The sequence below is a fragment of the Treponema sp. genome (genome assembly GCF_045641405.1).
In the GTDB taxonomy this organism is placed as follows: domain Bacteria; phylum Spirochaetota; class Spirochaetia; order Treponematales; family Treponemataceae; genus Treponema_D.
In genome coordinates, this window is the sequence record NZ_JAZUGX010000006.1 from 115,343 (window position 1) to 201,562 (window position 86,220).

General features: G+C 42.1%; 70 protein-coding genes and 1 tRNA gene (1 of these 71 running past the window's edge). 49 read left to right on the plus strand and 22 right to left on the minus strand.

The genetic code is table 11. The features are described 5' to 3' along the window. The 3 genes in view from uvrA to ACKI39_RS01310 are tightly spaced (at most 54 nt apart) and all read left to right on the plus strand, a layout consistent with a single transcriptional unit that may run on beyond the window. Positions 1-763 carry the 3' portion of an excinuclease ABC subunit UvrA gene (uvrA, locus tag ACKI39_RS01300; RefSeq protein WP_407396875.1) on the plus strand. Its footprint begins 2,189 nt before the window's first position, so 763 of the gene's 2,952 nt are visible here — the last part of the coding sequence; the start codon falls outside the window, past its left edge; it ends in the stop codon at positions 761-763. Between the two features lie 10 nt (positions 764-773). Then, on the plus strand, positions 774-4,079 hold the full coding sequence (locus ACKI39_RS01305) for an LPS-assembly protein LptD (RefSeq protein ID WP_407396877.1): 3,306 nt from the start codon (positions 774-776) through the stop codon (positions 4,077-4,079). Positions 4,080-4,133: 54 nt separating this feature from the next. Further along, positions 4,134-4,640, plus strand: a complete 507-nt coding sequence (locus ACKI39_RS01310; protein WP_407396879.1) for a hypothetical protein — start codon at positions 4,134-4,136, stop codon at positions 4,638-4,640. 7 nt (positions 4,641-4,647) lie between these two features. On the opposite strand, the gene ACKI39_RS01315 is transcribed toward ACKI39_RS01310, so the two are convergent. Continuing rightward, the gene (locus ACKI39_RS01315) at positions 4,648-4,980 is read right to left on the minus strand and encodes an Hpt domain-containing protein (protein WP_407396881.1); all 333 of its coding nucleotides are present in this window, start codon (positions 4,978-4,980) and stop codon (positions 4,648-4,650) included. A gap of 42 nt (positions 4,981-5,022) precedes the next feature. Here ACKI39_RS01315 and lepB (ACKI39_RS01320) point away from each other — a divergent pair, with 42 nt between their 5' ends. Further along, positions 5,023-6,771 carry a signal peptidase I gene (gene lepB / locus ACKI39_RS01320; protein ID WP_407396883.1) on the plus strand — a complete coding sequence of 583 codons (1,749 nt, stop codon included), beginning with the start codon at positions 5,023-5,025 and terminating at the stop codon, positions 6,769-6,771. Positions 6,772-6,951: 180 nt separating this feature from the next. Here lepB (ACKI39_RS01320) and secA read toward each other — a convergent pair whose 3' ends face one another. Further along, positions 6,952-9,738, minus strand: a complete 2,787-nt coding sequence (secA, locus tag ACKI39_RS01325) for a preprotein translocase subunit SecA (protein ID WP_407396885.1) — start codon at positions 9,736-9,738, stop codon at positions 6,952-6,954. Between the two features lie 75 nt (positions 9,739-9,813). Here secA and ACKI39_RS01330 point away from each other — a divergent pair, with 75 nt between their 5' ends. The 5 genes from ACKI39_RS01330 to ACKI39_RS01350 are packed head-to-tail and all read left to right on the plus strand — an operon-like array spanning position 9,814 to position 13,011. After that, positions 9,814-11,028 carry an LIC_12708 family protein gene (locus tag ACKI39_RS01330; RefSeq protein WP_407396887.1) on the plus strand — a complete coding sequence of 405 codons (1,215 nt, stop codon included), beginning with the start codon at positions 9,814-9,816 and terminating at the stop codon, positions 11,026-11,028. 24 nt (positions 11,029-11,052) lie between these two features. Then, positions 11,053-11,619, plus strand: a complete 567-nt coding sequence (locus ACKI39_RS01335) for a hypothetical protein (RefSeq protein WP_407396889.1) — start codon at positions 11,053-11,055, stop codon at positions 11,617-11,619. A gap of 46 nt (positions 11,620-11,665) precedes the next feature. Continuing rightward, a complete protein-coding gene (locus tag ACKI39_RS01340) occupies positions 11,666-12,172 on the plus strand; it encodes a hypothetical protein (RefSeq protein ID WP_407396891.1) in 507 nt (168 codons plus the stop codon). A gap of 15 nt (positions 12,173-12,187) precedes the next feature. Next, positions 12,188-12,598 (plus strand): (deoxy)nucleoside triphosphate pyrophosphohydrolase, encoded by a 411-nt coding sequence (locus tag ACKI39_RS01345; protein WP_407396893.1) that lies wholly within the window; start codon positions 12,188-12,190, stop codon positions 12,596-12,598. Positions 12,599-12,609: 11 nt separating this feature from the next. Continuing rightward, a complete protein-coding gene (locus ACKI39_RS01350; protein ID WP_407396895.1) occupies positions 12,610-13,011 on the plus strand; it encodes a hypothetical protein in 402 nt (133 codons plus the stop codon). A gap of 177 nt (positions 13,012-13,188) precedes the next feature. Here the strand turns inward: ACKI39_RS01350 and hisS are convergent, their stop codons facing one another. Next, positions 13,189-14,487 carry a histidine--tRNA ligase gene (gene hisS / locus ACKI39_RS01355; RefSeq protein ID WP_407396897.1) on the minus strand — a complete coding sequence of 433 codons (1,299 nt, stop codon included), beginning with the start codon at positions 14,485-14,487 and terminating at the stop codon, positions 13,189-13,191. A gap of 83 nt (positions 14,488-14,570) precedes the next feature. Between hisS and ACKI39_RS01360 the strand changes: the two genes are divergently transcribed. After that, entirely contained in the window at positions 14,571-15,368 is a 798-nt protein-coding gene (locus ACKI39_RS01360) for a type III pantothenate kinase (RefSeq protein ID WP_407396899.1), read from the plus strand. An 18-nt stretch (positions 15,369-15,386) separates the two neighbouring features. After that, a complete protein-coding gene (locus tag ACKI39_RS01365) occupies positions 15,387-16,781 on the plus strand; it encodes a clostripain-related cysteine peptidase (protein WP_407396900.1) in 1,395 nt (464 codons plus the stop codon). A 261-nt stretch (positions 16,782-17,042) separates the two neighbouring features. Here the strand turns inward: ACKI39_RS01365 and ACKI39_RS01370 are convergent, their stop codons facing one another. Next, positions 17,043-18,158, minus strand: coding sequence for an N-acetylneuraminate synthase family protein (locus ACKI39_RS01370; protein WP_407396902.1), 1,116 nt, complete (start codon positions 18,156-18,158; stop codon positions 17,043-17,045). A 318-nt stretch (positions 18,159-18,476) separates the two neighbouring features. Here ACKI39_RS01370 and ACKI39_RS01375 point away from each other — a divergent pair, with 318 nt between their 5' ends. The 4 genes from ACKI39_RS01375 (at position 18,477) to ACKI39_RS01390 (ending at position 24,229) form a co-directional block, all read left to right on the plus strand. Then, positions 18,477-19,277, plus strand: coding sequence for a hypothetical protein (locus ACKI39_RS01375; protein ID WP_407396904.1), 801 nt, complete (start codon positions 18,477-18,479; stop codon positions 19,275-19,277). 71 nt (positions 19,278-19,348) lie between these two features. After that, entirely contained in the window at positions 19,349-22,558 is a 3,210-nt protein-coding gene (gene ileS, locus ACKI39_RS01380) for an isoleucine--tRNA ligase (protein ID WP_407396906.1), read from the plus strand. 34 nt (positions 22,559-22,592) lie between these two features. Then, positions 22,593-23,543, plus strand: a complete 951-nt coding sequence (locus ACKI39_RS01385) for a hypothetical protein (protein ID WP_407396908.1) — start codon at positions 22,593-22,595, stop codon at positions 23,541-23,543. Then, complete coding sequence (locus tag ACKI39_RS01390; RefSeq protein ID WP_407396910.1) at positions 23,543-24,229, plus strand: tetratricopeptide repeat protein; 687 nt, start codon at positions 23,543-23,545, stop codon at positions 24,227-24,229. The genes ACKI39_RS01385 and ACKI39_RS01390 overlap by 1 nt, the downstream gene beginning before the upstream one ends. Positions 24,230-24,380: 151 nt before the next feature. Here the strand turns inward: ACKI39_RS01390 and ACKI39_RS01395 are convergent, their stop codons facing one another. The 4 genes from ACKI39_RS01395 to ACKI39_RS01410 all read right to left on the minus strand — a co-directional run bounded on the left by ACKI39_RS01395 (position 24,381) and on the right by ACKI39_RS01410 (position 32,632). Next, positions 24,381-25,901 carry a nucleotidyl cyclase domain-containing protein gene (locus ACKI39_RS01395; protein ID WP_407396912.1) on the minus strand — a complete coding sequence of 507 codons (1,521 nt, stop codon included), beginning with the start codon at positions 25,899-25,901 and terminating at the stop codon, positions 24,381-24,383. Position 25,902: 1 nt separating this feature from the next. After that, positions 25,903-27,423, minus strand: a complete 1,521-nt coding sequence (locus ACKI39_RS01400; protein ID WP_407396914.1) for a motility associated factor glycosyltransferase family protein — start codon at positions 27,421-27,423, stop codon at positions 25,903-25,905. Further along, the gene (locus ACKI39_RS01405; protein ID WP_407396916.1) at positions 27,420-28,922 is read right to left on the minus strand and encodes a 6-hydroxymethylpterin diphosphokinase MptE-like protein; all 1,503 of its coding nucleotides are present in this window, start codon (positions 28,920-28,922) and stop codon (positions 27,420-27,422) included. Before ACKI39_RS01405 ends, ACKI39_RS01400 begins: the two co-directional genes overlap by 4 nt. Before the next feature lie 80 nt (positions 28,923-29,002). Continuing rightward, positions 29,003-32,632, minus strand: a complete 3,630-nt coding sequence (locus ACKI39_RS01410; RefSeq protein WP_407396918.1) for a midas domain-containing protein — start codon at positions 32,630-32,632, stop codon at positions 29,003-29,005. Positions 32,633-32,795: 163 nt separating this feature from the next. Between ACKI39_RS01410 and ACKI39_RS01415 the strand changes: the two genes are divergently transcribed. Together ACKI39_RS01415 and ACKI39_RS01420 are read left to right on the plus strand one after the other, a co-directional pair. Beyond that, positions 32,796-33,299 (plus strand): septum formation initiator family protein, encoded by a 504-nt coding sequence (locus tag ACKI39_RS01415; protein WP_407396920.1) that lies wholly within the window; start codon positions 32,796-32,798, stop codon positions 33,297-33,299. Beyond that, positions 33,280-33,867, plus strand: a complete 588-nt coding sequence (locus ACKI39_RS01420; protein WP_407396922.1) for an L-threonylcarbamoyladenylate synthase — start codon at positions 33,280-33,282, stop codon at positions 33,865-33,867. Before ACKI39_RS01415 ends, ACKI39_RS01420 begins: the two co-directional genes overlap by 20 nt. 1 nt (position 33,868) lies before the next feature. Here ACKI39_RS01420 and ACKI39_RS01425 read toward each other — a convergent pair whose 3' ends face one another. From ACKI39_RS01425 to lepB (ACKI39_RS01440), 4 genes are all read right to left on the minus strand, one after another. Continuing rightward, positions 33,869-34,711 (minus strand): TP0183 family DNA metabolism protein, encoded by an 843-nt coding sequence (locus ACKI39_RS01425; protein ID WP_407396924.1) that lies wholly within the window; start codon positions 34,709-34,711, stop codon positions 33,869-33,871. Between the two features lie 18 nt (positions 34,712-34,729). Next, on the minus strand, positions 34,730-35,194 hold the full coding sequence (gene smpB / locus ACKI39_RS01430; protein WP_407396926.1) for an SsrA-binding protein SmpB: 465 nt from the start codon (positions 35,192-35,194) through the stop codon (positions 34,730-34,732). A gap of 105 nt (positions 35,195-35,299) precedes the next feature. Further along, the gene (hemW, locus tag ACKI39_RS01435; RefSeq protein ID WP_407396928.1) at positions 35,300-36,490 is read right to left on the minus strand and encodes a radical SAM family heme chaperone HemW; all 1,191 of its coding nucleotides are present in this window, start codon (positions 36,488-36,490) and stop codon (positions 35,300-35,302) included. Between the two features lie 3 nt (positions 36,491-36,493). Continuing rightward, positions 36,494-37,189: a signal peptidase I gene (gene lepB, locus ACKI39_RS01440; protein WP_407396930.1), complete on the minus strand. Its 696-nt coding sequence runs from the start codon at positions 37,187-37,189 to the stop codon at positions 36,494-36,496. Between the two features lie 445 nt (positions 37,190-37,634). Here lepB (ACKI39_RS01440) and dxs point away from each other — a divergent pair, with 445 nt between their 5' ends. The 7 genes from dxs to truA are packed head-to-tail and all read left to right on the plus strand — an operon-like array spanning position 37,635 to position 44,287. Then, positions 37,635-39,551, plus strand: a complete 1,917-nt coding sequence (gene dxs / locus ACKI39_RS01445) for a 1-deoxy-D-xylulose-5-phosphate synthase (RefSeq protein ID WP_407396933.1) — start codon at positions 37,635-37,637, stop codon at positions 39,549-39,551. Next, on the plus strand, positions 39,552-40,367 hold the full coding sequence (folP, locus tag ACKI39_RS01450) for a dihydropteroate synthase (RefSeq protein WP_407396935.1): 816 nt from the start codon (positions 39,552-39,554) through the stop codon (positions 40,365-40,367). A gap of 3 nt (positions 40,368-40,370) precedes the next feature. After that, the gene (cdaA, locus tag ACKI39_RS01455; RefSeq protein ID WP_407396937.1) at positions 40,371-41,201 is read left to right on the plus strand and encodes a diadenylate cyclase CdaA; all 831 of its coding nucleotides are present in this window, start codon (positions 40,371-40,373) and stop codon (positions 41,199-41,201) included. Further along, a complete protein-coding gene (locus ACKI39_RS01460) occupies positions 41,164-42,171 on the plus strand; it encodes a CdaR family protein (protein ID WP_407396939.1) in 1,008 nt (335 codons plus the stop codon). Before cdaA ends, ACKI39_RS01460 begins: the two co-directional genes overlap by 38 nt. Next, positions 42,168-42,554 carry a holo-ACP synthase gene (gene acpS, locus ACKI39_RS01465; RefSeq protein WP_407396941.1) on the plus strand — a complete coding sequence of 129 codons (387 nt, stop codon included), beginning with the start codon at positions 42,168-42,170 and terminating at the stop codon, positions 42,552-42,554. The genes ACKI39_RS01460 and acpS overlap by 4 nt, the downstream gene beginning before the upstream one ends. 16 nt (positions 42,555-42,570) lie before the next feature. After that, the gene (locus ACKI39_RS01470; protein ID WP_407396943.1) at positions 42,571-43,482 is read left to right on the plus strand and encodes a DUF2225 domain-containing protein; all 912 of its coding nucleotides are present in this window, start codon (positions 42,571-42,573) and stop codon (positions 43,480-43,482) included. Then, on the plus strand, positions 43,475-44,287 hold the full coding sequence (gene truA / locus ACKI39_RS01475) for a tRNA pseudouridine(38-40) synthase TruA (RefSeq protein ID WP_407396945.1): 813 nt from the start codon (positions 43,475-43,477) through the stop codon (positions 44,285-44,287). The genes ACKI39_RS01470 and truA overlap by 8 nt, the downstream gene beginning before the upstream one ends. Here truA and priA read toward each other — a convergent pair. From priA to ACKI39_RS01490, 3 genes are read right to left on the minus strand one after another with little or no spacing between them, the layout of a single operon-like run. After that, the gene (gene priA / locus ACKI39_RS01480; RefSeq protein ID WP_407396947.1) at positions 44,274-46,286 is read right to left on the minus strand and encodes a replication restart helicase PriA; all 2,013 of its coding nucleotides are present in this window, start codon (positions 46,284-46,286) and stop codon (positions 44,274-44,276) included. The two genes, truA and priA, sit on opposite strands and share 14 nt — an antisense overlap. Beyond that, entirely contained in the window at positions 46,283-47,131 is an 849-nt protein-coding gene (locus tag ACKI39_RS01485; RefSeq protein ID WP_407396949.1) for a uracil-DNA glycosylase, read from the minus strand. Before ACKI39_RS01485 ends, priA begins: the two co-directional genes overlap by 4 nt. Beyond that, positions 47,131-48,363 carry a glycosyltransferase gene (locus ACKI39_RS01490; RefSeq protein WP_407396951.1) on the minus strand — a complete coding sequence of 411 codons (1,233 nt, stop codon included), beginning with the start codon at positions 48,361-48,363 and terminating at the stop codon, positions 47,131-47,133. Before ACKI39_RS01490 ends, ACKI39_RS01485 begins: the two co-directional genes overlap by 1 nt. Before the next feature lie 61 nt (positions 48,364-48,424). Here ACKI39_RS01490 and ACKI39_RS01495 point away from each other — a divergent pair, with 61 nt between their 5' ends. The 6 genes from ACKI39_RS01495 to ACKI39_RS01520 all read left to right on the plus strand — a co-directional run bounded on the left by ACKI39_RS01495 (position 48,425) and on the right by ACKI39_RS01520 (position 57,451). Then, entirely contained in the window at positions 48,425-50,146 is a 1,722-nt protein-coding gene (locus ACKI39_RS01495; protein ID WP_407396953.1) for a hypothetical protein, read from the plus strand. Between the two features lie 17 nt (positions 50,147-50,163). Then, positions 50,164-51,978 carry a hypothetical protein gene (locus ACKI39_RS01500; protein ID WP_407396955.1) on the plus strand — a complete coding sequence of 605 codons (1,815 nt, stop codon included), beginning with the start codon at positions 50,164-50,166 and terminating at the stop codon, positions 51,976-51,978. A 1-nt stretch (position 51,979) separates the two neighbouring features. Then, a complete protein-coding gene (gene thiI, locus ACKI39_RS01505; protein ID WP_407396957.1) occupies positions 51,980-53,218 on the plus strand; it encodes a tRNA uracil 4-sulfurtransferase ThiI in 1,239 nt (412 codons plus the stop codon). Positions 53,219-53,221: 3 nt separating this feature from the next. Continuing rightward, the gene (locus tag ACKI39_RS01510; protein WP_407396959.1) at positions 53,222-54,343 is read left to right on the plus strand and encodes a hypothetical protein; all 1,122 of its coding nucleotides are present in this window, start codon (positions 53,222-53,224) and stop codon (positions 54,341-54,343) included. Positions 54,344-54,428: 85 nt separating this feature from the next. Next, complete coding sequence (locus ACKI39_RS01515; RefSeq protein ID WP_407396961.1) at positions 54,429-55,016, plus strand: hypothetical protein; 588 nt, start codon at positions 54,429-54,431, stop codon at positions 55,014-55,016. A 113-nt stretch (positions 55,017-55,129) separates the two neighbouring features. Next, positions 55,130-57,451 (plus strand): ATP-dependent helicase C-terminal domain-containing protein, encoded by a 2,322-nt coding sequence (locus tag ACKI39_RS01520; RefSeq protein WP_407396963.1) that lies wholly within the window; start codon positions 55,130-55,132, stop codon positions 57,449-57,451. Between the two features lie 186 nt (positions 57,452-57,637). Here ACKI39_RS01520 and thrC read toward each other — a convergent pair whose 3' ends face one another. Both thrC and ACKI39_RS01530 read right to left on the minus strand, forming a co-directional pair. Further along, positions 57,638-59,050, minus strand: a complete 1,413-nt coding sequence (gene thrC, locus ACKI39_RS01525) for a threonine synthase (RefSeq protein WP_407396965.1) — start codon at positions 59,048-59,050, stop codon at positions 57,638-57,640. A 71-nt stretch (positions 59,051-59,121) separates the two neighbouring features. Then, complete coding sequence (locus ACKI39_RS01530) at positions 59,122-59,784, minus strand: CPBP family intramembrane glutamic endopeptidase (RefSeq protein WP_407396967.1); 663 nt, start codon at positions 59,782-59,784, stop codon at positions 59,122-59,124. Positions 59,785-59,877: 93 nt separating this feature from the next. Here ACKI39_RS01530 and ACKI39_RS01535 point away from each other — a divergent pair, with 93 nt between their 5' ends. From ACKI39_RS01535 to ACKI39_RS01580, 10 genes are all read left to right on the plus strand, one after another. Then, on the plus strand, positions 59,878-61,182 hold the full coding sequence (locus tag ACKI39_RS01535; protein WP_407396969.1) for a flagellar brake protein: 1,305 nt from the start codon (positions 59,878-59,880) through the stop codon (positions 61,180-61,182). 19 nt (positions 61,183-61,201) lie between these two features. Then, positions 61,202-62,362 carry a hypothetical protein gene (locus tag ACKI39_RS01540; protein WP_407396971.1) on the plus strand — a complete coding sequence of 387 codons (1,161 nt, stop codon included), beginning with the start codon at positions 61,202-61,204 and terminating at the stop codon, positions 62,360-62,362. After that, the gene (locus ACKI39_RS01545) at positions 62,356-63,621 is read left to right on the plus strand and encodes a ComEC/Rec2 family competence protein (RefSeq protein WP_407396973.1); all 1,266 of its coding nucleotides are present in this window, start codon (positions 62,356-62,358) and stop codon (positions 63,619-63,621) included. The genes ACKI39_RS01540 and ACKI39_RS01545 overlap by 7 nt, the downstream gene beginning before the upstream one ends. Positions 63,622-63,631: 10 nt before the next feature. Next, complete coding sequence (gene rsmA / locus ACKI39_RS01550; RefSeq protein WP_407396975.1) at positions 63,632-64,510, plus strand: 16S rRNA (adenine(1518)-N(6)/adenine(1519)-N(6))-dimethyltransferase RsmA; 879 nt, start codon at positions 63,632-63,634, stop codon at positions 64,508-64,510. A gap of 2 nt (positions 64,511-64,512) precedes the next feature. Continuing rightward, on the plus strand, positions 64,513-65,232 hold the full coding sequence (locus ACKI39_RS01555; RefSeq protein WP_407396977.1) for a YggS family pyridoxal phosphate-dependent enzyme: 720 nt from the start codon (positions 64,513-64,515) through the stop codon (positions 65,230-65,232). Between the two features lie 47 nt (positions 65,233-65,279). After that, the gene (locus tag ACKI39_RS01560; RefSeq protein ID WP_407396979.1) at positions 65,280-65,732 is read left to right on the plus strand and encodes a hypothetical protein; all 453 of its coding nucleotides are present in this window, start codon (positions 65,280-65,282) and stop codon (positions 65,730-65,732) included. Further along, on the plus strand, positions 65,732-66,718 hold the full coding sequence (locus tag ACKI39_RS01565) for an RluA family pseudouridine synthase (protein WP_407396981.1): 987 nt from the start codon (positions 65,732-65,734) through the stop codon (positions 66,716-66,718). Before ACKI39_RS01560 ends, ACKI39_RS01565 begins: the two co-directional genes overlap by 1 nt. 14 nt (positions 66,719-66,732) lie before the next feature. Then, positions 66,733-67,473, plus strand: a complete 741-nt coding sequence (locus tag ACKI39_RS01570) for a pseudouridine synthase (RefSeq protein ID WP_407396983.1) — start codon at positions 66,733-66,735, stop codon at positions 67,471-67,473. An 82-nt stretch (positions 67,474-67,555) separates the two neighbouring features. Beyond that, the gene (gene trpS / locus ACKI39_RS01575) at positions 67,556-68,647 is read left to right on the plus strand and encodes a tryptophan--tRNA ligase (protein ID WP_407396985.1); all 1,092 of its coding nucleotides are present in this window, start codon (positions 67,556-67,558) and stop codon (positions 68,645-68,647) included. A gap of 27 nt (positions 68,648-68,674) precedes the next feature. Then, positions 68,675-70,012: an MATE family efflux transporter gene (locus ACKI39_RS01580; RefSeq protein WP_407396987.1), complete on the plus strand. Its 1,338-nt coding sequence runs from the start codon at positions 68,675-68,677 to the stop codon at positions 70,010-70,012. Positions 70,013-70,104: 92 nt separating this feature from the next. On the opposite strand, the gene ACKI39_RS01585 is transcribed toward ACKI39_RS01580, so the two are convergent. Together ACKI39_RS01585 and ACKI39_RS01590 are read right to left on the minus strand one after the other, a co-directional pair. Then, positions 70,105-70,839: a HEAT repeat domain-containing protein gene (locus ACKI39_RS01585; RefSeq protein ID WP_407396989.1), complete on the minus strand. Its 735-nt coding sequence runs from the start codon at positions 70,837-70,839 to the stop codon at positions 70,105-70,107. Positions 70,840-70,906: 67 nt separating this feature from the next. Then, a complete protein-coding gene (locus ACKI39_RS01590; protein WP_407396991.1) occupies positions 70,907-71,560 on the minus strand; it encodes a hypothetical protein in 654 nt (217 codons plus the stop codon). Positions 71,561-71,673: 113 nt separating this feature from the next. Here ACKI39_RS01590 and coaD point away from each other — a divergent pair, with 113 nt between their 5' ends. The 4 genes from coaD (at position 71,674) to rnc (ending at position 73,599) form a co-directional block, all read left to right on the plus strand. Then, a complete protein-coding gene (gene coaD, locus ACKI39_RS01595; protein WP_407396993.1) occupies positions 71,674-72,150 on the plus strand; it encodes a pantetheine-phosphate adenylyltransferase in 477 nt (158 codons plus the stop codon). A 178-nt stretch (positions 72,151-72,328) separates the two neighbouring features. Continuing rightward, a complete protein-coding gene (gene rpmF / locus ACKI39_RS01600) occupies positions 72,329-72,517 on the plus strand; it encodes a 50S ribosomal protein L32 (protein ID WP_318688477.1) in 189 nt (62 codons plus the stop codon). Between the two features lie 13 nt (positions 72,518-72,530). Next, positions 72,531-72,767 carry an acyl carrier protein gene (gene acpP, locus ACKI39_RS01605; protein ID WP_407396996.1) on the plus strand — a complete coding sequence of 79 codons (237 nt, stop codon included), beginning with the start codon at positions 72,531-72,533 and terminating at the stop codon, positions 72,765-72,767. Positions 72,768-72,840: 73 nt separating this feature from the next. Then, positions 72,841-73,599 carry a ribonuclease III gene (gene rnc, locus ACKI39_RS01610; protein WP_407396998.1) on the plus strand — a complete coding sequence of 253 codons (759 nt, stop codon included), beginning with the start codon at positions 72,841-72,843 and terminating at the stop codon, positions 73,597-73,599. A gap of 19 nt (positions 73,600-73,618) precedes the next feature. On the opposite strand, the gene ACKI39_RS01615 is transcribed toward rnc, so the two are convergent. Further along, positions 73,619-75,523: a GTP-binding protein gene (locus ACKI39_RS01615; protein WP_407397000.1), complete on the minus strand. Its 1,905-nt coding sequence runs from the start codon at positions 75,521-75,523 to the stop codon at positions 73,619-73,621. 67 nt (positions 75,524-75,590) lie between these two features. Between ACKI39_RS01615 and ACKI39_RS01620 the strand changes: the two genes are divergently transcribed. The 4 genes from ACKI39_RS01620 to ACKI39_RS01635 all read left to right on the plus strand — a co-directional run bounded on the left by ACKI39_RS01620 (position 75,591) and on the right by ACKI39_RS01635 (position 80,408). After that, on the plus strand, positions 75,591-76,943 hold the full coding sequence (locus ACKI39_RS01620; RefSeq protein WP_407397002.1) for an MATE family efflux transporter: 1,353 nt from the start codon (positions 75,591-75,593) through the stop codon (positions 76,941-76,943). A gap of 66 nt (positions 76,944-77,009) precedes the next feature. Further along, entirely contained in the window at positions 77,010-78,845 is a 1,836-nt protein-coding gene (locus tag ACKI39_RS01625) for a diguanylate cyclase domain-containing protein (RefSeq protein WP_407397004.1), read from the plus strand. A gap of 111 nt (positions 78,846-78,956) precedes the next feature. Then, a tRNA-Gly gene (locus ACKI39_RS01630) sits at positions 78,957-79,029 on the plus strand. Between the two features lie 353 nt (positions 79,030-79,382). Continuing rightward, positions 79,383-80,408 carry a glycoside hydrolase family 5 protein gene (locus ACKI39_RS01635; protein ID WP_407397006.1) on the plus strand — a complete coding sequence of 342 codons (1,026 nt, stop codon included), beginning with the start codon at positions 79,383-79,385 and terminating at the stop codon, positions 80,406-80,408. Between the two features lie 88 nt (positions 80,409-80,496). Here ACKI39_RS01635 and ACKI39_RS01640 read toward each other — a convergent pair whose 3' ends face one another. Further along, positions 80,497-82,197: an EAL domain-containing protein gene (locus ACKI39_RS01640; RefSeq protein ID WP_407397008.1), complete on the minus strand. Its 1,701-nt coding sequence runs from the start codon at positions 82,195-82,197 to the stop codon at positions 80,497-80,499. Positions 82,198-82,219: 22 nt separating this feature from the next. Continuing rightward, on the minus strand, positions 82,220-84,340 hold the full coding sequence (locus ACKI39_RS01645) for a cache domain-containing protein (protein WP_407397010.1): 2,121 nt from the start codon (positions 84,338-84,340) through the stop codon (positions 82,220-82,222). A gap of 129 nt (positions 84,341-84,469) precedes the next feature. Here ACKI39_RS01645 and ACKI39_RS01650 point away from each other — a divergent pair, with 129 nt between their 5' ends. Continuing rightward, a complete protein-coding gene (locus tag ACKI39_RS01650; protein ID WP_407397012.1) occupies positions 84,470-85,888 on the plus strand; it encodes an amidophosphoribosyltransferase in 1,419 nt (472 codons plus the stop codon). Positions 85,889-86,220 lie beyond the last annotated feature (332 nt).

The window sequence follows — 86,220 nt, forward strand, 5'->3', positions numbered from 1 at the left end:
TGTTACTTACATCGGTGTCTTTGACAAGATCCGCGAACTTTATTCTTCCATGCCTGAAGCAAAGGCAAAGGGATACAAGCCTGGGCGTTTCAGTTTCAATGTAAAGGGAGGACGATGTGAAAACTGTCAGGGGGCAGGTACCATCACCATCGAGATGAACTTCCTTCCTGATGTTTTCATCCAATGTGATGTTTGCCATGGAAAAAGATTTAACCGCGAAACTCTTGAGGTTTTGTATAAGGGCAAGTCCATAAGTGATGTTCTTGAAATGACAGTTGAAGATGCCGCTGATTTCTTTGCAGGGATTCCCCATATCCAAAAAAAGCTGGAAACCCTAAAGAACGTAGGTCTTGGATACATAACCCTTGGGCAGAATGCTTTGACCCTATCTGGAGGTGAGGCACAGCGTGTTAAACTTGCAGCTGAGCTTGCCCGCCCATCAACAGGAAAAACACTTTACATCCTGGATGAACCTACTACGGGTCTTCATTTTGTCGATGTAATGAATCTCATGCAGATCATCCATGCTCTCGTCGAAAAGGGCAATTCAGTCGTCATGATTGAACACAATCTTGATGTAATCTGCCAGGCCGACCATATCATTGATCTTGGACCAGAAGGTGGAGTTGGTGGAGGTCAGATCATCGCTACAGGAACTCCTGAGCAGGTTGCAAATATAAAGGGCAGTTACACTGGAAAATATATCGGTGAAATGCTTGAGCGGGAAAAGCAAAGGGATTTAAAGTCAAAAACTGATAATTGAGAGTTGAAAGTTGGAATTTGACAAAGGCATCAGAAAATTTAAATTCCTCATATTGTTCATGGTTTTCTTTCTATGCGGAGCATTTGCATTTGCAGTGGATGAAAATACAACTGTCATCACCATCGATGGAGCCGACAGTTCCACATACAGAAAAAATGAAAAGGACAACACTGATGAAATTTTTCTTTCTGGAAATGTCGTGGTTTCCGTTGAAAAAGGTGGTACCAAGCTTTCGATCAAAGCCGATGAGATAACTTATAATAGAACCACTGAAACACTTTTTGCAAAAGGAAACATTGAGCTTGTACAGTCAGGTTCTTCTGAAGGGGAACAGACCATTACTGCAACCTCACTGCTTGTAAATACTTCGACACTTGAAGGTGTTTTCGATAATGGACGAGCCGTACAGACTCAAAGCGATGCCTTGAACCTACCGTCGGGTTCTACGCTCATCGTTGCCTCAAAGATTTTTGGCCGCGATTCATCAAGTACTATAGCATTCAAGAAAGCTGAACTTACTTTCTGTGATGATGAGAATCCTCATTGGAAAATCCGTGCCTCAAGAATATGGCTTTTACCAGGTGGTGAATTTGCTTTCTTAAATGCCGTCATTTCAATCGGTCATGTGCCAGTACTGTACCTGCCTGCTTTTTACTATCCAAAGGATGAAGTCATCTTCAATCCCTCATTTGGTTACAAGGAGAGGCATGGCTATTATTTTCAGACCACTACATATATCTTGGGAAGAAAACCGCTGGAAGAAAAGGACATAAGCGCAAGCTCTTCGACCTCTGGAACATCGGGAGAAGACCTTACTAAGGGTATCTTCAATTTCATGAAACCTTCTGTCCTCAAGGAACAGAAAAGGGAAGGTCTTGTTCTACATAACCTTGATGAAGATTATAAGGGTGATACTTCACATTACTTAAAATTGATCGGTGATTATTACACCAATCTTGGTACGGTCGTCGGAGTAGACGGTGTTTTTGCTCCTTCAAATGAATATATCTCGGCAGTTACAGCTTCTGTTCGTCTTGGATTTACAAACACGGTCTTCTTTGCTGGTGGAAAATATATTCCATATTCATCTACTGGTGATAAATACAAGGACAGTGCCAATTTCATGGGAGTACATACTCCTTTTCGTTATGGAGCAAATTTCAAGGCTGATGTTTCAAAGCCTTTGGTGTTTCATCTTTCCATGCCTATCCTCAGTGATCCATTCTTTACGGAAGATTTTGATTCACGCTCTGAATCCCTGGACTGGATAAGTTTTTTCATGAACAACAATTCAAAGGAAAAGACAGATAAGGAAGATACAAGTACGCAGACTACATCCTTCACCTGGGATGCTAGTACTTCATTCAAGATTCCTATGCCTGATTTTGTATATCCATACATAACCAATGTTAATGTTTCCAATGTTTCTTCATCTCTTATTTTCAACACCAAGATTAGAAATTCATCTGATCCAAGCTGGATGGCAAATCCTCAAGATTGGAGGGATAAAACTCCAGAGCGTGCATTCTTTTACCCATCCCAGGTTACTCCTGTTAAAATTTCAGGAAAAATCGAAGGTACCCTTTATCAGTATCCACCGGTGGAACCAAAGTCTCCACCGACACCTTCATTTGTCACCAACCTCAACATACCAGAAGAATTGCTGACAGAGGAAGAAAAGGAAAATATAAGGAAGAAAAAGGAAGAAGAACAGGCGAAGAAAGAAGCTGAAGAAAAAGGAATAACCTATGTTCCACCTGAAAAAAAAGAAGAAAGCAATGGTGATGAAAAGTCATCCGAGTTTACTTTTTCAGAGCTTGATATCCAGAACAGTGTAGGTGTAACAAAAATCAGGGATGTTGGATATTCCCTTACTTATGACATTGCGCCCCAGTATACATCACAGCTTAACTATGATGCAGCAAAGCTTGAGAATCCTGAGGATTTCTCATGGTCCAATCTTTATTCATCATATTATCAGGTCCAGGTGCCGACCACAGTTTCCAGTAAGCTTAACCTTAAGGAAGGATTCATTTCTTCAACAAATAATTTCCTCTTCAATCCTGTGATTCAGCAGCATCCTAATCTTGACGGCTATGAGTCGGAGTCCTCAAAGAATTCTGTAATTCTTTCAGACTACAAGTCACGAAAAATGGATGTCACAAACACAAACGCAGTATCCTTCAAGCCTTTTGGTTATACTGACTATTTCAAGGAAACTGGGCTTGAATGGAATACAAGCATAAAGCTTATTAAGACCAATTTCATCGGTGATGCTGAGAATCCAGAATGGGAATACATTACAGCTGACCTTACTGATGAAGAATGCATGACTGTCCACACGATGAGTGCCATTCTTGCAGCAAGGGAAGATGATTTTTCTCAATCCTTTACGATGAGCTCAAATCTTCCTCCTCAGAAGGATGAATACAACTGGACGCTTTCTTTAGGCTTCCCGTATTTGACTACAACCGCATCGACAGGTCTGTATAAAAAAACAAAGGAAGATGACGACTTTGTATGGAATCCTTTTAGACAGTCCGCTACCTTGAAGTTCCTTAAGGGTGATCTTTCTTTTACTGAATCCTTTAACTATGAAATGGAGGAACGGTATAAGGATTCATTCAAGCTTTCTGCACAATACAAGAATTTTCAAGTTGCATATACCATGCAGTACACGACCACCTATGACTTTGACAAGGAGCATGGATGGACTGCAAATGAAGGAAAGGAATTCGTTCCATATAATGTTAGCCTGGCTTATGCAACCCAGAACAAGACATATCGCTATTGGAAAAGAAGAGTTACCTGGGCACCTGCTTTAAGTTCAAGTCTTGTCTACGACTGCGTCCGTCCTACAAACAGCTATTTCCGTTTTGTTCCTTCCATTTCCTTTAAGATTCATGATCAGTTTGAGCTTAGCTTCAGTTCTGAATCACAGAACAATGTCATCTTCAGGTACATCCAGGATTATGTTGGCTATGAGGATGCTGTTGCGGGTGAAAAGAATATGTTCAAGGATCTGTATAATTCCTTTGCCTTCTGGGGAAATGGTCAGCTTTGGGATGGTGGCCAGGAAAACCGAAAGAATTCTGGCTTTAAGATCAAGAACTTTAAGATCAGTGTCAAAAGACTTCTCCATGACTGGAGCATGGAAGGAAACATTACCTTTAAGCCTCGTTATGTTACTGAAAGTGATGGAAGAAAGAACTTTGACTATCATCCATATATAACCTTTGCTGTCTCGTGGCATCCTATGCCAAGCATGAAGACCAATCTTGTTGATGATTATGGTACTTGGTCTCTTAATCCATAAAAAAAACTTGAAATAGTAAAATTAATGATTTAGACTTTTCTAAGGAGGATTTTTATGGCTACAAAGAAATCTGATTCAGACAAGACCGCTGTTTTCAAGAAGGAACTTAAGGAACTTCTTAACAGTGGGTTGAAGGCTTCTAAGAAGGGACTCAAGAAGGCTGGTGAAGCTATCAGTGAATTCGGTGATGTTTCTGTCATCAAGATTGACATTACCAAGTACAAGGTTAAGCTTGAAAAGAAATATATGGAGCTTGGTAAGCTCTGTGCTTCAACTCTCCTTGACAAGAAAACTTCTTCCATCACAAAAAAGACAGACGGCGTTGAAGAGATACTTTCTTCAATTGAAAAGCTAAAGAAAAGCATTGCCGCTGAAGAAAAAAAGCTTAGGGGAAAGGGCAAGGAAGATCAAAAAAAGAATTCCGCCGACAAGACTGTGGTGGCTGCACCCGCAAAGAAATCTGCTGCAAAAAAGTCTGCAACGGAATCTAAGAGCGTAAAGAAACCTGCCGCAAAAAAAGCTGCAGCTAAAAAATCTGAAGGAAAGACTACAAAGAAATAAAAATGGTTTAATCCAAATGTTTCTTTATTTCAGCAATGGCTTCGGACAGGTCCTTGCTGAATGTCTCGTTCAGTTCCTTGAGGCTGCCCTGGGATTTTCCTCTCAGTACATCCTCAAGCCTCTGTCCAGAAAATGCGGCTTTTTCTGCTGCTATCTGTCTTGCGGCTCCTTTGAATGAATGGACATATGCTGCCGCCTCTAAAGGATTTTCCTTCTCAAGTTGTTCAAGCTGGTCCATGCTGAAAATCTTATCATAGACAAAGGAGTGCTCAAGCTCCTGAAGAAGCTCTTCTTCATCTCCAACCATTTCCAGGGCAAGTGATCTGTTAAATACTTCCATATATTTATAGTAACACAAGGAATTTTCTGTTACAATGAATATATGAAAAATTTGACTTTGACTTGCAGGATCAATCTTGCTGTATCTGCTTTATTTACATTGTTTTGTTTATCCTTCAGAGGGGATGTTTCCCTCGCTGCTTTTCCAATTGCCGCTTGCTTTACGGCCATCATGTATTTCTATACTTATAAGACCCTGATCGTTAAGTCCGACATTTCACATCTCAATGCAATTAGAAGATTCTTTCAATATGAACCTTTTGTATATATCACGGCTTTTGTCTTACAGCGTTCTGGTAATGAAGGTTTTCCTTTTTTCTATGATGCGATCTGTTCCCTGGTATGGGTTGCCATCCTTGTCATTTCCTTTAGAATTCAGTACATCATTTCGGAAAAAAGGATTGATGCTGTTTGCGTCGAATGGAAAGAATATAGAAAAGCCAATCCTGTCGTAAAGGCTAAAGGACCAAGAAGAGTTGTTTTTGAAATCCTTGAATGGGTAGATGCTCTTTTTCAGGCCGTTTTTACAATCATCCTGTTGAATATTTTTCTTTTTCAGCTTTACGAAATTCCATCGGAAAGCATGGTGCCTACATTCCTGATAAAGGACCGAGTGATTGTTTTCAAGACCTTTGCTGGACCAAAATTTCCGCTTACGGATTTTGGCCTTCCATACCTTACAAAATACAAAAGGGGAGACATTGTCGTTTTCCGTAATCCTCATTATGGAACCGAAAGAAAAAGCGAGGTAAAGACTTTTTTCAGCCAGTTCATCTATATGTGTTCCCTCACTTTGCTTAAGACAAATACCGATGAAAACGGTGAGCTTAAGGCTGATCCTCTTGTTAAGCGTGTCTGTGCCTTGCCTGGTGAACAGATCTACATGCTTGATGGAACAATGTATAGAAGGACCAGGGAAGACAATGAATTCAAGGCGGTTGAAGCTGATGCTGAATGGGCAGCCTGGGATTTGAATTCTCTTTCTGAAAAAACAAAGTCAAAGATTCAGCAGATTCCGTTGAATAAAAGGCAGGCTGCTGAATGTCTTGAGGTTGAAAGAATGAGACGTGAACTGGATCTTGTTTCTGCTAAGCTTGAATGCCAGAGCCTTGCAAAGGAATTCTATCGCCTTTCAAGCAATACAAATAAAAAGAACGGTGGCAGTTCACTTTTTACACCAAGAGAACTGATGGTCTATAATCTTTTCAGCAATGTGAATAATGAAACCATTACGCTGATGACCGCAGAAGGTGGTGCAGAATGGTTCGACAGTTTTATCAACGGCTGGTCTGACAATTTGAAATTTGATGACAAGTATGAAGAATGTTGTTTCAGGCTTAACGTAATGTGCAAGCTTGTTTTTGCACGTCTTGTCGTTCGTACCGCTGATCTAATTTACAGAGGTGTTTCCGCTTCTGAATGGGGCGATGATCCTGTGCGTATGGAATGTTTTGAAAAGGCACAGATGCTTTCTGACTATGTTTTTGAGATGGATTTGAGGAATCTTCCTGTGTTTCCTGCAAGCAACGAAGATGGCACGGCAAATTACATTCCAGAAAACTGTTATTTCATGATGGGGGACAACCGCTACAATTCACTTGATATGCGCCACAGCTACGAACAGGTTCTTAAGCCTCTTTCAAAGATGGATTCTTCGTCCGTTACTTACTATACAAATATTGCTCCACAATGGGTCAACAGGAACCGCATGCTGGGAAAAGCCTGCTTTAGGTTCTGGCCATTAAGCCGTGCAGGAGCCCCTGGTATTGGAATGAGGGAAATACGAAAGTAGGTTCCTGATTAAAAAAAAGGGGTTGTCCAATTCATGCCAGGGTCATTGTATATGGCAGCGAAGCTTCCATAAAGCCGCCTGTCGAAATGCCCAATGACACTATCGTGGTGGTTTCGCCTACGCTCAACCACCACGAAATTACTTTTGCGATAGCCCCTTTTTTCATTGATTTTTTATAGATTACATTCCGCGTCCGTGGCAAGCCTTGTATTTCTTGCCGCTTCCGCATGGACAAGGATCGTTGCGTCCAACCTTTGGCTGGCTTCTTACGACTGTAACTCCCTGTCCCTGGCGACCGCTCTTCATTGCGCTGTCTCTTGCACCCTGCTGAGCCTGTCTTGCATTGAAGGAATTTCCTGGGTTGTTTGCCGCAGCCATTGGAGACTGAGATGCAGCATCCTCGTGCTTTGCGTTCATCTGTGTCGGCATTACGCGCTTTGGAGCTGGTTCTCCATTGATCTGGATCTTAACCCTGAATATAAGGCTTGAAACTGTATCACGGATGAATCCGAGCATTTCGTCAAAGGCATCGAAACCATCGTTCTTGTATTCCGTCAAAGGATTTTTCTGTCCGTAACCACGGAGGTGAACCGATTCCTTAAGACCGTCAAGGAATTCAAGCTGGTCAAGCCACTTCTTGTCGATCATCTGGATATACTGGTATCTGATGAACATGTTGAGCTGCTGCTTTCCAACTAGCATTTCCTTCTGAGTAATGTCATCCTGAAGGATTGCCTTTACCCCCTCTGGAGTAAGGCGGTCATATTCAACGTTCTGACCGAATGTCTCACGTATCTTGTCTGCAAGCTGGCTCTTTGATGCTCCCTTAATCTTTCCAAACTGATCAAAGATTCCGTCAACAGTCTCCAGGGCATTGTTGAGAACACGGGTGCTGAGATTTTCATCAACAAGAATGTCGTCTCTCTGTCCGTAGATGAACTTTCTCTGCTGGTTGAGAACATCATCGTAGTCAAGGAGGTGCTTACGGATTTCAAAGTTTCTTTCTTCAACCTTTTTCTGGGCCTTTTCAATTGAACGGTTGAGCATAGGGTGGTTGATAGGTTCTCCTGGCTGCATGCCGATTCTTGACATGATTGCCTTCATTTTTTCTCCACCGAAAAGTCTCATAAGGTCATCGTCCATGGAAATGTAGAACTTGGAACGTCCTGGATCTCCCTGACGACCTGAACGTCCACGGAGCTGGTTGTCGATACGGCGGCTTTCATGGCGTTCAGAACCGATTACATAAAGACCACCGAGAGCCTTTACTTCATTGCAGTCTGCAAGCCACTTGTCGTATTCCAGTTTGCGTGCTTCTTCAAGCTTTTCTTCTGAAGCATCTGTCCCTGCGCGTTTCTTTGCACGGCTTTCGAGTGAACCACCAAGCTTAATGTCTGTACCGCGACCTGCCATGTTTGTGGCAACTGTAACGGCACCCTTTGCACCAGCGTTTTCGATGATATGTGCTTCACGTTCATGGTTCTTTGCGTTCAAAACTTCGTGAGGAATTCCGCTGCGGGTAAGGATTGTACTTAAGTGTTCTGACTTTTCAACTGAAACTGTACCGATAAGAACTGGCTGTCCCTTTGCGTGTGCTTCCTTTACTTCCTTTGCGATGGCAACCCACTTGTCTGCTTCGTTAAGGTAAACTTCATCGTCTTCGTCCTTGCGTGCGACAGGTCTGTGTGTTGGAATTGCAACAACATCAAGCTCGTAGATCTTTGAGAATTCAACTGCTTCTGTTTCTGCAGTACCTGTCATGCCTGAAAGCTTGTCGTACATGCGGAAGAAATTCTGGTATGTGATTGTTGCGAGAGTACGGCTTTTCTGAGCTATCTTAAGGTGTTCCTTAGCTTCGATTGCCTGGTGGAGTCCGTCTCCGTAGCGGCGGCCTTCAAGGATACGACCAGTGAATTCATCGACAATCTGAACCTGTCCTTCCTGAACAACGTAATCAACATCGTTGTGGTAAAGTGTGTGGGCACGAACGGCCTGGGTGAAGTAGTGTACATATTCAAAGTTTTCAGAATCGAAAACAGTCGTTCCTTCTGCAATCAGGTGCTGTTTTAGGAGTATGTCGTTAATCTTGTTCATACCCTTGTCTGTAAAGGAAACGCGCTTTGACTTTTCATCAAGCTTGTAGTCGCCTTCAAGGGCTTCCCTCTGTTCTGGAGTCATGTCGACTTCATCAGGGTAATCGTTTGTCTTTGGATCCTTTTCAACTTCCTTGAACTGTCCTACATATTTGTCAACTTCGTGGAACTTGAAGGTGTCGTCTTCTGCCTGTCCTGAAATGATGAGAGGTGTTCTTGCTTCATCAATAAGGATGGAGTCAATTTCATCGACGATACAGAAGTTGAATCCGCGCTGTGTCTTTGCGGACATTTCAATCTGCATGTTGTCGCGAAGATAGTCAAAGCCGAATTCGCTGTTTGTACCGTATGTAAGGTCGCAGTTGTAGGCAGCTTTGCGTGCTTCGTTGTCCATGTTTGCAAGGACACAACCTACTGTCTGTCCAAGGAACTTGTATACGCGGCCCATCCACTTGCTGTCGCGTTCTGCAAGGTATTCGTTTACTGTAACGATGTGGACACCTTTGCCTGAAAGGGAATTGAGGTAAGCTGCGCAGACACACATCAATGTCTTACCTTCACCTGTCTTCATTTCAGTAATCTTTCCTGAATTGAGGACGAGGGAACCCATGAGCTGGCAAGGGTATGCGCGTTCACCGAGAACACGGTTTGCAGCTTCACGGGCAAGAGCGAATGCATCTACAAGAATATCATCAAGAGTTTCACCCTTTGCAAGGCGATCCTTCAAAATCTTTGTCTGTTCAGGGAATTCTTCATCCTTGAAGGACTGTGCCCAAGGTTCACGTTCTTCAATTGCTGCTACGATAGGCTCAAGTGCCTTAACTGCACGGTCATTTGCCGAGCCAAATACAAATGTCAATACTTTGTCAAACATAATAGATAATAATACACAATAATCGAATAAAATTCAAATATTGCAAAATATCTTCTCTTTATGTATCTTTTTATTATGAAAAATTTGGTCAAGATTGCGGTTTCAGTGGTAGCTTTGCTGCACCTAGCATCCTGCTCAAGAAGCCGTATTGTATCCAGTGTAGAAAGAGAAGATCTTTTTTCCCTTGAATATGGAAATTTTGAGGATGAACTGAATCTTTTTGATTTTGGTCATCCTGGTGAGATAAACACAAATCTTTGCATGCGCGATGGCTTCTTCTATATCATGAACGGAGAGGCAAAGAAGATAATGGAGATGAACAGCTATGGAAATCTGCTCACACTCTATTACAACGACGAGACGAATCCACATCCATCTTTTGCAGGTGAAAGCAATGGCGCAAATTCGACAAGGAATGCCGTTCCTTATCCTTTCAATGACATTTCCCTGATTTCCGTTGATTCAAGAAAGCATCTCTATGTCGTTGAACGCCTTCCACTTGAGCGGCAGGAAAATGATGCTAAATCCAAGGTTTCTCTTAGTCAGGTTGTGCTCCATTTTGATGAAAACAAGAAATTCGTCAGCTATATTGGACAGCAGGGACCTGGGGGAACTCCTTTTTCATACATAAAGAACATCTATACAACCGATAGAAATGAACTTGTAGTTGTCTGCACGACCCAGAAGGGAATGACGGTCTACTGGTATTCAGCTGATGGATTCCTTCTTTATACCATTCCAGTCGAAAAACAGAATATTCCAAATCCGTTTGTAGAGGAAAGCAGCGATTATTTCTATTCGTTGGATAATATTGTACCTGATTACAGGACAAGAACCATTTATCTAAAGGTTGATTATTTTTCAAGCTATGTCGATGCTTCTTCAAGGGTTCAGTCTGGAATTGAATATGTAACAAGCCTTATCCATCCTTTCAAGGTTGAAGAGAATGCCTATGAAATGGCTGTGACGATTCCCCCATATAGTGAGGAAATTTCCGAAGGATTCAGCAAGGAAAGCTACGACATTCCTTATGATTTCCTTGGAGTAACTGAATCAGGTTGGCTTTATTTCATCGTAAGTACACAGAGCGGTTTTACGGTACAGATGGTCCAGTCTGACGGACAGAGAATCCTCAAGAGGAATGTGGATCTCAACAGGGAAGCAAATCTTTACTATTCATTCAATCTGAGTCGCGAAGGAATTATTTCAGTTCTTCTTGTTGAAAGGGAAAAGGCAAGTGTTGCATGGTGGCGCGCAGATTCCCTCATCCAGGCTGTCATCAAGAACTAGATTCTTCAAAGATAAGGAAAATCAATGGCAGATATTATTGACGGTAAACCAGTTGAAGAAATCAATCCAGAAGAAGAGAATCTTGTCTTTCATTATGAAAGGGGAAGCTTTCGCAACAGGGAAGACCAAAGGACAAAGGATTTTGCTACAGGCAAGATAAAGATGAGTCCAGGCTTTTTCAAGGCACTTGTTTCCACAAAGGGCAACAAGATTGTTTTTTTTACCATGCTTATCTGCATCGGAGTTGTTGTTTTTCTTGGAATTTTCAGGAGACCTGAAACCGATGTCGTTTCTGGCATTCGCTGTGAAATTACGGCGTTTTCCTTTGCTGGAGAAGTTTATGCCAGTCTGGAAATGGAAAATGCTTCAAATAAAAATGACAACGTTCCTGTTGTTCTTGAAGTGCTCCTTGAATGCATAAATTATGAGGGCGCTGTTGCTGATAAATATTCTGAAAACTGTTCATATGGGGACTCTGGTAAGCAGTATGTCAGGGCAGTTTTCAAAGATTATGACCTTAAGCAGATAAGGGCTTCCATCAGGTGCGGAGAAAATGAAAAAATCCTTATGGCGCGAATTAAACAAAGGTAAATTGCGTTTTTCGATATTTTAGATTATTCTATAATAAGAGGTAATTATGGCACAGTTTTACTTTCTTTCAGTTCTGATGAATATCCTTGCAGGTCTTGTACTTGTTTTTGGGATCAATCTTGTTTCCCAAAAACTTGATGGTGATCTTGATGATGATTCCTTTGGCGATGAAACTTTCGACGATGACCTTGGAGCCATTTCTTCTGAAACTTCCTCTGCTTCCAAGGTAAAGAAGACCTTTGGTGAGCTTGGCTTGGACAGTCCAAGTTTCCGTATGGTCATTGGTATTCTATGTGTTTTTGTTGCCGTAATGAAAATCCTTTCTGTATTCAGAAATGATGTGCCAGTTGTAGGTGATCTGATTCCTGCCATCGCAGGTCTTGCGGGTGGAGCTTCTGTTCTTCTTGAATATTACATCTCTACTACAGATACAGAAGTTGGAATAAGTGAAAACGTGCAGAAGGTCTTCATTGATTCCCGTAAAGGAATCGGATATTTCTGCTTTGTGGCAGCATTGCTTCACTTTGTTTTTCCTCAGGTTCTTTTCCTTTAGACAGAGGAGTTTCTTATGTCCAATGTTTCCATTGCTTGCATCGCATTTAATCAGGAAGGAAAAGTTCTCATCGCCCATAGAAATCCTACAGGACAGATGGGAAACCGTTGGGAATTTCCTGGTGGAAAGGTAGAGGATGGAGAAGAGGAAACTGTAGGAATCGTCAGGGAATTCCAGGAAGAATTCGGTGTGGAAGTCAAGGTTGGGGAATACATCGCAGATGCTGAATTCGAACATAACGGAAAAAAAAGGCTCCTCCACGCCTATAGAATCTATGTTCCCCATGACGGTATGACTGAAAGGTATGTGCTTACGGAACATACTGAATACCGATGGGTAGATCTTGCAGAAATTGGTGGCCTTGACTTCGTGGATTCCGATCTGCTTATTTATCCTGCAGTAAAGAAATACGCAGAATCTCTTTAGGAGTTCTTCTGATGAAAAAGATTTTTACAGTATTTGCTTCATTTGTGTTTTTTTTCCTTTTAGGCTGCTCAAAGGAAAGGACAATAGATTTGAATTCCTCTGATTCTCTAAGCATTACTCCAGATCAGGAATGGGCTGTCATAAAGGTTCCCTATGCTGCATTTCTTCAGGACTGTGACTATTCATCCATTGTAAGGGCCCATGCCAGAAGTGGTGATGTTTTTCTTGTAAAAGGGAAAGAGTTCATCAAGAAAGAAATTGAAGAGTCAAATTCCAAGAGAAGAAAGAAAAATGTAGAGGAATTTGAACTCTGGTACAAGTTTGAGGAAGGATGTCTTTCCGCAAGTCTTGTCGATATCTACGATACAAAATTAAAGGCACAGACCGCTTCTGAAAAGCTTAAGAAGAATTAAAAAAAAGCTATGTACGAAAATACTGTTGCTGCACCGATTGGACATGGCAACGTAGTTTCCTTGATGCGCCTATCGAAATCAAGCAAAATCCACAAGATATGTGGTAGTTTCGAGAGCCTCGACCACCACATATCATATAGCAACACTTTCTACGGACACAGCCTTTTGTTTGAAAATTTACCCCTTGATCTTGCTTACGGCTTCTTCAACAGAAATGTCTGCAAACTGCTCGCGTGTCTTAAGGTTCTTGAGTGTAAGTTTGCCCGCTGCGGCCTGTTCCTTGCTGATGAGGATGCCCCATGGCATTCCTTTCTTTTCTGTAACAGTGTACTGCTTGTTCATCTTTACGCAGTCAGGGAATACTTCAACTGCAACTCCCTTTGCGCGAAGTGCGCTTGCAACACCCTGATAGTGGGCTGCAAGTTCCTCATCTCCGTTGAAGATTTCTGCATCAAGGTAGCTTCCTTTTGCTTCTGTAATTCCAAGTTCAGTAAGGCCTGCAATAAGGCGGTCAAGACCAATTGAAGCACCAACTCCCGGAAGCTTGTCTTTCATGTAAAGGCCTGCAAGGTTGTCGTATCTTCCGCCTGAACAAACGGATCCGATTGATGGAAGATCATTGAGGAATGTTTCGTAAACAACGCCTGTGTAGTAGTCGAGTCCGCGTGTAATGCTTGGATCGAGAGTATATGTTCCGTCGATTCCTGCAGCCTTCATCATGGCATAGATGTCCTTCATGCGCTTTGAATCAAGGTCTTCTCCGCCAGCAAGATTTTCGATGTTTGCAAGTGTCTCTTCAAAAGAACCGCATGGCTTGATGTAGCCTAAGATTTTGTCTGCGCTTGAAGCATCGCCTGTAACTTCTGTAAGTTCCTTCTTTACTTCTTCTTCGCCAACCTTTGCAAGCTTGTCAACGATTCGGAGGATGTCATCAGACTTTTCCTTTGCTCCGATTTTTTCAAGGAAGCGGTTGAAGATTCCGCGGTGGTTTACATGGATTGTGATTTTTTCAACGCCAATGGAAGCAAGGGCAGCCTTCATCAATGCAAGAACTTCAAAGTCTGCTGTTGCACTGTCTGTTCCTACAGTGTCAAAGTCACACTGGATGAATTCACGGTAACGGCCTGCCTGTGGCTTTTCTCCGCGCCAAACCTTTGAAATGTGGTAGCGTTTGAAAGGGAAGTAGAGTTCTTCCTTGTGCTGTGCTGTATACCGTGCAAATGGAACCGTAAGGTCAAAGCGCATTGCAACATCACGACCACCGTTGTCCTCAAAGCGGAACATCTGCTTTTCCGTTTCGCCATTGCTTTTGCGAAGAAGAATTTCTGTATATTCAAGAACTGGAGTATCGATAGGAACAAATCCGTATGAACGGTATGTATGTGTAAGCTTTTCAATCAAGTCAGAACGCAAGATTTCGTCCTGTGGCAAAAAGTCTCTGAATCCTTTCAAAATTTTTGGCTGAATCAAATCCATAAAAATATCCTTATTTTCTTTATGTTGAATTTATAGTAAACTTATTTTATCGAATAACTTTATTTATGGGAATATAAACGCATATGCTTTTTGCTGTAGACATTGGAAATACAAACGTAGTCATCGCGGTTTTTGATGGAAATAAAATCATCCAGCAGTGGAGGATCAGTTCTGATACAAAGCGAACTGGTGACGAATACACTTCTACAATCCTTACTCTTTGCCGTGATGCTGGCCTTGATACAAACTGCTTCAGCAAGGGAATCATAAGTTCCGTTGTTCCTGCGCTTATAGGTCCCTTTGTTATTGTCTGCCAGCGCATCGTAAAAAAACATCCTTTTGTCATCAAGTCCAACCTTGCTTGCGAAGGTTCAATCCTTCCAGTGCATCTTACGGGCCACAGCTCAAGGGAACTTGGTACAGACCTTCTTTGCAATGCTGTAGGAGCATGGAACCTTTTCCACGGGGCAAACATCGTGGTTGATTTTGGTACAGCTTTGACTTTGACCTGCACTGATTCAAAAGGAATCATTCATGGAGGAACGATTTCTCCTGGTCTTGGAACAGCCGTAAAGGCCCTTGCAATGAATACAGCCCAGCTTCCTTTTGTTCCTCTTGAAGCTCCTAGAAAAGTTATCGGTAATACAACTAAAGAAGCAATCCAGAGCGGAATCGTTCTTGGATATAAGGGCCTTGTTGAAAGCCTTGTTGCTCAGTGCAAGCAGAATCTTTCAGAAATAAGCGGTGACTGTGTGGACGACATTAAGGTTGTTGCAACCGGTGGCCTCAACAGCGTTCTTAAACCGTTGACTGACTGCTTTACCATTGTTGATAAGGATCTTACTGTCAAAGGTTTGAAGCTTATTGCAGATCTTGTCTAAGGTCTTCTGGAAATAATTATGAATAGAAATGCTTTTTTGATTTCAATGTTTCTCTTTGCCTCCTTTGTTTTCACAAGCTGTATGCAGGTGGTGGAATATATCACTAAACCTATTGTTTCTTTTGAAGATGGTGGAATTGTCGTTAATGAGTCTGACTATTTTGCTGGTGGAAAAAAAACTTCAGACTGGCTTTTCATCATGTATATGGATGCAGAAGAGGGGAAAATTTCATCATCTATCAGAACTGACTTTGATGAAGTTGAAAAAGGTCTTGCCCATATTATGAATTCTGACAGAAGTCCAAAGTATGGCTATTCGTCAATAAGGGTTGTTGCTCTGTGGGATAGTATACAACCATCGGATACGAGAATTTTTGATTTAGGCCCAGATACTACTTTGGGTGGTGTTGGTGCTTTAACTTACAATATTTCAAACTTTAATAATTTTAAAGTTAGTGAATCTGATTCTGAGATTGTTGACATGTCTATTTTTAATAGCAAGGAAGTGGATATGTCTAGTAACATTACTTTATCCACTTTTTTGAAATGGGTTAATAAACATTATACGGCTACGAATGTCCTTTTGCATATTGCAGATCATGGTACAGGACCTGGAAAAAATGCAAGGGCTATGTGTTATGATTTTAGTAATTCCAAACAATATATGTATTCTGATACATTCTCTAATGCTTTGTCTGATGCTGGTTATGGATTTGGTAAGAAAAAGTTATCCGTTTTGCTTTTAGATGTTTGTTTTGGTGCAAGTATGGAGGATGCCTATCAATTCAGGAATTGTTCTGAATATATGATTGCGTCTCCTAATTCTACACCAGGACCTGGATTTAATTATGAACTTATAATGCAGTGTTTTAAAAGTGGAAATAGCGCTAGAACGATTTCTAAAACCATAGGAGAAAGTTATGCAAAGTACTATAAGGATATGGCAGGTCTTTCTGTCGTTCCTACAACAACAGTGATTGACCTTTCCAAAATTGATGCATGTGCAAATGCTATTGATTCACTTGCTCAGAATATAAAAGATAAAAAAAGCTCTTATTCGAATTATCTTATGCCAAATCAATTTAATATGTATTATAAAGGAACTATAAATTATCTATTTGATATAGGATATTTTTCTTATCGGATTAGGAATACTGAGTCAGAATTGTCTTCTGCGTTACAGGATGCATTATCTGAAGCAATTGTTTATTCGTGGCGTAGATCCACGACAAATTCTTTGCCTACTAAAAACTATTATGAAGAAAATAATTTGGTAGGATGTGGGATTACAATCTGTGGGTATGCTGTTGGAGATGGACGTATTTCTGACTGGTATAAGACGGATTTGGATTTTGGAAAGAGGAATAATGGCTGGGCAGATATGATTACTGATTGGTTTGGTGTTTATTATTAAATATGTTGAATAGATTTTACACGCAGCTATGATTAATGTGGTAATGCTCAAATATCGAAAATTACTAGGATATCTTTGAATATACGGGAAGAAAAGGTAAACGACAACCGAGCCGCTTTGAAGGTTGGCAAGCACTTTTGCATGGCAAAAGTGCGCAGTCCGATTCCATTTACCTTCAACCGCGGCGAATTGTCGTGCGTTTTCTAGTAGTACATTCAAAAGAATTTTTAGGCTCGATATTTGAGCATATCTTTATATCTGTTATTTTTCAATAAAATCTTCCAATCTTACGCCTGCGCCATTTTCAACATCTTTTGTTAAAACCGCACCTGTCACAAGTTCTAGGAATTCAGGACCAATACCTGGCGTTAGGATTTTTTCTGTACGGAGGACAGATATGTCTGCTGTTCCTATCTTTTCTCCTTTTTTCATCGAGCGCATGTAGTGAAGGCTTCTGTTTGTTCTGCCGTAGTTTGATTTTTCTGCAGGTGCAAGTTTCTTTACACCGGTACCAAGAATGGATTCCAGTTTTTCCCGAGGGTATTCATATTCAAGCTGACGGTATATTTCATTTTCACCGCTATGTCGTAATACTGCTTCAGCCTGATGTACGCTGTGTACCATAAGCTTGAACATTTCAGGTTCAAGGGCAACCGGATCATCAAGTCCGCTGTCTTTCCGGCTGAGGGTAATATGCTTTTCTATCATGGTGCCACCCATGGCAACTGAAAGGACAGGAACAAGAACAGGATCCATGCTGTGGTCACTGATTCCGGTTGGTACTCCGAAAATCTTTCCCAAAGTGTTCACGCAGCGGACGTTGTATTCGTCTTCTGGAGCCGGATAAAATGTCAGGCAGTGGAGGAGTGTAAGGACTGGCATTTTCATAGGTGCGCATTCTTTTTTTTCTGTGCATTCAAGAATGTCAATTGCCTTTTCTATGTCACCAAGCTTTGAAACTCCGCTTGAAAGTATCAGTGGAATCTTGCCGTAAAATTCAGAGCAGGCATTCAGCATTGGGTAGTGGTTTACTTCAGGGCTTGCGATTTTAATTGCATCGGGTTTGAGCTCTGCAAGTTCCCTTAGTGATTTCAAACCGAAAGGCGAACATGCAAAAAGGATGTTCTTTTTTCGTGCATATTCCATGCACTTAGCATAAAATTCCTGGTTACATTCCAAAGTCTTAAAGTTGTCGTAGAGTCTTGTCCTCCCGTTTGGCAGATCCACAAATCCTGTGTCGGGATGGAGAATTTCATCTGCATATACCCACTGGAATTTAACGCAGTCGGCTCCTGCTTCTTTAGATGCATCTATGAGTTCAAATGCCTTGGTTAGGTCACCTGAATGTGCTGTTCCAATTTCTGCAATGATCGTCATGGGTTTATTGTACGGGGAAATCCAATAAAATGCAATTTTCCAATGGAAAACAAAAAAAAAGGTGAGGTGGTCTGGAAACCGCGGCTTGATCAAAAGAGATAGACTTCCTCCCGATGATTAAGTTCCTCACCATTAAAAATTATCAGCCTTCATTGCTTTGTGTTGCGAAAAAATACTGATTCCTAATTCATTAAAAACAATTTCCAGTTGAAATTATGAAGATTAGAGTTTTCTAATTATTATGAAACTGTGTTGTCCATATGTATTTTTAGCACTATAGTTTTGATATAGTATTTTTTTACACTAAAGGGGTATGATATGAAAAAATCTATTGCATGTATTGCCAGCGTAGCTGCTGCATTGTTTATTGTTTCTTGTGGCTCGACACCAGAACCAACAAAAATTTCATCAAAGGAAAACAAGGCTAAGTCTGCTGCCAACCACGCAGAATACATTGACTGGCAGGGACTTGCTGCTAACGGTGATCTTCCTGACTGGTATTCACTTGTTCTCAATGCAAGAAGCGAAGCCTCACTTCGTAAAGCACTTTCTGAAGAAGGTGATGACTACAGCAATTACCGTCTGTGGGCTGTAAATGCAACTGGAGAAAATCTTGAAGCAATCAAGACAATGACTGATTCGTTCAACATCCAGTCTGCTGTATCTGCTTCAATTGCACAGAATGTAGCACAGGTTGCTGACAGACAGAGGGACCTTGAAGGACCAGGATCTTCAATTACAATGGAATCCAAGGCACAGGTCGTTGATATGATCACAAAGAATGTTACCCTTAATGGACTTGAGCGTGTTACAAGCTATTGGGCTCAGTACGAAATCCAGAACAAGAAAGGTGAAGTCGTAAAGCCTGCCGTATATTCTTATGTTCTTGTAATGGGTATGTCGCAGGAAAGATTCAACGCTCAGCTTGATGCGGCCATGAAAAAGGTAGAATCAAATACAAATCAGGATGAAAACCTTAGAGCTCTTGCTTCCCTTGCCATTGCAAGACTGCGTGATCCAGAAGCGATAAATGCTACCGTCAATGCAAACCTTGATCTTACAGGACGTGGAAGCGTAAAGTTTGAAGCTGCAGAAGAGCCAGAAGCAGTACTTTACTAGTTCTATCTATATACTAAACCCTCTGATTATGATAAAATAGAGCAACTTTTTTATTATTTTCAGAGGATTTTATGTACAAGAGTGTTGATCCAAAAGCAGATTTTCCAAAACAGGAAGAAGAAGTTTTAAAGTTCTGGGAGCAGAACAACACATTCAAGAAATCATTGGACCAGAGAGAAGGCTGTGAAGAATATGTATTCTTTGACGGCCCACCATTTGCAACTGGTCTTCCACACTTCGGACACTTTATTCCATCAACAATCAAAGATATTATTCCTCGCTATCAGACAATGAAGGGCAAGAAAGTTGACCGCCGTTTCGGTTGGGACTGCCATGGTCTTCCAGTAGAAAACCTTATTGAAAAGGAACTTGGAATCAACTCAAAGCACGAAATCGAAGAATTTGGAATCGACAAGTTCAACGAAAAGTGCCGTGATTCCGTTTTGAAATATACAGCTGAATGGCGCAAGACAATCACACGCATGGGACGCTGGGTAGACTTTGACCGCGATTACAAAACAATGAATCCTGATTTCATGGAATCCATCTGGTGGGTTGCAAAGTCACTTTGGGACAAGGGACTTATTTACGAAGACCAGTACATCCTTCCATATTGTCCACGCTGTTCTACAGTTCTTTCTTCTCATGAAATTGCTCAGGGATATAAAGACAAGCAGGATCCTGCAGTTACAATCAAGTTTGCTGTAAAATCATTGCCTGCAGCAATCGGTGACAATGATCTTGAAAATACATACTTCATCGCATGGACAACAACTCCATGGACATTGCCATCAAACCTTGGTCTCTGTATGGGACCGGAAGTTGAGTATGTTAAGCTTAAGGACAAGTCAGACGGTACAAGATACATTTTTGCCAAGGCTCGCGTTTCTGCATACTTCAAGAATGAAGAAGACTATGAAATCCTTTGGACACACAAGGGTAGTGAATTTGTAGGTGCAACTTACGAACCATTGTTCCCTTATTTTGCAGAACTTGCAGATTCTAAGGTTTGTTCTGAAAAGTCTGGACAGCCTTGCTCGGCTGGTGCGTTCCGCATGTTCAATGCTGCATATGTTTCTACTGAAGACGGTACAGGTATCGTTCATATTGCTCCTGCCTTTGGTGAAGAAGATAACAAGGTATTCGCAGGCAGTGGTGTTCCAAATGTTCAGCCTTTGGATGCAGAATGTAAATTTACAAAGGAAGTTCCTGACTATCAGGGTATCTTCGTTAAGGATGCAGACAAGGACATCATGGACCGCCTTAAGAAGGAAGGCAAGCTTGTAAAGCGTGAGACTGTTAACCACCAGTACCCACACTGCTGGCGCTGTGGTTCACCTCTCATTTACCGCGGAATCGGTTCATGGTTCGTAAAGGTTGCAGACCATCACGATGCACTTCTCAAGGCTAACAGCCAGATCAAGTGGCAGCCAGGTCACATCAAGGAAGGCCGCTTTGGTAAGTGGCTTGCAGGTAGCCGTGACTGGGCAGTAAGCCGCAACCGTTACTGGGGTAACCCAATCCCAATCTGGAAGTGTGATGATCCTGAATGTAACCACCGCCTTTGCGTTGGAAGCCGTCAGGAACTTAAGGATCTTAGCGGAACATATCCAGAAGACCTTCACAAGCAGTTTGTCGATAAGATCACATTCAAGTGTCCAAAATGTAACAAGGGCACAATGAAGCGCATTCCAGAAGTTTTTGACTGCTGGTTTGAATCAGGATCTATGCCTTACGGACAGCAGCACTATCCATTTGAAAACAAGGAATTCTTTGAAAGTCATTTCCCTGCAAACTTCATTTCCGAAGGTCTTGACCAGACCCGCGGATGGTTCTATACACTTACAATTCTTGCAAGCCACCTTTTTGACAAGCCTGCATTCCAGAACTGTATCGTAAATGGTCTTGTTCTTGCATCAGACGGACGCAAGATGTCAAAGTCACTCAAGAACTACACTGACCCTGTAGAGGCAATCAACATGTTTGGTGCCGACGCACTCCGCCTGTTCCTGATGCACTCTGCAGTCGTTAAGGCTGATGACCTTAAATACAGTGATGATGGTGTCCGTGAAGTTATCAAGTCGATCATCCTTCCTTTGTGGAACTCATATTCATTCTTTGTTCAGTACGCAAATATTGACGGCGTTACTTGTACAGGTCACGAATTTGACAGCAAACTTCCTGACAATCCTCTTGACCGCTGGATTCTTTCAGTTGCTCAGAAGATGGTAAAGGACGTAACTGCAGCCCTCGATGACTATGATCTTAGCGCTGCAATCGATCCAATGCTTGATTTCATCGATTCTATCAACAACTGGTACATCCGCCGCAACCGCCGCCGTTTCTGGAAGTCTGGAAGTGACAATGACAAGATGGAAGCATACGGAGCACTTTACAGCGCACTCAAGACATTTGCACTTGTAGCAGCTCCATTCGTTCCATTCATTACGGAAGAAATCTGGCAGAACCTTAAGACTGCAGAAGACAAGGATTCCGTTCATCTTTCTGACTATCCTGTTTACAACGAAAAGTTCCGTGATGAAACATTGGAATTCCAGATGGCTTCAGTTCAGAAGGCAGTTTCAATGGGACGCTCACTCCGCAACACATTCAACCTCAAGAACCGTCAGCCTCTTGCAAGCGTAGCTCTTGTTACACGCAATGCAGAAGAAAAGAAGGTCCTTGACAGCATGCGCGATACAATTGCAGAAGAACTTAACGTTAAGGAAGTAATCTTCCACGAAAAGGAAGACGAACTTGTTGAATACAGTGCAAAGGCAAACTTCCGCGTCCTTGGAAAACTCCTTGGCGGAAACATGAAGCTTGCTGCCGCAGAAATCACAAAGCTTACAGGCGATCAGATTGCTTCAATGCTCAACGGTTCAAAACTTGTAATCAATGTTGCTGGTACTGATGTTGAGCTTACAGAGGAAAACCTGATTGTTGAACGCAAGGAAAAGGAAGACCTTAAGGTAATCAACGAAGGAACCCTTACAGTCGGTCTTGATACAAAGATTACTGATGAACTTAAGAAAGAAGGATATGCCCGAGACCTTGTACGCGGTATTCAGAACCTCAGAAAGGAAAGCGGTTTTGAAATCACAGACAGAATCAATCTTTCTGTTGGTGGAGACGCTTCCCTCAAGGCTGCTTTCGAAATGTTCAAGGACTTCATTGCAGGCGAAACACTTTCTGCAAACGCACAGTGGGTTGACGGCCTTAATGGCACTGAAGTCGACTGTGAAGATGCAAAGTGGGTTATGAGCGTAGTTAAGGCTTAGATTTAATTCATATCAGGGCATGGAGGGGATGGACATGAAAAAAATTCAGGTAGTTGCCGTTATGTCGGCTCTTTTGTTGGCTTTTATGGCAGGCTGTAAATCTGCAAAGGTTGTGGAGCAAGAACCACCTGAAGCATATGTGCATCCTCTTGCAATGCTTTCAGACGATCTCAGCATCTATATGAGTGTTCCTGTAAAAGAACATAGGGAGCTCATTACAAAGATTGTCTCTACAATGATGGATGGTATGACTGAAGAAAATGCAGGTAAGATCTGTGACCGCTCCGAGACTTTGTATTCTGGTCTAGGAAGGGTTAAGGACCGATCCCATCTTGAGACTGCCTCATGGACTTCTGTTCCAAAGATTGCTGTCAGTTCCCTTATGACCAAGAAAAACGGTTTTGAAAAGGAAATCGTGCATTTTGATGAAGGTGATATGGCAAAATATAAGTCTTCTGCCAGTGGTTTTGAGGTAGCTTTTCCTTCGACAAAAATACTTTGTTTTTCGCAGAATCTTGATCCTATGCTTGAGAAATTTTCTAGGCTTGAACCAGTCTCTGACGCTGAATACAACAATTGGATCAACAGGGAATCTAAGGACATCCTTTTTTATATTACCCGTCCTGGACAGTATCTTAGAAATTTGATTGGGCAGAGCATCAATATAGGAACAGATAAAATTTACGGTAGTCTTTCCTATAAGCCTGATCCTAAAAAGCCTGGACAATATTCTGGAAGATATAATCTTTCATTCTATATACATCTTACGAATAAAAAGGCTGCCTCTGCCTTAAAGGGATTGCTTTCGCTTTCATTTTCTATGATGGGAGGGAGTGTGGAGCAGACCGATGCGGAGACTCTCTATCTTTCTGGTATTGAAGTTTCTGACAATCAGATTAAAGATCTTTTTATGCGTGATCCAATTACAGGTAAACATTATAGGGTAGTTGGTGAAGATGTCATTGAAGAGTCCGTAAAGAAATAATGAAATTATCCGTTCCTTTTGCATTCTGTCTTTCTCTTTGTTTAGTTGGCTGCTTTTCTACGGTGGGAATGATTCCTGGTGAATCTAAAGTCATTCAGCGCAACATAAGCGAGGAATACTATGCAATAGCTGAAACCTATAAGGGACAGAAAAATTATACAAAGGCAATTGAGTATTATACCTTGGCATTAGGCAATAAGGAACTTCATGATTCTGCTTATTATCAGATAGCCCTTTGCAATGTTTACAGCAAGAACTGGCTTCCTGCAAGAAAATCCTTTATAAAGCTTCTTAAGAGGGATCCTGAAAATTTTTCTTTGAAGATGTCCCTTGCATATATAGAAGCCATGTGTGGAAATTTTAAGAAGGCCGAGATGATGTACGATGTAATCTGCTTGGACCGTCCCAATGATCCAGAGCCGCTTGTCAATTATGTCAATGTTCTTATTGCTTCTGAGAAATACGAGCTTGCAAAGGAAAAGCTTAATCTTCTTGAAGGAAAATTTCCTGATGATGAACATGTTGAGACTTTAAAAAAGAAAGTCTCAGAGTTTATGGAAGATAAGACTGATTCTAAAGCTGATTTAACAAAGACTTCTGAAGCAGACGGCAATCAAGATAAGAATGACGGTTCTGTTTCAAATGAAGAACTCTTTGGACTAAATGAAGAAGCAGACGATAATTGAAGATAAGAAATCCTGTCTCGAAATTGTTTTTCCTGCATTGCCTTCTTGGGAAAAATGTCACAAAAGCATGCTTTACGGTGCTTGATCCTAGCATAATGAATACTTTTGGGACATCCCCGACTTGGACAAGGCTGCGTTTTCTTAAGCTAGCCTAGAGATTAAGTTCTTCCTCGATGTCGAAATCTTCCAGTTCATCAAGATTGATGGAATCTTTTGGAGTTTCTGGACTATCTGTTTCCTCTGCAGGTGGTTCAGGAAGATTTTCAAGAAGCTTTTCATCTTCAGATTTTTCTACGGGTCTGTCTTTTTCCTGAAATGATTCTGAAGCAAGGAAATCCTTGTATCGTTCTGGGTTTACCCTGTACGCAATGATTGGAGAATCTGGATCCGCCATTGCACGCTTAAGTGCCTCATTGCTTTCATTTGCAAGACGAGAGCCAGAAATGAGTCTAAGTGAGCGGGTAGAGATACCGATGAAAACAGTGAGACCTGAGTCTGCATCATTGAGGACTTTTGTAAGTTCGCTATGAAGTGCTTCTGCTGTTACCAATGCCTGATCTGTATTCTGGTTCTGGACGATGGCGCTAAGACCGTCTGTGCCATAGTTGAAAACAAGATCATTGAACTTGATTTTTTCAAGAATGATCTTGCTGATGTTCTTGCCGCATTCAGAAGTCCAGTCGATACCTGGGATCCTGATAGAGAAGAGTGAAATATCCTGGTCGCTTGAAGCTGAACGCAACAACTCGCTGTCCAGTCTTGTGATCATGTATTCTTCCCAGCCAAATCCTGTGTCAGGACAGAAAAGCCCCTTTGGTTCCTTTGCGTTTTCTCCATCATCAGATTTTACTTCTGCTGTGTTTTGCTTCTCTTCTTCTGGAATCTCTTTCCTTTCTTCGTTGAGGAATGCAAGTACATCTTCTTCCTTGTCGTTTTCATCGGAGCTTGCAAGATCAGTAGCCGTAAGGACATTTCCTTCTTCTGTTGCTTTTATTTCAGAATCAACTGCTTCCTGTGGGGCAGGTTCTTTTTCTGCGACATCAGAATCACTTAAAGATGAAAGCTGGCTGTTGATTTCGCTTGTTTCTTCTGGAGTAAGGTCGTAGGTTGATACATCTGGATAGTCGATTTCATTCTCATCAAGATCATCGGTTTCTGCTTCTGTAGGGAAGGTTCCGTTCCTTACAAAAAGGATGAGATATATAGCCGTAATGATTGTTGCGGCAAGTATTACTATGAAGGCAACCCTACCATTGTAAAAGATTGTAGAAGGCTTGAGTCTGTAGATGGAAGCGTGGATGTTTACAGGAATTCCATTCGATGCAAAAACCTTTGTTGTACGAGAAACCACAAGATAGCTCTTGATGTTATTGAGATCTTTCATGTCTTTGGGATATGAAAAGATGAGTTCATTTCCATATGTAAGCTGGATGCCTGCGATGTCTGCAACATTCCCTAAGGAAGCAAGAAGTTCATCATAGAATTTCTGGCTTCTTGGAACATTTGCAAGACTGATCCTGCTTACATCCTTTGTAATATTGTTGAATCTGTTGGAAGCTTTTTCTTCTCCATTCTTGTATTCAATAAAGAGTGAAGCAACATAGAGCACTACTGTAATTATGTAAACCGAAACTATTGCGACAGTAAACGCACCATTCTTCTTTGTTTTCATATTACAAATTATAATATAGCAATAATTGTAATGCAATACTAATGTCTTCCATTAAAGTTTCTTTTCCAGTGGCTGCAAAAAGTGGAAGAAGGGTAATCAATTCCTTTGAACCGAGTATTTCTGAAGTCAATTCGGAAAGGCTCTGTGTGCTCATTTTATCAGCGAGGCATTTTACCTTGTCTAAATATTCTTTGATGAAATCCTTGTAATCAAAGCTGGACATGCTGCGTGTTGAATCCATTCTTGCGCTTATGTCTGCCTTAAGCAGGTTGCCATCCTGTGACATTCCATGTCTGTCTGCCCATTCAATTAAAGTAGAACCGTATGAAGAAAGAACCTTGCTGGTGACAGCTGATTTTCCAAGGTTTCCTAGAAGACCTTTATCTGTCTTTTGGAGTTCAGTCCTGAACATCAAGGCTGTATAAAGGCATTCGGATGATAGTGTTCTGCAGGATTGGCTGTTGAATCTATTTTCAAGATAAGTTCCCCGGCAATAAGGTTTTCCATCTGAGTAGGCAAAATCAGCGCCAAAAAATTGAATTTCCTTGAACCCTTGTTGTCTTGCCCAATCCGCTGCTGCAATGGTGACTGTTCCCGATCCGCTTTCCGTAAATGGCAAGTTGATTTTCTCTGATGCAAGGGCTGCCAATGGATGGTTGCTTCTGATGAAGAAAATTTTATTTCCAAGGTCGGCTGCCATTTTAACAGTATTTGGATTCGATGCTATGTCAAAGATGAATGTAGTTTTTGATTCTGTCATTCCAAGAAAATGTTCAGAAGAAACCTGCTGTGCATCAACGGAAACTACTGCATCTGGTTCAATGCCATGTCCTGTAAGTGTTCCGTATGCAGTGTCTGTTGAGACAATGTAGGTATGTTTTCTCTGTTCCTTCAATGCATCCAATGAACTGTCCAAGGTTGGTCCTGCGGCAATGATCGCAGCTCTTGTTTTTTCAGCTGGTATGGAAACAGGAATGTTCTGGAATTTTGTTTCCCCTATGAATCTGAGGTTTGTAAGTATGTTCCTGTGCCAATGCCTTCCAAAATGAGCCTGGACTGAGATGTCTTGGGAAATGCTTTCCATCGATGTGTCCAGCAACTTTTTTGCCTTGAGGTCAGCATCTGGAATTTCATCGTGCCATGAACGGAGAAAAACAGTTGTAAGTTTTTTGTGGAGTGACGGCAAATAGTTAGAACAAAGGCATGGAACTAAATCAGCCATGGTGCATAGTGTCGTTCTACTGTCAGCAGCAAGTTCCTTGACCGTTTCCAAACTGCTGCAGAAATCAAGACTTTCCTTGTCTGCTTCCACTGCAATGATTTTCTGTATGTTTTTGTTCTGGATCAGGTTTTTAATGTGAAATCCTGCGGCTATGCCAAATACAAGGACACAACCATACGCATTTTCATCAAGTGAAACCTTGTCTGCCGTCGGATTATATTTGGAGTGTGCTATCTTTCCGCTGATGTATGTTGGAATCTTATGACCCGTTTTTGCTTCAATGGTTCCTGAGTAAATCATTTTTCGATTGCCCTCGTAATGTCTCCAATGAATTCTTCCATTCCATGTTCGACAGTTTTCTTTGCTTCATCGTAAGAATCAGTACCTATGCTTCTGTCCATGACAACAGCTTCAGATGGGACTGCGTTGTGAATCCATTCACTTGTACTGCTGTTTTTTTTGCAGATTTCTTTTAACTTGCTTACTATCGCCTTGTCATTAGTTCTTATATCTGTATTTATAATTTCAGGCTTCTGCTTTCTGCTGAAATTCAAAGTGTTTCTGTCAAAATATTCCCAGTCAACATCTGGAATTCTACCAAGAGAGTTTTCATAGCGGTATGAATTGCTGAGCCTATGTACTCTTCCATAAAAGTCCATTGAGCTGAACCATGATCTGTAGATGTCTATGGACCCCTTGTTCAATACCGATGCTGAAATTCTTGTTTCCGTAGTTCTAAGCCTACCGTCATTGCGGGAATCATTTATTTCAAGTTCATTAGGTTGGGTGTGTACAAAGCCTTTGGAAAATGCAAGATCAAGCCCACAGTAGTATATGTTTCCATCTGTTATGGAAAGTGCAAGCTGAATTGCTGTACCAGATACGCTTCCGTTTCTTAATGCCTTTAGTCCTGAAAAACCTATTTCCTTGAGGATTGCCTCGGATGTCCCGTCGCCGTAGTAAAGGGGAATGATGGCAGTTTTGTTCATGATGGTTGCAAAACAGCTTCCTTCGGCGGGAAGGGCTAAAGGGATGTCGTGGCTGTTCAAGGCGAAGGAAATATGCAGTTTAGCCCAGAAGCCACCGTCCGTTGAGATGCATAGATCGGGAATTATTCCATTTGCGACCAGAGGGGATAGAGCGGAGGAAACGGCTATTAAAAAAAATCTTTCACGATACTTCTTGATGCACTCAATGGAGCTATGGAGACTTGGACCGCTTGCGCAGATGACGATGTCTCCGTTACCGTTTTTTATTGTTGCTGTTTTTTTTGTAAATAGAGAAAACCTTAGGGCGTTCTTTGTCCAACGCTTTGCAAAGAAATTTCTTGTGCCCAGTATGCTTCGGCTTTTAACAACAGCCTTCTTTATTTCATCCCAGGAGAATTTTGAAATGTCAGGAAATGCCTGGTCAGAAGCTTTCCAAGAAAGAAAAAGACAAGCAGCAATTCCTTCATCCCCCATGTAATTGAATATGTCTTCTGAAAGATTGTGGTTCAACTGGTTGTCTTGCACATTGGAATGGAATATCTTATCCCATTCCTTGTCGTAGTCTGAAAAGCCGTCGCAGAATCTAATGCAGCATAGCTTTGCTTTTGGAAATCTTTTCCTTAAAAAAGATGCACAGTAGGAAATGCATGGTTCAGTAACTAAAATATAGGATGGGTTGAATAGACACTCTGCAGTCTCTGCGAATCTTTGTGCTTCCTTTACTGGGTTGTAAAAGGAGTGTAGACGGACATTGTTGCTTGAACAGGCAAGCTCTCCATTTGATGTTTCTTTGAATGTTATGTCCATCATATCTCCCGTCTATAAAATAAAAGCCATATTTCCTTTAAGAAACATGGCTTTCCAAAATCATTCATCAAACTTTAAAAAACTCAAGACAAACCGAGTTCTGTAAAGAGCTTTTTATAGGTTTCAAACTGCTCAGACTGTGCAAATTCAGCAATCTTGTCTTCTGGAAGATTTTCAAGGAGCTGGTCCATATAAGAAAGGACAGACTTAATTTCTTCCTTCATGCTTGCAGGTATTTCATTTGAGTCACCTGTGGATTCAACTTCAGAATCGCTTACTGATGTTTCTTCGATAACTGGTTCTTCAATGACTGGTTCTTCGATTTCTGATTCGGATGCTGCATCCCAGTTGTTGAATACATCTTCGACAGGCTGTTCGCTGATACCAGTTTCAAGCTCCTCTTCTTCTTCAACATCATTGCCTTCCTTGAGGAATTCAATGTTGTCGTCTGTAAGTTCTTCTTCCTGTTCATAAGGAGGAATGTCGAGGGATTCAAGTGTTGGAGAAGGGATGTCGTCATCAGTTATTTCTGAAAGTTCTTCATCGCTGTCTTCTGCTGTTGTGATCGTGTTGTCCATGAGGTCTGTAGAAGAAGATTCTACAAGAACATCATCAACTGTTGGAACTGAAATTTCTCCTTCTTCTGATTCTTCTTCAGATATGGCAATTTCAGAATCGTCAAAGACAGGTTCTTCCAATGCTTCATCATTGTCGAAGTCCATCTTAAGTCCGTCGTCGAGGGACTCTCCAGTCTGTGATGTAAACTCTGCTGTGCTCAGGATGTTGCTGAGCTCGTCGCCGCTAAGTGCGATTGTATCATCTTCGTCGGTATCATTGAAGAAACCTGTATCTTCAGATGGTTCAGGGAGTTCAACAGATTCAACAGTATCTTCGGCTGCTTCTGATTCTTCTCCGTAGAGAGGACTGTCGATTGAGCTTTCAGACTGTATTCCGTTCTTTTTGATCTCCTCAAATTCAGATTTCAAACCCTTGATTTCTGATCTGAGTGATGCAAGCTCTTCTGAAATCTGTGAAAGTACTGAAGAACTGTCAAATGCGTCCATTGTTTCCTCCGTAGAAACTGCTGCTTCATCGGCAACTGTCTCGTCTGTTGAAGTTGAAATATCGTTTTCTCCCGATACAGCACCAGCATTTTCTGCCTGTCCTGATGAAGATTCTGTTTTTATAAATACACTGTATGTCTCAGGTTCATCCTGGATTACTTCTGATTCCGAAATGGATGTCTCTTCGATTACTGGTTCATCAATTACAGAACTTTCCGCAATCGTGTCCATGGAAGGTTCCTCAGGATATTCCTTGATGTTTGCAAAGTCATCGAGGGTGAGGGTAACTCCTGTCATGTCGTATTCAGGTTTCTTGTCTGCGAAGGCACTGATGTTAGAGTAGTCAGGTTCTCCTTCGTTGGTTGAAATGTCTTCTGTTACGTCACTCATAGGCTCGTTCTCTTTTTCCTGGTCAGAAAGTACGGGTTCTTCCATAATCGGTTCGCTCGTAAAATCTGGTGTTTCAATAGTATCCATTGTATCAGAATTTTCAGATTCTTCAAAGTCGCTGCCATTATTTTCTTCAGCAAGCTCTGGTTCCTCTGTCGTTTCCTGGGAAGTGGCCGCTGGAGCCACAGTGTCGTAGCCCTGGACACCAGGACCACCGTCCGTGAAGCCTTCTTCACCCATGAAATCATCAAGGGAAATGTTTTCGTCCAATGCTTCTGTTTCATTATAACTCATTTCTTCAGAATTTTCCATAATCGATTCTTCGATTACAGGTTCATCAAAAACGGGTTCCTGGATTGTAGAATCTTCAATGACAGGTTCCTCTGTGGCTGTCTCTTCAATGGAAGTTTCTTCAACTACAGGTTCTTCAAAGTCAGAATCTTCAGTTGCTTCTTCTGTTTCGGAAGCTGTGTCTTGGGCGACAGTATCATAGCCTTGAACGCCAGGACCACCGTCGGTAAATCCTTCTTCACCCATGAAGTCTTCAAGGTCTATGGAAGCTTCAGAATCTTCGAGGACAGGAGGTTCTTCGATGACAGGTTCTTCTGTTGCTGGCTCTTCTACAGGTACTGAAATTTCAGGTTCCTCGGCCGCTGGTTCGTCAGTTACAAAATCATCGATGGAAAAGTCTGATACAGAGGTCTCATCGTCGTTTGAAGCATCTGGTTCTTCTATTACAGTAGGTTCGTCGAAGTTAGAGATCATTTCTGATTCTTCAGCAATCTCTCCAAAATCAGATTCCTGTGGTTCCTGAAACATAGGCTCGCTATCTGTAACCTCTTCTGATGGAGCAGGGATGTTTTCTTCTTCTATGGCAGGAGTTTTCTCTTCTTCAAAAGAAACTGTTCCTCCGTTTTCATCTTCTACGCTGTTTAGGATTGAATCGATGTCAAAGCTGTCGTCAGGAGATGAAAGGTCTGTTTCCTGTTCCTTCTGGACTGAAGCTTCGTCATCCTGGGTAATATCGATGTCGAAGTCTGAATCGTCTTCTTCCTTTTCTTCTGCTTTTTCTTCTTCGACAGTTGTAGTGCTTGAAGGAGCATCGTCATCATCGACATTCATTTCGTAGTCTACAGGTCCCTGTTTTTTAGGTTCTTCCTTTCCATCTCCAAGGATAGGGTTCTGGTTGTCTGAATCATCGTCAAATCCAAAGTCGGAAAGATTTATTTCCTCTGTGTTTCCAGGCATTTCTGCTTTAGGGGCGGGAGTTGCTTCCACCTTCTTTTCCTGAGGAGTTTCATCAACGATATCGTCAAAAAGAGCATCGAAGTCTTCTATTTCTGTTGTGTCTGACATTCCTGTAAACGAAGAGGTTGAATCTTCAATTCCAGATACGTCACCGCTTGCCTCTGTGTCCTGAAGCTCGATGTTGTCGTTGTCTTCAAAGTCAAGGTCGATATCAAGAGGGTCGGCGTCTTCTATTTCTTCCTGTTCCTGTTTGTCTGCGGCGAATCCTTCGCTGCCCATGAATGCTTCAAGGTCAATGTCTCCGTTGCCAAAGTCTGGAGCATCGCCACCGTCTCCCATGAATGCGCTGAGGTCAACTTCTCCGTCCTGTCCTGGAGCTGAGTCGTCTGACATGAATGCGCTCAGGTCGACATCTCCGTCTGGGGTGCTGTCAGAAGAAGGGGCAGGAGAATCGTCTGACATGAAGGCATCAAGATCAATCTCGCCGTCTTCAAATGAAACTTCTTCCGATTGTCCTTCCGAAGCTGCTGTTTCTGTTGTTTCTTCTGGAACAGACTCTTCATTTTCCGTCGGAGGATCCTGTTCGAAGGTCATAGGACCAGTTTCATCATTGAGTGAATCAAGTGAAAAGTCATCCAGCGAAAGCTCGTCATCTGTGACCTGGGGTTCTTCTTCGGTTGCTGGCTCTTCCAGGATGGATTCTTCCACTACTGTTTCTGTGGTGAAGTCGTCTGATGGAATGCTCTCGCTGAGGAGATCTTCTGAAACTGCAGTTTCTTCGATGACTGGTTCCTCGATTACAGGGGTGTCGAGGGAATCGATGTCAAAGTCCGCAAGGTCCTGTTCGATTTCAAGGTCCGTGGCGGCTGCCTGTGTAATGAACGAGGCGTCTACTGTCGGTTCCTCGGCTGCAGGGGCAGGTGATTCCTTTTCTGTGTTTGTCGACGATGGCTTTTTTACCCAAACGCCGTATTCGTCAAGTTCGCTGTGTTTATCTGAAATGTCGCTCATTTATGACCCCTACTTATGAATAAAACTGTGTAATCATGGTGGAAATGTACTTCTCCGCTACTATTATCGGCAGAATTCTCGAAAATCGCCATATCTATTTTATTACAGATAATGAAATAAAACAATTAAATAACAGGTCATAAATGCCGAAAATAAGAACATCATGGAAAGGTTCAGGTTATTGGTTGCCGTTTTTGTCGGTACTTTGTTCTATACATTGATTTCTGTTGCTGGCGGTCGCGACGGCATTTGGGCGTCTTCACAGCTGCAGGAACAGAAGCAGTCGCTCAGTGCACATACAGCGAGAATTGAAAAGACCAATGGTGAGCTTTCCCTTGAAAAAATTGCCCTCGAGAAAGACCTCGATGTCATTGCTTCCTATGCCAAGAAGCTTGGTTATGTTTCCGAGGGTGAAAAGCTTGTTAAGCTGAGTGGACTTGCTGCCCGTGAAGTTCATATCTTTGACCCTGGTACGGTAGAGAGACATCACGAGGTTTCCTATATTCCAGAATGGATCTGCAAATTCAGTTCTTTTGTCGTTATGCTGCTTGTGTATCTTGTGCTTGTCCTTCTTGATGTTCAGAACGGTTACATTCATCTTCCTGGATTTAAAAAGAAGATCAAGAATATAGGTGGAATTCAGGTCTATGATATGCAGCAAATCTGACGACATCGAAAAAATAGTCGAAATACTTAAAAATGGCGGAACATCCATAGTTCCAACGGATACTGTCTACGGGTTCAGCGGTGTAGTTGATCTTAGGGACAGAAAATCCTTTAAGACCGATGACAGAATTAGAAAAATCAAGGGTAGGGAAGAAAGCAAGCCTTTGATCCAGCTTATAGCAAATCCTGAAGATATTTATTCATATACCGATTCTCCAATTCCTGAAAAAATCATGAGGCTTTGGCCTGGTGCTTTGACGGTAATCGTCCCAGTTAAAATAAACAGTCCGCTAAAAGATTATTGTCCTACAGTAGCTTTCAGATGTCCAGGCGATGAATGGCTTAGGCGTGTCATCGATGGATGCGGTGCACCTTTGTACAGCACCAGCGTAAACAGAAGCGGAAGTCCTGTCCTTGAGACCTTTTACGAAATCAGGAAAGAATTTGAAACTGAAGTGGATATCCTTGTGGATGATGGCGATAAAAAAGGCTCCTTGCCTTCCACCTTGGTGATGCTTGAGGACAAGGAGATAAAAGTTCTTAGGCAGGGCAGCGTAAGGATAGACTGAACTATTGCTTTGTCCAGGAAACGTCTACAGTTCCCTCAGAAATTCCAGTTGAAGATTTTTTGTCTTGGATAAGGGTTTTCTTTATGCCTGAAAGCCTGTTTCCTTCAAGTTTAAGAATCCATTCTATAGGGTTTGCAGAAGCGGCCAGCTTGAGGGCATCTTGTCTTGGAAGCTCTGGATAGAAAGATGCATTTGGTTTTCCACTTTGTTTTATGGTCACGTCTGAACCTTCCACTGAAACTGAAATGTTCATGCTGGCACCATTTTTGAAAACGATGAAACCTCTCCCGCCTCTTAGGATGAGAATTTTTTCGATAAGCTCTTCTCCAGTCCAGGTTCCTGCAAGAAGGTCCATGGCTGGATCTCTTTTTCTTGGGTGCGGTGAAACATCGGAGGCCTTGTCTGTTGATTCCGTCAGTTCTGAAGAGCCTAGGTCTGGTACGACTATGTTGCCTGAAAGATTGACCATGAAATTTTCAAGGGAGGTTTTTGCATCCATTAGGATTTTATAGTAAGAATCGTATTCCTTTGTGGAACTGAAGGCCAGTTCATTTTTGAAGGCGTTGAGGGTACATGTCCATTTGCCAGAATTTTCTTCCTGAATTTCTGCATAGAAGGAAATATTTGACGATCTGTTTTCTGTGTTGTAGTTTTCGTTTCTTTTGTCGACGATAGCATAACCGTCCATGGATTGAATCTGAGTATATAGAAGGTCAGTGCTCATTTTGATCATGTTTGCATCTGCCGAGGAGGATACGGTGGCATAAAATTCCACGGTTTCCGCAAAGGCACCTGCCATTGATATGAGAACATAAATTGCTAAGGCAATAAATCTTCTGATCAAATGATTCCTCTTTGGCTTCTAGCCGTCCTGCCTGTTCCTGAATTCACGGGCAATCTCGCGCTTTACATCCCTGTCCTTGATGTCTGCACGTTTGTCGAATTCCTTTTTACCCTTACAGAGACCTAACTTTACCTTTACAAGTCCGTGCTTAAGGTAGAAATCAAGGGGAACAAGAGTGAATCCCTTTTCATCAACCTTTCTCTGAAGCCTTTTGATCTCCTCGCGATGGAGCAGTAGCTTCTTTTTTCTGTCAGGGTCATGATTGAAGACTGAAGAATATGCGTACTCAGAAATGTGGAAATTCTGCACCCAAACCTCTCCGTTTTCAATGAGTGCAAAACTGTCCACGAAGGAAATGTTGCCAGCTTTGACTGACTTTACTTCTGTTCCTTCAAGTACAATCCCACATTCATAGGTGTCGGTCACGGTGTAGTTGAATCGCGCTTTTCTGTTTGTTGCAATAATCTTTACGGCTTCTTCCATAACTATAAAAATATAGCGTAATTCTTGCTTTTAGGCAAATGACAAGAGGGAATACATGGAATGCACACTCTCTCCATTATTGTAAATAAATCAAGGACTAAAAAATTACAGTAAGTCCACCAGAAATTTATTCAATAATAATATTCCGTTATGATTAAGGGCATAGGTGGTTGATCCGTCAGCTTCTGATTTTTCAAGGGTCAGCTTTTCTTTAGAGAAGTTTTTCCATGGTCCTGTTTCCTTGCCTAGACGTAAACCAAGGTTTCCATTCCAGGGAGATATCTTGGAAAACTTTCTTTCATATTGTGCTGAATTGATTCCTTCCAGGGTGCGTAGCCCCATCATGAGGAATTCAAATTCCTTTGTCTCAAGGTCTATTGCTTCTGTCTGCCTGGGAAGGTCAGCCTGATTCCATAGAGCTGTTGAATTCCAAAAGGAGATGTATTTTTCAATATCCTGCGTGTTTGTCCAGCGCATGCTCTCCTGTCCATAGATGGTTCCAGATGCACCAGCACCGATTCCAACGTAGTCCTGCTGTCTCCAATAGGTCAGGTTGTGACGGCTTTCTTTTCCAGGCTTTGAAAAATTCGAGACCTCGTATTGTCCATAGCCCTTTGAAAGAATAAGTTCCCTTCCTTTGATCCACTGCTCATCGGCGCTGTCAGGGTCGTGGTGAATGATTCCGTCTTCGATTTTTATATGGAGGGGGGTTCCTTCTTCTACCGTAAGTGTATACAAGGATATATGGTCAGGTTCATAGAAAAGAATCTGGTTAAGCGAGGCGATGAATTCTTCTTCCGTCTGTTCGGGTAGACCTGCTATGGAATCAAGATTCAGTTGACCGTTCCAATTGGCTTTGATGATCTCAATGCCATCCTTTGCTCTTTTCGAAGTACAGTGCCTGTTGATGGCCTTGAGGGCTTTGTCGTTAAAGCTCTGGATTCCTAGGGAAAGCCTGGAGACACCACTGTTTGCGGCTGCTGATAATTTATCCTTGGACACGGATTCTGGATTCATCTCCATTGTTATTTCCTGAGTCCCAGATCCAATACGTTTTGAAAGTTTTTTAAGGAGGGTCGTTATCTGCTTGGGGGAAAGAAGACTTGGGGTTCCGCCACCGATATAGATGGTTTTCCAGCAGGTGATGTCGTTGCAGTCTGCGTAGAAGTCAGCTTCGTTTATTAGGGCTTCGACATAGCTGTCAGGAATTTTTCCGTTCTGTGGCCTGGAGAAAAAATCGCAGTAGTCGCATTTTTGAAGGCAGAACGGAATGTGTATATAGAGGGAAGCTGTCATTTACTAGAATAGCTTCATCTTGTTGAAAGGAAATATCTGCCAGATGATACGGCCTTTGATCCTGTCGGATTTGATGCCGCCGTAAACCCTGGAATCGATTCCTTCAATACGGTTGTCGGCAAGGACAAAGTATTCATTGCTGCCCAGAGTTGTTTCTGGAAGTGAACCTGCGCATCCCATTCCGTCCCATTCAACTGGCACGGAATAAATCCTGATGTTGTAAGGCTTTGAGGCAAGCTCAAATTCCGTAAGGTAGAAATTCTGTCCTGCTGGCTTTACATAGAGAACATAGTCCTTCATGTAGTAGCTGTCACCTGGGAGGGCAACGACGCGGCGGATTGAATGTTTTCCTGTCATTCTTGTGCTGCTTCCAAAGGGCTTATACTTCTGAAGAGCAAAAAAGTTTATGACAAGATTTACAGCGGATTTATAAAATGGAAGCTTTTCTTCATCCATAGGAGATATGTAGACCACCTGACCACGGGAAGGATTTCTGAGGAACGGGCAGACCAGGGAAACTCCGTCCTTTGAAAGGTCGGTTTCCATTGAAGATGAATTTGTATATACGGCGAAAAGCACAAAGTTAAGGAAAAGGGTAAGACAGAGGAACACTGTGATTACAAGAATCATTGCATGCTGAAGGACCTTCTGCTTTCGTTTTTTATATTCAAATGAGTAGTCAGCTACATTTTGTTTCATAGTTAAAAAATATCAGATTAAATGGAAATTGTAAACTGAGGACTTTTTCTAGAAAGACTATGTATTTTAATGTTGGATAAGCATCTGCTCAAAATATCGTTTCACAAAATGTGGTCTGAACCTAGGCTTTTCCCCGTTGCCCTTGACATATTTTCTTAAAAATTGGATAATATGAGAACTTAAATTTAAGGAGTTCTACTCATGCCTTGTGGTAAGAAAAGAAAGCGCGCAAAGATTGCGACACATAAGCGTAAGAAGAAGCTTAGAAAAAATCGCCATAAGAGCAAGTAAGTGATCATATATTTCTGAAAGGAAATGTGTGGGTCGCTTAGGTGCGAAGGGCCTTTTTGGATGAAGACCGCGGTTACATTTCTGACTGCGGTCTTTTTTTTCTTCATTTGAAATTATTTATACTGCTACACCATTGGGAACGGGAGTCCAAGTTTTGATTTTACATAATGTACATTCGCCAGAAGATCTTAAAGCTTTGCCTGGAAAATCGCTTCCCGTTCTTGCCTCGGAAATCCGTTCAAAGATCATAGAAGTCGTAGGAAACAACGGCGGCCATCTTGCAAGCAACCTTGGAGTGGTGGAATTGACCATTGCTCTTCATAGGGTTTTCAACAGTCCTCAGGATTCCATTGTTTGGGATGTGAGCCATCAGTGCTATCCACATAAGCTTCTTACAGGAAGAACAGGTGAATTTTCTACAGTACGCCTTAAGGATGGCATATCTGGTTTTACAAAGATAAGGGAAAGCGAGCACGATTATTTTGATGCAGGTCATGCTTCTTCTTCCATATCATCGGCTCTTGGGCTTTTGACTGCCTGGAAAATCATTGGAAGAAAGGACAAGGTTGTTGCCGTCATCGGTGATGGAGCCTTGACTGGTGGAATGGCGTTTGAAGGACTTAGCCATGCAGGACAGCTTGCGGAAAATCTCATTGTCGTCGTCAACGATAACCAGATGTCCATAGACCAGAATGTCGGCAGTTTTTCACGTTACCTTTCGAGGCTTACCTTCACAAATACATATCAGGGCTTCAGGCATCGGGTTGATCATCTTGTTGACCGCATTCCATATTTCAGCAAGCATCTGAGCAAACTTATTTTCAGGTTCAAGAGGGGAATCAAAGGTCTCTTTCTTACGAACAATCTTTTTGTCGATCTGGGCTTTGAATATGTAGGTCCTCTCAATGGACATGATATGGACGCGATGATCCGTGTCTTTGAAAAGGCAAAGAAAATTCCTAGGCCTGTTGTGATTCATGTCGTCACAAAAAAAGGTAAAGGATATTCGCCTGCAGAAAACAATCCTTCTGCATTTCATGGAGTTGGACCGTTCAACACAAGCGATGGAAAGGTTGAGAAATTCGACAATCTCAGCTTTACTGAATGTTTCTCGAATAAAATCCTTGAGCTTGGGGAACGCAACACAAAGCTTGCCGCCATAACAGCTGCAATGTCTAAAGGGACTGGACTTGATGCTTTTTCAAGAAGATTTCCAGAAAGATTCTTTGATGTAGGTATTGCGGAAGAGCATGCCGTTACCTTTGCAGGTGGATTGAATGCGGGAGGGCTGATTCCTGTCGTGGCAATCTATTCGACCTTCATCCAGCGTTCGGTTGATCAGATAATTGAGGACATAGCATTGCAGGAAAGACATTGTGTCATTGTCCTTGACCGTGCTGGTGCTGTTCCAAATGACGGCGAGACCCATCAGGGAATTTTCGATGTTTCCCTTTTGAGACCTGTTCCAAACATCATATTCCTTTCTCCTGCGACAAAAGAGGATATGAATCTTTGTCTTGAATATGCCGTTGAAAAATGCAAAGGACCTGTCGTCATCAGATGGCCAAAGGTTTCCTGTCCTACAGAAACGGAAAGCTTTTCTCATTCCGTGGTGGATGGCAAAGGAGTTTTTGTTACTTCTGATGAATATGCGCCTGGTATTGCTTCCCAATATTCAGAGACGGACAGAAGCAGGATGAAGAAAATTCTATTTGTCTGCACTGGAAGCATTTTTTCTGAGACGCTTACAGCCGCACGTTCATTGCTCCTTGATGGTACGATAGCCGACATTTATTCCCTCAGGTTCCTTAAGCCTTTTGATGAAGAATATTTTATTGGCCTTGTTCCTGAATATGACGGAGTTGTTTTTGTTGAAGACGGTGTCAAGATAGGAGGCATTGCTGAATATCTTGAGGGCATTGTCAAGAAATATGCTTCCAAGGATGTTGCAACAAAGGTTCTTGCTTTTCCCGATCGTTTTGTGCCTAACGGAAACAGAAGCCAGATTCTTGAAGCTGCCGAACTTTCTTCTGATTCAATCTGCAAAGCTGCAAAGGATATTATTGGATAGATGAAAACTCTTTTACTTCGTGACCGTGCTGTGTCTACTGAAAATCCAGCCTTCATAATGGCGATTGTGAATGCAACTCCCGACAGTTTTTTTTCTGAGAGCAGAGGAAGCCTTGAGCGTGCCTTGAAGATGATCGATGAAGGTGCAGATATATTGGACATAGGGGGAGAATCGACTCGTCCTGGCTCAGAGTATGTTGATGCAGATGAAGAAATCAGAAGGGTTGTTCCATTGGTCAAGGAAATCAGGAAACATAGCGATATTCCTATTTCCATAGATACAAGAAAAAAATCCGTCATGCAGGCTGCCTTTGATGCGGGGGCTGACATTTTAAATGACGTTTCCGCTCTTGAAGATGATGATGGAATGGCAGACTTTTGTGCTGAGACCAAGATTCCAGTTGTCCTCATGCATAAGCGTGGCATTCCTGGAAACATGCAGAATGATACCCGCTACGGAAATGTATTTGATGAAGTAAGCCGTTATCTTGAAGAAAGAGCGACCTTTGCATTGTCAAAAGGAATAGAGGCAGGCAAGATCATCGTCGATCCTGGAGTCGGTTTTGGCAAGGACCTTGATGGAAACATTCAGCTTATAAAGAACTGCGGAAAGCTCTGTGATGGAAAGTATCCTGTCTTGATGGCTCTATCAAGAAAAACCTGCATAGGACAGATGACAGGTAGGGATGTGGAAGGGCGTCTTTATGGAACTCTAGCTGCCGACATGCTTTCAGTCCTCAACGGTGCCTTTATGGTTCGTGTCCATGATTGTGCTCCTTGCGTTGATACTTTTGCTGTGTTAAAATCTCTTCTATAAAGTATGAATCAGTTTGCAAATCTGTTGAAAGTCTATGACGGAATCAGACCGATACTGGATATCGGCATTCTTACATTCCTTCTCTATAAGGTCTATAAAATCATAAATCAGACCAATGCCGTTCAGATTCTAAAATCTGCGGTCCTTGTAATCATTGCCTACGCTGTCACTTACATTTTCCAGCTTAAGACCATGATGTGGATTTTCTCTGTTCTTGCTCCTGGCCTTGTCCTTGTCTTTGCGATTGTCTTTCAGCCTGAGCTTCGAAAGGTTTTCCTTAAGCTTGGACAGGGAAGATGGTTTACCATCGGTTCGAGGGCAAAACATACCTACGTTGATTCTGTTCTCATTGCTGCAGATCTGCTTTCAAAGCAAAAGAGAGGTATGCTTGTCTGCTTTATGCGCCATACAAAGGTCGATAATTTCCTTGAGACTGGAACGATGCTGAATGCAGACCTTTCTTCGAATCTTCTTGTTACCATATTCGGTCATAACACACCTCTTCACGACGGTGCATGTTTCATCAAGGGAAACAAGGTTCTTTCTGCAGGGTGCTTTCTTCCTGTCAGCGAGCAGTATGACATCAAGAAGACTTTCGGAACAAGACATAGAGCAGCCCTTGGATTAAGCGAGGTCACGGACTGTGTTATTCTTATTGTAAGTGAAGAAACTGGCGCTTTCTCTTTGGCATATGACTCAAAGCTTCACTATGACCTTACGGCTGATCAGGTGACTAAGATTCTTGAACGTCAGCTGGATATTACACCTGACCAGCAGATTATTGAGGACACGATCGATGAACACAAAACACTTACTGGAAAAACTGATAACTAACTGGCCTGTAAAAGCTGTCTGCTTTGTCCTTGCCTGCATGATTTATTTCTTCCATCAGGTATCTCTTCTTGAAACAAGGAATTTTTCTGTCCCTTTGGAAATTCGTGCGGATGGAAACATGATTCCTGTCAGTGGTCTTGAAAAGGAAAAGTACATAAAGGTTAAGGTACGAACAAGAAGCGAACAGATTTCCCTTATTTCTGAAAAGGATTTCTTTGCCTATGTCGATATTTCTTCAAAGACAAAGGAAGGGTATTGGTCATTCCCTGTAAGCGTTGGAATTTCTGAAAGGGTTCTTCAGCTTGATCTTGATCCACTTGAAATTACTGCTGCTCCAGATAACTTGAAGTTTGAAATACAGAAAAAAGCACTTAAACAGGTTCCTGTAGTATCTAGGGTTTATGGTACGCCAGCCCACGGATATAAGGCGCTTTCAGTTCAGCTTGAGCCGTCCCATGTTTTCCTTGTTGGCCCTCAGTTCATGCTTGACGAAATCAATGAAATTCCTGCTGGTTCCGTCAACATTGAGAATTCTGAAATTTCTGTCTCTAAGATTCTTAAGACCGTCAATTCCAACAACTATATTTCTGTTCTGGATGATCCTCTCATCAAGGCGACTGTTCCTGTCGTTTCGGAAGCGATGGTCAAGGAGCTTGATGATATTGAGATCAAATTCAATTCCCTTGCCGAGGAATTTGAAGTTGCGGGAGAGGCTAAAAAAGTCAACCTTATCATTGAAGGCAGTGTAAATGACATCGAAAAGTTCCGTATGAAAAGCCTGAGCGTATATGCAGATCTTTCATTCATTACGGAGCCAGGTCTGTACACTGTTCCTGTGATTGTTGAGCTTTCCCCTGCATATTCTCTGGCCCAGTCTTCTCATTCAGAAGTAGAAATAACAATTGTCAAAAAAGAAGTCAAAAATACCGATGATATAGGTGCGGATATGGATAACGGGGGAGCCTTATGATTTTTGGAATCGGCTGCGACATAGTCAAGATTTCAAGACTCGAAAAATGGGTTCAGTTCGAGGATTCCTATATCGCTCGGTTTTTCAACGAGAATGAGAGGCTGTCACCTGATGTATCTTTCCAAAGGAAGTGCGAATCCTACGCTGGAAAATTTGCTGCGAAGGAAGCCTTTTCTAAAGCCCTGGGGACTGGTATTTCAGGATTCAGTTTGAAGGATGTCTATGTGGTGTCCGACAGCAATGGCAAACCTGATTTCATCGTTACAGGTGATGCACTCAGGCTTGTTGAGGAGCGCTGTGGTCCTAAGTTTCGTATCCATGTTTCAATAAGTCATGAAAAAGAATATGCTGTCGCTTACTCGGTGATTGAGTGCGGCGACTGATAATAGAGAGGTAATGATGGCAAAGAATAATTTCAGCAAGGCATTTGTGATGGATGAAGGTCCAAAGAAACCTGCCATTTCATACTGGGCAAAGGAAGAGATGATGTGCCCTGTATGTCAGAAGCCATTCAGGCAGGAAGTCATGCATCAAGGTGGAGGTCGAACCATCGCAGGCAATCTTACTGATGAACTCCATAGAAACTATGAGCCTTCAAAGAAATTCGGCCGTGTCTATCCTCTCATCTATGAAATCGGTGTTTGTCCTAAGTGCCATACAGCATTGTTCTGGAAGGATTTTAAGGCCATCAAGGATGGTGCTACCTTTGACCGTCTTGCTGCAACATCTGAAAAAAGAATCAAAGCGACAGAAACTATTTTCCCTCACTATAACGTCTACGATGAGCGAACTCTCTATGACGGAGCGGCAATGTATTACCTTGCTCTCCATTGCTATGAGAACGTAGATATCGCCTATTCTCCTACATTCAAGAGGGGTGAAATCGCCCTAAGGCTTGCATGGCTTTGCCAGGATATTGATCATGTCAGTCCAGGACACAACTATGACTATATCGCTCAGGTTCTTTATAGAAAGGCATTGTTCTTCTATCAGCAGACACTTATAAATGAGACGGGAAGAATTGAATCCATTGAATCTGTTTCTCATTTTGGCCCTGACACGGACAAGAACTACGGTTATGATGGAATCATCTATCTTTCAGGTCTGCTGGAATATAAATACGGACAGCATGAAAACCTTCAGCTTCGCCTTAAGAAGCTTGAGGACAGCAAGAAGGCCATTGCCCGTATCTTTGGTCTTGGTAAATCAAGCAAGGCAAAGCCTGGTCCTCTTCTTGAAGTAGCACGTGACCTTTACGATAAGCTTGCTGCTGAGCTTGGTTCAAACAACATATTTGACGACGATGAATAATATTCTCCTGACAGTCTCCTATGATGGAACTGATTTCTGTGGATGGCAGAGACAGGACAAATCTGACGGCGGTGAACCAGTACGGACAGTTCAAGGAGAGATAGAGCTTGCCATTGAAAAGATGGTGAAGCTTCCCCTAAAACTATACGGCAGCGGAAGAACCGACAGCGGGGTCCATGCAATGGGACAGGCTGCCAACTTTGAATGTCCAGTCGACAATATTGAACCTGAAAATTACCTTCGTGCTTTAAATGGACTTCTTCCACCTGACATCAGGATAATGAAGGTAGAAAAAAAGGATATGTCCTTTAACTCAAGGTTCAGCGCAACAAGCCGAAAATACAGGTATTTTATCCAGTGCGGAAAGCCTTGTTTTGCCCATGAAAGCAGGTACCGCTGGTTTATTCCAAGAAAGCCTGACATCAATGTTCTCAATGACATGGCATCCTGTCTAAGAGGTGAAATCGACTGTGCTACCTTTGCCGCAAGCGGTGACAAAAGTCTTTCAACCTACCGCTATCTTGAGAATGCGTTCTTTTTTTGGGAGGACGAAGAAAGAGGACTTCTGGTGTTTGAAATCCAGGCAAATGCTTTTCTTTGGAAGATGGTTCGTTCCATAACGGGCACGCTGATCGAGGCGGAGAAAAAAGGTATGTCCGGAGAGGATTTCAAGGCCATTCTTGAAAGCAAGGATAGAAGCAGGGCAATGAGGACCGCCCCTGCGACAGGACTTTTCCTTTGGGAAATTATTTTTGATGGTCCTGTGCGTCATGACCGTAATGGTGGAGAGCCTACATCATATTGAGTGGATCCACGTCAATTTCTATGTAAACATCCTTTAGCGGTTTGTATCCCCAGACCAAAGTCTTTGCGGAATCCTGTAGAGGCTTTATGTTTTTACTGCGGAGAAGGATCTGCCATCGATAGTTGCCGCTGACCATGTTGATGGGACATTCTGCAGGACCAAGTATCTCAACTTCGGGAGGAGCTTTCTTTGAAAGAATTCCTGCTGCTGATTCTGCCGCTGCCTGTGCAGAGTTTGGTACTGCGGATCGGAATACAAGCCTGAGAAGTCTTGTAAAAGGCGGAAATCCAAGTATCTTTCTCATTTCGATTTCTTTTTTGTAGAATCCTTCCGTGTCGCCTCTGACTGCAAAGGAAATCGCATCACGGTCAGGACTGTAGCTTTGTACTATGACCTTGCCGTCTGGAAAAAATCTTCCGGCTCTTCCTGCAACCTGGGTTATGAGGGCGAAGGTTTTTTCCGATGCCCTGAAATCCGGTAAGTGCAGCGATGAGTCTGCAAGAACAACACCAACCAGCTTAAGCTTTGGAAAGTTGAGTCCTTTGGCGACCATCTGTGTGCCAAGGAGGATGTCCGCTTCTCCCTTCCTGAAGCTGTCAAAACGTTCCTGCAGCTCTCCCTTGTGGTGAAGGGAATCTGTGTCGGCTCGTAAAACTCTTGAGTTTGGAAATTTTGATTTTACTTCTCCTTCAATGTATTCAGTGCCGAAGCCTGAATATCCTATGTCCAGTGAACCGCATTCAGGACATTGCTGTGGAGGTGTTGTGTTGTAGCCGCAGTAATGGCAGCGAAGCCTGTTTTCGCTTTTATGGTATGTCAAGGCGACAGAACAGTTCCTGCACTTGAGCTCAAAGCCGCAGGAGGCGCATCTGAAAAAATGCGTGAAACCTCTCCTGTTCAGGAAAAGGATGGTCTGCTTGTTTTCCTTGAGGGTCGTTTCGATTTCAGATTTAAGCTTCTGGGATATGCAGTTTTCACCGTTTGCTTCCGCTGAAAGATTTACGCTTTCAATTTTTGGAACTGCACCTCCAGCAAGACGCTTTGTAAGCGTATGTTTCAGCAGTTTACCTTCCGCCATGGAATGCCATGCTTCAAGTGAAGGCGTTGCAGAACCCATGATGAGGGGAATGTTTTCGCGGGTGCATCTCAACATCCCGATCTGTCTTGCGTGGTATCTGGGTGAGGATCCGCTTTTATATGATGAATCATGCTCTTCGTCGATGATTACTAGTCCAAGGTCAGGGACTGGAGCGAATATGGCGCTTCTTGCTCCGATGACAACCCTTGCTTCCTTGTGGAGGATTCTTTTCCATTCCCCGAGTCTTTGGCTTGGAGTCAGTTCGGAATGAAGAACCGCTGCTGTGTTGCCGAATCTTTTTCGGACTGCATCTACGACCTGCGGTGTAAGTCCTATTTCAGGCACAAGATAGATTACGCCTTTTCCTTGTTGCATTACCCTGTCGGCGCAGGTAAGAAAAACCTCTGTCTTTCCGCTTCCTGTGGTTCCGTAAAGGTAATGGAATTTTGAAGCGGCGGCAGGGGCTAGGATACCTTCCACAGCGGATGTCTGTTCGTTGCTGAGCTCCTTTTTTTCAAAACCTTTCTCATCCTGAAAGAAAGAGAATCCAGGTATTTCAGTTTCTCTTTTCCCCGATGGAATCATGGCAAAAACGCATTCTCCGATGGGAGCAATGTAGTAGCTGCTCATGAATGATGCGATTGAAAGCAGCTCCTTTGTAAGAAGCGGCTCACTGTCGATGTACCTGAGGGCGTTTCTTATCTTGTCGTCACCTACGGTGCAGGTTTTTGGAATGGAATCATAGACTGCAGTGACAAATCCCGTTGTCTTCCTGTTGCCGAATTTTACTTCGACCCTGTAACCGAATGGATCTTTAGGAAGAATTTTCTTTCCATCGTCGGCAGGCTCCCTATAGGTGAACGCCTGGTTAAGGGGCACGTTGAGGACGACATCTATGTAGCGTGGGGGGCTTTCACTCATTGCTGTGTGTAGAAGACTTCTGCGTAGTCTGGCTTTTCTGCAAGAAGTTTTTCGCGGAATTTCTTAAGGTCCTGCCAGGCTGGAGCCTTTAGCCGTTCGTCTCGGAGAAGTGCGCTTGGATGGAATGTAGCCATCAAAGGAATCTTTTCGTTTCCAAACTGGAGCTCGAGCCAGTTTCCGCGGAGTGTATTTATGCCTGTGTTTGTCTTGAGTAGATTCTGTGCGGCAGTGCGTCCCATTGCCAGTATGAACTTTGGCTTAAGGATATGTATCTGTGCCTGAAGGTACCCTGCGCAGGCGTTTGCTTCATCGGGCATTGGTGTGCGGTTCATCGGAGGGCGGCATTTTACTATGTTTGCAATGTAGCAGTTTGTAGTTCTGCTAAGACCGATTGCTGCAAGCATCTTATCCAGCAGCTGTCCTGCTTTGCCGACGAAAGGTCTTCCAGTCTTGTCTTCGTCCTCTCCAGGTCCTTCTCCTATGACCATGACGTAAGGGTGCTGTACACCTTCGCCAGGTACGGTGTTTGTCCTTGTGTTGGAAAGCACGCAGTTCCTGCAGGTTGAAATCTTGCTGCAGATGGATTCTATGGTGATTCCACCGTTGTCTGATGGCTGCTGGCCTGTAACCTTCGGTGGGGCGCTTTCAATATCTATTGCTTCCGATTGTGGAACTTCTGTCGCCATGGCATCAGATGACGGTGCTGGCTTCGGCTCCACGAATTCTATTACATCGTCGTCGAAGGCAATGCTGTCTCCCTGAAATTTAGGAGACTTGTATCCGTATACCCAGGATGAGGAAAGCTTTAGTAGGTTGTATATGGTCTCTTTTTCGTCTGAAGTCATCAGTCTTCCTGCTTCCTATGCTTGCTTGAATGTATTTCTATCGCCTGCCTGTAGCATTCAATAAGGGATGGCGTAAGGCTTGAAATTTTCCATTTTGAAGCCCACTCGATTGCTTCCTTTGATTTTTCCACATGGAGCTTCTTGTCGTTGAGGAGGTCAAGTACTCGTCCTGCAAATTCCGCCTTGTCGTCCTTTACCATGAATCCACCGTTGTCTCCCTGCATGACATCAACGGTACCCATTTCACCGATGGCTACTACAGGAAGCCCCGAAAGCATTGCCTCGACCGTTACAAGACCTTGAGTTTCTGTCTTGCTTGGAAAGGTGAACACATCAGCTTTCTTATAGAAATAGATCAGGTTGGAGCCTTCGATGTAGCCTGTAAAGAATACGGACTTTTCAAGCCCCAGCTCCCTTGATTTTTCCTTAAGCTCTTCCAGTGATGGTCCTCCACCCACAAAGAGAAGGGCTGTCTTTGGAATTGATTTCTGAATTTCCTTGAGCACGTCAAAGAGGAATTCAAGGTTCTTTTCCTTTACGACTCTTCCTACATAGAGTAGGATCTTTTTCCCTTTGATGCTGGGAAATTTCTTGTTCATGGTATTTATTACAATATTGTTCTGTTTTTTACTGAACGCAAGCTTTGATGAAGGAATTCCTGTAGGAAGTATATGAGCCTCCCTGTCAATGCCGTATTCCTTTACGACCTCTGCGATTCTTTTTGTCGGTGCTATGATTACGTCCGTTCTCTTAAGGTAAAAGCGAACGACTTCCTTACCGAGCTTCCTTGAGCTGCGTTTGGGAACATAGGTCATGTAGTTTGAAAGGTAGTCTTCCCAAAGAGTATGGAAGGTGAATACTGAAGGAATCTTTCTATGGCGTGCGTAGATGGCTCCAAAATAGCCTGCGACGAATTCCGAATTGATATGTACTACGTCTGGCTTAAATGCATCCATGGCCTTTTTGACGAAATGCCACTTGTCAAGCCTTCCCATCCTGTCTTCTTTGGAGAAAACGACTCTGGAAGAAGGAATCCTTATGATCTTAAAGGGCAATGTATCGTCACTTGCTTCATCGAAGAATGAACTTTTCTGCTGTTCTTCCGTGTATTCAAGGCAGACGATGGCTATTTCATGTCCCAACTTTGAAAGCTCTTCAGCATAGGAATGTACGGAAACCGTGACTCCGTTGATTCTTGGGTAATAGGCATCGGTGAACATTGCTATTTTCATAGTCCTATAATTTTACTCTATGCTTGTTTTTTCTGCAACAATCATTTAAACTCAAAAAATCATGAAATCTTCAATAAAATGCTTAAAAAGTCTTTTTATTATAACAATAGGTTCTATAATTTTATCGGAATCCATCTATGCAAGAAGCCGTCAGGAGGTCATTCCTGCAGGGCATTGGATTTTTGATGGACTTTCGCGAATTGTCATGGACAGTGGTAGGACGGATTTTGTTTTTTACGGTCCTATGACTTTGAGCGAAATAGAACGGCATCTTTCTAAGGTTGACTATGAAAGGCTATCCGATGATGCTGCAGTAAGGTTTGACCAGATCAAGGAATACATCGAGTACGAGACTCCTGCGTCCTTTGGAAGCGATATGCTTAAGATTCAGGCTGAACTGGAGGCGAATCTTGAGGGCTACTATAAGAACGAAGAGGCAGTGGAACGGGTATATGACCGCTATCATCAGAAGCCTCTCATGTACATTCCTCTTAAAATCACACTGGAAGACTATTTTGCCATGTCCATGGATCTTAGGGTTGCGCAAACCCAAGGGTATAAGATTAAGCACAAGAACTATTCCAACGTTCCACTTGCTGCAGATGCCTTTGACCTGAACTTTCCACATGACTACTATTTTGCCACGGGTCATGATTTTACGGACAGCACAGGACTTTCCTTCATCTTTGGAACCATGGCGTCAAATTTCAACCGTTCTTTGTCAGGAAGCGTAGCTCAAAGCGAATATTTTACAGGCGCAACCTATGCGGACCTTTCTGTCTGGTCAGGAAATTTTCGCTACAAGATGAATGTAAGCCAGTTCAATCCCGACAGGTACATGTACACTCACGAAATCGGCATGCTTCTTGGCTCAAAGCTTCAGTTTACTGCAAGGGAATCCCTTTTTGTTTACGCACCTATGGAACTTCGCTATCTTGCCCCATGGAACATTTTCCACGGTTTTGCTGCCTGGAAGGACTACGAGACAAGGCGTGAGGGTGGTGAAAGCAATACCTGCGACTACATGTGCCTCAAGCTTGACTATGCGCCTGTAAGAAACACTAGGCTCTATGGAATCTTTGCTATGGATCAGTTTCAGATGCCTACGGAAGCGGATGACCCTGATGACTGTACTCCACGTGGATTCGGCTTTCAGGCCGGTACGGAAGTTTTCATTCCTTTCGGAGAGGGTGCTTTCCATATCTGGCTTGAGGGAACCTATACGGATCCATATATGTACATAAAGGCAAGTCCTAACTGGTCTTTGGTAAGATACTATCAGGACCTTATGGGACCTATGCAGGATGACTTCTATACTGAGTGGTACGGAACTCCTTGGGGACCTGACACTGTGGGCGGTGAAATCTCCATTGGATATGAAAATGCAGGGAAATGGTCCGTGACATTGGATTATCTTTTCAAGGCATGTGGAGAATACAGCGGAGACAAGGTATTCCGTGGTCTTGACTGGAACTGGAAGGACAGGGACAAGTCTAAGGCTGCCGAGGCAGATTCTAAATACAAGGATTGGGCATATCCATCCAAAGACTATGACGGAACTCCAGGTGCAGACGATGCAAAGGACAAGCAGAATTACAGGACACCTCATGGAACGACGGAATATGTGAACAGGATTGCCTTGAGAGGCACCATGACTCCTGCAAAGGGGCTTTCGTTCATGGTCCAGCCAGCCTTCACCTATGTGATAAACAGCGGTAATACCGAAGGAGAGACAAAAAAGGGTGTTGAAATAGCCGTTTCTGTCTCAAAGAAGTTCTTCTAGATAATAAGGAAAAATAGATGAAAAAGATCATATCAACCATTGTCTTTACTATGCTTTGTACCATAGGCCTTTTTGCTCAGGTCACCATTGATCCGCAGGATGAATTCTACGACCTTGCACTCAAGTGGCATAATCGTGGCATTGTAAGCCAGCTTCCTCCTACAAGACCTTATCCATATCAGAATGTCAAGGCAATCATCGATCAGGTCCTTGAAAACGGCAATGAAGGGGACAAGGAGGATGCTTCCCTTGCATACGAACGCATGACAGGAAAGAAGATCTATGTCTATCTTGATACAGATGGTTTCCTAAAGTATGAGAAAACTTCAAAAGACGGTGAATCTGAGTCAAAGCTGCGAAAGAACATCTACTTATGTCCAGGTGTCGAAGGGGACAGACCCCTTTTTGAAGGCACAGACAGGGCTTCCTTTGGCTATAGGATGGGAATTACGGTTTCAAAGCATCCTGATGTGGAATATAAACCCATGTGTTCAACACCTGCCCATGATGCAATCTATGATCCATCGGAATTCGGCCCCCTTACCATGTATCTTGATGTAAATACTGCCGTTGCATACGGAACCGAGAACCTCTTTGTTCAGGGTGGTATTTATAGGAATGGCTATGGAAAATGGCTTAATGAAGGACTTGCCTTAAACGATTCAGGGTTTCACAAGACAAATCTTTCAATGACTTGGATGGAAGGTAAAGTTTCATATACCCAGCAGGTGTCCATGCTTGGATCTACTTCTGCATATGATGGCAACATAGGATCCTTGGGATCGGGAAAGATACTTGGATTCCATGCAATTTCCTATGAAGTCTGCGACTGGTTTGATTTTTCATTCTATGAAACCACTGTCATAGGCAATCGTTTTGACATTTGTACTCTGCTGCCTGTTCCTTACATGATTTCGGAAGAACTTACGGGAGCCGGAGACGGAGTTTTCATGGGGCTTGCATTCAATGTAAAGCCTATACGGGGACTTACATGGGCAAATGATGTAATGGTGGATGATTTCCCAATCGATGAGTTCCTGAAGGCAAATCTTGATTCAAAATATAGGCTCGCTGCAAAGACAGGGCTCATATGGACACCAGAGGAAGGTAAGGTCGAAAAAGTCGGATTGAGCTATACTGCGATCACACCTTATACCTACAGCCATTGGGAATATTACAGGCACTCTGACAACGCAGAAATTCGACCAGGTATGAACAACTATCAGGACTATACAAACAATGGAATAAAAATAGGTTCTCAATATGAACCAGACAGCGATGCCGTTGAACTTTCCGTTGATCTAAGGCCTGTAGACCGTCTCAAGCTTAATGTTCACGGCTCTGTTTCCCGTCATGGAAATGTAAGCGAAACTCTTTCTGATGAAGAAGCTTTGGATTATCTTGGTGCGGAGCCTAAGACCTATGCCACCGATGGTTCTGTTTACCAGCATTCCATGTTTTCAAATAAAGAGAGCGGTGCTGGAAGACATGTGGAATCCGCTTGGAATCATTTGAATTTCATGAATCAGGAACACATCATGACGACGGTAAGATTTGGCTCTCAGGCAGAATATCTACTTAAGCAGAAGAATAACGGTTCAAGAGTAAGCCTTAAAGGTGGATTCGACATTGAATACATCCACAACTACGGTGTCGGAAATGAAATGTTCCCAGGGGAAAGATATGGCATAAAGGCTGACGGCACAATAGATGAATCTATTACGTCGGAGCAGAAAAAAGCAAAAGTTGATTCCTGCCGCAAGGCTTGGGAAGATCAGCTTTGCAACAAAACAAATTTCTACTTCAATATTGGGGTTTCCATAAGGTATTAAAATGAAAAACAGAGTAAAGAAAGAAATAGATTTTTCGGTTTATACAGAAACGTATCTTGGGAAGGTCGGTGAACTTACCCTCAAGGGAAGCAACATCAAGACCTTCGAAAAGCAGTTGGTAAATAATCTCCGCACAGCTTTGGAGACTGCAGATGCAAAGGTAAAGGTTCTTACGGGGCGTTTGTATGTCCACTGCACAAAGGAAAGCTGTGGAGTCGTTGAATTTGCGCTTGACCACCTTTTAGGGATTACAGGTTGGGCTAAGGTTCAGAATGTGGAAAAGACCATGGAAGCCATTACTGAAGCCGTAAAGGTAGAAGGACTCAAGGCAAAATCTGCAGGTGCCAAGACTTTCAAGATTGATGCCCGCCGCGAAGACAAGTCATTCCCTTTGAATTCCTACGAAATCTGCATTCAGGCTGCTGGCGTCCTTTTTGATGACGGAACCATGGACGTTGATGTAAAGCATCCAGACTGCGTGATCAATGTTGAGGTTCGTGACAAAGCATACGTTTACTGTGCACAGAAAAAGACAGGCAGGGGACTTCCTGTTGGAGTCAGCGGCAAAGGCCTCCTTTTGCTTTCAGGCGGAATCGACAGTCCTGTTGCAGGTTACAGAATGATGAGGCGCGGCATGCGGGTTGAGTGTGTCTACTTCCATAGCTATCCGTATACTTCAGAAGAAGCCCAGAAAAAAGTGCAGGATCTTGCAAAGACAATAGCCATGTACGGAATGGAAACACACCTCAACGTTGTTCCTTTTACTGAAGTCCAGATGAAAATCAAGCAGAAGGCTCCAGAAGAATACAGCACACTCATGCTTCGACTCTGCATGATGAAGGTTGCCAACATGATAGCAAAACATATCGGCAGCGATGCAATAATCACAGGTGAAAGCCTTGGTCAGGTGGCAAGCCAGACAAGCCAGAACCTTGCAGTCACTGAAAGCTTTGCCGAGCTTCCTTTGTATCGTCCCCTCATCGGCCTCGATAAGGAAGAAATCGTCGATACAGCCCTGGAAATCGGAACCTACGCAACTTCAATCCTTCCTTACGAAGACTGCTGCGTCCTTTTCAGTCCAAAGCATCCTGTTTTGCGCGCCGATGTGGAAGAATCGAGAAAACTCTATGAAGCCATGGAAATAGATGATTTGGTTGCAAAGTCTTTTGAAGAAAGGGAAATCATCCGATATTCTATAAGGGACGAAATTGCTTCGATGAAGGAAAATTCCACCCTGTAGATTATGAAAAAACTGATTCTTCTATTATGTCTTTCAATTTTCTCATTGGCTTTTGCTCAGGATGAAAATTCTGTTCCTGAGCTTTTAAAAGGCGTATGGAAAAATTCAAGCCGCTATATTGTTTTTGACAGTGGTTACAGCAATGAAAACGGTTCAATTCCCATGATGGTGCTCAGGGCTTTCTATCAGCGTTATGATGACCGTACTGCTGAACCTAATGCATATACGGAAAAGAACGAGAGACCATTGAACGATGTGACCCAAAAGGACCTTCCAGAAGAAATCAGCGTGAAATTCATACAGTTGACTCCTGAACTTGTCTCAGACAAGGTTGTCCTTCAGGAAGACGGCGATGAAATGAGTGCCGATGGAATTCCAAGCGGTGCGTGGAACATGCAGGTAAAGTATCCTAGACGCAAGGAAATCTACAACATTCCTTTTGCTGTAATTGGAAACAAGCTTTATCTTGATTTCATCGTAAAGCAGGAAGATTCCGACAATATTCCCAAGAGCGCTTTTCTTGACGGAAATGTAATGCAAAGTGGAAATCCTCTTAATGGCTATTGGCAGGATAGTGGAAATGCATCTGGCATTCTTGTAAGTCCTCCTGTCAGCTCAAAGGAATTGATGTCTTTCTACATTAATGAAAATTCAGTCTATCATATCCGCTATTGGAGAACTGACATGGACTATGATGGAGAAAAACAGGCGGTCTTTTCTGATGGTGAAGAAACCTTCCGTGTTCCAAAGCACCTTAGTGTCGGTGGACAGACCTTTACCTGCGTAAACGGACGAGGAACAAGAATCCGCAATATTGAAAAAAGCGAAGGTCTTTCTTCTGAGCATACCTTGAATTCAATCCTTGTTAAAAAGCATGGGACTGATGAAAATGGAAATGATTTTTCATATTCTGTAAGAACTTCTACCATATGTGCCATGGGTAAGCCTTATCTTGAACTGGTTGAAGGTAAAACCATTGAGCAGATAATCAAGGAAGATTCAGAAAAGAAATATCCTGCACCAAAACCATTGTTTCCTCCTCATGGCATCCTTGATTTTGACTGGAGCATCATTGAAGATCCTCCTGCCAACTGGAACATGCGCATGCTTGATTTAGGAAAGTGATTTCCTGTACTGCAATCCCGCGTTTAATTGTTTTTCTAGTTTTTTTACACTATAATTAAAGCAACTTTTTATTCGGAGAATTAACATGTCAATTTTAAAGAAGATCGTTATCGCTCTTTCAGCTGCTACAGTTCTTTTGCTATCTGGATGTAAGGTAACGGAAACGGAAGAAATTAGGATCAGTGAACTTTCTGCCAATATCGATAATGCATATTTCAAGCAGAAGGCTGTAGCTAAGGTTTCAAATGATACAGGAGCTGGACAAGATTCCAAAATTTCACAGATTTTTTCTGCAAATGGAACCATGATTTATGCAAGAAATGCTGCTACAAATGAACAGCTTATTGTTACTTATCGTGGAATGAAAGCTGGAACTTATAAAACAGGAACTGTAAATACTGATACGCTTGTTAATAAGATGCTTAGTTTTCTTGTTACAGAATCTCCAAGTGTTAGTGTAAGTGACTTGGCTTCTGCTGATGCAAATGTCACATATGTAGAAGGAAACGGTGATAGATGGTATTCAACACTCTGTACCATCAGGATTAATGGTCAGGAAAATGGAGTTAAGCTTTCTTTGATAAACGGATCATTCGACTGTGATGTATATAAATCTGCCTCAGAAAAAAAGCACATATCCGGAACAATTTCAAACGTAATCGGAATTAAATAACCCAAAGAATCCACGTCAGTGGATTCAAATCCGTGTGACACCCCCTGGGAACTTCATGATCTCAGGGGATTTTTTTCTGAAAAATTATTTCATTTAATGTATAATACAATCCAATGACTATCGATGAAACAAAACTCAACAGCTTTCCTGTTTTCAACCATATAGACAAAGTGTGCAGGACCTTAAAGGAATCAAAAAGCCGTTGTCTGATCATGACTGCAGAAACTGGTGCAGGCAAGTCTACTGTATTTCCATTGGGACTTTTGAGGCATTTTGAAGGCAACATCATTATGACTGAACCCAGAAGGTTGAGTGTTCTTGGAACTGCTGCAAGAATTTCAAGCCTTATGGGAGAGGAGTGCGGACAAACTTGCGGCTATAGGATTAAGCTTGAAAGCAAGGTATCCAAGGAAACCCGTCTTCAGTTAGTTACGGAAGCCATTCTTGTAAGGATGCTTCAAGATGATATGGCTTTGGAAAACTTTAATGTGGTGGTTCTTGATGAATTCCATGAACGATCTGTTTCCCTTGACCTTATTTCTTCTTTTGTAAAGGAAGCTCAGCTTTTGAGGGATGACCTGTACATTGTTGTGATGAGTGCGACCATTGATGCCAAAAGAATTTCTTCCTACTTCAATGATGCTCCCATAGTAGAAATCCCTGGAAGGACTTTCCCTGTAGAAATCCAATATAAACCTAATGTTGGGATAGAATCTGCTGTCATAGACGCTTTTAATTCAAGCAATGAAGGCAATGTTCTTGTTTTTCTGCCTGGCATTAAAGAAATAAGGAATTGCACGGAAAATCTAAGAACTCATTTTGGCGACGATGGTTCCGTTGAGATTCTTACGCTGCATTCAAGCATTAGCATTGATGAACAGAAAAGGATCCTAAAGGAAAATGACAGGGGGATTAGAAGGATCATCGTTAGTTCAGCCATAGCAGAAACGTCACTTACGGTTCCAGATGTAACTTGTGTTGTTGACAGCGGACTATGTCGAATGAATGTCTTCAATCCTAATGTTGGAATGCAGAAACTTGTTACATTGAATGAGAGTGAATTTTCTGCGGCTCAAAGATCTGGCCGTGCAGGTCGAACCAAAGAAGGCAAGTGCATAAGGCTTTGGAGCAAGAATGATGTCAGGCAAAAGGAAGTACTTCCAGAAATTCTAAGAAGCGAATTGTCATCTCTTGTCCTTGAATGTGCAGAACGCGGACAGATTGATCTTGACCGTATTGATTTTCTTGATAGACCTTCAAAAGCATTCTGGAATGAAAGTATTTTCTTTCTTGAAAAATCTGGCATGCTGAAAAATTCAAGGATTACAGATAAAGGCAGGGCTGTACTTAAGCTTGGAATGGACATTAGGCTTGCGGGTCTTGTCCTCTCTGCAAGAGGAAATGAAGCCTTCATGGAATATGCAAAAAAAATCTTCCTTTCCTTTGAAAATAATACGCCAAAGGATTGGACTGATGTTTGTCATAGGCTTGAAAATTTTCCAATAAAACAGAACATAAAATATCAGAATGAGCAGATGCTGCTCCTTGAAGGTTACCCAGATCGTCTTGCTTTAAAGGTTTCAAATCCAGGAGATACAAGGCAGGAATATCAGTTTACCAATGGCAAAAAAGCATTTCTTCATGGTTCTGTAAAAACAGATGCCCAATGGATTGTAGCCCTTGAAGTTGATGCAGGCGAAAGCAATGCCTTGATATATCGAGTAGAAGAAATTCAAGGGGAAGAATTTCTTAAATGGATTGAAGGTAATGCAGAATCAAAGCTCGAGTGCTATTTCAAGGATGGAAAGATCTATAAAGAAGAGCAGATGGTTCTTGGCAAAATCTGCCTTTCATCAAAAAAACTTGTTCCTGATTCAGGCGACATTCTACCTGCGTGGAAAAATGAAGTTCAAAAAAAAGGACTTAAAGTTCTTCCTTTTGATGACAGGTGTGAAAATTTTCTTTTACGCGTAGAATATTACAGGCAACAAAAAGATGAACAAGGCAGCTTAAGTGATATGCTTGCAGATTCCATAGAAGAATGGCTTGGTCCTTTTATTACGGATGGAAAAGAACTTGATTCAAAAATCATTTACGATGCTCTCTATTGGTATCTTGACGGTTCAAAAATAGATGGGGAAGTTCCTTTACTTCTTGAATTTCCTAACGGAAGAAAGTTTAAGGTAATCTACGAAAAGAACGAAAGGATAAGGCCTGTTGTGGAAGTAATTATACAAAGGGTTTTCGGATGCTTTTCAACCCCAAAAGTAATGGGACAGAATGTATTGCTAAAGCTGCTTTCTCCAGCTTCAAGACCTCTTCAGATTACGGAAGATCTTGAAAATTTCTGGACGACAAGCTGGCCTGAAATCTGCAAGGAAATGAAAGGTCGATATCCTAAGCACAACTGGGACTATAGGGTAGTTGAAAATTGAAAGATGAAAGTTGAATTTCAACTAAAAATTTAATAGATGAATCAAATGTAAAATCAAGAGGGAAGGTTGAGGATGGCTAAAACATGCAAAGCCCGGAAAGATAGTTTCCTTGCCGGGCTTTGCATGTAGCGACGATATCTAGCGGTTTAGCCATTTTCAGACCTGACCGGTAGATTTTATATTTTGTTACAGGTTGGCTACGAGCCAGCTCTTGAAGCTTTCGTAATCCTTTTCCATTGGAATTGCATTGTCTGGAAGTGACATTACCTTTTCAAGGCGCTCTGGCATGCTTGGTTCGCGGCCAATTGCATTAACGACTGTAGCACCAAACTTTGCAGGATGTGCTGTTTCAAGGATGATTGCTGCGGCTTCCTTGTTTACAACCTTTTCTGCCCATGCAGGAATGTTTGCTGTAAGACCAGGCTTACTGTAATCTCCCTTTTCGCCTTTGACAAGCTTTTCCATTTCTCCGCCACGGATGTCGTTCCAAGCCTTCCATGCAACTGCTCCGTGTGGATCGATGATGTATCCAGTCTTTTCGTGGCACTTCTTGATACCGTCGATTGTTCCTTCGTCGTCTGTCCAGTAAGAAGCAAACATTGAACGAACTTCTTCGAGGGAGTAAAGGGCCTTGATTCTTTCATAGTTGCTTGGTGCACCAACATCCATTGCGTTGCTGAGTGTAGCAACTGATGGGCGTGCGTTGTATTCACCTGTTGCAATCCAGTCTGGAACTGTGCGGTTTGCATTTGTTGCTGCAACGAAACCTGTGATAGGTGCTCCCATTTCCTTTGCGATGAGACCAGATGTAAGGTTACCGAAGTTTCCGCTTGGACATACTGCGATGATTGCAGGATCCTTGATCTGTGAATCGCGTGGAATTCTGTTCTTTACTACGATTGAAGAATACATGTAGTAGAAAGCCTGTGGAAGGAGGCGTGAAATGTTGATTGAGTTTGCAGAAGAAAGGCGGAACTTTTCGCGAAGGTCCTTGTCTACGAAAGCCTTCTTTACAAGAGCCTGACAGTCATCAAATGTTCCCTTTACCTTGAGTGCGCGGACATTGCCTGTGAAAGTAGAAAGCTGCTTTTCCTGAAGTGGAGAAATCTTTCCATCTGGATAAAGGATTGTAACATCAATTCCTGGAACGTTATGGAAAGCAGAACCTACAGCAGAACCTGTGTCGCCTGATGTTGCTACGAGGATGTGGAGGTTGTCATTTTCGCCACGGTTAAAGTAAGACATTGTGCGAGCCATGAAGCGTGCGCCAAAATCCTTGAATGCACATGTTGGACCGTGGAAAAGCTCAAGGACATAAGTTGTTGGGTCGATCGGAACAACCTGAGATGTAAATGGATAGCAGTCGGAGATGATTGCCTCAAGATCATTGTCAGGAATTTCATCCTTTACGTAAGGCTTAGCCATTTCAAATGCAACATCCCTGAAAGATGGATCTGTATTTCTGTCGGTAAATGATTTGTCAAGCTTTGGAAATTCAACTGGAATGTAAAGTCCGCCTGTTGCAGCGTTCATTCCGTTCAATACTGCTGTTCTGAAATTAACCTTGACTGAACCGTCTCTTGTGTCTGTATAAATCATTTTTTACTTCCTTTAAATATAAAAGTATATTGTAGAGAATATCAAATTAACATGTTTTTTGCAAATGTAACCTATGAAAGGAGGCTGAAAATAATGAGTGTCATGTTGTATATAAAATGTGCCGCTGCTCCTGTCCATACAGAACTGGTTTTCTTAAAGCAGATGCGTAGAATTGAACCGCAGGCAAAGGCATTGAACACAGAAATCCATCCAAGATACCTATGGGCTAAGGCGAATATAAGGACACAAAAGATCTCTACGGTCCAGTAAACCAGTTTCTTTTCCATTTTGGAATCCATGATTCTTCCAAGAAATTCTGGAATGAACATTCTGTAGAGAACCTCTTCATAGAAGGCTGCCGATGTTACCGTAAAGACAAGAAAAAACCAACCTACGATTGAATTCAATGATGGCAGGATGTTTCTTGACAATGCTTCCTTTTCAAAAAAAAGTGTAAGGGTCTGCATCAGGGCGAAAATAAGCATTAGACATCCCAATGTGATGCTCCACCAGAATGGAATCTTGAAAATTGCCGCTGCCCTGGAAGTCATTCTTTCCTGAAATTGAAATCTGTATTGAAGCTGGAGTGTAATTGCTATGGCAAGCTGAATCAATACTGCTGGAGAAAATGAACCTGCCTTTGAAAGTCCATGACCGTTGGTGACAAAAAGAGGTGGGAGTGCGAGGAATATGAGGATAAACAGAAATTCAATCAGAATATATCTTTTTTTCACAACAAATGTTATAATTTATTTATATGATTTTTTCCATAGATTGTTCTGGAAAATTGTCTTGGAGATGATTGTTTTTAAAAAAGGGAGTTTAAAATGTCAGTGCTGATTTCTGCTGTATTGATCTGTCTGTTTGCATTCGGCGTTTACAGATTTTACCTGGCTACACAGGATAAGGTAAAATTCTATGCACAGGGATTTGACTACGGATTCCACAGAAAAGATATTTCGATTTTATGGAAACTTGCAAAGGAATGTGAGATTGAAGAACCCCTTGATCTTTATGTTTCCGAAAATGCAGTCAACAAGTGCATTGCTATGGTCATTGAAAAATCCAAGCAGTCGGGCAATGCCAACTCATATCCTGTTCAGATGTTTCTTGACAAGCTCTATAGATTCAAGACCAGAGTTGTTCTGGATCTGGACAACAAACGGGGACTTGAATCAACAAAATCATTGGATAATGGACAAAAGCTCAGCATCATCTTAAAGGGGCGCGGAGTTTTCTATTCGCACGTCATCAACAATGGGCGTGAGCTTATAATTTCACTTCCAGTAAAAGTCAATAAGGTTACAAGAAAGATCGAACAGCTTCCAGGAGAAGATTGGGAAGGTCAGACAATCTCCGTATACTTTTGGAGAAAGAATGATGCAGGATATGCCTTTGATACACAGGTATTCGGGTCTGGAGCTTTCAGAAGTGATCAGGCTCTCTACCTTAAACATAGCTACAATCTTGACCGTACACAGAAACGACAGTCGATCCGAGTTCCATGTGAAATCTATGCTCAGATGTATGTCATAAAGGATGAAGTTGTTGAGTATGATAAGATCGAAACTGATCCTGGATACAAATGTCTTCTTGAGGACATCAGTGAAGACGGTGCAATGATCCGCATCGGTGGTGTCGGAAAGAACAATGTTCCTATCAAGATCCAGTTTGAACTTAACGAAGCCCTTATCGTCATGTTCGGTGTGGTTCGGGCGGTGGAATTCAACGAAAGCCTCAACCAGTCAAGGCTTCATTTTGAATGTACGCATATTGAGCAGGGAATGAAAAATGCAATCCTCTCTTATGTCTATAATGTGATTCCACAGGACCAGAAGGACATCAACGAAGCCATCGCTCAGGCTGAAGCTTTTGAAAATGAAGGTCAGGAAGTTCCTGCCATCGTCAATGCTCCGGTTGAGGCTCCTGAATATAAGACTGATGAAATCGTTCCAAAGACTTTTGAGGAAGGAGAAACAAAGTCGCCTGAAGAGGCCATGATGGCTGCAAACAAGGCTGCCTTGGAAGGACCTACGGTTGACAAGGTTGCCATATCTAATAAAGGACAGGTTACTTCAGAAAATTCCTTTGCCGCAGAAGTGGACGAACTTCCTAACTTTAAGACTTACTAAAAATTTAACAGGATAGAATATGAAAAGAATTATTGCATTTGCCGTTACAATGACAGCGTTCCTTCTTTCCTTTGCCGAGGAAAAGAATTCAAGCATGGTGGAGTTCTACCGGGGAAACATAAAAGACAAGATTTCAGCCGTAAAGAAATCCTCTGAATCAGGAGATTCTTCTGTAGCTGTAAAATCCATTGAATTTCTGATCGATACAAATGAAGTCCTTGCCAATGATGAGGATTACAATGCACTTGCCGAGGTCAGCATCCGTTCCTTCAATTCTCGAAATACTGTAGGGAATGAAAAGCAGGTTTCTGCACACCTTTGCTCACTTTTTAGGATGACTGAAAGCCAGAGGGTCAAGATTGCCATCATCGATTTTTTCAATACAATGCCCAACGGAGAAGCAATCCAGATGATCAATGATTTCTTCTACAAAAAAATGCAGAACCATAATCCAGTGGATGATACGGTCATCAGGGCTGTTGAATTCATGGGGCAGAAGGGTAATGCCGCTTCCTTCAACAGGCTGTTCATTGCGGACATTCTTGAGGTCTGGCCTGAATTCAGTCCTAAGATCGCAGAATGCTATGGAAATCTTGCAGAGGAAAACCGCAGGGAAATACTTCAGATGATCGTCAGTGTTCCTGCAGACAAAAAAATTGTCATACTCAACAAATTGAATGCAAATCCAAAAATTTCTAAAAAAATTTGCGGAGAATGTGCAGAAAATGTACTTTCTTCGGTTATTAATAAGGGTGAGGAAGTTAAATCCAAGGAAAAGAAAGAAGACCTGATTACTCTGGAACTTCTTTGCCTTGAGACGGTTGCAAAGACAAAATGGACCAGAGCTTCTGTTGTTGCGACAAAGGCATTTGAGAAAGTTCGTGGTGAATATGAGCTGAAGGAAATTTCAGATGAGCAGTTCACGAAGGCAATCTCAAACATCTCTTCTGTTGCAAATTCTGATACAGTTGTGGTTCTTTCTTCTTATCTGGATTTTCTTAACAAGAGTACTGAGTCAGGTCAGGCTCCTGCTAAAGACGTTGTTCTTTCCGTAATCAACAGTTTGGGAGAACTGGGAGACAACAGAGCCTTTGATTTTATCTATGCTGCAACATCCCTTGATTATCCAGATGATGTCGTTGAGGCTGCCAAGTCTTCCATTACAAAACTCAAGTGGTAGAAACCTTAAGAAAAAGATTTTTAAATCCATTCTTTATTGCGGCAGTCCTGTTTGCAATTCCTGTTTATGGCGGTCTGGTTAAAGTCGCGGACCGTCATCCATTTAAATCCCTTGTTCTGACTGAATCGATAGTGGAGGTCAAAGGAAAAATAGTTTCCAATCCAACACAGAATTCCAGCGGTAGGTTTTATAGCATAGTGCTTTCTGTGGATCATGTAAGGGCCTCATGGACAGGTTGTGAAATGTCCAGTGAAGCAAATGGAAATGTAACCTGTCTTGTTCCATCAGATATTGTGGAATCCCTTTATCCAGGAAAACTTTTCTCTTCATTCGGTAAGAAATCAATATTTGAGAAAGGTGAGGAAGTCTGCTTATATGGACGATTTAATGGTGTTTTTTTTTCTGCAACTGATGCGGATTACATTGAATCAAAAAAATGCTGGTCTAATATGATCGTACATGCAAGGTCTCTGTGCAGGCTTCAGTTCAAGCGCCTCATGTACAGCTGGAATAATGCGGGTGGCTTTATACTGGCTTTGCTTTCTGGTTCAAGGGAATATACGGAAAAAAGACTTACGGATAATTTTCGGAGGGCAGGGCTATCGCATATACTTGCCTTGAGCGGTATGCATCTTTCTTTCTTTGCAGGTCTCGTAGGGGGTACAGGAAAAAGACTGTTTGGAAAAAAATCAAGTTTCTTTCTCAAGCTTTTGGGAATACTTGTCTTTGTCTGGTTTGCTGGACTGTCTCCATCTTTGCTGAGGGCCCTGTTGTGTTCCGTCATTATGCTTCTTTGTTCATCGGTCTTTTCTATGGATGTTGATTATTTTCTTGTGCTTTGTTCTGTGTTTTTAATTCATTGCGTCATTTCACCTTCTGATATCTTTTCCGCAGCTTTCATTCTTTCATATGGGGCACTTGGTGGAATCCTTTTGATGGGAGATTTCTTTTACGCTTTGCTTTGCCGTGGAATTCCAAACAGGATAAGTTCCTCCTTGTCAGCATCTCTTGGTGCACAGTGTGCCACAGCACCAGTTACCATCGACATGTTTGGTGCATTGATGCCCTGTGGAATCGTTGCGAGTGTTGTTGTTTCTCCTATGGTAAGCATTTTTCTTTCTGCGGCATTGTTTTCCATAGTCATATGCCTTGTCCTGCCTTTTCTTGCACCTGTGTTTGGTTGTATAATGAATGTGCTCTATAAAATAATTGCCATGACGGTCCAGGTTTTTGCCTTTGTTCCGCCTTTGGTTTTATAAGGAAAATTAGATGAAACATCCAGACTACAATTCACCCACAGAACTTAAAAGCTTTCTCGATGAACACGGCTTTGCCATGCAGAAAAAGTTCGGACAGAATTTCATGATCAACGGAGATGCAAGAAAAAAGATCATCGATGTTCTTGATCCTAAGGAAGGTGAGGTGATCTGGGAAGTCGGACCAGGTCTTGGATGCATGACAGAAGAGATCATGGCTCGTGGGGCAAAATTGAATGCCTTTGAAATCGATAAAGGTTTCATAGGATTACTTCATCAGTTCTTTGAAGAACAGGAGTCAAAGGGAAAATTCAGCATTACCGAAGGTGATGTCCTCAAGACATGGAAAAAGTATTACGAGTCTTGTGGAATGAAGCCTGTAAAGCTTTTTGGTAATCTTCCTTACAATATTGCCGCTACCTTCATTGCAGATACGATAGTTGAAGGGCTTGTCTTTGATAAATGTGTTTTTACAGTTCAGAAGGAAGTGACGGAAAGAATCGCTGCGGCCCCTGGAACTGAAAACTATTCTGCCTTCAGTGTATTATGCCAATGGGGGTATGATGTTAAAAAAGGTATTGTTCTTTCAAGTGCAAATTTCTGGCCTCGCCCAAATGTTGCCTCCCAGGCTTTTTCCCTTATAAAAAAAGAGACCCCTGTTCAGTGCAGTGATAACAGACTCTTTGTAAAGGTTGTCCATGCTCTTTTTGCTTCCAGACGAAAGACCTTGCTCAACAACATCAAGCCTCTTTTGCTTAAAGGCATGGATGTTGATGAGATTTTTGACAAGGCTGGTATCAGTAAAAATGAAAGAGCGGAAAACCTTAACGTTGAGCAGTTTGCCAAGATTGCCGATGTGTTGAGTGATTGTCTGCGTTCTGCTAAAATCTAGGCATGACAGAATCACAGATTGCAGAGAATTTCCATAAAGTTAGGGAACAGATAAAAAATGCGGAGATTAAGTCTGGCAGAAAGGAAGGCAGCGTAAAGCTTTGTGCTGTAAGTAAATTTCATCCTTTGCAGGATGTGGTTTCTGCCGTAAAAGCAGATCAGTTTCTCTTTGGTGAAAACCGTGTCCAGGAAGCTTATGGTAAATTCACTGAACTCAATCGTAATGACGTCCATCTTCACATAATAGGACAGCTTCAGACAAATAAAGTAAAGAAGGCTGTAGAAATCGCGTCCTGCATCCAGTCTGTGGACAGGGATTCTTTGCTTGCTGAGATAGAAAAGCAGGCGGCGAAGCTGGAAAAGAACATTCAGATTTTCTTTGAGTATCATACGGCAGAAGACAGCAAAAGTGGCTATGGAGACATTGATTCAGTTCTTGTTTCTGCGGAAAATTTTGAAAAGGGACTATATCCTCATATTACACCTGCTGGGCTTATGACTATGGCTCCATTCACAGAGGATGAAAATGCCATCAGAAACTCCTTTGAAAAACTTAGAAAACTTAGGGAAGAACTCAATTCAAGGTTTCCATCCCTTCCAATAAATGAATTGAGCATGGGAATGAGCGGAGATTACAGGATCGCCATAGAGGAAGGCAGCACCATGGTCCGTGTTGGGACCGCATTGTTTGGTGAAAGGGATTACGGTCAGGACAACAAATAAGAATGAAAAGATTTCTTTGCATCTTGTTTTCAATTATGTTTTTCTCAATGATGGCAACACAGAGTGCATATTGTGAAGAGTCTATTGAACCTGAGCCATACAGTAAGGAAGAGTTTCCTCAGTGGGCATTGGATTTAAGGCGATTTGAGGTAGTTTCCCTTGGATCAATCCCCTTTGCCATGATCGGTGTCACCATTGCCTATGGTGCAATTGAAATGAACAGGGGAAACATGAGCTCTATTCCTAATCCATTGAATCCAAGCTCCCTTGATGAAAGTGAACAGCTTAAAATTCTTGGAATGACCGCTTGTACAGGTCTTGTGATTGGTCTTGTGGATTTTACTGTTAACCTAATTGTCAGGCATAATAAAAGGAAAAGACTTGAAAGACTCAATGCCACTAAGCAGGTTGATGTTGTCCCTCTTACAACACCTGAAGAGGCAGACGTTCTTGAGGATGATTCCCAATTCATCGACGACATTGAGAAAGGGGATGATTGATGTCTTTTTTTTCTAACAAGGTTCCTCTCAATTACGGCAAGACAGAAAGACTCGATAAATACATTGCAAACCTTTCCAATGGAATGAACCGAAGCAAGCTTAAAAGCGGGGTCGTTGGCATATTCGTCAATGGAAAGCCACAGAAAATTTCCTATAAAATTAAACCTGGCGATCAGATTGACATTCAGTGGGAAGAAAATATTCCTGACAATATTGAGCCTCAGGATATTCCTCTTGATATAGTCTATGAGGATGACAATGTTTGTGTCGTCAATAAGGAGCAGGGAATGGTAACTCATCCTGCCTGTGGGAATTGGGATGGTACTCTTGTCAACGCCTTGCTTTATCATTGGGGACGTCAGGCCATCAAGGAAATAAAAGAAGAGGATGCAAGCTCTGACAGGATTCTTGCAAACCGTCGTCCTGGTATTGTCCATCGTCTTGATAAGGAAACTTCTGGCATAATAATCACTGCAAAGAACCGTGATACGGAGGAATATCTTTCAAGCCTTTTTCGGGACCATAGGAAGATCAAGAAGGAATACATCTGCATCTGCATGGGACGGCCTCAGCATCAGCACGGAAAGATCAAGACCCAGATCATAAGGGATCCAAGGGACAGAAAGAAATTCCGTGCAGTCGTGGATACTGACGAAGGTAAATACGCTGAGACTCATTACAGCTGCATAGCCTGCTATGGGGAATATTCCCTTATGAGGGTTAGAATTCTGACAGGAAGGACCCACCAAATTCGTGTCCATATGAAATATCTTAACTGTCCAATTCTTGGAGACAGTATCTATGCCAAAAGCGATAGAAAATTTCCAAATGCAACCTTGATGCTCAACGCCCATAAGCTTACTGTCAGGTTGCCTGGGGCAAGGGATTATAGTGAGTTTAAAAGCAAAACTCCAAAGAGATTCCGTGATATCATGAAGGTTCTTCACCGTGATTTTTCAAAGGTCCTTCTGCCCAAAGACAGATAGGGAGTGTCATTAAAATGAATTCCTTGTATGAAAAAATCCGTATCATCCATTTTCCTTCTGAATCTGAGCCTTTTGTGGTTTTGGACAAGCCTAGAGGTCTTCCGAGCGCACCTTTGGCTCAAGGTGACCGATGCGTGGTCACGTTTGTACTTGAAAAATTTCCCGAGATAAAATCTGTTGCAGGAAAGAAGCCTATCGAATATGGGCTTGTACACAGAATTGATACTGAGACCAGAGGTCTTCTTCTCATTGCTACGAGCCAGGATTTTTATGACAGGATCAATCAGGAACAGACAAACGGTCGTTTCATCAAAGGCTATGAGGCTGATTGTGACCTACTTGCTTGCAACGAAGGCTTTCCTGCTTCTGGTGGTTTTTACGAAAATGTCTTGAATGGTATAAAAAAATTGACTAACGAAAGTTCGTTGGATGTTGAGCTTTGTTCAAAATTTCGTCCATACGGGCTTAAGAACAAGGAAGTAAGGCCTGTAACAGAGTTTTCAGGTAAAGCTGCGGAAAGGAAAGCAAGTCCAAAGGAATACAGGACTAAAATAAAGCTGACGAAATCAGACGGTGGAATTCACGCCAGTTGTTCCCTTACGGAAGGCTATAGACACCAGGTGCGCTGCCATCTTGCTTGGATTGGTTTGCCCATAAAAGGAGACCCTTTATACAATGATGTAAAGGATCCTGATGGGGAATTCAAATTTACCGCTACCAGTCTGGAATTTCTGGGATTCAGATTTTCACTTTAACCTGTCCTTTAGGTTGTTGATTGAAAATTTCTTGATTTTACAATAGTATGTAGTTCATATAATTTTATAAGAGGAAAAAATCATGGCAGAAGAAAATACAGAATTTGACCCTAACAAGACTTTTGAAGCAGCGGTAGAACGTTCAAAGGCCCTTGAAGCAGATATTCAGGTTAACCCAAAAAAATACCGCGTACTTACAGGTGACAGACCTACAGGACGCCTTCACATCGGTCATTATTTCGGTTCTCTTCAGAATCGTGTTCGCATCTCAAAGATGGGTGTTCCAACAATGATCCTCATTGCAGACTATCAGGTTCTTACAGATCACGATGCATTCGATAAAATCAGCCAGAATACAAAGCAGCTTGTAATCGATTACCTTGCAGCTGGTATAGAACCTGGCAACGATGTAATCATCTATCCACATTCTTATATTCCTGAATGCAATCAGCTCATGCTTCCGTTCATGACATTGGTAAGCAATTCTGAACTTAGCCGTAACCCAACCGTTAAAGAAGAAATTCAAAGTGCAGGCCTTACAAACGTAAACGCAGGTATGTATACATATCCAATTCACCAGGCTTGCGACATTCTTTTCTGCAAGGGAAATGTTGTTCCTGTTGGAAAAGATCAGCTTCCTCATATTGAACTTACACGCAACATCGCAAAATCTTTCAACAAGAAATTCTGCAAGGGGCGTGATCCAATTTTCCCAATGCCTCAGGCACTTCTTTCCAAGACACCAAGCATCATGGGACTTGATGGTAACCAGAAGATGTCAAAGAGCCGCAACAATGCAATTTTCCTCTGCAATACGGAAGATGAAACTGCGGCCCTCATCAAGAAGGCAAAGACAGACGGTGAACGCGTAATTACTTACGATCCTGTAAACCGCCCTGAAGTTGCAAACCTTCTTTCCCTCATCTCTCTTTGTACAAAGGAAGATCCTGCTGCTGTTGCCTCACGCATCGGAGACAAGGGAAGTGGAGAACTCAAGAAGTGCCTTACAGAAGCCCTTAACGAAGAGCTTCGCCCATTGCGCGCAAAAAGAGCCGAGCTTGAAAAGAACGAAGACTATATCCGCAAGGTGCTTCTTGACGGTGTGGATAAGGCACGCGCCATTGCTTGTCAGACGCTTGATGAAGTTCGCGAAGCAATGAACATGAAGATTTGATCTATCTTGGATCCAAGGTGAAACTAATTGACTAAAAATCTTACTGAAGGAAATCCTTTAAGGTTGATCCTTGCATTTTCATTGCCTGTTCTGCTGGGGAATCTCCTCCAGCAGTTCTACAATATGGCTGATACTTCCATTGTCGGGCTTTATCTAGGCTCCAATGCCCTTGCGGGTGTTGGGGCTTCTTCGTCTGTTCAGTTTCTTGTCTTAGGTTTCTGTGAAGGACTTACAACTGGTTTGACTGTTCCTGTTGCACAAAGGTTCGGCGCAGGTGACATATCTTCCATGAAAAAGAATATCTTCAACGGCATGCTTCTTCTTGGAGCCGTTTCCATTGCTGTTACCTCTTTATGTGTTGTCTTCTGTTCAGGCATCCTTCATATACTCAATACTCCAGATGATATCTTTGTAAATGCATATACCTATCTTGTAACTACATTTGCAGGCATTCCATTGATGATCCTCTATAACTACATGTCTGGAATCCTTCGTGCTGTCGGTGACTCTAAGACTCCTCTGGTTTTCCTTGTGTTCTCAACTGTCTTCAATCTCGGACTTGATGTTGTATGTGTCATGGGGCTGGGACTTGGTGTTCTTGGGGCAGCCTTGGCGACTGTCGTGTCGCAGGGGTTATGTGGATTGCTTTGTTTCCTCTATATCAATAAAAGAGTCGAGGTCTTAAAGCTTAATAAGGAAGACTGCGTTCCTTGCAGAAAGATGATGCTTTATCTTCTTGGACTAGGGTTGCCCATGGGGTTGCAGTTTTCCATTACAGCAATAGGCAGCATGATACTTCAGACGGCAAACAACAGCCTGGGATCAACCTATATTTCAAGCTTTACAGCCGTAACAAAACTTAAGCAGCTGTTCTTTTCTCCGTTTGTTGCCCTTGGCATCGCGGTTTCAACCTTTGCAAGCCAGAATCTTGGTGCGCAAAAAATCGACAGAATCAAGAAAGGACTTTGGCAGGGGACTTTTATCGGAGTTCTGTTTGGTCTTTGTCTTGGAGTTGTTTTCTGGTTCTTTGGTGAATATTTCATAATGCTTTTCATCCATAAAGATGAGGTTGAAGTCATCATGTATGCAAAGCAATATCTTGTGACCTTGGGAATTTTCTATTGGGTTATAGGATTCCTCAACCTATGGCGACCTTCCGTGCAGAGCATCGGCTATTCTGGAAAGGCGATGTTCGCTGGGTTCTTTGAGCTTGCGGCTCGTTCTCTTGTCACATATATCTTTGTTCCTGTCTATGGATATTCGGCTGTCTGCTTTGCAGATCCTATGGCATGGATTTTCTCAGCATCATTTATAATACCAGTGATGCTCTTGGCTCTACGTAAGATGGAAAAGAGGGCAAGGTAAAACGGCCTTCTGTTGCAAAAAAAATGCAAAAAAAAAAAGACATTCGGTGTACCGAATGTCTTTTTTATAATACTAGTAAACTTACAGATTACTTACTTTGCGTCGTTGCTGTTCTTCTTTTTGCTGCTGCCACCCTGGAGAGACTTAAGAAGCTCTGTTGCTCTTGTGCGAACAGGTGTTGCATATCTGTAGTTTGTTCTGATTTCAGAGATTGACTGGATCATTGGTCCCTTGTCCTGAACATTAGGAGCAAGCTTTTCATATGCATTGAGGATTTCAAGTGCAAGTGAGCTTGTTGGGTTGAGTGCTGCGTATCTCTTGTGAACGAATTCAATCATGTTAACAACTTCGTCGTTGTCGTTGATGCCGATGTTTCCAAGGGAACGGATAGCTGCTGTTACTACCATTGGTTCCTTGTCTTCTACAGCGATTGAAACCAAAGTGTTCTTTGATTCTTCTGTTGCTACTTCACCAAGAAGGTCACAAGCCTGTGCACGAACATCAGGGAAGTTGTTCATTACACGACCGTTTGTTCTTGCGGTTGTCTTTACGCCTTCGCCAGCGAGACGGCTCAAGGAAGCGATGACTTCTGGAGAAGTTCTTCCGCCTTCAACAGCATCCTTAAGATAGCTGAGGGCTACGAGCTTGTTGTCGTAATCGTCAGATGCTGCAAGTTCACCGATGATTGTGTCTTCAGCACTTGCCATGTATTCGTCTTCTACTGTTGTTTCCGATTTTCTCTGGCTCTTTACAGTCTGTTCCTGTGCAAACAAAGCTGATGAAACTAAAATGCAGCATGCGCATGCAAGTAGTTTTGTTACTTTCATATATGGTTCCTCCATGTGAAATCCTTCAAATTATAAAATACATTATATAAAAAATCAATCGAAAATTTTAACTTGGGTTCTGTGGGAGCACAAGCTTCCATTTTCCGCTGATTTTTTTGAAAGAGTAGTATACTATATCTTTATCGTCATCTACCTGAACAACATTAACCTCTGTTTCCGTATCATAACGAATTTCGTCAACAGTTCTGCCTCTTCTTGCAGGAATGAATACAAATTTGAAGTAGTCTTCAATCGTGTTGAGCCTCAATCCCTTTTTAGGAAGTCTCTGTGCTGCCTTTGTAAGATTAGGCTTCTTTGTCCAGTATGCATAGCTTTCTGGAGCAAGGTAGCTTGTCCATCCCTTGAAGTCGCCGTTCTTCATGTAGATTGCAAGGTCTTCGATGATCTGAAGGATACGGGTCTTGTCTTCCACGAAGGTCTGCTTTGTGACTGTAACGTTTGTAGTTGAACGCTGGTATTCCTGCTCTTCAACTTCTACTTCAGGTTCTTCCGCCAGCTCTTCGACTACTTCAGGTTCCTCTTCCAGAATTTCCTCGGGTTCCTCTTCCTTAGGTTCCTGGACTGGTTCTTCTGCTGGAGCTTCGACAGGAGGAACTGGTTCTGGTTCAGTCTGAACTGGTGTGGATGGAGTAGAGCCGCATCCAGAAAGAACGAATGTGAATATGGTTGCAACTATTGCTGAATATAAAATCTTTTTCATGACTATATTTTAATACGCAAATGGATATTGGTCAATTTTTTAAGAAATTAAATTGAAAATTCTTATATTTCTTCCTTCTTGAAAAAGCCCGTCCTTTGGAATATTATTTCCCCATGATTAAAGCAGTTTTCGCAGGTACTTTCGATCCTCCAACCTTGGGACATCTCAATATTATAGAAAGGTCTTCAAAGCTTTTTGATCAGCTTGACGTACTTATATCAGTGAATCCCGACAAACATACTCTTTTCAGCGATAAGGAAAGGATGGAAATGCTCCTTGAACTGACAAAGGGCTATTCCAACGTCAGCGTACACATATGGAATTCCCTTGTCGTCGATTACTGCAAGAAAGAAAACGCAACGGTTCTTGTTAGGGGTGTCCGCAATGCCATGGATTTTGCCCATGAATTTGATCTTTCCCTCATGAACAGGCAGCTGGGGTCTGACATTGAGACCTTGTTCCTTCCTACTGAACAGAAGTTTTTCCTTGTCCGTTCGTCAAGCATCAAGGAGGCTGCTCGTTTTGGCGGTGACGTCAGCAAGATGGTTCCTCCATTGGTGGAGAAGGCTTTGAAAGTCAAATTCAGCTGATTTCATCCATGTCCGGGTTTCAAAATTACAAAATTTGTCAAAATGTCATAAAAAAACAGTAAAAAGAATTGACAAATGTTTTATAATGCTTGTATAATTCTTGACATTAAATGGGAATCTGTAGTAATATCAACAACGTTATACAGATAACTTAATCATTATAGCGAGGTTATATACTATGGCAGTACCTAGATCCAAAACATCAAAGGCCGTAACAAAGAGAAGACGTGGCGTTAACATGCACTTGGATACACCTAATCTTGTTCCATGTGGCAACTGCGGAAACCTTGTTCTTCCACATCACGTATGTGGTAAGTGTGGTTTCTACAAGGGACGTCAGGTTATTACTCCAGAAGTAAACGGCTAATTAGGAGATTAAGATGGACGAACTTTTCGAGAAGATTCAGAAGCTCATTGCAGAAAAACTTGAAATTGATGCAGAAAAAGTAACACTTGAAGCATCATTCCGTGGTGACCTTGGTGCAGACAGCCTTGATACATACGAGCTCGTGTATGCTATCGAAGAAGCTATGGGTGTTTCTATCCCAGATGACAAGGCAAACGAATTCGAAACAGTTAAGGATGCTTACGACTACATCAAGTCACAGCAGCAGTAATTCATACTGAATCCGTTTAAGAAAGCACAGTTTAATACTGTGCTTTTTTTGTTTTAAATACTATAATCAAGCCATGATTTTGCGTGATTTTTTTTATCCAAAAAAAGATTTGACCAGGGAAAGAAAAAAGAGTCTTGAAGGCTTTTGCAGGAACCTTGGTCTTCATTTCAGGGACTACTCAATCCTTGATCTTGCTTTCCATCATAGATCATATTCAAATGAAAACGAATCTCATAAAATATACAACAATGAACGTCTTGAATTCCTTGGGGACAGCGTTCTTGGTCTTGCTACGGCTTCTTTTCTCTATAACGACATGGAAAAAAACAAGGAAGGAGACCTGGCAAAGATAAAAAGCAATGTTGTAAGTGAGCAGACTTTGGCTCCCATAGCCCTGGATAAAATGCATCTGGATAAATATCTGGTTCTTGGTAAGGGTGAGGAAATGAGTGGTGGACGGACCAAGAAAGCAATTCTTGCTGATGCCGTGGAAGCTGTCATAGGCGCCCTGTACATTGATCAGGGGTATGAAGCGGCTGAGAAACTTGTGCTTGAGCTTATCGTTCCTGAAATCAGAAAGGTTCAGTCCAACACTGGGCACAAGGATTACAAGACCATGCTTCAGGAATATTTTCAGAAGAAGAGCGGAGGAAAGTGTCCTTTGTATCGGCTTGAAAAATCGACTGGTCCTGATCACGACAGGATTTTCTACACTTCCGTAAAGCTTGGGGAAGTGACCTATGGACCTGCCACAGGAAAGAACAAGAAGGAATCGGAACAGGAAGTTGCCAGGGAAGCTTTGGTTGCCTTGGGCCTGATCGAGAAGAATTGAATTCCTTGCTTGCCTAGGTCTATGTTTTTATATGCCTGTAGCTGTCGACTAGATCCCAGTTTACGACAAAGCCTGCGCCGTGGGAGCAGAAGACGCTCGATGATGGATTTGACAGGTCAGCATCAGGGTTGTAGTTGATTTCTTCAAGAACTTCCTTTTCATCATGGCAAATATCATAACCTGAGACTTCCAGCGAAATGTTTCCTTGTCCCTTTGTATAGGATCTGATTTCGTTGATGTAGTTTTTCATTGTGGATACTGGAACCTTTCCGTGGAGGACTGCAAGACCGTCTTTATTTTCATCGAGAGAACTTGTTCCGCTCATTTTTTCCAGATCATTCATGAATCGACCGATGGAATTTTCAGGGATGACGGCCTCATAGGAATAGATGGGTTCAAGCAATGTTGATTTTGATTTCATCAATCCCTGCCGTATGGCACGGTAGGTTGACTGCCTGAAATCACCGCCTTCCGTATGCTTAAGATGTGCGCGTCCTGCGACCACCTCTATCTCCATGTCGGTTATAGGGCTTCCTGTAAGGATTCCTGCATGGGTCTTTTCCTTCAGATGTGTCAGTATCAGACGCTGCCAGTTGGTGTCAAGGCTGTCTACTGGTATGTTGGATATGAATCTCATTCCGCTTCCTCTTGGCAGTGGGCTCATCTTTAGGTGAACTTCTGCATAATGCTTCAAAGGTTCATAGTGGCCGATTCCGATTACAGGCTCGAGGATGGTTTCCTTGTATGCGATGCGTCCTTCACCGAATTCAATGTCAATTTTATGCTCATCCCTTAGAAGCTGTTTGATGACTTCTGTCTGGACCTGTCCCATGAGCTTTACGAATATTTCTTCTGTCTGCTCAGAGTAGTCTAGGGAAATCTCTGGAAGCTGGTCTTCAAGTTCCTTGAGAATTTGCAGCATCCTTGATGTGGTTGTTCCATCTGGAATAATGACGGAATAGATCAAGGCAGGCTCAAATGAAAAATCTTCCTTTGCTTTTATGGAGCCATAGCTTTTTCCTGCAAATGAATATGAAAGTCCCGTCACGGTGCATATGTTGCCAGCTTTTAGTTCCTTTACCTGCTGAAATTTTTCTCCTGAGTAGATTCTGATTTCGTTTATTTTTTCGTCTTCAAGAAAATCTTTTACCCTTAGAATACCGCCCGTTATCTTTAGGTGGGTAAGGCGGTTGTTCTGTCTGTCCCTTGAAATCTTATAGACTGTGCATCCAAAGTCATCGTCGTATTTCGGTATGGTAAACCATTGTCCAAGGACATGGAGCAATTCCTCGATTCCTTCCATTTTTAGGGCCGAGCCAAAAAGGCATGGGAAAATTTTTCTTGAGGAAATCAAAGTCCTGATGTCAACGGAGGAAGGCTTTGTTCCTTCAAGATATTTTTCCAAGGTTGTGTCATCGTTGGAAGCAATCTGTTCAAAAAATTCCGTGGTGAACATCTGTTCCTTTGAAAAGTCCGTTATGGCAGGTGAAAGAATTTTCTGCAGCTTGAATAGAATTTTATCCTTGTCGGTGTCGGGCATGTCCATCTTGTTTACAAAGATGACTGTAGGAATTTCATAGCGTTTGAGCATAGTCCACAGTGTCTTGGTGTGGCTTTGAATTCCGTCGGAAGCATTTATCAGGAGGATCGCCGCATCCAGAACCGAAAGGGTTCTGCCTGTTTCAGCAGTGAAGTCAACATGACCTGGAGTGTCTATCAATGTGATCCTGTCATTAAGCTTTGCCTGCTTTGAAAAAATAGTGATGCCTCGTTCCCTTTCAATGGAGTTGTTGTCGAGAAAGGTGTTCTTCTGCTCAACTCTGCCAAGAGTTCTGATTGAACCTGCAGTGTAGAGCAGGCTTTCTGACAGTGTTGTTTTTCCTGCGTCGACATGGGCAAGAATCCCAGTGATTAATGTAGACATATGAACATTATACCATATGTTGAAGGAGAAATTGCAGATATGCTGAATAAAAGGTATAGTTTCTGCTATGAATTCCAGAGCAAGGGATTTGACCACTGGTCCATTGATTAAACAGATTTTGATTTTTTCACTTCCTCTCATTGCAAGCGGAATGCTTCAGCAGCTGTTCAACTCCTGTGACATTGCGGTAGTGGGGCGATTTGTTGGACCTGAGGCATTGGCTGCTGTTGGTAGCACGGCTCCATTGATAAATCTTGTTCTGAATATATTCATGGGCTTGAGTGTCGGTGCAAATGTCTTGATAGCATCCCTTGAGGGTCAGAAAAAATATAAGGACATCAGCTCTGCCGTTCATACAATCATATTGCTTTCATTGATCTGCGGTTTTCTGCTTACAGGTCTCGGTTTTTGTTTCTCAGGAAAAATTCTTGTTTGGATCGAAACTCCTGTGGAGGTTCTTGAGTCTGCGGATGTATACCTTAAGATATATTTCCTGGGATTCCCTTTCATCCTTCTTTATAATTTTGGAGCAGCTGTTCTTAGAGGAAAGGGAGAATCCTTTAAACCTGCCGCTTTTCTTATAGTCGCTGGGTTGCTCAATGTTGTGATGAACCTTGTTTTTGTTCTTTGCTTTGGAATGGGAGCCGCTGGTGTTGGAATCGCAACGACGCTTTCCAACGTGTTCAGTTCTGCCTGCATTTTGGTCGCCTTGTCTCGAGAAAGGGATGAATATAGATTCAGCGTAAAAAAGCTTTCACTTGCCAGACATCACTGTTCAGTTATTTTCAGGATAGGAATGCCAGCTGGAATCCAAGGTATTGTGTTCAGTCTGTCGAATCTCGTCATTCAGGGGGCATTGAATACACTGGGATCAAAGGTAATGGCAGGAAGCGCTTCTGGAGTGACCTTTGAAATCTTTGGCTATTTCATTGTCTCTGCTTTCGTTCAATGTGCGGTCACGTTTTCAAGTCAGAACTATGGTGCTGGAAACATAAAAAGATGCAGGCAGTCCTATTATTACTGCATGCTTATGAGCGTTTTTTTGACCATGGCATTTTCAATAATATTCACTGTATTTCGATTTCCATTGTCGGAGCTTTATTCAAAGGATCCAGAAGCTGTTCAGTATTGTGCAGAAAGAATACTCAAGGTCGAAATAGTTCAATTCCTGATAAATTCCTACGAAATAACTGCAGGTGCATTGAGAGGTTTAGGCTGCTCATTGACTCCAGCCCTCATAACGATAGTTGGCACCTGTTCCCTTAGGCTTGTCTGGATTGGAACCGTTTTCCCAAGATTCAACACCTATGAATCGATTCTTTTTGTATATCCTGTTTCCTGGGTTGTTACAGGAACTGCCATGATCATTGCTTATGTCGTTTATACGAGGGAAAAGTTTTCTGAGCTTGAACACAAGTAAATTTGAATGTTTTGTTATGTTTATACATGACCTTTTTTCTAGGATTTTTTGATTTATAATTAAGGCATGAAGAAAATAAAGCATCTCTTTATGGTTTTTCTCCTTTTAGGCCTAGTGTTTCCAGTCCTATTTACTATGTATGAGGTTGGTGTCTTTTCTAGGCCTCCTAGGGTTGATGTTTTAAATACAGTTGAAGATGAAAATGCGCCTTTGCTTAGGGTTGTGGCGGACTTTGATTTTTCTCCCTATTCATATTATGACAGAAACAACGAAGTCTGCGGTCTTGATGTTGAGCTTGTAAACCAGATAGCCAACGAGCTTGGAATGAGATCCCAGATAACATTCACAGATTGGCCTAACTGCAAGAAATTGCTTCAGAATAAGGAAGCTGACTTGATATTGGGACTTGAGATTTTTTCCCATATGAATGGCGTCTTGAAATCTGTTCCTGCTTCCAAGGATTCTCTTGTAATATTCGGAAAGAACAAGATCAATAATATTGCGGAGCTAAAGGATAAGAAAGTTGGTCTTATGGTGAATTCCGTAATCACAAGAATCTTCGACCTTAATTGCGACTTTGTGGAATTCTTTACAAACACCGATATTCTTGATGCTGTTGACAGTGGAAAGGTTGATTATGGTATCTGCCATCATTCTGTAGGTGTTAAAATCATAGAGAAAAATCATCTTAAAATTTTTTCAAGCGTTGAATTGATGAACAGCTATCCTGCCATTGGAATTCGCGATGATCTTCCAGAACTGAGGGATAGAATAAATGACATCATAATAAAGTTGAGTAACGAAGGCTTTATTTCAAAAATTGATGAGAAATGGATCGATAATTACACGGAAGATAAATCAATAAAGGAGGTCTTCAACCGTCAGACCAGGTTCTATATCATCTACTTTATTTTTTATTTCATAGTTTCCTTTTTGTTTATCTTTCTTCTTCTCCATCTTTATCATAGAGAAAAGGAATTCAATGAAGCGCTTGAGTATCAGAGCAAACTTAAGAAGCAGAATGATATTCTTTCTTCGATTGCTGGTGTATACAATACGATGCACATCATCAATCTGTCTAAGAACACTGTCAAGGAGATTCGTTCGACGGATCAGGTAAGGGAATATGTCAACAGTACCGTAGACGCAATGAGTCAAATGAGGGCTGTCGTATCCAATACAGTTATTCCTGAAGATGTGGAAGCTGCCTTGGAGTTTACGGACCTTTCTACGATTGCTGAAAGATTCAAGGAAAAGAAGATTCTTCTTGCGGAATTCAGAGGTTCACAGATCGGTTGGTTCTGCATTCAGTTTATTCCTATTTCCTATGCAAATGGAATGGTAGAGGATGTTGTCTTTACCTCTCAGATAATCGATGAAATGAAGAAGGAAAACGAAAGGCTGCTTAAGCTTTCTTCATATGATGAACTTACCAAGCTTCTCAACAGACATAGCTATGAGGAGAAGATGAATTCACTTAAGGAAATCGGAGAGGGCAGTTTTACCGTTGCTCTTTTTGACATCAACGAGCTTAAGGCAACAAACGACAACTTGAGCCATGCTGCAGGTGATGAACTGATCGTAGGGGCTGCAAACTGTATCGATAGTATTTTCAGTGAGATTGGAAGCTGCTATAGGATCGGTGGGGATGAATTCATTTTTTTATGCGAGAAGGAAATTCCTGACATGCAGGTTTATTTTGACAGGCTTAAGGAATTGACCTCTGCATGGAAGGGTAAGCTTGTGGAAGAACTGCATATTTCTTCGGGTGGTGCAGTTTCTTCTGAGGTTGAAAATTTCACCATGGAAAACATAAAGACCCTCATAAGTATTGCTGAAAAAAGAATGTACGAGGACAAGGCAAATTATTACAAGCTTACAGGTCGAGAAAGGCGAAAGTAGGGGATTGGGGACTTGTTCTAGCAGTGATTATTTTTTTGAAAAAAATTGAGATTTTTTTTGAATTCTTATTGACAAAATATCTGCAATTTTATATATTCTAATTATCGCAACGCGGTAGTCGTATAATGGCTTATTACCCCAGCCTTCCAAGCTGGAGACGAGGGTTCGATTCCCTTCTACCGCTTAAAGCCTTAGCAGTTTTGCTAAGGTTTTTTCTTTTTAAATTCTTTTGACTGTTTTGTTTTATGTCGGGAATCGAACCCTGCGGGTTCTGCCCAACAGGCATGGCCTGTTGGGTGCGTAGCGGATGACAGTCCACAGGACTGTCATTTTTTCCGCTCCTTATCTTCTACCGCTTAAAACCTTAGCAGTTTTGCTAAGGTTTTTCTTTTTTAAATTCTTTTGACTGTTTTGCTTTATGTCGGGAATCGACCCCTGCGGGTTCTGCCCAACAGGCATGGCCTGTTGGGTGCGTAGCGGATGACAGTTGCTAAAGCGTTAATTCTGTAGGATAATGATTGTATTTATGGAGGAATCATGAAGGTTTTTGGTAAAATTGCCCTTGTTGCGGGAGTTGCGTTTCTGCTTGCTTCCTGCTCAAATAAATATAAGGATGATACAAGGCTTGCCATTGAAGACGGTAGGACTGTTGTGGAGCGCTATGGTCAGCTTCAGGTCATTGGAACTGATCTTTGCAACCAGGATGGAAAGCCTGTGCAGATAAGAGGAATCAGTTCCCATGGCCTTCAGTGGTATGGAAAATATGCAAATGAAGATGTAATCAAGTGGCTTCGTGACGACTGGAACTGTCAGCTCTGGCGTGCTGCCATGTATATTTCTGAGGGTGGTTATTTAAGCTCAAAAGCCATCAAGAACCGTGTTATCGATTCTGTAGATGCATGTATCAAGAACGGCATGTATGTAATGATTGACTGGCATGTTCTTGGAACTAAGGATCCTATGGCTCACCTTGATCTTGCTAAGGAATTTTTTGACGAAATGTCAAAAAAATATGGTCAATATCCCAACATCATCTATGAAATCTGCAATGAACCAAACGGTGACAATGTTACATGGGAAAATAACATAAAGCCTTATGCAGAAGAAGTCATCAAGACAATTCGCGCTAACGATCCTAACAACATCATCATTGTCGGTACTCCAATCTGGAGTTCTCAGCCACAGATTGCCGCAAAGAATCAAATTAAGGCAAAAAACATTATGTACACAGTTCACTTCTATGCTGGTACACATGGAAAGGAACACAGAAGGAATGTTAAGAAGGCTTTAAAGCTGGGTGCTCCTGTCTTCTGCACTGAATGGGGAACAACCATGGCATCTGGGGACGGCGGTGTATTTGAAAAATCAACTCTTGAATGGATGAAGTTCTTTGAGGAAAACAACATTTCATGGGCAAACTGGGCGCTCAACAACAAGGGAGAAGACAGCGGTATTCTTGCCTATGGTAAAGACAAGGAAGCCAAGGGTGGGTGGACTGATAAGGACCTTAGCCCTGACGGTAAGCTCATCAGAAAAATTATTAGAAACGAAATAGAAAAATAGACAAAAGAAAAAAGAATGTCCAAAAACTTATACCCTGAAGTCATCGTGTCCTTGGACATAAGCTGGGGGATGTTTTAGGACATTCTTTCTACAGAGTCAGGTCTCCAAGAAGCGCTTCGAATTCTTCCTTAGGTTTTGGCTTGCTGAAGTAGTAGCCTTGTGCCATGAAGCAGCCACTTTCTTTTAATATCCTTACATCATCCTTTGTCTCAACTCCTTCGACTATGCATTCAAGTCCCATGGTCTGAGCCATTGATATAATTGATTTGAACATCAGCTGGTCTCGGCTTCCATCTTTCTGTGCTCCGAGCAGAAGAGATTTATCAACTTTAAGTACATCCCAAGGAAGCTCCTTGATGAGGGAAAGTGAAGAAAATCCCGTACCAAAGTCGTCTACAGCGGTGCTGATTCCTTCTTTGTTAAGTCCAGTAACAAGAGGTCTTAATTCCTCGTTGTCTGCGTCTGAAGCAGATTCCGTAAGCTCAATCTGAATCAAAGAGCGTGGAATATCGTATTTATCGATGGTAGAAGTGATCACATCTACCAGATTTGTCATTGCAAGTGTAGCACGGGAAAGGTTTACGGAAATCTGAGGAACATCTTTACCTTCATTCAGCCATTTTCTGATATCCTGGCAGACATGGTTGAGCATGTATAGGTCCAGATATTTTATGGTAAGGTTGTTTTCAAGGACAGGAATGAACTGGTCCGGGTAGATCATGATTTCCTTGTGGATCCATCTTACCAGTGCCTCTGCGCCTTTTAGGCTGTAATTATGAAGCTCAACCTTCGGCTGGTAATATACAAGGAATTCCTCACCCTTAAGGGCATCTGTATACCAGGATTCTATTTTACGCTGCATCTCAAATTTCTTTTTGAAGCTTTCATCGTATTCGATGAATTTCAATCCAGGACTTCTTCTTGCAATGGTAAGTGCAGTAGATGCTGAGGAAAGAATCATATATGAAGAATCAAAACCTTCCAATTCCATGTTGTATCCAAAGTTGGAGTAAAGGACTATATATTCCTCCGTTCCTTTCTCTGTCATTATTTTCATTTCCGTGGAGCTGAGGTAGGCTATCAATTCTTCCTTAAGGTCTTTCCTGAACACGATGAATCCGTTGTCACCGCCAAGTGCCACATCGAATCCGTCTGCGTCCGGGTCATCACCAATGATTTTTTTTAGACCGTTATGATACATTTCAAGTACCATTGTCGCTTGCTTTTCACCGATCTTTTTGTTTATTTGACCGAATCCATGAAGATTGTACTGAAGGATTCCAAAGTTCTCAATTTTTCCTTCGTTTAAAAACTGATTCAGCTTGTAGTGGAGGAATGTGTTGTTGTATACATCCTTGAATCTCATTTCGTGGAACATGGCAAAATTAAGATGCTTGTTTAGAAGGATGTTTCCCGCCAAAAGGAATATGAAGCGGCTTAGGAATTCCATGCATTCTTTTTCTGTGTCGGTGAACGGTTCATCACCCTTGAACTGATAGAAATTGTAGCTTGCATCTACAAATCCGCTGCTTATGCCTGTTGCCGTGTAGTAATTGTCTGGATCAAAATTTTCAGCTACATAGCAGTTTGCATGTTCAGCACCAAAAGTTCCGTGTCTGTTGTCCTGATTGATGGTTTTAATGACTTCGATTCTTGCAACCCTAAGAGCATTGCAAAGGTCAGTTAGATGAACGCTTATGTCATCCAGATTTGAGTTATGGACAACTGAAATTTCGCGTGATGCCTTTGTGAGTCCTTCTATGATTTTTTTATAGTTCAGTTCCTGCATTTTATTCCCCGTTACCTAGATGCTAAAGCTGGGGTATTTCCAGCAGCAATTCATAGTAAAAGTCATCTGTAGAAATCGTCTTTATCGTTCCGTCCATAAGCCAGATAAGGTTGTAAGCCGAAAGAAGCTTCATTTCATCATCATTGATTTCTCCGCTGAATTTCTTTTGTGCGGCTTCAATTTTTCTAAGCTTTTCAATTTCATGGGTCGTGAATCTATATCCGTCGATTATAAACTTGAACTGAAGGGTATAGCCAAAAGTGTTTTTCTTTATGGAAGCTATCGTTGTGATTGCACATTCAGGATTCTTAAGCTCAAGAAAATGGATTATTCTTGAAACAGCTTTTTCTATGGCTTCTCTGTCGCCAAAAAGTGTTTCTTCTGGTTTTTCCTTTGCGTTGACGGCGATGTTTTCCTTCTTTATCGCATCCCTTGTTGCGCGGATTTCAATGTTTTCAAGAAGATAGGAAAGCTCGTAGTCCTTTTCGTGAAGGGAGTAGTTGAAATTTGTAAAACGCGAAAATTCTGCATTTTCAAGAATGTTGCTATGAAAATCAATTGCTTCTTTCTCAAAGAACTCTGATGCTTTCTTTATGTCCGCATTTCCACCAAGATCTTTGATTTTCTTTGACCAGGTAAGAAGTTCCTTTGCCATTGCTTCGGAAGTCTGCAGCATTTTTTCGTTGTTGATTAGGTCGTTTTTCTGTCTTGCCTTGTAATGTATTTCCCTGCTGAGTATGCTTTCAATCACACGTCCTATAAAACTAGAGAAATTTTCTATGAATTTCTTCAATGCTTCAGGAGTGAAAGGGCATTCTTCCTTTGGCGATATGACGAATTTGCCTACGAATTTATTGTTGATGAGTATAGGTGCGCTTTCTGTTTTTGTAGAATCGTTGTTGATTGAACCTATCAGCTTTTCCATCCTGTTGTCAAAAAGACAAAGGTATACATTCATTTCTTTTTCAAATCGTTCCACATATGGGGCATAGTCTTCAAAGTTTATGAAAGTTGAAAGATTAGAGGTTGCAAATTCCGAATTTATTCCGTTGAGGACGTTGTCCATCCTGTTTATCAAGCTTTGGGTCGCATTTGAAATGATTTTGATTTCTTCAACGGAATCTTCAAAACTTACTTCTGATTTAAAGTCTCCTACAGCTGCCTGACGGAGTCTTTCCGCCATGTGTTCGACAGGCTCTGAGATGATTCTTGAATGCTTTCCTATGTAGAATCTGGAGAACAGAACGACTATGGTGCATATTGTTATGATGAGTCCCAAAGCAACCCAGAATGTACCAAGGAAATCTGTTACTGGAGCATCGATGATGACAGCCCACCCTGGAGTGCCTTCAATGAGGTGGCTGCTGTAGCAATGGAGGACACCGTATTTAAATATGTGGCTTGAGTTTCTTGTATCTTCAAGTGACCTTCTTTCAAAATCCGTGACTTTTGGGAAAGTTTTGTTTTCTTTTGCAGATCTGCTGTTTGAGCCTTGTGTTCCATCCTTGTAGAGGCTTGCTACGGTTTTTCCTTCTTTGCCAAGTAAATAGATGTTGCAGTTCTTTGAAATGTTGAATTCCTGCAATATGTTGTTGAGGATATTGATGTCGATTGAACAGAACAGCACGGAATCAATTCTTCCATTATATATTCCGTTTTTCCAGACAGGTGCACCAATGATAAGGGATTTCTGTCCGTCAGTCCTTGATATGAGAGGATCACTGACACAGACGTTTCCCTTTATTGCTTCCTTAAAATAATCCCTGTCACCGCGGTACTGGGTATCCATATCGGAATATCCGTCCTTGTTGATGATCTTGCATCTTATGAGCTTGTATTCATTTGCCTTGTTTGCAAGGATCATTTCTTTTGTTTTTGTGGAAATATGAGGATTTGAGAGCTCAGGTATTGATCCCATGCCCTGTGCGATGTTCTTGTAGGATTTGATCACCCATTCAATTCTTTTTGCGCCTGTCATGGCTTCTTCCTTCAGCGTGGAAGTCATGATGTTTACCGTGGATGCATATATGAAAAGAAGGCTTGTCACTGTACATGTGGATAGACTTATGACAAGCACTGTGGTGTTGAGTTTATTTATTATTGAGGAAATGTTTTTCTGCCTTGAAAAAAACTTAATTTTCATATCGTATCTATATTAATGTAAAAAATCTTAAATTCAACAATATTGAATGAATATAAAAAAATTATAATTGAAAAAAGAAAGCATAATTGGTAATATTCGTCTCGTATTTAATACGTTTCGAGGTATGATATGGGCGGAATTTTTGGTGTTGCTTCTAAAAGCGATTGTTCATTGGATCTTTTCTTTGGTGTAGACTATCACAGCCATCTTGGCACACGCAGGGGAGGTCTTGCTGTTCTTAATGAAGACGGAACTTTTGAGCGTTCCATCCATAACATCTCGAATTCTCCTTTCAGGACAAAGTTTGACAGCGACATTAACGATATGCATGGAAAGCTTGGTATTGGCTGTATTTCCGACTATGAAGCTCAGCCTTTGCTTGTCCACAGCCATCTCGGCAGTTTTGCCATTACCACAGTCGGCATCGTTACAAACAAGGATGAACTGGTTCAGGGCATTCTTGATGCTTCAAAGACCCACTTCCTTGAAATGTCAGGTGGAGAGATCAATCAGACTGAACTTATCGTTGCCCTCATCAACCAGAAAAATACGATAGAAGATGGTATCAGGAATGTTCAGGAAAAAATCAAGGGCAGCATTACAATGCTTGTCATGACAAAGGATGGAATCTATGGTGCTCGCGACAAGCTTGGCCGTACTCCTCTTGTTATCGGACAGAAAGATGAAGGTTACTGCCTTAGCTTTGAAAGCCATGCATATCTTAATCTTGGTTACAAGGATTTTAAGGAACTTGGACCTGGCGAAATTGTTTTTGTAACTCCTGAAAAAGTTGAGCAGGTTCAGAAGCCTGGGGACAAGATGAAGATCTGTACTTTCCTTTGGATTTACTACGGATATCCAACCGCCTGCTATGAAGGTGTCAATGTAGAGCAGATGAGATACAACTGCGGTGCATACCTTGCAAAACGTGACAAGGAAAACAACATCAAGCCTGACTGCGTTGCTGGTGTTCCAGATAGCGGTACAGCCCATGCTGTTGGTTATGCAAATGAAAGCGGTGTTCCCTTCAGCCGTCCATTCATCAAGTATACACCAACCTGGCCTCGTTCATTCATGCCTACAAACCAGAACCAGAGAAACCTCATTGCACACATGAAGCTGATTCCTGTTCAGCAGCTCATCAAGGACAAGAGCATTCTTTTGATTGATGACTCCATTGTTCGCGGAACTCAGCTTAGGGAAACTACAGACTTCCTCTACGAAAGTGGAGCAAAGGAAGTTCATGTTCGTCCTGCATGTCCTCCAATCATGTTTGGCTGCAAGTACCTTAACTTTAGCCGTTCAAAGAGCGAAATGGACCTTATTGCTCGCCGCGTAGTTCGTCAGTTTGAAGGTGATGATGTAAGTCCTGAAGTTCTTGCAAAATACTGTAATCCAGATACACCTGAATATGCAAAGATGCTTGAAGAAATCCGCAAGCAGCTTCATTTTACGACATTAAGATTCCATCGTCTTGACGATATGCTTGACAGCACAGGCCTTGACCACTGTAAGCTTTGTACTTACTGCTGGAATGGTGTCGAATGAAAGTACCTCCTGTACTTTCATTCGACGACAGAAGTTGCTAAGCAACTTCTGTCAGGATTTATTGCTTTCCTGCAACAGCGACGTCCTGTCGCTGATAGTAATCCTAGTTTTAAATGCTTGATGATACACGTCCTGTGGATTATTCTTGCGAAAGAATTTGCTAAAGGCAAATTCTTTCATGCAAAGTTGCTAAACTGTTGCAGGCGACGTCCTGTCGCCGGTAGTTTATGGCTCCTGTACTTTCATTCGACGACAGAAGTTGCTAAGCAACTTCTGTCAGGATTTATTGCTTTCCTGCAACAGCGACGTCCTGTCGCCTGTAGTAATCGTCC

What these genes read in the sequence shown, in the direction of transcription:
- ACKI39_RS01310 (WP_407396879.1), top strand. Translation starts at nt 4,134, where the DNA reads ATGGCTACAAAGAAATCTGATTCAGACAAGACCGCTGTTTTCAAGAAG.
- ACKI39_RS01315 (WP_407396881.1), bottom strand. Translation starts at nt 4,980, where the DNA reads ATGGAAGTATTTAACAGATCACTTGCCCTGGAAATGGTTGGAGATGAA.
- lepB (WP_407396883.1), top strand. Translation starts at nt 5,023, where the DNA reads ATGAAAAATTTGACTTTGACTTGCAGGATCAATCTTGCTGTATCTGCT.
- secA (WP_407396885.1), bottom strand. Translation starts at nt 9,738, where the DNA reads ATGTTTGACAAAGTATTGACATTTGTATTTGGCTCGGCAAATGACCGT.
- ACKI39_RS01330 (WP_407396887.1), top strand. Translation starts at nt 9,814, where the DNA reads ATGAAAAATTTGGTCAAGATTGCGGTTTCAGTGGTAGCTTTGCTGCAC.
- ACKI39_RS01335 (WP_407396889.1), top strand. Translation starts at nt 11,053, where the DNA reads ATGGCAGATATTATTGACGGTAAACCAGTTGAAGAAATCAATCCAGAA.
- ACKI39_RS01340 (WP_407396891.1), top strand. Translation starts at nt 11,666, where the DNA reads ATGGCACAGTTTTACTTTCTTTCAGTTCTGATGAATATCCTTGCAGGT.
- ACKI39_RS01345 (WP_407396893.1), top strand. Translation starts at nt 12,188, where the DNA reads ATGTCCAATGTTTCCATTGCTTGCATCGCATTTAATCAGGAAGGAAAA.
- ACKI39_RS01350 (WP_407396895.1), top strand. Translation starts at nt 12,610, where the DNA reads ATGAAAAAGATTTTTACAGTATTTGCTTCATTTGTGTTTTTTTTCCTT.
- hisS (WP_407396897.1), bottom strand. Translation starts at nt 14,487, where the DNA reads ATGGATTTGATTCAGCCAAAAATTTTGAAAGGATTCAGAGACTTTTTG.
- ACKI39_RS01360 (WP_407396899.1), top strand. Translation starts at nt 14,571, where the DNA reads ATGCTTTTTGCTGTAGACATTGGAAATACAAACGTAGTCATCGCGGTT.
- ACKI39_RS01365 (WP_407396900.1), top strand. Translation starts at nt 15,387, where the DNA reads ATGAATAGAAATGCTTTTTTGATTTCAATGTTTCTCTTTGCCTCCTTT.
- ACKI39_RS01370 (WP_407396902.1), bottom strand. Translation starts at nt 18,158, where the DNA reads ATGACGATCATTGCAGAAATTGGAACAGCACATTCAGGTGACCTAACC.
- ACKI39_RS01375 (WP_407396904.1), top strand. Translation starts at nt 18,477, where the DNA reads ATGAAAAAATCTATTGCATGTATTGCCAGCGTAGCTGCTGCATTGTTT.
- ileS (WP_407396906.1), top strand. Translation starts at nt 19,349, where the DNA reads ATGTACAAGAGTGTTGATCCAAAAGCAGATTTTCCAAAACAGGAAGAA.
- ACKI39_RS01385 (WP_407396908.1), top strand. Translation starts at nt 22,593, where the DNA reads ATGAAAAAAATTCAGGTAGTTGCCGTTATGTCGGCTCTTTTGTTGGCT.
- ACKI39_RS01390 (WP_407396910.1), top strand. Translation starts at nt 23,543, where the DNA reads ATGAAATTATCCGTTCCTTTTGCATTCTGTCTTTCTCTTTGTTTAGTT.
- ACKI39_RS01395 (WP_407396912.1), bottom strand. Translation starts at nt 25,901, where the DNA reads ATGAAAACAAAGAAGAATGGTGCGTTTACTGTCGCAATAGTTTCGGTT.
- ACKI39_RS01400 (WP_407396914.1), bottom strand. Translation starts at nt 27,423, where the DNA reads ATGATTTACTCAGGAACCATTGAAGCAAAAACGGGTCATAAGATTCCA.
- ACKI39_RS01405 (WP_407396916.1), bottom strand. Translation starts at nt 28,922, where the DNA reads ATGATGGACATAACATTCAAAGAAACATCAAATGGAGAGCTTGCCTGT.
- ACKI39_RS01410 (WP_407396918.1), bottom strand. Translation starts at nt 32,632, where the DNA reads ATGAGCGACATTTCAGATAAACACAGCGAACTTGACGAATACGGCGTT.
- ACKI39_RS01415 (WP_407396920.1), top strand. Translation starts at nt 32,796, where the DNA reads ATGGAAAGGTTCAGGTTATTGGTTGCCGTTTTTGTCGGTACTTTGTTC.
- ACKI39_RS01420 (WP_407396922.1), top strand. Translation starts at nt 33,280, where the DNA reads ATGATATGCAGCAAATCTGACGACATCGAAAAAATAGTCGAAATACTT.
- smpB (WP_407396926.1), bottom strand. Translation starts at nt 35,194, where the DNA reads ATGGAAGAAGCCGTAAAGATTATTGCAACAAACAGAAAAGCGCGATTC.
- hemW (WP_407396928.1), bottom strand. Translation starts at nt 36,490, where the DNA reads ATGACAGCTTCCCTCTATATACACATTCCGTTCTGCCTTCAAAAATGC.
- lepB (WP_407396930.1), bottom strand. Translation starts at nt 37,189, where the DNA reads ATGAAACAAAATGTAGCTGACTACTCATTTGAATATAAAAAACGAAAG.
- folP (WP_407396935.1), top strand. Translation starts at nt 39,552, where the DNA reads ATGAAAACTCTTTTACTTCGTGACCGTGCTGTGTCTACTGAAAATCCA.
- cdaA (WP_407396937.1), top strand. Translation starts at nt 40,371, where the DNA reads ATGAATCAGTTTGCAAATCTGTTGAAAGTCTATGACGGAATCAGACCG.
- ACKI39_RS01460 (WP_407396939.1), top strand. Translation starts at nt 41,164, where the DNA reads ATGAACACAAAACACTTACTGGAAAAACTGATAACTAACTGGCCTGTA.
- acpS (WP_407396941.1), top strand. Translation starts at nt 42,168, where the DNA reads ATGATTTTTGGAATCGGCTGCGACATAGTCAAGATTTCAAGACTCGAA.
- ACKI39_RS01470 (WP_407396943.1), top strand. Translation starts at nt 42,571, where the DNA reads ATGGCAAAGAATAATTTCAGCAAGGCATTTGTGATGGATGAAGGTCCA.
- truA (WP_407396945.1), top strand. Translation starts at nt 43,475, where the DNA reads ATGAATAATATTCTCCTGACAGTCTCCTATGATGGAACTGATTTCTGT.
- priA (WP_407396947.1), bottom strand. Translation starts at nt 46,286, where the DNA reads ATGAGTGAAAGCCCCCCACGCTACATAGATGTCGTCCTCAACGTGCCC.
- ACKI39_RS01485 (WP_407396949.1), bottom strand. Translation starts at nt 47,131, where the DNA reads ATGACTTCAGACGAAAAAGAGACCATATACAACCTACTAAAGCTTTCC.
- ACKI39_RS01490 (WP_407396951.1), bottom strand. Translation starts at nt 48,363, where the DNA reads ATGAAAATAGCAATGTTCACCGATGCCTATTACCCAAGAATCAACGGA.
- ACKI39_RS01495 (WP_407396953.1), top strand. Translation starts at nt 48,425, where the DNA reads ATGAAATCTTCAATAAAATGCTTAAAAAGTCTTTTTATTATAACAATA.
- ACKI39_RS01500 (WP_407396955.1), top strand. Translation starts at nt 50,164, where the DNA reads ATGAAAAAGATCATATCAACCATTGTCTTTACTATGCTTTGTACCATA.
- thiI (WP_407396957.1), top strand. Translation starts at nt 51,980, where the DNA reads ATGAAAAACAGAGTAAAGAAAGAAATAGATTTTTCGGTTTATACAGAA.
- ACKI39_RS01510 (WP_407396959.1), top strand. Translation starts at nt 53,222, where the DNA reads ATGAAAAAACTGATTCTTCTATTATGTCTTTCAATTTTCTCATTGGCT.
- ACKI39_RS01515 (WP_407396961.1), top strand. Translation starts at nt 54,429, where the DNA reads ATGTCAATTTTAAAGAAGATCGTTATCGCTCTTTCAGCTGCTACAGTT.
- ACKI39_RS01520 (WP_407396963.1), top strand. Translation starts at nt 55,130, where the DNA reads ATGACTATCGATGAAACAAAACTCAACAGCTTTCCTGTTTTCAACCAT.
- thrC (WP_407396965.1), bottom strand. Translation starts at nt 59,050, where the DNA reads ATGATTTATACAGACACAAGAGACGGTTCAGTCAAGGTTAATTTCAGA.
- ACKI39_RS01535 (WP_407396969.1), top strand. Translation starts at nt 59,878, where the DNA reads ATGTCAGTGCTGATTTCTGCTGTATTGATCTGTCTGTTTGCATTCGGC.
- ACKI39_RS01540 (WP_407396971.1), top strand. Translation starts at nt 61,202, where the DNA reads ATGAAAAGAATTATTGCATTTGCCGTTACAATGACAGCGTTCCTTCTT.
- rsmA (WP_407396975.1), top strand. Translation starts at nt 63,632, where the DNA reads ATGAAACATCCAGACTACAATTCACCCACAGAACTTAAAAGCTTTCTC.
- ACKI39_RS01555 (WP_407396977.1), top strand. Translation starts at nt 64,513, where the DNA reads ATGACAGAATCACAGATTGCAGAGAATTTCCATAAAGTTAGGGAACAG.
- ACKI39_RS01560 (WP_407396979.1), top strand. Translation starts at nt 65,280, where the DNA reads ATGATGGCAACACAGAGTGCATATTGTGAAGAGTCTATTGAACCTGAG.
- ACKI39_RS01565 (WP_407396981.1), top strand. Translation starts at nt 65,732, where the DNA reads ATGTCTTTTTTTTCTAACAAGGTTCCTCTCAATTACGGCAAGACAGAA.
- ACKI39_RS01570 (WP_407396983.1), top strand. Translation starts at nt 66,733, where the DNA reads ATGAATTCCTTGTATGAAAAAATCCGTATCATCCATTTTCCTTCTGAA.
- trpS (WP_407396985.1), top strand. Translation starts at nt 67,556, where the DNA reads ATGGCAGAAGAAAATACAGAATTTGACCCTAACAAGACTTTTGAAGCA.
- ACKI39_RS01585 (WP_407396989.1), bottom strand. Translation starts at nt 70,839, where the DNA reads ATGAAAGTAACAAAACTACTTGCATGCGCATGCTGCATTTTAGTTTCA.
- ACKI39_RS01590 (WP_407396991.1), bottom strand. Translation starts at nt 71,560, where the DNA reads ATGAAAAAGATTTTATATTCAGCAATAGTTGCAACCATATTCACATTC.
- coaD (WP_407396993.1), top strand. Translation starts at nt 71,674, where the DNA reads ATGATTAAAGCAGTTTTCGCAGGTACTTTCGATCCTCCAACCTTGGGA.
- rpmF (WP_318688477.1), top strand. Translation starts at nt 72,329, where the DNA reads ATGGCAGTACCTAGATCCAAAACATCAAAGGCCGTAACAAAGAGAAGA.
- acpP (WP_407396996.1), top strand. Translation starts at nt 72,531, where the DNA reads ATGGACGAACTTTTCGAGAAGATTCAGAAGCTCATTGCAGAAAAACTT.
- rnc (WP_407396998.1), top strand. Translation starts at nt 72,841, where the DNA reads ATGATTTTGCGTGATTTTTTTTATCCAAAAAAAGATTTGACCAGGGAA.
- ACKI39_RS01615 (WP_407397000.1), bottom strand. Translation starts at nt 75,523, where the DNA reads ATGTCTACATTAATCACTGGGATTCTTGCCCATGTCGACGCAGGAAAA.
- ACKI39_RS01620 (WP_407397002.1), top strand. Translation starts at nt 75,591, where the DNA reads ATGAATTCCAGAGCAAGGGATTTGACCACTGGTCCATTGATTAAACAG.
- ACKI39_RS01625 (WP_407397004.1), top strand. Translation starts at nt 77,010, where the DNA reads ATGAAGAAAATAAAGCATCTCTTTATGGTTTTTCTCCTTTTAGGCCTA.
- ACKI39_RS01635 (WP_407397006.1), top strand. Translation starts at nt 79,383, where the DNA reads ATGAAGGTTTTTGGTAAAATTGCCCTTGTTGCGGGAGTTGCGTTTCTG.
- ACKI39_RS01640 (WP_407397008.1), bottom strand. Translation starts at nt 82,197, where the DNA reads ATGCAGGAACTGAACTATAAAAAAATCATAGAAGGACTCACAAAGGCA.
- ACKI39_RS01645 (WP_407397010.1), bottom strand. Translation starts at nt 84,340, where the DNA reads ATGAAAATTAAGTTTTTTTCAAGGCAGAAAAACATTTCCTCAATAATA.
- ACKI39_RS01650 (WP_407397012.1), top strand. Translation starts at nt 84,470, where the DNA reads ATGGGCGGAATTTTTGGTGTTGCTTCTAAAAGCGATTGTTCATTGGAT.